The sequence below is a fragment of the Bacteroides sp. NGMCC 1.200775 genome (assembly GCF_040798045.1).
Lineage (GTDB): Bacteria > Bacteroidota > Bacteroidia > Bacteroidales > Bacteroidaceae > Bacteroides > Bacteroides hominis.
Genome location: NZ_JASCQK010000006.1, coordinates 115,344 through 230,686, shown reverse-complemented (window position 1 = coordinate 230,686; position 115,343 = coordinate 115,344). Strand labels below are relative to the sequence as shown.

General features: G+C 41.5%; 88 protein-coding genes and 1 other RNA gene (2 of these 89 cut by a window edge). 23 read left to right on the top strand and 66 right to left on the bottom strand.

What is annotated here, in order from left to right; all coding sequences use genetic code 11:
- Positions 1–1,137 carry the 5' portion of a fimbrillin family protein gene (locus QK890_RS16425; protein ID WP_005809859.1) on the bottom strand. It extends 753 nt beyond the left edge of the window, so the window shows 1,137 of its 1,890 coding nt (coding positions 1–1,137); its start codon is at positions 1,135–1,137; its stop codon lies off the left edge, out of view.
- A 289-nt stretch (positions 1,138–1,426) separates the two neighbouring features.
- On the opposite strand from QK890_RS16425, the gene QK890_RS16420 reads away from it, so the two are divergent.
- Complete coding sequence (locus QK890_RS16420) at positions 1,427–1,528, top strand: DUF4372 domain-containing protein (protein ID WP_157195908.1); 102 nt, start codon at positions 1,427–1,429, stop codon at positions 1,526–1,528.
- A 137-nt stretch (positions 1,529–1,665) separates the two neighbouring features.
- Here QK890_RS16420 and QK890_RS16415 read toward each other — a convergent pair whose 3' ends face one another.
- The gene (locus tag QK890_RS16415; protein WP_005809861.1) at positions 1,666–5,532 is read right to left on the bottom strand and encodes a TIM-barrel domain-containing protein; all 3,867 of its coding nucleotides are present in this window, start codon (positions 5,530–5,532) and stop codon (positions 1,666–1,668) included.
- A gap of 387 nt (positions 5,533–5,919) precedes the next feature.
- Here QK890_RS16415 and QK890_RS16410 point away from each other — a divergent pair, with 387 nt between their 5' ends.
- From QK890_RS16410 to QK890_RS16390, 5 genes are read left to right on the top strand one after another with little or no spacing between them, the layout of a single operon-like run.
- On the top strand, positions 5,920–7,914 hold the full coding sequence (locus QK890_RS16410) for a site-specific DNA-methyltransferase (protein WP_032529852.1): 1,995 nt from the start codon (positions 5,920–5,922) through the stop codon (positions 7,912–7,914).
- Between the two features lie 21 nt (positions 7,915–7,935).
- Entirely contained in the window at positions 7,936–10,968 is a 3,033-nt protein-coding gene (locus QK890_RS16405) for a type III restriction-modification system endonuclease (protein ID WP_032529853.1), read from the top strand.
- Positions 10,969–10,983: 15 nt separating this feature from the next.
- On the top strand, positions 10,984–12,603 hold the full coding sequence (locus tag QK890_RS16400) for an RluA family pseudouridine synthase (RefSeq protein WP_022011829.1): 1,620 nt from the start codon (positions 10,984–10,986) through the stop codon (positions 12,601–12,603).
- 10 nt (positions 12,604–12,613) lie between these two features.
- On the top strand, positions 12,614–13,513 hold the full coding sequence (locus QK890_RS16395; protein ID WP_032540880.1) for a GNAT family N-acetyltransferase: 900 nt from the start codon (positions 12,614–12,616) through the stop codon (positions 13,511–13,513).
- A 58-nt stretch (positions 13,514–13,571) separates the two neighbouring features.
- Entirely contained in the window at positions 13,572–16,430 is a 2,859-nt protein-coding gene (locus tag QK890_RS16390; protein WP_032540881.1) for a hypothetical protein, read from the top strand.
- A 13-nt stretch (positions 16,431–16,443) separates the two neighbouring features.
- On the opposite strand, the gene QK890_RS16385 is transcribed toward QK890_RS16390, so the two are convergent.
- From QK890_RS16385 to QK890_RS16360, 6 genes are all read right to left on the bottom strand, one after another.
- The gene (locus QK890_RS16385; protein WP_005775889.1) at positions 16,444–16,863 is read right to left on the bottom strand and encodes a pyridoxamine 5'-phosphate oxidase family protein; all 420 of its coding nucleotides are present in this window, start codon (positions 16,861–16,863) and stop codon (positions 16,444–16,446) included.
- Between the two features lie 91 nt (positions 16,864–16,954).
- On the bottom strand, positions 16,955–17,830 hold the full coding sequence (locus QK890_RS16380) for a helix-turn-helix domain-containing protein (protein WP_367627465.1): 876 nt from the start codon (positions 17,828–17,830) through the stop codon (positions 16,955–16,957).
- 101 nt (positions 17,831–17,931) lie between these two features.
- On the bottom strand, positions 17,932–19,146 hold the full coding sequence (locus QK890_RS16375) for a sodium ion-translocating decarboxylase subunit beta (protein WP_005775879.1): 1,215 nt from the start codon (positions 19,144–19,146) through the stop codon (positions 17,932–17,934).
- An 11-nt stretch (positions 19,147–19,157) separates the two neighbouring features.
- Positions 19,158–19,598 (bottom strand): LapA family protein, encoded by a 441-nt coding sequence (locus QK890_RS16370; protein WP_032529855.1) that lies wholly within the window; start codon positions 19,596–19,598, stop codon positions 19,158–19,160.
- Positions 19,599–19,743: 145 nt separating this feature from the next.
- Positions 19,744–20,127 carry a hypothetical protein gene (locus QK890_RS16365; RefSeq protein ID WP_032529856.1) on the bottom strand — a complete coding sequence of 128 codons (384 nt, stop codon included), beginning with the start codon at positions 20,125–20,127 and terminating at the stop codon, positions 19,744–19,746.
- A 163-nt stretch (positions 20,128–20,290) separates the two neighbouring features.
- Positions 20,291–20,425 carry a hypothetical protein gene (locus QK890_RS16360; RefSeq protein ID WP_005775876.1) on the bottom strand — a complete coding sequence of 45 codons (135 nt, stop codon included), beginning with the start codon at positions 20,423–20,425 and terminating at the stop codon, positions 20,291–20,293.
- Between the two features lie 219 nt (positions 20,426–20,644).
- Here QK890_RS16360 and QK890_RS16355 point away from each other — a divergent pair, with 219 nt between their 5' ends.
- A complete protein-coding gene (locus tag QK890_RS16355; protein ID WP_032540882.1) occupies positions 20,645–22,240 on the top strand; it encodes a YfcC family protein in 1,596 nt (531 codons plus the stop codon).
- Positions 22,241–22,346: 106 nt separating this feature from the next.
- Positions 22,347–25,025, top strand: a complete 2,679-nt coding sequence (locus QK890_RS16350; protein ID WP_032540883.1) for a transglutaminase domain-containing protein — start codon at positions 22,347–22,349, stop codon at positions 25,023–25,025.
- A gap of 289 nt (positions 25,026–25,314) precedes the next feature.
- Here the strand turns inward: QK890_RS16350 and QK890_RS16345 are convergent, their stop codons facing one another.
- The 5 genes from QK890_RS16345 to ssrA all read right to left on the bottom strand — a co-directional run bounded on the left by QK890_RS16345 (position 25,315) and on the right by ssrA (position 31,867).
- The gene (locus tag QK890_RS16345) at positions 25,315–25,743 is read right to left on the bottom strand and encodes a hypothetical protein (RefSeq protein ID WP_032540884.1); all 429 of its coding nucleotides are present in this window, start codon (positions 25,741–25,743) and stop codon (positions 25,315–25,317) included.
- Between the two features lie 112 nt (positions 25,744–25,855).
- Complete coding sequence (gene dinB / locus QK890_RS16340; protein WP_005809884.1) at positions 25,856–26,950, bottom strand: DNA polymerase IV; 1,095 nt, start codon at positions 26,948–26,950, stop codon at positions 25,856–25,858.
- Positions 26,951–27,083: 133 nt separating this feature from the next.
- Positions 27,084–28,100, bottom strand: a complete 1,017-nt coding sequence (locus QK890_RS16335; protein WP_032541482.1) for an AraC family transcriptional regulator — start codon at positions 28,098–28,100, stop codon at positions 27,084–27,086.
- Positions 28,101–28,138: 38 nt separating this feature from the next.
- A complete protein-coding gene (locus QK890_RS16330) occupies positions 28,139–30,826 on the bottom strand; it encodes a two-component regulator propeller domain-containing protein (RefSeq protein ID WP_367627464.1) in 2,688 nt (895 codons plus the stop codon).
- 643 nt (positions 30,827–31,469) lie between these two features.
- Positions 31,470–31,867, bottom strand: a transfer-messenger RNA (tmRNA) gene (gene ssrA, locus QK890_RS16325).
- A gap of 193 nt (positions 31,868–32,060) precedes the next feature.
- Here ssrA and QK890_RS16320 point away from each other — a divergent pair.
- Positions 32,061–33,215 (top strand): lactonase family protein, encoded by a 1,155-nt coding sequence (locus QK890_RS16320; protein ID WP_005775865.1) that lies wholly within the window; start codon positions 32,061–32,063, stop codon positions 33,213–33,215.
- Between the two features lie 112 nt (positions 33,216–33,327).
- A complete protein-coding gene (locus QK890_RS16315) occupies positions 33,328–34,512 on the top strand; it encodes an OprO/OprP family phosphate-selective porin (RefSeq protein WP_005818731.1) in 1,185 nt (394 codons plus the stop codon).
- Here QK890_RS16315 and QK890_RS16310 read toward each other — a convergent pair.
- From QK890_RS16310 to hpt, 6 genes are all read right to left on the bottom strand, one after another.
- Positions 34,451–35,182 (bottom strand): M23 family metallopeptidase, encoded by a 732-nt coding sequence (locus tag QK890_RS16310; protein WP_005818730.1) that lies wholly within the window; start codon positions 35,180–35,182, stop codon positions 34,451–34,453. The two genes, QK890_RS16315 and QK890_RS16310, sit on opposite strands and share 62 nt — an antisense overlap.
- A gap of 9 nt (positions 35,183–35,191) precedes the next feature.
- Positions 35,192–35,857: a B3/4 domain-containing protein gene (locus tag QK890_RS16305; protein ID WP_032540887.1), complete on the bottom strand. Its 666-nt coding sequence runs from the start codon at positions 35,855–35,857 to the stop codon at positions 35,192–35,194.
- 21 nt (positions 35,858–35,878) lie between these two features.
- Complete coding sequence (gene pgeF, locus QK890_RS16300) at positions 35,879–36,691, bottom strand: peptidoglycan editing factor PgeF (protein WP_032540888.1); 813 nt, start codon at positions 36,689–36,691, stop codon at positions 35,879–35,881.
- A complete protein-coding gene (obgE, locus tag QK890_RS16295) occupies positions 36,688–37,848 on the bottom strand; it encodes a GTPase ObgE (RefSeq protein ID WP_032529872.1) in 1,161 nt (386 codons plus the stop codon). Before obgE ends, pgeF begins: the two co-directional genes overlap by 4 nt.
- Before the next feature lie 85 nt (positions 37,849–37,933).
- Positions 37,934–38,503 carry an adenylate kinase gene (locus QK890_RS16290; protein ID WP_005809902.1) on the bottom strand — a complete coding sequence of 190 codons (570 nt, stop codon included), beginning with the start codon at positions 38,501–38,503 and terminating at the stop codon, positions 37,934–37,936.
- Between the two features lie 59 nt (positions 38,504–38,562).
- Positions 38,563–39,099, bottom strand: a complete 537-nt coding sequence (gene hpt / locus QK890_RS16285; protein WP_005809904.1) for a hypoxanthine phosphoribosyltransferase — start codon at positions 39,097–39,099, stop codon at positions 38,563–38,565.
- Positions 39,100–39,346: 247 nt separating this feature from the next.
- Here hpt and QK890_RS16280 point away from each other — a divergent pair, with 247 nt between their 5' ends.
- Genes QK890_RS16280 through QK890_RS16270 form a run of 3 tightly spaced genes read left to right on the top strand, consistent with a single transcriptional unit; the run spans position 39,347 to position 43,609 of the window.
- The gene (locus QK890_RS16280; protein ID WP_367627463.1) at positions 39,347–41,410 is read left to right on the top strand and encodes a TonB-dependent receptor plug domain-containing protein; all 2,064 of its coding nucleotides are present in this window, start codon (positions 39,347–39,349) and stop codon (positions 41,408–41,410) included.
- A gap of 17 nt (positions 41,411–41,427) precedes the next feature.
- Positions 41,428–42,081 carry an HmuY family protein gene (locus tag QK890_RS16275; RefSeq protein ID WP_032540890.1) on the top strand — a complete coding sequence of 218 codons (654 nt, stop codon included), beginning with the start codon at positions 41,428–41,430 and terminating at the stop codon, positions 42,079–42,081.
- A gap of 13 nt (positions 42,082–42,094) precedes the next feature.
- The gene (locus tag QK890_RS16270) at positions 42,095–43,609 is read left to right on the top strand and encodes a PepSY domain-containing protein (RefSeq protein ID WP_367627462.1); all 1,515 of its coding nucleotides are present in this window, start codon (positions 42,095–42,097) and stop codon (positions 43,607–43,609) included.
- Positions 43,610–43,742: 133 nt separating this feature from the next.
- On the opposite strand, the gene QK890_RS16265 is transcribed toward QK890_RS16270, so the two are convergent.
- The 21 genes from QK890_RS16265 to QK890_RS16165 all read right to left on the bottom strand — a co-directional run bounded on the left by QK890_RS16265 (position 43,743) and on the right by QK890_RS16165 (position 65,629).
- The gene (locus QK890_RS16265; RefSeq protein ID WP_367627461.1) at positions 43,743–44,699 is read right to left on the bottom strand and encodes a glycosyltransferase family 4 protein; all 957 of its coding nucleotides are present in this window, start codon (positions 44,697–44,699) and stop codon (positions 43,743–43,745) included.
- A 3-nt stretch (positions 44,700–44,702) separates the two neighbouring features.
- On the bottom strand, positions 44,703–45,722 hold the full coding sequence (locus QK890_RS16260; RefSeq protein ID WP_367627460.1) for an NAD-dependent epimerase/dehydratase family protein: 1,020 nt from the start codon (positions 45,720–45,722) through the stop codon (positions 44,703–44,705).
- 3 nt (positions 45,723–45,725) lie between these two features.
- Positions 45,726–46,490 (bottom strand): glycosyltransferase family A protein, encoded by a 765-nt coding sequence (locus tag QK890_RS16255; protein WP_005818720.1) that lies wholly within the window; start codon positions 46,488–46,490, stop codon positions 45,726–45,728.
- Positions 46,491–46,495: 5 nt separating this feature from the next.
- Positions 46,496–47,584: an EpsG family protein gene (locus tag QK890_RS16250; protein ID WP_157195907.1), complete on the bottom strand. Its 1,089-nt coding sequence runs from the start codon at positions 47,582–47,584 to the stop codon at positions 46,496–46,498.
- An 11-nt stretch (positions 47,585–47,595) separates the two neighbouring features.
- Positions 47,596–48,633, bottom strand: a complete 1,038-nt coding sequence (locus QK890_RS16245; RefSeq protein ID WP_234058942.1) for a hypothetical protein — start codon at positions 48,631–48,633, stop codon at positions 47,596–47,598.
- Entirely contained in the window at positions 48,630–49,805 is a 1,176-nt protein-coding gene (locus QK890_RS16240) for a glycosyltransferase family 4 protein (protein WP_122297023.1), read from the bottom strand. Before QK890_RS16240 ends, QK890_RS16245 begins: the two co-directional genes overlap by 4 nt.
- The gene (locus QK890_RS16235) at positions 49,802–50,599 is read right to left on the bottom strand and encodes a phosphorylcholine transferase LicD (protein WP_005818712.1); all 798 of its coding nucleotides are present in this window, start codon (positions 50,597–50,599) and stop codon (positions 49,802–49,804) included. The genes QK890_RS16240 and QK890_RS16235 overlap by 4 nt, the downstream gene beginning before the upstream one ends.
- 252 nt (positions 50,600–50,851) lie before the next feature.
- Positions 50,852–52,108, bottom strand: a complete 1,257-nt coding sequence (locus QK890_RS16230; RefSeq protein WP_005818710.1) for an oligosaccharide flippase family protein — start codon at positions 52,106–52,108, stop codon at positions 50,852–50,854.
- A complete protein-coding gene (locus QK890_RS16225; protein WP_005818708.1) occupies positions 52,092–53,348 on the bottom strand; it encodes an NAD(P)/FAD-dependent oxidoreductase in 1,257 nt (418 codons plus the stop codon). The genes QK890_RS16230 and QK890_RS16225 overlap by 17 nt, the downstream gene beginning before the upstream one ends.
- A 4-nt stretch (positions 53,349–53,352) precedes the next feature.
- Positions 53,353–54,363, bottom strand: coding sequence for a pseudaminic acid synthase (pseI, locus tag QK890_RS16220; RefSeq protein ID WP_005818707.1), 1,011 nt, complete (start codon positions 54,361–54,363; stop codon positions 53,353–53,355).
- Positions 54,364–54,368: 5 nt separating this feature from the next.
- On the bottom strand, positions 54,369–55,502 hold the full coding sequence (locus tag QK890_RS16215) for an ATP-grasp domain-containing protein (protein ID WP_005818705.1): 1,134 nt from the start codon (positions 55,500–55,502) through the stop codon (positions 54,369–54,371).
- A gap of 2 nt (positions 55,503–55,504) precedes the next feature.
- Complete coding sequence (locus QK890_RS16210; protein ID WP_005818704.1) at positions 55,505–56,443, bottom strand: hypothetical protein; 939 nt, start codon at positions 56,441–56,443, stop codon at positions 55,505–55,507.
- Positions 56,437–57,429: a PseG/SpsG family protein gene (locus tag QK890_RS16205; RefSeq protein ID WP_005818702.1), complete on the bottom strand. Its 993-nt coding sequence runs from the start codon at positions 57,427–57,429 to the stop codon at positions 56,437–56,439. The genes QK890_RS16210 and QK890_RS16205 overlap by 7 nt, the downstream gene beginning before the upstream one ends.
- On the bottom strand, positions 57,401–58,111 hold the full coding sequence (pseF, locus tag QK890_RS16200; protein WP_005818701.1) for a pseudaminic acid cytidylyltransferase: 711 nt from the start codon (positions 58,109–58,111) through the stop codon (positions 57,401–57,403). The genes QK890_RS16205 and pseF overlap by 29 nt, the downstream gene beginning before the upstream one ends.
- Positions 58,108–59,271, bottom strand: a complete 1,164-nt coding sequence (pseC, locus tag QK890_RS16195) for a UDP-4-amino-4,6-dideoxy-N-acetyl-beta-L-altrosamine transaminase (protein WP_367627459.1) — start codon at positions 59,269–59,271, stop codon at positions 58,108–58,110. The genes pseF and pseC overlap by 4 nt, the downstream gene beginning before the upstream one ends.
- Positions 59,268–60,290: a UDP-N-acetylglucosamine 4,6-dehydratase (inverting) gene (gene pseB / locus QK890_RS16190; protein ID WP_250716708.1), complete on the bottom strand. Its 1,023-nt coding sequence runs from the start codon at positions 60,288–60,290 to the stop codon at positions 59,268–59,270. The genes pseC and pseB overlap by 4 nt, the downstream gene beginning before the upstream one ends.
- Before the next feature lie 150 nt (positions 60,291–60,440).
- Positions 60,441–61,778 (bottom strand): Gfo/Idh/MocA family oxidoreductase, encoded by a 1,338-nt coding sequence (locus QK890_RS16185; RefSeq protein WP_005818695.1) that lies wholly within the window; start codon positions 61,776–61,778, stop codon positions 60,441–60,443.
- Between the two features lie 8 nt (positions 61,779–61,786).
- Complete coding sequence (locus tag QK890_RS16180; RefSeq protein ID WP_005818693.1) at positions 61,787–62,824, bottom strand: alanine--glyoxylate aminotransferase family protein; 1,038 nt, start codon at positions 62,822–62,824, stop codon at positions 61,787–61,789.
- A 23-nt stretch (positions 62,825–62,847) separates the two neighbouring features.
- On the bottom strand, positions 62,848–63,240 hold the full coding sequence (locus tag QK890_RS16175) for a UpxZ family transcription anti-terminator antagonist (RefSeq protein ID WP_005818691.1): 393 nt from the start codon (positions 63,238–63,240) through the stop codon (positions 62,848–62,850).
- Between the two features lie 534 nt (positions 63,241–63,774).
- Positions 63,775–64,293 (bottom strand): capsular polysaccharide transcription antiterminator UpcY, encoded by a 519-nt coding sequence (gene upcY / locus QK890_RS16170; RefSeq protein WP_005818690.1) that lies wholly within the window; start codon positions 64,291–64,293, stop codon positions 63,775–63,777.
- A gap of 700 nt (positions 64,294–64,993) precedes the next feature.
- Positions 64,994–65,629: a class I SAM-dependent methyltransferase gene (locus QK890_RS16165; RefSeq protein WP_005809936.1), complete on the bottom strand. Its 636-nt coding sequence runs from the start codon at positions 65,627–65,629 to the stop codon at positions 64,994–64,996.
- 247 nt (positions 65,630–65,876) lie between these two features.
- Here QK890_RS16165 and QK890_RS16160 point away from each other — a divergent pair, with 247 nt between their 5' ends.
- From QK890_RS16160 to QK890_RS16150, 3 genes are all read left to right on the top strand, one after another.
- Positions 65,877–67,217 (top strand): DUF5690 family protein, encoded by a 1,341-nt coding sequence (locus QK890_RS16160; protein WP_022012993.1) that lies wholly within the window; start codon positions 65,877–65,879, stop codon positions 67,215–67,217.
- Between the two features lie 43 nt (positions 67,218–67,260).
- The gene (locus tag QK890_RS16155; RefSeq protein WP_296026487.1) at positions 67,261–68,772 is read left to right on the top strand and encodes an NAD(P)H-hydrate dehydratase; all 1,512 of its coding nucleotides are present in this window, start codon (positions 67,261–67,263) and stop codon (positions 68,770–68,772) included.
- Positions 68,773–68,845: 73 nt separating this feature from the next.
- Positions 68,846–69,901 (top strand): DUF4831 family protein, encoded by a 1,056-nt coding sequence (locus QK890_RS16150; RefSeq protein ID WP_005775831.1) that lies wholly within the window; start codon positions 68,846–68,848, stop codon positions 69,899–69,901.
- Between the two features lie 82 nt (positions 69,902–69,983).
- Here QK890_RS16150 and QK890_RS16145 read toward each other — a convergent pair whose 3' ends face one another.
- The 15 genes from QK890_RS16145 to QK890_RS16075 form a co-directional block, all read right to left on the bottom strand.
- Positions 69,984–70,337, bottom strand: coding sequence for a PqqD family protein (locus QK890_RS16145; protein WP_005809943.1), 354 nt, complete (start codon positions 70,335–70,337; stop codon positions 69,984–69,986).
- A 6-nt stretch (positions 70,338–70,343) separates the two neighbouring features.
- Positions 70,344–71,732, bottom strand: coding sequence for an MFS transporter (locus tag QK890_RS16140; RefSeq protein ID WP_005775829.1), 1,389 nt, complete (start codon positions 71,730–71,732; stop codon positions 70,344–70,346).
- 170 nt (positions 71,733–71,902) lie between these two features.
- Positions 71,903–72,280 (bottom strand): preprotein translocase subunit SecG, encoded by a 378-nt coding sequence (gene secG, locus QK890_RS16135; RefSeq protein ID WP_250702980.1) that lies wholly within the window; start codon positions 72,278–72,280, stop codon positions 71,903–71,905.
- A 4-nt stretch (positions 72,281–72,284) separates the two neighbouring features.
- A complete protein-coding gene (locus QK890_RS16130) occupies positions 72,285–73,049 on the bottom strand; it encodes a tetratricopeptide repeat protein (RefSeq protein WP_122296602.1) in 765 nt (254 codons plus the stop codon).
- A gap of 5 nt (positions 73,050–73,054) precedes the next feature.
- Positions 73,055–73,576, bottom strand: a complete 522-nt coding sequence (gene lptE / locus QK890_RS16125; RefSeq protein WP_005775825.1) for an LptE family protein — start codon at positions 73,574–73,576, stop codon at positions 73,055–73,057.
- Positions 73,563–74,789: a sigma-54-dependent Fis family transcriptional regulator gene (locus QK890_RS16120; RefSeq protein ID WP_005775824.1), complete on the bottom strand. Its 1,227-nt coding sequence runs from the start codon at positions 74,787–74,789 to the stop codon at positions 73,563–73,565. The genes lptE and QK890_RS16120 overlap by 14 nt, the downstream gene beginning before the upstream one ends.
- Before the next feature lie 24 nt (positions 74,790–74,813).
- A complete protein-coding gene (gene pdxA, locus QK890_RS16115) occupies positions 74,814–75,911 on the bottom strand; it encodes a 4-hydroxythreonine-4-phosphate dehydrogenase PdxA (protein WP_005775823.1) in 1,098 nt (365 codons plus the stop codon).
- A 4-nt stretch (positions 75,912–75,915) separates the two neighbouring features.
- Positions 75,916–76,962: a DUF4837 family protein gene (locus tag QK890_RS16110; protein WP_005775822.1), complete on the bottom strand. Its 1,047-nt coding sequence runs from the start codon at positions 76,960–76,962 to the stop codon at positions 75,916–75,918.
- A gap of 75 nt (positions 76,963–77,037) precedes the next feature.
- Positions 77,038–78,072, bottom strand: a complete 1,035-nt coding sequence (gene rlmN, locus QK890_RS16105; RefSeq protein ID WP_022012997.1) for a 23S rRNA (adenine(2503)-C(2))-methyltransferase RlmN — start codon at positions 78,070–78,072, stop codon at positions 77,038–77,040.
- 177 nt (positions 78,073–78,249) lie between these two features.
- Positions 78,250–80,388, bottom strand: coding sequence for a peptidylprolyl isomerase (locus QK890_RS16100; protein WP_005775820.1), 2,139 nt, complete (start codon positions 80,386–80,388; stop codon positions 78,250–78,252).
- Positions 80,389–80,508: 120 nt separating this feature from the next.
- Positions 80,509–81,765, bottom strand: coding sequence for a hemolysin family protein (locus QK890_RS16095; RefSeq protein ID WP_005809954.1), 1,257 nt, complete (start codon positions 81,763–81,765; stop codon positions 80,509–80,511).
- A gap of 2 nt (positions 81,766–81,767) precedes the next feature.
- On the bottom strand, positions 81,768–82,385 hold the full coding sequence (gene lptC / locus QK890_RS16090; protein WP_005809955.1) for an LPS export ABC transporter periplasmic protein LptC: 618 nt from the start codon (positions 82,383–82,385) through the stop codon (positions 81,768–81,770).
- Positions 82,386–82,389: 4 nt separating this feature from the next.
- The gene (locus QK890_RS16085) at positions 82,390–83,715 is read right to left on the bottom strand and encodes a hypothetical protein (protein ID WP_234185320.1); all 1,326 of its coding nucleotides are present in this window, start codon (positions 83,713–83,715) and stop codon (positions 82,390–82,392) included.
- Between the two features lie 45 nt (positions 83,716–83,760).
- A complete protein-coding gene (locus tag QK890_RS16080; protein WP_005818680.1) occupies positions 83,761–85,035 on the bottom strand; it encodes a hypothetical protein in 1,275 nt (424 codons plus the stop codon).
- Positions 85,022–85,753 carry a type III pantothenate kinase gene (locus QK890_RS16075; RefSeq protein ID WP_005775814.1) on the bottom strand — a complete coding sequence of 244 codons (732 nt, stop codon included), beginning with the start codon at positions 85,751–85,753 and terminating at the stop codon, positions 85,022–85,024. Before QK890_RS16075 ends, QK890_RS16080 begins: the two co-directional genes overlap by 14 nt.
- A gap of 529 nt (positions 85,754–86,282) precedes the next feature.
- Here QK890_RS16075 and QK890_RS16070 point away from each other — a divergent pair.
- From QK890_RS16070 to QK890_RS16050, 5 genes are all read left to right on the top strand, one after another.
- Entirely contained in the window at positions 86,283–87,509 is a 1,227-nt protein-coding gene (locus QK890_RS16070) for a DUF4105 domain-containing protein (RefSeq protein WP_367627458.1), read from the top strand.
- Positions 87,506–89,080, top strand: coding sequence for an alkaline phosphatase family protein (locus QK890_RS16065; protein WP_367627457.1), 1,575 nt, complete (start codon positions 87,506–87,508; stop codon positions 89,078–89,080). Before QK890_RS16070 ends, QK890_RS16065 begins: the two co-directional genes overlap by 4 nt.
- A gap of 107 nt (positions 89,081–89,187) precedes the next feature.
- Positions 89,188–92,517, top strand: a complete 3,330-nt coding sequence (secA, locus tag QK890_RS16060) for a preprotein translocase subunit SecA (protein ID WP_005775809.1) — start codon at positions 89,188–89,190, stop codon at positions 92,515–92,517.
- 120 nt (positions 92,518–92,637) lie between these two features.
- Complete coding sequence (locus QK890_RS16055) at positions 92,638–93,738, top strand: DUF6340 family protein (RefSeq protein WP_005818678.1); 1,101 nt, start codon at positions 92,638–92,640, stop codon at positions 93,736–93,738.
- Between the two features lie 64 nt (positions 93,739–93,802).
- Positions 93,803–94,249, top strand: a complete 447-nt coding sequence (locus QK890_RS16050) for a hypothetical protein (protein ID WP_005775807.1) — start codon at positions 93,803–93,805, stop codon at positions 94,247–94,249.
- Between the two features lie 93 nt (positions 94,250–94,342).
- Here the strand turns inward: QK890_RS16050 and QK890_RS16045 are convergent, their stop codons facing one another.
- The 5 genes from QK890_RS16045 to QK890_RS16025 form a co-directional block, all read right to left on the bottom strand.
- Positions 94,343–95,902, bottom strand: coding sequence for an arylsulfatase (locus tag QK890_RS16045; protein ID WP_223127458.1), 1,560 nt, complete (start codon positions 95,900–95,902; stop codon positions 94,343–94,345).
- 176 nt (positions 95,903–96,078) lie between these two features.
- Positions 96,079–97,644 (bottom strand): arylsulfatase, encoded by a 1,566-nt coding sequence (locus QK890_RS16040; protein ID WP_005809968.1) that lies wholly within the window; start codon positions 97,642–97,644, stop codon positions 96,079–96,081.
- 16 nt (positions 97,645–97,660) lie between these two features.
- Entirely contained in the window at positions 97,661–99,301 is a 1,641-nt protein-coding gene (locus QK890_RS16035; protein ID WP_005775803.1) for a RagB/SusD family nutrient uptake outer membrane protein, read from the bottom strand.
- A gap of 6 nt (positions 99,302–99,307) precedes the next feature.
- The gene (locus QK890_RS16030) at positions 99,308–102,688 is read right to left on the bottom strand and encodes a TonB-dependent receptor (protein ID WP_005818675.1); all 3,381 of its coding nucleotides are present in this window, start codon (positions 102,686–102,688) and stop codon (positions 99,308–99,310) included.
- A gap of 167 nt (positions 102,689–102,855) precedes the next feature.
- Entirely contained in the window at positions 102,856–103,863 is a 1,008-nt protein-coding gene (locus QK890_RS16025; RefSeq protein WP_005809974.1) for a FecR family protein, read from the bottom strand.
- Between the two features lie 135 nt (positions 103,864–103,998).
- On the opposite strand from QK890_RS16025, the gene QK890_RS16020 reads away from it, so the two are divergent.
- Positions 103,999–104,574: an RNA polymerase sigma-70 factor gene (locus QK890_RS16020; RefSeq protein WP_005775800.1), complete on the top strand. Its 576-nt coding sequence runs from the start codon at positions 103,999–104,001 to the stop codon at positions 104,572–104,574.
- A 205-nt stretch (positions 104,575–104,779) separates the two neighbouring features.
- Here the strand turns inward: QK890_RS16020 and QK890_RS16015 are convergent, their stop codons facing one another.
- The 5 genes from QK890_RS16015 to QK890_RS15995 form a co-directional block, all read right to left on the bottom strand.
- The gene (locus QK890_RS16015) at positions 104,780–105,853 is read right to left on the bottom strand and encodes a metallophosphoesterase (RefSeq protein WP_032539648.1); all 1,074 of its coding nucleotides are present in this window, start codon (positions 105,851–105,853) and stop codon (positions 104,780–104,782) included.
- A gap of 83 nt (positions 105,854–105,936) precedes the next feature.
- Positions 105,937–106,965 (bottom strand): endonuclease/exonuclease/phosphatase family protein, encoded by a 1,029-nt coding sequence (locus tag QK890_RS16010; protein ID WP_032531830.1) that lies wholly within the window; start codon positions 106,963–106,965, stop codon positions 105,937–105,939.
- Positions 106,966–107,053: 88 nt separating this feature from the next.
- A complete protein-coding gene (locus QK890_RS16005) occupies positions 107,054–108,574 on the bottom strand; it encodes a SusD/RagB family nutrient-binding outer membrane lipoprotein (RefSeq protein ID WP_005809982.1) in 1,521 nt (506 codons plus the stop codon).
- Positions 108,575–108,587: 13 nt separating this feature from the next.
- Positions 108,588–111,890: a SusC/RagA family TonB-linked outer membrane protein gene (locus tag QK890_RS16000; RefSeq protein WP_032539649.1), complete on the bottom strand. Its 3,303-nt coding sequence runs from the start codon at positions 111,888–111,890 to the stop codon at positions 108,588–108,590.
- A 251-nt stretch (positions 111,891–112,141) separates the two neighbouring features.
- Positions 112,142–113,164 carry a FecR family protein gene (locus QK890_RS15995; RefSeq protein ID WP_032539650.1) on the bottom strand — a complete coding sequence of 341 codons (1,023 nt, stop codon included), beginning with the start codon at positions 113,162–113,164 and terminating at the stop codon, positions 112,142–112,144.
- Between the two features lie 104 nt (positions 113,165–113,268).
- Here QK890_RS15995 and QK890_RS15990 point away from each other — a divergent pair, with 104 nt between their 5' ends.
- Positions 113,269–113,850, top strand: a complete 582-nt coding sequence (locus QK890_RS15990) for an RNA polymerase sigma-70 factor (RefSeq protein WP_032539651.1) — start codon at positions 113,269–113,271, stop codon at positions 113,848–113,850.
- A gap of 23 nt (positions 113,851–113,873) precedes the next feature.
- Here QK890_RS15990 and QK890_RS15985 read toward each other — a convergent pair whose 3' ends face one another.
- A protein-coding gene (locus QK890_RS15985) for an ATP-binding protein (RefSeq protein WP_367627456.1) crosses the window boundary here: on the bottom strand, positions 113,874–115,343 show its 3' portion. 426 nt of this gene lie beyond the right edge of the window; only the last 1,470 of its 1,896 coding nucleotides appear in the window; the start codon falls outside the window, past its right edge; it ends in the stop codon at positions 113,874–113,876.

Sequence of the window (115,343 nt, the reverse complement as noted above, 5' to 3'; positions counted from 1 at the left end):
TACCGTGCCGTTGTTTAAATCTGTTTCTCCATTTAGAACAGGATAGGCGACGATGGCTTGTGCATCGATATTGTCTGCCAATAGATACTCTTTACAGATCTCTGCTACCTGCGTCCCTTCGTTAATGGCTTTATATACATTACTCTTACTGAATTTCAGTGCAGCCAGGTGAATTATACCTGATGTTTCCTGAGCTGTCGTTTCACCCGACTCCCCTTCTGTCCAGTCTGCAATGCTATGATCGAAGTTGTTGATTTGAATACCTTCGGATGATTTATAGATAATGCCTATGGAACAGCTTTTTTCACTGGACAGCTGAAAGTTGTCCGGAAATGGGCAACTATAGCTCTTTCCATCTATTTCCATATTTATGTAGTGACTGTCAGACTCTATTTTTTCGGGTATCAGTATCGCTTTTTTGCCTATAAGGGTATTATTCTCTATTTTCCATTCTCCATAAGGAATAATGCCGCTCGTTTGTCCCGATGACTCGAATTGGCCGGTGAGAAAATCATAAGATGCTTCCGAATGGAATCCGTTTAAGGATAAGGTAGGGTTATCAGCCAAGAGCTCTTGTAAGTCTTCTCCGGCTGCGGGTCTTATAATGATTTCCAGTTTGCAAAGTTTGTGTTTATATTCCATGGCAACCATGTTCTGGCTGGGTGTAATGTCATTGTTTACAGCGATCATAAAGTCGGAAAGTGATAGTCCGCCCACAGTACTTTGGTCGGTCCGTATCTGGACCTGCATTGTACTTTTGTCCGGTTCAATACCTGTTTCTTGAAAAGGATAATAACTGATGAAGTTACATTCTCCGTTTCCTTTAGGATAATAAATCGTTTCTTCCGGTTCGAAGCCGGAGGTTTGGGAACATGTGAAACGCATATTGTCAATGTATCGTTTCTGATTGATAGTTGATGGTTGTGTCAATACATACAAGCCAATGGCGTCCTTTTCTTGAAATTTGTTATCAATAACACGTGTGGGGTTGCATAAAATTTGTGTAGAAAGGCGGATAGGAATTTCTCCGGGAAGGGTTGTCGATTCTTCTGAAATTTCATTTACACAGGAAGTGCTGACAAGCAGGGGCATCATTATGAATTTTATCATAAAGGATGCAATTTTCATGTTTTTCATTGTAGTATATAGTTTAATTTGTGTTTTAGTTTCATTGTTTAACTATATGTTTAAGGAGTAACAAAGCTACTATTATTAATACAATTATTACTATGAATTATGATAATATTTTGTATTTATATAATAAATGTTTCACTACTGTTCCGTTAAAGTAAATAATAGTTCTTTGAAATGATTGAAATATAGTCGATTAAGTTATATTTTGAAATAAAACGGATTTGAATTTCTATTTTTGCAGCTGTAATGATGAATCAAGATAAATACACTTTTTCTCAACTTTTCCACTTTTTTGAACAGAACTCGGTTTAACAACTACGTTCGTAAGTACGATGTCAACCGTTATGTGAAGCATTTTACTTACTGGAACCAAATAGAAAAATCGCCAAGTTAGTATTTCTAACTTGGCGACTCTCACTTTTGCTCTTCAAGAGGGCACTGAAAAGCCATCTGTTTTTTCAGTGCCCTCGGAAATTTCCGGGCAGCTTTTTATTTTTCTCCGTTCAAACGGCGGAGTATTCTTACACAAGTTTAAAACTTACGTGTGTTCAGGTTCTTGTCGACCAAAACGCCATCAATAGCTTTCAGATCAAACTTCACGGCACGTTTCGCTTTCAGCTTCAGAATAAACAGATCGTTTGTTCCTTCAAGGGCTTCTTTAGCTCCAAGGTTAACGAATGTAGGATAGAGTGCTTTTGTACCATTGGTATGGAGTCTGTCGTAAGTCAGATTTTCCATTGCTTTAAGGTTCAAAGGTTCGACACCTACAAATTCATAATCTTGCTGATTGTATGGCAACGCAAAACTCAAGGCATTTACAGAACGGAGGTTGACACCTTTTACAAGCACTTCAACCACATCACCCTTACTGTAATTTCGTTTAGCCGTACTGATCTCAATAGTACCATCCAGTTTCTCAATCGGTTCATCACTGACACCATCTTCCAATTGTGTTGCCACAACAGAAATGTCATAAGCATCGATCAAACCATTCTGGTCGATATCACCTACGCTGATATAGCCTTCATAGTCGGAATCACCTTTTCTCAGACCGGTATAGTTGGTATACGAAGTTAAATCGTTATTATCGATCTTACCGTCGTTATTGATATCACCCTGCAAACGGCTCTCTGTTCCAGGAACTTTAAATACATACAATTCTCTACCCGAACCATAATTGTTCACACCTTCCGTTACAGCCAGTTTGATATAGCGTGCAGTCGGGCGCTCAGTAAATGTAAATACTTTCACATCACCATTACGTTTCCAGTCGATTGCTCCGGCCTCAGTCCAATTCTCTTTATCCATACTGTAATATACAGTACCTTTCAGAATCGTTCCGTTACCACCGTCGGTACGTGGCAGGTATTCGAATTTATCCAACTGGTTCACAGTTCTCAAGTCGATAATCATATCATATGGCAGCGCTTTTGCTCCATACTTCGTATGCCACATATCACCCAATTCGGCAAAGTCGAACAAACGATCGATATCAAATCCTTCCTGATTCTTCGCAGTTGTTTCACCCTTGATTCCGTGAAGAGCAAATTCCAGCGGGTTCGCTTTTGTCTTAGCGCTGAATTCAGCCCAATCCGAATAGCCATCCTTGTTTACGGCACGGATCTTGAATGCGTAGTCGGTTTCAGCAGCCAGCCCGTCAAACAGCAACTCAGTATCCTTAATTGTTGTATACAACATGCCATTGAACTCTATTTCATAGAAATCGGCATTCGGCACTTTGCTCCATGTAGGTTTCAAAGTGTAAGCTTCAATATTCTCGGCAGTAATCTGAGCTGCAGGAGCAGTCAGCGAACCGGACGTAACTCTGTAATTATCGGCAGGCGCATACTGGAAGCCTTCGATATTCATCACAACCTGATTTTTAGTAATGTCAGTAGCAGCCAACTTCACAAGAAGCTGAGGATTCTTAGTGATTACCTTCTTTTCAAATTCACTGCCTTTCGTAGCAAATTTATTCAGATTAGGAGCAGCATCATAGAAGTATACATTCTCACCTTTCTGGAAATCATCCATAGAGAGCACTTCGATCAACTTCACTTTGCTTTTGCCCACCTGAGCAGAAACTTTCTTTGGTTTGGCAGTAATATTTACCCTAAACTCAGTAGCTTTCTCTTTTACAAAACCGTCGAAATCACCCTGTGTAGGACGAATAGAAATCTTCACATTGTTTTTCGAATCAACATTTGACTCAATGAAAGTTGTGGCACCTTTACCATCCTTATATGCTTCCGATACACCGTCATCATCATATTCAACAGTCATCATGTGCTTATACGGATAGATCTCGTAGATACGAAGTCCTTTGTTGATTTCAGCAACGTTATTGTTAGGATTGGTCATCGGGATAATAGCTCCGTTCTTCACAAATACCGGAAGTTTCCAGAGAGGAGCAGCAAAGTTGTTGAGTACACAGTTACCCTGATATTTTTCTCCGGTGAAATAATCGATCCATTCTCCTTCAGGCAGATAAATACCGTCACGGATATCATTCCCTTCAGCATCTGCTTTTGTGGCTTTATAGATAGGTGCTACCAGGAAGTCGGTACCATACATAAACTGATACTGCGTGGCTGTACCCAGAGTATAAGCATTCGGATATTCCAGGAACATAGCACGAATAAGCGGCATTCCGGTTACAGCTTCTTTCGCAAAACTATAAGTATAAGGCATCAATTCCGATTTCAGTTTCAGATACCAGCGGTTGATAGAAGTGGCAGGTTCGCCCAAAGCATGCGGATATTTTTCGTTCGATCCCCATCCATCCATATTCAGCTGCATCGGAGTGAAAGTTTTCCACTGGAAGTCTCTGGTGTTGACAATCATATTCTTGCCGCCGAAGATACCATCCATATCCGAAGAGATGTTAGGCTGACCTGACAGACCTGAACCGATATAAGTCGGGATGTGGAAACGGATGTACTCCCATACACCGCCTGTCTGGTCGCCCGACCAGATTCCGGCATATCGTTGTGTACCGGCCCAACCATCGAGTGAAATAATGAACGGACGGGCATCATCTCCGTAATAAGGCATAATATGACCTACGTCTGCCACACCATTCAGTCCGAAGGAATATCCCCAGCCTACCCATGCAACGTCTGTTTTCAATACACGCACACCGGCATCTCTCACTTCCTTCACAATATCTCTTTGCAGCAATGCACTCACACCTTCTTTCGGATGCAAGTCAGACTGTGTCCACAAACCGATTTCGACACCATTCTTACGAGCATAGTCGCCCAGACTTTTCAGATTCTGGATGTTTCCGTCAAGGGTTTCGGTCTGTCCGTATCCGGCACCATATCCGTCGTTTGGCAGCAACCAGCCTAAAGGCATGTCATGATTCTTATAGCGATCAATCACTGCACGGGCCGAGAACTGATAATTATTCTTTTCTCCGTTCAATGATTCCTTGATTCCACCATTATCTTTCTGGCTTTCCTTATAGCGTTTTCCGTCTTCGAACAAGATTCCTTTTTCGTCTTCCTTCCAGTAGTCACGGTTATAAGCATTCAAGTGACCCTGATAAAAACCGAACTTAGGCAACAACACCGGATTACCGGTCAATTGATAAAAGTCATTCAGAATCCCTACGGCACCATCACTAACCATATAGAATACATCAAGGTAAGGAGAATCGTGCATAAGCTTCACTTTACCTTTTTCTTCCGCACCGAAATCATATTTACCCGGTTTGAAAGTATACCACATCATACCATAGCCGTTAGTAGACCAATAGAAAGGTGTGGGTGAAGCTACTCCACCGTCTGTCCAGCTATTTTCGTTTACAATATTAATTGCTTTTCCTTTGTGCGAAAAACGTCCGTTCTGCACACCGCCGCCATAGAAATATTCGTTGGGGTTCTCTTTCAGAGTTACAGTAACTTTTCCTTTATCAAAAAGTACCGGTTCGGCTTCTTCAAAAGCTACGGTATTCTTTTCCAAGTCGATCACTTTCATCAAAGAGGTATTCTTATCGATTTCCACCTTGATTTTCCCCGTAGTGATAGAAAGGAGATTACCGCCATCATTTAAGTCAAGCGTAGAGACTGTGTTTCTGGGATTATTTACCAGAATTTGTGCTTCAGGTTTCGCTTCCGGATCACGGATGATTCCTCCATCATTGTCCTGAAATACTCTGAAGATGTTCTCTCCGTAGAAATCGAATGTCATTCTCTGGTTATTAGAGAACAGTACTTCAATCGTAGTCGGATTGATTTTCTTTGCACTAACGATCTTCAAGTTTTGTTGTGTCACTTCTCTAACGATTTCGGACCGATGCATAGCCTGCATAGGCGAACCGGAAAACATCAGAGGCAAAGCGAGAGCGAAGAGCACTGCTTTTCGCTGCTTACAATTACCAATTGCGTTCTTCATGATTTTTACTATAAAATTTCAACTAAATATTACTCCATTCTGTCAATAGATTGAATACGCAAAAATAGGCAAAAGTATTCAGAAAAGGCATATTCTATGAAAATAAATACAAGTAAATACACTTGCTTCCTATAATTCAAGAAACACCTTCACACTCTATGCCCGTTTCCTCCTAATCATCAATCGAAAAACATGAGGGTGTTTTTCGATTGATGATTAGAACATAAGACTATCCGGTCAGCAAGATAAAACACTTACCTTATTACCTAATCCAACAACCGGTTCGGAATAGCGGTACGTTACTTCCCAAAACACACATTATTTATAGAGGAAATTAGCCAATCAGAATGAAAATCTTAACTTTGCAGGACAAAAATGAAATCATATATGGAAAAGCTAAAAATGGAATCTGTGAGTATCGCAGAGGACAGCCTGAATAAAATAGCCGAACTCTTCCCGAACGTAGTCACTGAATCGATGGGTAAGGACGGACAGCTACATAAAGCTATCGACTTTGATAAACTGAAATTCCTCCTTACAGCCAACCAAGCAGAAATGGGAGTGGTATATGATGACGACGAACGTTACGAATTAACATGGGTGGGCAAGAAGCAGGCGATAAGAGAGGCGGCGCATCCTATCCGCAAAACATTGCGTCCCTGCCCGGAAGAGAGCAGGAATTGGGAACAGACCCAAAACCTATACATCGAGGGAGACAATCTGGACGCAATGAAACTCCTGAAAAAGAGTTATGCAGGAAAGGTAGACGTTATCTATATCGATCCGCCTTACAACACGGGTAAAGACTTTATCTTCAATGATACATTCGCTCTTTCACAGGAAGAATCCGACGAGAAACAGGGAAGATATAATGAAGAAGGACAACGATTGTTTCAGAATACGGAGGCTAACGGAAAGTTTCACTCCGATTGGTGTAGCATGATGTATGCCCGGCTGATGCTTGCCCATACCCTGTTAAATGATAATGGCATCATTTTCATTTCCATTGATGATCACGAACTGGCAAATCTGATTAAAATAGGCAATGAAGTATTCAATGCTTCTAATTTCATCGATGTATTTAATTGGGCAAAGACGGAAACTCCGGAAAATCTCTCGAAAAAAAGCAAGCAAATCATCGAATACATCGTCTGCTATCAGAAGAAGAAAAACGACATGAAATTCCAGGGTCTGAAGAAGGAGTCGGTCAGTTCAAACGGTCTGTTGAATCAACCGAATTCCGTCGGCATTCTGACTTTCCCGGCCAACAAAGTAGTTACTTCCATCCCCGACGGAGTGATCAAAGCGGGCATGTACGGAACAGATGCGTATGACGTGGAATTACTGGAAGATACCACCGTACGTGACGGACTGTTTACAGCCCCCGTCAAGCTGAAAGCCAAATTCAAATGGAGTCAGGAAAATCTGGAGAAAGAGATAAAAAAAGGAACAACCATCAAAATACCGACTCTTAAGTTAAGTCCTTCGTACGAAAAACTGGAATATGACCCGGAAGTTCCACCCAACCTGATCAATTACAAAGTAGGAGTTGAAACTAATGAGCAGGCCGGTAACTATCAGCTACAGTTCTTTGATAAGAAAGTGTTCAACTTTCCGAAACCTGTCAGTCTGATTCAATATTTATGTGAGTTTATCGACACCAAAAACAAAGATTGTATTGTGATGGACTTCTTCTCTGGTAGTGGCACTACTGCCGAAGCGGTTATGCGGATGAACATGAAACCGCGTAAAAACAAGGTGAAGTACATTCTCGTACAACTGCCGGAAGATGTGACTGAAACAATAAAAAAGGCCAAGACTCCCAGTGAAAAAGAGATCATGCAAAATGCGATCGACTTTCTCACGGAAAAGCATAAAGCATTGAACATCTGCGAACTGTCCAAAGAGCGTATTCGACGTGCCGGAGACACGATTGAGGCGGAATGCAACCAACTTAAATTAAAGAACCGCCCGGACATCGGTTTCCGTGTTTTTCGGATTGCCGACAGCAATATGAAGGACGTGTACTACAGTGCAAAGGAATATTCACAGAGTGATTTATTCTATTTCACTGATAATATCAAAGAAGACCGTACCGGACTCGATCTGCTTTATGGTTGCCTGACCAACCTGGGACTATCCCTGTCACTCCCACACAATGAAGAGGATATAAATGGATATACGGTTTATTCTGTCGACAAGACCGAATTAATGGCATGTTTCGCTGAACAGATTCCCGAAAAAGTCTTCCGTGAAATAGCCGGCAGGCAACCGCGCCGGGTCGTCTTTCGGGATGCCTCGTTCAGGGATAGTGCCGATCGCATCAACATAGACGAGATATTTAAAACGTTATCTCCCGGTACTATGATCGAGATTCTTTAAACAGAGAAGGAAGGTACAGAAATGAAATTAAAATTCAAACATCAAAAGTTTCAGGAAGACGCAGCAAAAGCGGTATGTGATGTCTTTGCCGGGCAGCCATACAAGATGCTCGACTATCAAGTAGAGACCCGGAAGAAAGACGGACAGACCAGTTACGAAAGGTTTACAGGATTCCGTAACCACCCTGTCGTACCCCAACTCACAGATGAAATCGTTCTGAGACATATCCAGAATATCCAGCGTGCCCAACAAATCAAACCGTCGGAAGCACTGGAAGGGAAATACAACCTCACCATCGAAATGGAGACGGGTGTAGGTAAAACGTATACCTACATCAAAACCATCTTCGAACTGAATAAACGCTACGGTTGGTGCAAGTTCATCATTGTCGTACCCAGTGTTGCCATCCGCGAAGGAGTCCACAAAAGCCTGGAGATTATGAAGGAACACTTTGCCTCGGATTACAGCACCCCTCTGTCTTATTTCATCTACGACTCCAAACAGTTGGGTGAATTGAACGCATTTGTCACAGACAGCAGAATCCATGTAATGATCATCAATTCACAGAAGTTCAATGCTACGAACAAAGACGCCCGCCGCATCTACATGAAACTGGATGATTTTGGCGGCAGCTGTCCTATCGATGTGATTGCGCAGATGAATCCGATACTGATTATCGACGAACCCCAGTCGGTAGAAGGAGTCAAAACAAAAGAGGGATTGAAACGATTCAATCCCCTGTTCACACTGCGTTATTCGGCTACACACCGCGAACTCTATAACCTGGTCTATCGCCTGGACGCGATGGAAGCTTACAACCTGAAACTGGTTAAGAAGATTGCCGTCAAAGGTATTTCCATCAGTGGAACAACAGCCACTGAAGGCTTCGTCTATCTGGAAGGTTTAAATCTGTATCCGGACAAAAATCCGACTGCCAATATCGGATTCGAAGTAAAAAGAACCAAAGCAGTGAATCAGGTAGTACGGGCTCTGAAAGTAAATGATGACTTGTACGCTAAATCAAACCGTCTGGAAGAATACCGGAACGACTATGTAATTACAGATATCAACGGCGTTGAAAATTCCGTCACCTTCCGGAACGGCATCAAGCTTTATGCAGGTGACGTAACGGGTAGCGTCAACGAAACTCAACTACGACGTATCCAGATACGAGAAACCATCTTATCACATATTAAGAAAGAACAGGAACTGTTTGAGAAAGACATCAAAGTTCTCTCCCTTTTCTTCATCGATGAAGTAGCCAAATACCGCCAGTATAACCCGGACGGAAAAGGAGAATATGCCGAGATTTTCGAGCAGGAATATACCGATATCATAAAGCACTTGGACCTTTCGTTATTCAATCAGCCGGAATATATCAATTATCTAAAATCGACCGTGGCATCAAAAGCTCACGAAGGGTACTTCTCCAAAGATAGAAAAGGAAAGCTGATTGACAGTAAAACCGAGCGGGGAACCAAAGAATCAACAGATGAGGAGGCATACGATTTGATTATGAAAAATAAAGAACGCCTGCTTGACCGAAAAGAGCCGATCCGCTTTATTTTTTCACATTCCGCCCTGCGGGAAGGATGGGATAACCCGAACGTCTTTCAAATCTGTACCCTGAAACAAAGTTCGGCAGAGGTACGCAAGCGTCAGGAGGTGGGACGCGGGCTGCGCCTCTGCGTAAACGGACAGGGAGATCGCATGGACGCCAACGTTTTAGGCAAAGAAGTGCATCGTGTCAACCTACTGACCGTGATAGCCAGTGAATCGTATGAATCGTTTGCCAAAGGCTTACAGACAGAAATGGCAGAAGCCATAGCCGACCGCCCACAAAAAGTAACTATCCAATTATTCAAGGACAAGACTCTCCGATTGCCTAATGGTGAAACCATCATAGCAACCGAAGATATAGCACAAAGTATCTACGACTCTTTACTTGAAAACAAGTATATCAAGAAAGGAGAACTGACGGACAAATTCTATGATGACCGTAAACAGGGAGAAGTGATTTTCGACGATGAGCTCACCGATTATAAGGCGTCTATCATGACCATCCTAACCTCTATCTATAATCCAAGAGAGATGCAGCCGGACGATGCAAGGAAATACAACATAAATCTTCGGTTGTCGAAAGATAAACTTGAAAACAGCAAACTTCAGGAATTGCTAAAGCTACTATGCAGCAAGTCAACCTACACCGTAAAGTTTGACGAAAAAGAATTGGTAGAGAAAGCAATCGGGAGCTTAAATGAAAAGTTAAGAGTACCCCAGCTCTATCTTTCTGTCATTACAGGCCAAATGGACGAAATCAAGTCTAAAGCAACTTTGGTTTCGGGAGAGGCATTTAAAGTAGATCCCAATCAGGCGCACTATGAAAAGATAGATGCCATGGCAAACGATCAAGTAAAATATGACTTACTCGGTAAACTCACAAACGCCACAAATCTGACCCGAAAGGCAGTTGCTCAGATTCTTGCCCGGATAAAACCGAATGTATTCGCCCAATTCAGAAATAATCCCGAAGATTTTATTATTAAGGCTTCGGAACTGATTAACGAAGAAAAAGCGCGTCTGATAGTACAACATATCGAATATAGCCCAATCGACCAGTACTATGATGTATCGGTCTTTACCCAGGCAGCTGTTCAAGGATGTTTGGGAGTAAACACAATGAAAGCAGATAAACATCTGTACGACCATGTGAGATTCGACTCTCGAAATGAAAAAACATTCATGGAAAAACTGGAAGAAAATGACGAAATAGAAGCTTATGTAAAACTACCCAACAGTTTCTATATCCCTACTCCAATGGGAAAATACCATCCGGACTGGGCCATCGTCTTCAAACAAAAGTTGTCGAAGTATCCTTATTTTATAGCCGAAACCAAAGCCAGCGATTCTTCCCTGCAAGACCGGGAAATAGAAAGGGCAAAGATAGAATGTGCCAAAAAACATTTTGCGAATGTAAACGGTGGAAAGCTTAAATATGATAAAGTAAGTTCCTTCGAGGAACTTTTGAAAATTGTCGCACAAGATCCCGTTTAAATCCAATAAAATAGCATGTTTCATTCCTTCCAGACCTCCATTGCCGGCATCGAATTGCCCCACTTGTTTACTTATCCCTTCCATTACACTCCTCATCCGTTATGTGTAATGGCAGCAGGAGAAGTACAGGCTTACATAAATAAACAGACAAGATGGAAAGAAGAATTGGACAAAGGAAAAATGTTCGGCGTATTGATAGTCCGTACTTCTAACGGACAAATGGGATATCTGGCTGCTTTCTCGGGTAACTTGTGCGGAAGCAATTCACACTCTTTCTTTGTACCACCGGTATACGATTTGTTGCAACCGGATGGTTTCTTCAAGATAGAAGAAGAACAAATCTCGGCTATCAACCGCCGAATCGGACAATTGCAAAACAGTGACCGGTATGTGAAACTCCAACAAAGGCTGGCGAAAGAAACAGCCTCATCACAACAGATATTGACCGAAGCGAGAAAGACTCTGAAAACGGCAAAAGAAAAACGGGAACAGCGCCGGCAGCAGCAACCGGATGAAGATGAACAAGCTGCCATGATACGTGAAAGCCAATATCAGAAAGCAGAATTCAAACGTCTGGAAAGATATTGGAAAGAGCGAATTTCCGAAGTGAAAGCAGAACTGGAAAGTATTTCATCGCAGATTGAATCTCTCAAAGCAGAACGCAAAAACCGTTCGGCGGCATTGCAGCAAAAGCTATTCCATCAATTCAGCTTTTTGAATGCCAAAGGAGAAAGCAAGAACTTGTGTGCTATCTTCGAACAAACCATTCAGCAGATACCACCTGCCGGAGCAGGTGAATGTGCCGCGCCCAAGCTATTGCAATATGCTTACCTAAATGGATTGAAGCCCATTGCCATGGCCGAATTCTGGTGGGGAGAATCACCGAAAACAGAAATCAGGCGTCACGGTTATTACTATCCGTCCTGCAAAGGAAAATGCGGGCCCATTTTACGTCACATGTTACAAGGTCTGGATGTCGAACCGGATCCTTTGGCAACAGCCCCTGCCCCGCCAAAGGAAATAGAGATTCTCTTTGAAGACGAATGGCTTCTGGTTATCCATAAACCGGAAGGACTACTCTCCGTACCTGGAAAATCGGAGGAACTGTCCGCCTACAGTCTACTCAGAGCCCGCTATCCTGAAGCTACGGGACCGATGATCGTACATCGACTGGACATGGCAACTTCAGGATTGTTGTTGGTAGCCAAAACCAAGGAAGTACATCAGCACTTACAGGCGCAGTTTGAAAGCCACAGCATTAAAAAGCAGTATACAGCACTGCTGGAAGGTATCTTACCGACTGACGAAGGAACCATCGATCTTCCCATTTGTCCGGATCTTCTTGACAGGCCCAGACAAAAAGCAGACAGAGAATCAGGCAAAAAGGCTGTCACCCGATACTGCGTAATAGATCGCAAAAACGGACGAACCCGTATCGCTTTCTTCCCGCAAACGGGACGTACACATCAGTTACGCGTTCACTCCGCCCATCCGTCAGGTCTGAATTGCCCCATCGCAGGCGATGAACTCTACGGTAAGAGAGCGGAGAGGCTTTATTTACATGCGGAACGTCTGGAATTTACCCATCCGGTGTCCGGACAAAGAATATATATTGAAAAGAAAGCTGACTTTTAACAAATAACCAATGATAGAACAACCCCACATACACGAGTATGACGAGCTTCTTCAGGTTTGGGAGGAGGCAGTTCGCACTACCCACCACTTCCTGACCGAAACGGATATACAGTTTTATAAACCTTTGATCCGGAACGAATACTTTGCCGCAGTACAACTTTATGTCATCCGTGAAGATTCGGGAACCATCGCTGCCTTCATGGGACTGAGCACCGATTGTATCGAAATGCTGTTTGTCAGTCCTAAGGTCCAGAAAAAAGGCTATGGCAGTGAACTGGTTGAATTCGCCATCCGTGAAAAACACATTTATAAAGTAGACGTAAATGAACAAAACACGGCAGCATTAGGATTCTATCTACATCAAGGATTTGAAGTGACAGGCCGCGACGCGTTGGACGGAACGGGAAAGCCATTTCCTGTTTTACACCTGCAAATTCCTCCCGTCCGGCTGCGAAAAGCAAGGATCCAAGATATGGGTTTGCTGCAAACAGTGTTTACACAAAGCGTACAGAACACTTGTTCTGCCGATTATAATCACCTACAGATTCAAGCATGGATCGGACGAGGAACTCAACAACGTTGGCAGGAATTATTTCAAAGTGACTTATATTTTCTGTTAGCAGAAGATATCAGACAATCACAAATAGCCGGATTCACCTCTATCAACCCTAAAGGGTATCTGCACAGCATGTTCGTCCATCCCCAATATCAGCATCGGGGTATCGCTTCCAGTCTGTTGAGAAAAGCTGAAGAGTATGCCCGCAATTGTCGCGCTGTATCGGTTCACTCGGAAGTAAGTATCACCGCCCGGCCTTTTTTTGAAAAACACGGATATATCACCGAAAAAGAACAAACGGTCGATGTGAACGGCATAGAAATGACTAATTTCTTGATGTATAAACGAATTTAACAGAACAGACTGAGATTTTTTTATAGCTTTGCGACAGATAACTATTTAAAATCAGCTCATGTTACAATCCAAATATCTGTTTCTTTCGCTTCTTTGCCTGCTGGCACCGCTCCGGCTTCATGCACAATTCATGGATTACGGGTCGGATCCCGCCCGGTTTAAATGGAACATAGCGAAACTGCCTCACTATGATCTGGTATACCCGCAAGGAAATGATTCAATGGCCTATCGATATGCTCTCTTTCTTGAAAATGTATATCCCCATATGTCCAAGACCATCGGAAAGCCGATCAAAGCCCGTTTCCCGGTCATTCTCCATCCGGCCAGCATGCAATCCAACGGAATGGTTTCCTGGGCACCGAGACGGATGGAACTGATTACAACTCCTTCTTCGGACCTAAGTACTCAAAGCTGGGATAAACATCTGGTATTGCACGAGTCGCGCCACGTATTCCAGACCGGAAAGGTGATGCATGGTATCTTCAAACCTCTTTATTATATAATAGGTGAACAGGCAGCCGGCGTGGCCTCCTTTTTTCTTCCGGTGTGGTTTCTCGAAGGAGATGCGGTAAGCACCGAAACTGCCATGTCAAACGGCGGACGGGGACGTCTTCCGGAATTCAACATGATCTATCGTGCCCAATTATTAGCAGGCGGAAAGCCTTATACTTTCGACAAGTGGTTAATGGGATCTTACAAAAATTATACAGGAACTTATTATGCATTGGGCTACGATATGGCTTCATATGCCCGCCAGCGTTATGGAGCTGATATCTGGGATAAAAGTACCAGCCGTTATGTCCGGAATTTATTATTTGAAGGCTCTTTCAAGCATTACACAGGAAGCAGTTTCAAACGGCTTCAGCACGACACATTCGATTTCTTGCGGAAAGAATGGGAAAAACAGGATACCTGTACACTTGTGCCCGACTACCTCTCTTCTACCTCAAAAACCTACACCTCTTATCGATATCCCCAATCGATCAATGACAGTGTAATTATTGCCGTCAAATCCGGACTGAAAGATATAAACTCTCTGGTAGCCATCAGCAACGGTAAAGAAAAGCATCTGAGTTATATCGGAAGTATCAATAGTCGTCTCAACTTCCGGAACAACCGGATTTACTGGAGTGAATTGGTTCCCGGGCTCCGTTGGACGCACGAGAACTATTCCGTTCTGAAATATTATGATTTGGATAAAAAGCAGATAAAAACAATCACCCCGCGCCAACGTTATCTGGCCCCGGCTATCGACAAGTCCGGTCGGACCATTGCGGTCTCCCGCCCCACTGTAGAAGGCAAAAACCAACTTGTATTGATAAATGCAGAAAAGGGAAAAGAGCTATCCTCTTTCGACGTACCTGACAACGCATTTATCAAAGAACTCACATTCGGAGAAGGCCTTGATATTTTCTCCATAGCCGTAACCGATTCGGGAACCAGTCTGTTGGAATTCAATCCGCGGTCCGGAGAGTGGAAGGAGTTGATAAAAACCACCTCGGCCAACATCACCTCTCCTACTTGGAAAGACGGAAAACTCTTTTTTGAGTCGGGAGCCAACGGCACAAATAATATCTACTGTCTTCATCTCTCCGACAAACAGGTTTATCGGCTGACAGCCGCTCGTTTCGGTGCATTCGATCCTTCATTTTCCCAGTCAGGCAACCATCTGCTTTTTGCTGATTATCAAGCAGACGGATACCGGATTGCTGCGTTACCGACTGACAGTTTGCTATTTGAAAAGGCCGATTTAGCCCGTCCTGCTCCGATGCCATTCGTTGAAACATTGGCTGCTCAAGAACAGTTCAACCTTGACTCTGCCCGTCTGGATGGCATCGATTTCACCCCCAAACGCTATCATAAAGGTACACATACTTTCAAGATACACAGCTGGGCACCTTTCTATTATGATGTGGCCGAAGCAATGAACAGCAGTGCAAGTGATTTAAGTACAATTGTCAAGCCGGGAGCAACCATTATGTCACAAAATACACTGAACACTGCCATCATGCAGGCCGGCTGGTATTATGACGAAGGCTACCATCACGGTAAACTGTCATTCACCTATCAGGGCTGGTTCCCTATAATCAATCTTGCTGCCGACTATGGTGATAAGGCTTTCAATATCAGCTGGACCAAAGATGACAAAGGTCAGGATATCACCAAAGGATATTATCCCGGACGCAATCTACTGGAAGCGGAAGCGCGAGTTTACCTCCCTTTCAACCTGACACGTAACCAACGCATACGAGGCATACAGCCTGCTTTTACTTACTATTTCACAAACAATAAGTATCAGGAGTATCATAGTGGAAAGTATCGCAACTTCCAATACATTCTCCCGGAAATCCTATTTTATGATTACAGACGAAAAGCACAACGCGACATCCTTCCCCGAAACGGTTACCAGCTTCGGCTGCAATACTTGAAAACCCCGTTCAATAAGGAGAATTTCGGTAGTCTGTACGCTGCCCGGCTGACTACCTATTGGCCGGGTATCATCAGGAATCACGGATTGATGCTACGCTTGGGTTACCAATATCAAGACCTTGACAATAAATCACTGTATCTCCCCAAACATCTGCTGGAAAAGCCTCGCGGATATCATTTCCAATATCAAACCCGCCAACAATGGGCCTTCAAAGCAGATTATGCTTTACCCCTGCTTTCGCCCGACCTGAGCATCAGTTCACTGATTTACATACGCAGGCTGCGTGCAAATCTTTTTTATGACTTGTCACGCAACCAAGCCAGTCGCAAAAGCAACTGGAGCACACAAAGCTCTTACGGAGGCGATCTTATTTTCGATTGGAATGTGCTACGTATGAGTTATCCGCTCACGACAGGCGTACGGCTGATCCAGCCGATCGACTATGGAAAATTCCAGGTAGAAGCACTGTTTTCAATCAGCTTCTAAGATTGAAAACAGCCTACTCTACCTCAAAATCTTCCGAACTGAAGTTTCCATAACGCCTGCCGGTGATAGCGGTAAACTTCAGTACACAATAGTCCGGATCTGTAACGCCAAGCGGATAGTAGAGCGTATCGCCTTCTCTCCATATCATTTCTTTAGTGGAATTATCTGTAAGAACTTCCATCTTACCTTTCAGCATAACTCCCCTAAAAAAGCGAGAGTCACAGAAGTAGACACAAGCATGATGGTTCTTCAGGTATTGAGTGGTACGCATAGAAGAGGTATTGGTGGTAAAATAAAGAATCCGGATACCTTCGCGCTTCCGGGGCTGTAACATTGCTTTAATATTGGGGAAGCCTTCTATATCAACAGATCCGATAAATGCGATCTTTTGCTTATCAATCAGATTCCCAATCGTTTTCTCTACATCTTTCATTGTTCTAAATTTTAATAGTTTTACACTGACACAAAGGTACAGAAAGAAAAAAGAGGGTATGTGACAGAAACAAAGGCAGAAATGACACTTTTTATGGTTTATGTCCCCTCCGGTAGCCCAAAGGAGTTTCTCCCGTATACCGGCGAAAACAACGGCTGAAATAAGAAACCGTTTCATAATTCAGTTCGAAAGCTATTTCGGCAACCGGCAAATCCGTGTAAGCAAGCATCCGCTTTGCTTCTTCCATCACTTTATTCTGAATATATTGCTTGGCGCTTATCTGCATAGCGGTACTCACTATTTCATTCAGATAGTTAGGAGTAATACACAGTCTTCCGGCATAATACCGCACGGTACGGTATTCACTGAACCCACGGTCGACCAACTGTACAAACTGAACAAGATACGGACTGCGTCCTTCCTTGTTTATCCCTGCATCCGATACGGTCTGCACGTAAAAACGGTCAAGCAGCATCAACGCTTCATAAAGTTGCGCTCTCAACACATGAACGTCATTCTGTCTGAACAGATCAATCTCCTCCTTAATAGATTGCAGAAGTTGCAACATACGCAGAAAAGAGCGTTCCGGCAAATGTATTTTCAACGATTCCTTCACCGGATTGAAAAAGGAAAGATGCTGCACAAACAAAGAATCTTTAAAGAAAGAAGATAAAAACTCTTCTTCAAATATCAGAGCATATCCATTCACAATCGCATTTGTATCCCAGCTACGTATCTCTCCCGACTTGGAGAAGAACACATCTCCCACACCGCCCCGGTAGGTATGATTATCAAGAATGAAACTTCCTTCCCCTTCGGTGATAAAGGTAATGTCATAATAAGTCAGGGTATGAACAGAACTTTTAACGACATATTTCTTTATATCTTTCAGTTCTACTATATCCACCAGCAACTCACTGCCGTACTTATTCTTTAAAAAGGTATATCGAGGGATAAGTTTTTTCATAACCTTGTCTTTCAAACTATCTGAGAGCGACAAATATACAAACTGTAAATGGATAAGCTCTGTCAGTCACTCATGAAATCATTCTGTCAGCTACAACATTATTATAAATAAGGTATAATCGTTATGTAAATACCCGTAATGATAGCCGAAGTGATTACTCCTGAAATGTTTGCACCCAGTGCATCCCCCAGGATGAAAGAGTTCGGATTATCTTTACTTACCAACTTCTGGGCAACCTTTGCCGTAGTAGGCACACAACTCACGGCAGCAATACCGATCACCGGATTATAGTTTCCTTTCTTAATGAAATACATGATGTAACCACCCATGATTCCCCCGATACCCGACAATAACAAAGCAAGCATACCCAACACCAAAAGTTTCAGAATTTTCGGATCGAGCAACAAATGGGCGTCACAGAGCACACCCAACAGTAATCCCAGCATAAAGGTAGAACCATAAAGCAACGGACCACTTACAAAATCATAGATATGCTTCATGCCGGACTCGCGTACAGCTACCCCTAAGAACAGAGAAAAGAATAGTGGAGAAGCAACCGGAAACAAGAAACACAGCACAGCACACAGAATAGCAGAAAAGGCAAGTTTCACTTTCGCGTCATAATTTTTAGGAGCTTTCTTCTCCACCATCTTGATAGCACGCAGACGTTTAGGAATCAACAGCTTTACCAAATAAGGATATCCCCCGTATGTTAATCCCAAATACAGATAAGCCACCACCGTAATAGGCACAAACAAGTGTTTGGCCAAGGCAAGCGAAGTAAACAGCACCATCGGTCCATCGGCTCCGCCGACCATTGCAACAGAAGCGCTTTCCTTTAAAGACAACCCCAGACCCGAAGCGATAGGCACTGTAAGAAAAGTCCCCAACTCAGCACAAAGGGCCAGGAAAATACTGGCAAACGGTTTCTGCAACAAGAATCCGACATCGAGCAACGTACCGATTCCCATAAACACAAAGCAGGCTATCAATCCGTTACTAAACGTCAATGTATATACCGGTTGCAGAAAGTCAATCTGCATCGTATTCATCAACGCGTCCGTATCCGATAACATAGGGTCCAGAAAAAGGTTCCCCAATGCTCCGTCGGGCATAATCAGTGTTCCGCAATTAATGGCTACCATCCCCAGTCCCATCGGAATCATAACCATCGGCTCAAGTACACCCTTCCAGCCCAGATAGATGAGCAGAAATCCCAAAGCTATTAAAAACATACGGGCACTGGCCAGAAACCATCCGCTGGCCATCATTGTTCCAAATCCCTGAAACAGGGTTCCAAAGTCTATACTTTCCATACTATCAAGATTTATTTGTTTTTATTGGTTGAAGATGCTTTCTTATTGTTCTTTTTGTCATGCTGTAACATTTGTTCTTCTTTGCGAAGAAACATGGATCTTGTATCTTCCGGATAAAAATAATCCATCAGTCCGCGTTCCGGCTCACCGGGACTGACACCGTGATAGAACCCGCGATTGTCTCCGGGATGTTTGGTGATGCCCCTGCTGAAGTCTTCACGCCCGTCACTCCCGTACTCCTCGTCGCTAAGGGCACTTTCGGTTATCAAGACAGCTACTTTCTGATGAAGTTTCCGAATACGTTTCAACCGGGCAAGCTCTTCCTGATGTGAACTGTAGAAAGCCAATGAATCAGCCGCAGAAGCAATCAGCTTTATTACTCCGGCAACGAAAAAGCCAATGACGAAGGTAAGCCCCATCATGGCAAAAGTGGATAACAATAAACTAAACATAACATGGTATGATTTTAGATTGAAAAAATAAAATGCAACGAATGACGACTGCCGGAGGGAGACAAGACACACTTCCCCGGCATTTATCGGAACAGATAAATGGGGTTACCCAATCACTTCAATACGGAAGTGTGAAACCGAAAAGCTAAATCAGGATATGCCCTAACGAGTATACATAATACCCGCTGGAATATTTAATGAAGTTATGATTGAAATCCGGATAAGCATCTCCCTTCTCCGACTGGCGGATATGAAAGGTATTAAGCAAGCGGATGGCAGTCTGTAATTTAAGTTTTAATACTTTGGATGAACCGAATTCCCGTGAAAAAGAACCGTGGGGAAGGATGGCATCACTCACTTTCGAGTCAGCCGTCTGGTCGTTGAATAAAGAGTGGTCTCCGGCACATTGCGATATAAAGGTTGCAGTAACTCCCGCAGGAAGTTCCGCATTCTCTTCTGCAGGGGCTGTGCAACCGGCTCCATACATTAAGAAGATACCTATCAATATGCAGAATACGTACTTTATCATAGTGACCGCAAACGTAGTAATAAATTTGAGATAAAACAGGATTCGTTGTTTAATTAACGAATATTTTATAATGATTGTTCCCGGAACAGACAGATAAATGACAAAAAAAGCGGAGAATCATCCGATTCCCCGCTTCTTATTCATATAATATAGGTGTGTTTAATTACATGGTAACCTGCTTTGCAAGCAGTTTTTGAAGTTTGCCATTCAACAGCTGGCACATTGTTCCATTTCCCATTGCTTGGTAACGTTTGATACGGTACTGCAACATCATAATTTCATTTGCATTCTTTTTCATAATTTTGGTCCTCTTTTTTTGCTCCCCACGTTTTGAAGAGCGGTTTTACATCTTGTTTTCTTTATTAACACTGCAAAGATACGAAATGTTTTCGAAAACATGTTCTAAAACATAAGAAAAGTGTGTTATTAGTTGATTTTTCTTTTTATATGGGCAGATTTGGCAAGTGCATATTACAAATATATTGCATAACTTTGCACTTTATCAAGAAAAACGACTATGCTAAAACGGATACCACACACATACACCATCATTTCTTCTGTCATCTTGCTCTGTGCAGTGCTTTCCTGGATCATTCCCGCAGGTGAATATGTGCGCGAGACCATTGACGTCAACGGCACTTCCCGCACAGTCATTATAGACCACTCTTTCCATCGGGTAGAACAGACGCCACAGACCTGGCAAGTGTTCAGCGCTCTTCTTGAAGGCTTCGAACGGCAAGCGGGAATCATCGCCTTCTTATTGATCATGGGAGGTGCCTTTCAGATAATGAACAGCAGCCGTGCCATCGATACCGGCATCTTTTCATTCCTGAACTTTACGAAGGGGCTTGAAAAGCACAGACTGATTAAATCATTGGGGGTAAACAATGTGGTGATTTCCTTAGTCATTATTCTCTTCAGCCTCTTCGGCTCCGTATTTGGCATGAGTGAAGAAACCCTGGCCTTTGTCATTATCATCGTCCCGTTGGCCATTTCGATGGGATATGATTCCATCACGGGGCTTTGCATGGTATATGTTGCTGCCCACATAGGTTTTTCGGGTGCCGTACTGAATCCATTTACCATTGGCATTGCACAAGGCTTGTCCGACTTACCGCTATTTTCCGGATTTGAATATCGCATGCTTTGCTGGCTGATACTGACCACGGTCCTGATAGTCTGTGTACTCAGATATGCCGCCGTCATTAAAAAGCATCCGGAGAAATCGCCCATGTATCATGCCGATGCTTATTGGCGGAAACGGGAAGAAGAAAGCAACGGAGAGATATCCCGTGTCACGACTCGTCCGGCATGGATCGTCTACATACTGTTACTCATATCCTTGTGCCTGTTTTCCATCATTTACCCAACCAGTACTTTCGCAATAGGCGAAGCGTCTGTCACCTGCTATGCAGTGCCCGTCCTGTCTGTTTTGTTTGCCGCCTTCGGCTGGCTGGGTTTACGTAAATCCAACCAGTTCTTCATACTGACCCTGCTTGCGTTCACCATTCTTTTCCTGATTACCGGTGTCATGGGACATGGCTGGTATCTGCCGGAGATCTCCGCCATCTTCCTCGCAATGGGTATTCTCTCGGGATTTGCCAACAGTGAAAAAACAGATAACATCATCGGGCAATTCATGGACGGAGCCAAAGATATGCTATCAGCTGCCATCGTGGTAGGTCTGGCAGGAGGGATCATCCAAATACTGCAAGACGGACATATCATCGACCCGATCTTACATTCTCTGGCTTCACTGATGGGAGAAACCGGAAAAATAGTATCTTTGGGGGTGATGTACCTGATACAGACACTGATCAACCTGATTATCCCGTCCGGATCGGCCAAAGCTGCATTAACCATGCCTATCATGGCACCTTTTTCCGATGTCATCGGGCTTTCACGGCAAGCTACAGTAATGGCTTATCAGTTTGGTGACGGATTTACCAACATGATCACACCTACTTCCGCCGTATTGATGGGAGCCTTGGGCATTGCCCGCATCCCCTACGAGATATGGGTGAAATGGTTCTGGAAAGTACTTCTTTTATTCATCATTCTGGGAATGGTATTGCTGATCCCCACAGTACTCTTCCCTATGAACGGATTTTAGGAAATAAAAAAAGAAATCATAATCAAATATATAAACCAACAGCATTCACTCCTCCCCTCTCTCCGGGAGAGAAAAAGGAGCGAAGCCTTATTTAACAACAAATTGTATGAAAATCCTGACCCGCTTTCTAATCATCCCGATGTTGTCGGTTGCGTTTTTTTCATGCAGTGAGTCCCACTTCCTGAAAGATGAGACTTACCGTAGCCAAGTGACGCAAGATTTTGAAAAGAAGAAGCAACAGCTCCCTAACGGAGATCTGTTCGCAGTGTTTAATGAAAAACTCACCACTCCCGAACAGGAGGCCTTGATGTTCCTCTATGCCTATATGCCCACAGGTGACGTGACGGATTATACAGGTGACTACTATCTGGAGAATGTCAGACTCTCCGATCAGGCGCGTCGCGAAATGCCTTGGGGAAAAGAGATCCCCGATGACGTATTCCGCCATTTCGTACTCCCTATTCGGGTAAACAACGAAAATCTGGACGACTCGCGCCGGGTATTTTACAATGAACTGAAAGATCGTGTGAAGAACCTGTCTCTGCACGACGCTGTGCTTGAAGTAAACCACTGGTGCCACGAAAAAGTAGTCTACACCCCAAGCGATGCCCGTACCAGTTCCCCCCTTGCTTCGGTAAAGACCGCCTATGGCCGTTGTGGTGAAGAATCGACCTTCACTGTAGCCGCTCTCCGCTCGGTAGGCATTCCGGCACGGCAGGTTTATACTCCGCGTTGGGCGCATACCGACGATAACCATGCCTGGGTAGAAGCCTGGGTAGATGGTAAATGGTATTTCTTCGGCGCCTGCGAACCGGAACCGGTACTGAACCTGGGCTGGTTTAATGCTCCTGCCAGCCGTGGCATGCTGATGCATACCAAAGTATTCGGACGCTATGCCGGACAAGAGGAAATCATGTACGAAACTCCGAACTATACGGAAATCAATGTAATCGACAACTATGCTCCGACAGCCAAAGGCTCGGTATTGGTGACAGATGCCGAAGGGCAGCCGGTATCCGATGCCACTGTAGAGTTCAAGGTGTATAATTATGCTGAATTCTACACCGTAGCCACTAAACATACGGATAAGGCAGGACGCGCATCGCTGACTGCCGGCAAGGGCGATATGCTGGTATGGGCCTCTAAAGACGGACGGTTCGGTTATTCCAAATTGTCATTCGGCAAAGATAACGAACTGAAGATCGCACTGGACAAGAACGCCGGTGAAACCTATTCACTCCCACTGGATATTGTTCCTCCGGCCGAAGGTGCCAACCTGCCCGAAGTGACTCCGGAGCAACGTGCTGAAAACGACCGCCGCATGGCACAGGAAGATTCCATCCGCAATGCTTACGTAGCCACTTTCATTACCGAAGAGCAAGCCCGGACTTTTGCCAAAGAGAACAAGCTGGATGAAACCGAAACAGTGCGCCTACTGATAGCTTCCAGAGGTAACCATCAGACTCTGACAAATTTCCTTTCTGCTGCCGTAAAAGCCGATAAAGCCGGTCAGGCCATCAGCCTGCTGAAAGTAATCTCGGCCAAGGACCTGAGAGATGTTAGTCCGGAAGTACTGAACGATCATCTGAACAACTCCGGTCTGCCCGGTTCCGAGGACTTCTACAGCAACGTACTGAACCCTCGTGTGGCCAACGAAATGATCACTCCCTACAAAGCATTCTTCCAGAAAGAGATCCCGGCAACTGAAGCGGAAGCTTTCCGAAAGAATCCACAGGCTTTGGTAGAATGGTGCAGAAAAGAGATCACTATCAACAATGAACTGAACTCACAACGTATTCCGATGTCTCCAATGGGAGTATGGAAAGCCCGGGTAGCAGACGAAAAGTCCCGTAACATTTTCTTTGTATCCATGGCACGTAGTCTGGGTATCCCCGCCTGGATAGACGAAGTGACCGGAAAAATTCAATACCGGAGTTTCAATGACAACGATCTAAAGAACGGTAAAGTCTACGACGTGGATTTTGAAGCAGCACAGCAGACACAGGCACCGACCGGAACACTCGTAGCCCGCTACCAGCCTATCCCTTCGTTGAGCGATCCGAAATACTATTCACACTTCACTCTCTCGAAATTCCGCAACGGGACTTTCCAATTGCTGAACTACGATGAAGGGGACGTAGATATGGGCGGCGGAGCCACCTGGTCGAACTTGCTGAAAAATGGCGCCCGCATGGATACCGGATACTACATGATGGTAACCGGAACCCGTATGGCAAGTGGAGCAGTGTTGGCCAACATCACTTTCTTCACCATCGAAGAGGGAAAGACAACAACTGTCGATCTGGTGATGCGCGAAAGTAAGGATCAGGTGCAGGTGATCGGTAATTTCAACTCCGAATCCACCTACCTGCCGATAGGAGCCACCGAACCGCAAAGCATTCTTCAGACTTGCGGACGGGGATATTTTGTAGTTGCCGTGTTGGGAGCCGGACAAGAACCGACAAACCATGCTCTCCGGGATATTGCGGCCCTAAGCAGCGAATTCGAAAAATGGGGCCGCAAAATGGTACTGCTTTTCCCTAATGAAGAACAATATAAGAAGTTCCGCCCGACAGAATTCCCCGGACTGCCCTCAACCATTACCTATGGTATCGATGTGAACGGAGCCATCCAGAAACAAATTGCCGAATCAATGAAATTGCCTAACAGCACCATCTTGCCGATGTTTATTATCGGTGATACGTTCAACCGGATAGTTTTTGTTTCACAAGGTTATACCATCGGACTGGGCGAACAACTGATGAAAGTGATACACGGATTGTAGCAAACAGATTCCGGCAGCTTTAAGGGCTTTTCCGGAGAAACCGGCAATTCCCCCGGATGCAACCGGGAAAAGCACCGGGAGCCGGTTGCTCCGAAAACGAATGAAGTAAGCACTTGCCGGAAACAGAGACTCTGCAGAAGCAGAACAGAGGCTCTATCCGTACCAAACAAAGGCTCTGTTCATAGCAAACAGAGCCTCTATACAGAAGGGGAGAAGTTTCGGCTTCTCCCCTTTCTTATATATCATAAAACGAGGACAGACATTCAGGCGGCTGTCCCGAGCCACCATACTATCCCCCAAATATAAATGTAGCCTTTATGGACATATCCCCCGGAGAGTAACTCGTTATTCCTATTTTCCCTTCATAAAAGGAACTCTCAACCACGACCGTTACCTTCTCCGTGTTATTTAATAACAGTGACACATCTTCTTTCCCATCAGCAGACAATGCTATATCAGGAACTATTTCCTGTCCGCGATATTCCAGAACTCCATCCGGAAGATAGCGGAAACCTGCAATATCCATCGAATATATTCCATAATAAATATATACTTTAGCATTATAATCCGGATGTATTCCGGATCCGTCGTTATATTTCACAATGAAGTTCGCGGTTCGTTCGTCGGTCGGAGGTATATCCTCCCTGTCTTCATCGTGGCAACTACAGAACAACGCAAATAGTAGCAACAAGAGAATTGGACATCTGCTCAGGTTCATGATCTTTTATAATTTATTAGTTCTCAATGCCGTATCACTCCCAAAGATAAGAAAAATAATACTAAACAGATACAATCACCCGACTATTTCATCCCCGCATCCCGATCTTTAACTATTTTCCCCAGTCACTGAACTCAAAACTCAATTGTTCCCACACTCCCCGATGCTCATTTGTCTCCTCTCTCGGATTCGACACCGAAAGCCCTATCAACCGAATGGGATGTTGCTCATACTCCACCTCTTTCAGCAACTGTTTGGCAAGAGGCAGAATTCTTTCAAGGCTCGTCAGTTCCTGAGCCTGCGTCATGCTCCGTGTGATCTGGCTAAAGTCATGAAATTTGATTTTCAGCGTCAGCGTCTTTCCCCGGAAGTCCTTCCGTTGCAACCGTTCCACAAGTTCCGTAGCTACGTGATAAAGTTCTATAATCACAGCCGATTTCACATGAATATCTTTCTCCAACGTATGTTCGCAACCGATTGATTTACGTATCCATACCGCTTCTACGGGACGGAGATCGACTCCTCGTGCAAAATCGTAATAGAGCAGTCCTACTTTACCAAACTGCCGTACCAACATTTCCGACGAACAGCCACGTAGCTGAAGGCCATTGTGAATACCCAGCAAATGCATCTTCCGGGCAGTCACCGGTCCTACTCCCCAAAATGACTCGATGGGCAGACGGGCAATGAAATCGAGCGCCTGATCGGGATGGATGGTACAGAGTCCGTCGGGCTTGCGAAAATCCGAAGCAATCTTTGCCAGGAATTTATTATAAGATACACCCGCCGATGCTACCAGGTTCAACTCTTCACGGATGCGCTGTTTAATAGCCCTGGCTATATCTACCGCCAGTAAAATTCCCTGTTTATTCTCTGTCACATCCAGGAATGCCTCGTCCAACGAAAGGGGTTCAATCAAATCGGTGTATTCATGAAAGATCTCGTGTACCCGGCGGGAAACCGATTTATATATGTCCATCCGTCCGGGAACAAAAATCAGTTGCGGACATAAGCGCTTTGCCTTCTGTGACGACATAGCCGAACGCACTCCGTACCGACGCGCTTCATAGCTTGCCGCCGCCACTACTCCCCGCTCCTCGGCATGCCCGACAGCAAGCGGTTTACCACGCAATTCCGGATGGTCTCTCTGCTCTACGGAAGCATAGAAAGCATCCATATCAATATGTATAATCTTACGTTCGCCCATTTCTGCAATAATTCTACATCGCAGTTCACATTTTGAGAAGCAAAGATAAGAGTTATTCTTTCAATCCCACTGACAGGATTAGTTAATAAAATGAAGACCGGCAAGGCACTCCCCCGGCCGGTCTCCCGTTAACTTACAAATTGCTTATATACTTTGTCGGTGAATCTCCGAAACGTTTCTTAAACACGATCCTGAAATATTTCGGATCACTGAATCCCGTCATGTCGGCAACCTCGGCTACAGTATATTTCCTACTCATCAGCAAGATCAGCGCCTTGTTAAGGCGTACACTACGAACATAGTCTGCGGGTGCATGGCCGGTTATCTCCTTAATCCTATTGTAAAAGCTCGAACGGCTCATATTCACACAATCACTCAGTTCGTCAATCGTAAACCTGGAATCGGTGAGTCTCTCTTCAATCAGGCTTCTCACCAGACTGATAAATTCCTGATCACCATCCGACAACGGCACATCGGCTTCGACGTCATCCGGAGCATCAACCCCTAATGTCAAACGGATATACCTCTTGCGGATAATCTCCCGGTTGGTAATCAGACTTTCAATCTCTGCTTTTAAGAACGAAATGGCAAAAGGCATTGTCACATAAAGATCGGCGTTCCGTTGGGTCTCCTTGCTGTCTTCGCCCGGTTTCACGAGCAATATCACAGGTACATGTGCTACCCTGTCATCCGATTTAATCCGGACAGCAAGTTCTTCCCCCGAAATTCCGACAAGGGCTGAAGAGGCCAGAACAGCATCGGGATGCTGTTCACATATAGTCGTAAAGGCCGTTTCCGCATCGCAAACCGATACAACTTCGTAATCCGGCATCAGGATTCGCACAAGATAATTACGTAATTCTTTATGGGTTTCGACCAATACCAAAGAACGTCCGTTGCGTCTCTTCTCCCGATGTTTCGGTAATGGAGTTTCCATTGCCGGCAACGTTTCGTTAGCCGGTAACAGTTCGCTGTCCTTGGTCGGAAATTCAGGTACGGAAAGCAGATCGGAAAGGTCGGAAAATTTCTCCGATTGCCGGATAGCAACAGGAAAGACTAAGATAAGAACCAGTTTATGCTCTTCTTTATAAGTAAATTTGATTTTGCCTTTATGCAAACAGATTAATTTGCGTATAAATAACCAACTCATGGTCTCGGCAGAGCCTCCCGAAACCAATCCCTTATAATTTAGAATTTTTTTTTAAGAAGTCCATTATCTTCAGACTCCAGCCTCAACTCCCAGTTTTGAGTATTGCACGATGTACTCAGAAGTATTTCCCCGCCCCTGTCTATACTGTCGGTAAAAGCCATCAAAAGGTTCCGGAGGATTGCAGCCATCTTCTCCCTATCCAGACACACGGTAACAAAAGCCGGCTCGTCCACCCAACGAAGCGTAATACATTTTTCGTTTGCGTAATCACTGAAACGGTTCACCGTCTCTTTGAGAAACATGGATAACTCATGATCGGCAAGAGACAGGCACCCGGGAGAAGCCGAAATACGGCTGATGCTTTCCAGGTCGGCCAGCAGATTGTTTACACCCTTAATCTGTTGCAATACGTTATTGACAAGTTCGGAAGACGATTTTTCATAAAGATACTCCAACGGAACCTTTATCAACGTAAGCGGCATGCAGAGGTTACGGGTAGTATTCATAAACAATTGTATCTTTTCTCTTGAAAGATTCCTGTCTTGCCAGATGAACCATGAACGAACAGCTAAAGACCCCAGCGTAATAGCCAAAACTCCATAACAAAGAAAAGCGCCATTTGTCTTCCAGAGCGGTTTACGAATCACGATATTCATATTCCTCTGTGCAAACGGACGTCCGTTACCAATGGATATTGCCCGTACGGAGAAGACATATTCACCCGGAGCAAGGTTCGAAAAACGAATTCTATTCTCCGGCGACGGATTACTCCAGTCCGTATTATCCAGTTTCCAGCTGTAAGCTATATCCTGTATTTCATCGTAGCGGACGGCAGTAGCCGTAAACGAAAAAGTGTTTTCATCATGATCCAACTGTAAGGTAGCTGTATAATTCAGTGCTTTTTCTAACGGAGTATTTTCTGTTTCTACGGTCATATCCTTATCCAGCACCCGAAGCCCGTCCAGATAAAATCCCAGGCAGGTCTTGTGTAACGAACGAGGCTCTTGTTTGTCATAATCAATTGCTCCCTGGTATGTACCCAGTATCTGCCTGCCGTCTCCAATAAAAGCTCCCGACGTAATCCGGAGTCCTTTATTGGGAAACCGCCGAAACGAATGCTGTACAGGATCAAATGAAAAGGCAAACTGATCACTGCTTCCTATCAGCCGCTTCTTGTCATCCTCCCAAACAGCGTACACATTAGTAACTCCTGAATTTTTCACAGTATCCAGCCGGGATTGCTCCGGACGGTAGACCAGCAAACCGTTTCCTTCGGTTCCAATATACAGGCAATTGCTATCGGACTGATACAAGGCATGAATGTGCAGACCGGACAAGGATTTCACTTCTACAACACCATTATCATTGGGACAATAGAGAAACAAACCTTCATCCGTCCCAATCCACAACCGATCTTTATCCTCACGGCAAAGTGCATTGACCCCGGAAATGCGGGCATACGGAACAACCTGATTATTATTCTTCTTACGGATGATGTACAAGCCGTGTACATAGTTTCCGGCACATATCTCTCCGGGACCTGTTTCGCTAAGTGCAGTATACATCTGGCAAGGAAGATCTGTAACAATCCGTTCCCATCTGCCTGTCGACGGGTGAAAACAACTGATACCACGATCCGTCGCAAACCAGACATCCCCGTCCGAATCATGTAATACCGCATTTACCCGGTTGTTCGCCAATGAATGCGTATTTCCTGCCTGAAACCTATACCACTTATAATCATCCGGAGAATCCATATCAATCATTGATACGCCTTCCGGATAATCCGCCACCCAGATATGTTTCTGATCATCCACAAACAAATCGACAATCCGGTTCGTACGAATTGAATTACCATTCTCAAAATCGGTATGTACAAAAGACCTGATTTCCGGGTTAATAATGTCCATGCGATATAATCCCTCACCGTCCGTTGCTACTAAGACATTCCGGTCGTCCAATGTTCGCAAACTACTAATCCGGCTGTTCACAGGCCTGTCCCATGTATAAATCATCCGCTCCGACTTCGTGTCCCACACCATTAACCCTTCCGAATAGTCTGCGATAATCAGTCTGCCGCTATACGGATGAAAAAGCATTTCATGTATCCGGCGACATCTCTTCCCGGACAGTTCGCCGGATTGTTTTTCTATGGAATAACCCTTCATGGTTATCTCAAACAATCCTTCATCCGAGCCCACGAAATACTCTCCCGGAGCTACTTCTACCATACCGGAAATCTTTTTCAGATTGTGATTCACCCGATAGAAAGTATTAGTAATTCCCCGATAAGCAATCAACCGGTTTCCAGCGGAAAACCAGATATGCCCCTGACTATCTGCACAGAGAAAGCGCACTGACGCCTTATCCTGGTTCGGCAGATGGTTTCTGCACTCAAACTTATCCAATGACGGATTATACGTCCATAAATCTCCGTTTCGGGTAACCGCCCATAACCAATTCTCTTTGTCCGTAAGCAGCCGGCAACAGCCCATATAATAATCCACAGTCTGTCCTTCGGCAGACAACTTATAGTGTTTCAGCTTCGTTCCATCAAACCGGCTTATTCCGGTATGGCTCATAAACCACATATATCCCAAGGCATCTCTCCGTATCTGATGCACTTTACGAGTATTCGTTTCACTTATTTCTACAATGTGTTTGCAAACGATGGCATGGTATAACGAACCATATATCATCATCATGAAGTATAAAATATATTTCATTCTTTTTGTTTGTTATAATTAAAATGGAGTAGTTTTATTAAAAGTGGGAACCCTATAGTAAGGTAGTCATGGGGGAAAGAAAAACACTACCTTCTGCACATCACGTGAGTAGGTGACCGGATTTGTGGCGCTCCTGAACGCCTTAAATCCCTCCCTGTTGTCGTAGAGGATACTAACAAAACAATAGTAATGAGATGTTCACATCGTTTATCGGTGAGCAACAGGACATCAAGAAAGGCGACTCACATGAAAAATCAATCTGATCTACATTATAACGAGACAATATTCAGTTTGTTTCCCCAATATGGTTTTTATTAAGAAAAAGATAGATTGGCAAGGGCATTTACCGGAATATGAATAAACAATAAATATGAGCAGACAATAATTTCTTTAACCATACTTGGGATTAGACCGTTTCTCACTTGTCGACTCTCTATGACGAATTGCTCAGAAGTCAAATGTAGAGTGTTTATTTTAAAAGACAAAATAAAGTACCCGGACAAATAACAGCAGTTTAAATGCCGATAGGCAGCTACCTATCAACGACTTACGTTGAGAACGTAACAAATAACCCGGACAATCCGGATATTCTTAACAAAAAATCCCCCTGAACTTACCGGTTCAGAGGGACGTTTCTGTCATAAAGTGGAGCTGGAGGGATTCGAACCCTCGTCCAAACGAGGAAATCATAAGCTTTCTACATGCTTATCTTTGCCTAAGTTTTTCGTGCAGGAGCAGAACCAAAGCCATCAATTCCTGCCTTATCCTCTAAATTTTCATCCGAAGCGCGAGGCCACTTCTGACTATCCCCGATGTAACTGCACCACTGAACCGGAATGCTTCGGAGCAACAGCTTCCGAGTGATGTCTCGTCCTGGCACCTGGTGCCTGGATTAAGCTAATCTACTATGATTCGATTAAGCAGCAAGAGCGTAATTAGTTTCGCCAGATAAAATTTTGATAACTGAGATTAAAGTGCAAATCACCGACGCACTGCATGCTTACCCACCATTTCTGCCCGCTGTCAAAACCAGTCAACCCCTTTTGAGATGAGGAAGTGGTAACCACTTATGTGGCTGCAAAGATAGGGAATATTCATCATAAAGAAAGAAAAAGAGGATGGATTTTAGATATTTTATTCATTCCGGAAAGAAACACAGGAGATTATACTAACTTTGTGTTTTCAGAATATAACGAAGGTAACCAACAAACCCTCAAAATAACATCTATTTATTATGGTCGAAAAAATCATTAGTATCTGTGCAGTCGGCATGCTTGTAGCCAGTTGTTCTCCAAAGAAGACAACCGCACAGCCGGCAGATCCAACAACAACTGACAACGAACTGACTATGCTGGTAGGAACATATACTTCCGGCGACAGTAAAGGCATTTACACTTTCCGGTTCAACGAAGAAACCGGAGCATCAGTACCACTCAGTGATACAGAAGTTGCTAACCCATCATACCTCGTTCCGTCGGACGACGGAAAATTCGTTTATTCCGTCAATGAATTTAGCAAAGACCAGGCATCTGTGAGCGCCTTTGCTTTCGATAAAACCAAAGGAACGCTTCGCTTATTGAATACTCAGAAAACAATGGGGGCCGATCCGTGCTACCTGATCACCAACGGAAAGAATGTTATCACTGCCAACTATAGCGGAGGGAGTATCACTGTCTTTCCCATCGGAAAAGACGGTTCTCTGCTACCCGCCTCCGATGTAATCGAATTTAAAGGTTCCGGACCGGATAAAGAACGACAGACAATGCCTCATCTGCACTGCGTACGTATCACTCCGGATGGCAAATATTTACTCGCCGATGACTTAGGTACCGATCAGATACATAAATTCAATCTCAATCCGAATGCCAATGCCGATAACAAAGAGAAACTCCTGACAAAGGGTAATCCGGAAGCTTTTAAGGTTGCTCCGGGTTCCGGTCCCCGACATCTGATATTCAGTCCGGACAGCAAGTTTGCTTACCTTATTAACGAAATAGGAGGGACGGTAATAGCTTTCCGGTATACCGACGGAATGCTAGATGAAATTCAAACCATTGCAGCCGATACTGTAAATGCGCAAGGCAGTGGCGATATCCACATCAGTCCGGACGGAAAATATCTCTATGCCAGCAACCGCCTGAAAGCAGACGGAATTGCCATCTTCAAAGTCGACAAGACCAATGGTACCCTGACCAAGGTAGGTTATCAGTTAACGGGAATCCATCCGCGTAACTTCATCATTACCCCCAACGGCAAATATTTGCTGGTAGCGTGCCGCGACACCAATACCATTCAGATATTTGAAAGGAACCAGACTACCGGACTATTGACCGACATCAAGAAAGATATAAAAGTAGACAAACCTGTTTGCCTAAAATTTGTAGACTAACAGAACAGGAACTTTAAGGAGAAACAGACAGTTTTACCTTGAAAAGACGAAAAGGAAGACGTTTTTTATTATTTTTGCATCACTTTTATTAACCCAAAGAGATTTCACAAATATGAAAAGACACGTCTTCCTTTTGGTAACCTTGTTTACCATGGGTACCATTACGGCCCAACAGCAACCCATTATTTCCCCAAACGACTCTATTTCTTCTGTAGTCCAACGCATCACCGGAAAAGAAAACAAAGGATTCTCCGCTCACATGAACCTGCAACTCTACACCTCATGTGCTGCTTCTTTTACCGAGAATGAATTAGAGGAGGTCGCTTTCAAACTTAATCGGTTCAAATTAGAAATTGTAGGAAATATCAACCAAAAGTTCTCTTACCATTTCCGTCAATCTTTTAATAAATACAGCAATCCCTTTGTACTGGACAACCTGTCTTCTTCCGTAGAGTATGCTTATCTGACCTATCACCTCTCCGAACGCTTTTCCATCACCGCCGGAAAACAGTTCCTCATGCTGGGTGGCTACGAATACTATGTCAACCCGATTAAAGTGCGTGAGTTCAGTGAGTTTAATAATTATGTCAACTGCTTTCTGGCAGGTGTATCTGCCACCTGGAATGTAACCCCTACTCAGGAATTGAACTTCCAGATAGTAAACAACCGTAATGGTGGGGATGAAGATACCTATCTCCACGGGCTACCGGCAAATGTAGAAGCTACCAAAGTTCCCCTGATCTCAACTATCAACTGGAACAGTTACTATCTGGATAAAGCCATCCAGTTAAGATATGCCGCTTCATGGGGACAGCAGGCCAAAGGAAGAAACATCCTGTATCTCACTGCCGGAAACGTCTATGAAAAAGGGCCATGGATCGCTTATGTAGATTTGATGTACTCCCGACAGGGGATCGACAACAAAGGCATTATCAGTGCCTTACCCCACACTGACCTGGAGAATCCACAAACGGCCCAATATACCGAATACTTCACTACCATTGCCAATGTGGACTACCGTCTCCATCCCAATTGGAATGTATACTTGAAAGGTATCTACGAAACCGGTAAGATTTATAAAACAAACGGAATCTTTGAGAAAGGCACCTATCGTCGTACCTGGTGCGGGCAAGCCTGCGTAGAATACTATCCGATGCGAAACAGCGAACTATTGATCTTCCTCCATTATCAGTACAAACGGAACGAACTCCTGAAAGCTGCCCGCCGTTTAGAAGCTATAGACCCGAATACACAGCGGATTTCGCTAGGCCTGGTATATTCCATTCCGGTTTTTTAATACCGGGCAGTTCATAAAGGAAAGGCGAAAGAGTTTTATACTTAGGGGGAACTTTTTCGCTTTTCAAAGCTTTCACAATAATCCCTTTCCCCTTCTTCGTACATTGCAGATAATCCTTGCGCAAAGTGCGTTTATCCATATCAAAAATAAGACCGGGATTAAAATGTTGCCCGTTAATCCGCGTTTCGAAATGCAGATGTTCCGTAGTAGCCCGCCCGGTACGTCCGGTCAGGGCAATAGCTTTTCCCGCTTTCACAGCATCTCCGCTTTTTACCAGATTCTTCACATTATGACTGTACACCGTTTCCAATCCATTGGGATGGCGAATCACAATCACATTGCCGTATGCACCATAAGGTTTTGCCATACGTACCACTCCGTCAAAAGCAGCGCGAATCGTATCACGGGCACAAGTTTTTATATCATCCCCACTATGTCCGCCACGGGTTCCATAACCGGAAATGACTTTACCTCCCGGCAAAGGAAAAGAGTAATTCCGAGACAGGGAATTCAGATTGAGCATGATGCAATTCTCTTTAGCAAAAAGTCCCGGTGTAGCCACCCGGACATGATTAACTTCCATATCCGAGAATTTGGTTTGTGCACTGCGTTGTGCACTCGTACACAACGAAAACAGAGATAAAATCAAAAAAGTGTGTATGTTCTTCATGGACGCTTGTTATTCAAAATAGGTAATCGTTCCTCCGTCCGATCCTGCATATCTTCGCAATAAAGTCTGTATCATCCCGGCAGCCTCCTGCAATCCTTCCTTCCCATTATAACCATTAACGATGGCTAATATATGAGTCGTTTCCAGATCCATCTTTGTCCGCTCATTATCACTGGTAGGTGTTCCTATTCCTCCCACGGCATCGCGGTATACCGGAAGTCCCTCTATGTTCAGTACTCCACGGCCAATACCTTCGAAAGGCTCTTCTTTTTTGCCTATCCCCAGCTCCAGATTGGTGCCCGCTATCTTATCCGCATCAAAACCACCTATCGAATGCCCGGTCCGAAGAGAAACCAGATTGATCAAATCGACCAGAGTATCAATCTGATACAAGGTAATTCCCCGCATCAGCCTGCGACGTAATGCTTCGGCCGATGGGCGATATCTTCCGGGGTCTTTTCCACACCGTTTGTAAGCCTCACGTGTGGCAGCTATCACTGGTTGTTTTTTAATATCTTCCAACTGGGTTGTTGTAGTGAGCTTTTCTGTAAAAGATTGAATCTCCTCCCAAAGTCCTTCACAATAAGAAGTGTTTTTCACTTCAGCATATACAGCAGCTCCTGCAAAAACAGGACATGCTTCTTTTAACTCTTCCGATATAGTAATGGTATACATAATAAATCAAAATTTTGTCCATCAGCAGTTTATCATAATACCCGATAGAATACGTCCGGACTTTATGCCTAATCTTCTCGCTGAAAAGAAATCTTCATAATGGATGTAAGTACAGATATCCGCTACTTCAATCTGAACTCCCGGCACACCAAAGTCTAATAGTTGCTGCCGGTTTGCCTCCCATAAGTCAATATGGTACTTATGGGTAACCGAATGTCGGAAAGAGATACGCGACATATCAAAACCATTCAAACGAAAAGCTTCATAAACTTCGTCCCCTACTTCGAATGATTGAATAGAAATACCCGGGCCGATACATGCAATCACATCCCGTCCCTCCGTACCAAATGCCGCCCGCATTTTCTCAAGCGTGTGTCCCACGATATACCCCACAGTTCCCCGCCATCCGGCATGTACGGCTGCTACCCCCCCATGTACTTTATCATATAGCAGTACCGGAATACAATCTGCCGTTGAAATACCGATACAACACCCCGGTTCATTGGTAATCAATGCATCTATCCCGTCCAGCATTTCCTGTTGACATTCTATAGAAGTCTCCAGAAAATCCTTATTAATCAGAAGCACTTTTGTTCCATGCGTCTGGAAAGGGAGGATCAGATGTTTCGGTACTTGCGGTAACGATTGAAACAATAAAAGCTGATTCTTTTTTACTTTTTCAAATTCATCCCCCGAGTAAGGAGAACAATTAAAAGAAGCATACGCTCCCTCACTATAACCTCCATGTCGGGTCGTCACAAAATGAGAAATGTTGGGGTATGCGCCCAACAGCCCATACCCCAACATTTTCTTATCGTCGGTGAGTGAAATCATTTATCTTCCCAATCTTCTTCTTCGTATTCGTAATCCAGATCATCTTCATCACTATCGTCCTCATACTCATAGTCGAGTTCTTCATCCTCTCCCATGTCTTTGAGTTCCTGTTGCAGTCTGCTGACATCCTTCGGACGATGCACAATAGCCTCTATTTTATTGCTCTCTTTATTCAGTTCCGTCCACAGAATATCCTTCAATACTGAGATACCCAGACCAGATACGGACGAAATGAACACATGAGGGATTCCCTCAGGCAATGTCGGCTCTATTTCATCCATCAACTCCTGATCGAGCATATCACTTTTGGTGACTGCGAGTACCCGTTGCTTATCCAGCATTTCCGGATTAAACGTTTTCAGCTCGTTTAGCAGCACTTCATAATCTTTACGGATATCGTCACTATCTGCCGGTATCATAAACAGTAATAAAGAGTTACGTTCAATGTGACGTAAGAATCGTAATCCAAGCCCTTTACCCTCACTGGCTCCCTCGATAATTCCCGGAATATCTGCCATCACGAACGACTGTCCGTCACGGTAAGACACAATACCCAGGTTAGGCTCCAAAGTAGTAAACGGATAATCAGCTATTTTGGGTTTTGCCGCAGAAATAGCCGACAATAACGTAGACTTTCCGGCATTCGGAAAACCAACCAGACCTACATCTGCCAACAGCTTCAATTCAAGGATCACTGTCATTTCTTGCATCGGTTCACCCGGCTGGGCAAAACGGGGAGCCTGACGGGTAGCTGTCTTGAAATGCCAGTTTCCCAATCCGCCTCGGCCACCCTTCAGGAGAATGACTTCCTGTCCATGTTCCGTAACATCACATACATATTCTCCCGTTTCGGCATTGTAAACTACCGTACCACAGGGGACTTCAATAATCTTATCTGCGCCGTCTTTACCAAAACTGCGGTTCTTGCTCCCCGATTCTCCATGACCGGCCATAGCATGACGGTCATACCTCAGGTGAAGCAATGTCCAGTAGTTCCGGTTACCACGCAGGATAACATGGCCTCCTCTACCACCATCTCCTCCATCGGGACCACCGTTAGGAGTATATTTTTCTCGCCTCATGTGCGTAGAGCCTCTTCCACCCTTACCCGAGCGGCAGTATATCTTTACGTAATCAACAAAATTCGATTCAGCCATAATCAATAAATTTTCAATGTGATCATGTGCCGACATACCCATAATCCATGCTATCATCTTAATGAGCACATCGGCACATATATAATTATAATGTATCTACCGCTTTACAAATATCTTCGAAGATACCTTCCATGGTTCCAAGACCATTGATATGCTGGTATTTGCCTTCGCCTTTATAATATTCTTTCAACGGTGAAGTCTGTGTATTATATACAACCAGACGCTTTTTGATAGTCTCTTCATTATCATCAGCCCGACCTGATTCCTGACCACGCTTAATCAGACGAGTCATCAACTCTTCTTCCGGAACATCCAGATCCAGCATCACAGAGATATCCTGTCCACGTTCTTTCAACATCACTTTCAACGCCTCAGCTTGCGGAATAGTTCTTGGGAAACCATCAAAAATAACCCCTTTACTATCCTTAAAGCTATCGAATACGCTTGCCAGAATGTCTACCATCAATTCATCCGGAATCAACTGTCCCTGATCAATGTAGCCTTTAGCTGTTTTACCCAGCTCTGTGCCGTTTTTAATTTCTGCACGCAATACATCTCCTGTTGAAATGTGGTTAATTCCGTATTTCTCTACAATACGTTCGCTTTGTGTTCCCTTTCCTGAACCGGGAGCACCGAAAATTACAATGTTCAGCATCTTGTTAATTTATAATTCTACATTTTACCATTACTGGTATACCTATTATTTATTTTATGTTAGTCTATAACTGTATAAATATCCGGATAATTACGCCCGAAACCGTCGTAATCGAGTCCGTATCCTACAATGAAATCATTGGGAATATTCATTGCGACATATTCAATATTCAGATCCACCTTAAGCTTATCCGGCTTTACCAGCAACGAAGCAATGTGGATTTCCTGTGGCCCGCGCGTTCCCAGTGTTTCCAGCAAACGCTGCATAGTCAGTCCCGTATCTACAATATCTTCTACGATAACAACAGTACGTCCCGCTATATCTTCATTGATACCGATCACTTCTTTAATAGTACCGGTAGACGATACTCCCTGATAAGAGGCTAACTTTACAAATGAAATTTCGCAGGGAATCGTTATATGTTTCAGCAAATCGGCAGTAAACATGAACGAACCATTCAACACACTGAGGAACAAAGGGTTCTTACCTGCCAGGTCACGATTAATTTCATTCGCCACGCGAATCACTTCTTTTTGAATCTCTTGTTCCTTGATAGAAACAGTGAATAGTTTATCTTTTATCTGAATGGTATTCATAACCGGTTATTTTAAAAAAGTTGGTTGCAAAAATACGATTTTTATTCCACTCCTTACACCATCTCCTGCAAATTCTTTAAGAGAAGCGGCAGAATCCCTCCGATATGCGAGGTGAGAAAAGCCATCCGGAAGCAGAACTGATTATTTCGATGGAATTAGTATTAATCGTCATCTGTCTTTTACCTATTTTTAGGTATTTCACACTCTTTAAGTACCCTATATCTTTGCTGATCCAAAAACAAAGATTATGATAAGAACAAAATTTGCATTACTACTGACTTTTATAGGTGCACTCCCTTTAGCAGCACAGAATGTACGGCAAGAAAAGGACACAGTTTCTTATATGAATGATGATCCTTTCAACCTTGAACAAATTGTGGTTACAGCCACCCGAACTGAAAAAAAAATAAAAAATACACCGGTTATCACTCAGGTAATCACCGCAAAACAAATAGAAGAAAGGGGAACCGGTAACATCCAGGATCTCTTGACCCAGGAAGTACCCGGACTCAATTTTCAGGAAGTCGGTTATGGAACCAGTATCGACATACAGGGCTTGGGCTCCAAACATATCCTTTTCCTGATAGACGGTGAACGCATAGCAGGAGAAAACGGTGGCAACATTGACTATTCACGAATCAATCTTTATAATATCGATCATATCGAAATAGTCAAAGGGGCCTCTTCTGCCCTTTACGGCTCACAAGCTATGGGTGGAGTCATCAATATCATTACCCGTAAAGCCAAAAAGAAGTTTGAAGCCTCCGCAGGGATACGTTATGCGGGAAGAAACCAGCAAAATTATAAAGATACCCCCAAGGACCATTCACAATACAAGTACCGGACCCATTTAGATAAACCCAATCTGAACACCAATTTATCCCTTGGATTAAACTTAGGAAAATTCACGATGAACACCGATATACTTTATAAAAGTTTCGACGGATATCAATTATATGACAAAAAGCCGTTGGTAAAATTCTTTCCGGCCTATAACACCACAATTACCGAAGAACTCAACACAACTCCCACCAGCATATCGGGATACGAAGACGTGCAAGTAACCCATAAAATGGATTATCGTTTCAGTAAACGACTGAAGGTCCAGTTAAAGGGAAGCTATTATATGCTAAACAAGTATGATTTTCAAGCAGATAACATTTTCGAAAAATCAGAAGACTATACTTATGGGGGCACAATAGACTATACGATTTCCGATAAATCGGCTCTGGTTGCTTCTATTCATGCCGACCATTACAATCGTTATGATAAATACGAATTGAAAAGCGGGCGCCGCCTTGAATATAAAAACAATATTATTCAGCCACGCGTCGTTTACACTACCACGGCATTGGACAAACAGACCATCACGGGCGGTTTGGAATTTTACAGAGAGTCATTGTTCAGTGATAAATTCGAAACCGGTGTAAAAGAGAACAAAAGCCAATGGTATGCTACCGCTTTCCTCCAGGACGATTGGAGTATCAACAAGCAATTCTCCGTTGTGGCGGGAGTGCGATGTGACTATCATGAAAAATATGGTGCCAACGTCACTCCCAAAGCTTCTGTCATGTATAAAGTATTCCCATTCACAGTCCGCTTCAATTATGCACGCGGATACCGTTCGCCCAGCATTAAAGAACTCTATATGAACTGGGATCACCTGGGGATGTTCTGGATATATGGCAACAGTAAACTGAAACCTGAAACCAACAATTATATATCACTTTCAGGAGAGTACGTGAATAGTTGGATCAATATCAATGCCAACATCTACAGTAACTGGTTCCGAAACAAAATAGAAGGAATGTGGAGTAATGACCAAACCGAACTCCATTATACTAATGTGGGGAAAAGTCATCTGGCAGGAGTTGAAACCATGTGCAAGGTACAGATAAACAGACACATCAATGTACACGGAGCTTACAATTACCTCTACACAAGCAAAGACGCTGACGGAGTCCGGTTAAGTTCTTCCAGTCCACATTCCGGCAACATCCGTGCCGAATACAATACACGTATCCCCCGTTATGCCACAGTTGTCAATCTGTCCGGCAATATTATGGGGAAAAAGAAATTCGATGTGTTGGATGAACTGGAAATAGACGGAAAGAAGGTAGAAGCCTACTATCAGGCTAAAGTAAACCCTTATTGTCTTTGGGATCTGACAGTATCTCAATATATCATGCAGAATCTGAGAATCACAGCAGGAATAACCAATTTGTTCGATTATACTTCAGATCGAGTGACTTTCAATACTTCCACTTCACCGGGAAGAAACTATTTTATCGCATGTAATTATACACTATAAATTAAACTAAAACAAGTATGAACAACAAAAGCAAATTCAGATTCGCCATTCTATTATTTGGCGTACTATCAGCATTTATCAGCACCTCCTGCTCAGGTGACAATAACGGTTCTCTGCCCGACGATCCCTCACAGGGGGGAGATGCTTTACCGGTAAAACAGGTAAGCCTGAGCCGGAAAACAGCATATGGGAACGACTGGATTTATTATTCACTTGAAAAAGGAAAAGAAGTAAACGTCAGTGAAGAAACCCATGCCGAAAATACAGATTGGGATATCGCATTCAACCGTTACAATGTGCGTACCAACAGCGGCGCGTCCGGTAAGGGAAAAGGCGGTGCTTTACTCACGAATATCAAAGATATGGCAGCCTGTACGACAGTTCCTCAAGGAACATTCACTGTCGATGCATCCTATACCATTACCGCTCCCGGCACCGGATTTCCTCCTCCTACCATGGAGTCTACTGCCAACGAAGTACTTTGTAAAGCAATCACTTTTGCCGGCCCCCCTCCCACTTACACGCCAAGTGATTATGTATTTATCGTCCGCACAGCCAGTGGGAAATATGCAAAACTAAAAGCCAAAAGTTTTTATGATGACGAAGGCAATAGTGGCATTTATTCCTTTGAATACGCCATTCAGCCGAATGGCAGTACCAATTTAAACTAAGTAACAATCTCTAATGAAAAATTTCTGGAAGAAATACCATAAATGGGTAGGTTTGTTCTTTAGCTTCTTTATCCTGATGTTCTGTTTCTCAGGCATTGTACTCAATCACCGTACAATTTTCTCAAAAGTTGAAGTCAACAGAAACTGGATGCCGGAAAGCTATCACTACAGAAACTGGAATAATGGAATTATAAAAGGAACATTACGCCTTCCTGATGGGAAAATTCTGGCATATGGTAATGCAGGAGTCTGGCAAACAGACTCCTGTTTCATCACCTTTACCGATTTCAACCAAGGTCTGGTTCGGGGAATCGACAATCGCAAAATAAGTAATATCATCCGCCTTGCCAATAACGATATTTGGTGTGCCGGATTATACTCTGTCTATCTCCTGAACAAAAACAAATGGCAGGAGTATCCGATATCCGGAAACGAGGAACGAATCTCAGATATAACCCAACGCGGAGATACTCTGGTTGTGCTCACACGTTCTAATCTGTATACCAGTGTGTCTCCTTACCATCAATTCAGAAAAATAGAATTAAAAGCCCCCGAAAATTATTCACCGAAAACCTCCTTATTCCGTACCATCTGGCTCCTCCATAGCGGAGAGTTGTTCGGTACACCCGGCAAACTGGTAGTTGATTTTCTGGGAGTAGTATTAATCATTCTCAGTATAACGGGAATCATATATACTTTTCTTCCCTCATTCATTCGCCGAAGACACAGAAAAAGGCTCCCTGTCAAAACACAGGCAAAGGCCTTGAAAACGTCACTGAACTGGCACAATAAATTGGGTACATGGCTGATCGTACTGACCATATTGTTATCTGTTACGGGTATGTGTCTCCGACCGCCCTTAATGATACCTTTTGTTCTGGTGAACACGAACCCCATCCCCGGAACAACTCTTGATTCAGACAATCCGTGGCATGACAAACTCCGCAGTATCCGATGGGACGCATCAAAAAATGTCTGGTTATTGTCTTCGTCAACCGGTTTCTATCTTATAAACGACTTTACACTGCCACCGGTTAAATTAAAACGAACCCCACCGGTAAGTCCTATGGGAGTTAATGTGTTTTATCCGAAAAACCCGGACGAATGGTTAATCGGCTCTTTCAGCGGACTGTTTATCTGGAATCCATCTACAGGAAGTGTTCTCGATTATTATACAGGGCACCCCCCGGCAGCAACTTACGGGAAACCGCTCGGCGGCAGTCTCGTTAACGGATTCACCGACGATTTAATCACACGGGAGGTAATCTTCGAATACGACAACGGAGCACGCAATAAAGAGAATAATTTAGCATTGCCGGCAATGCCTGTTTTTATGCAACAGCAACCCATGTCATTATGGAATTTCTGCTTAGAACTCCATGTCGGTCGCTGCTATTCACCTCTCTTAGGTGTTTTCTCGGATCTATTCGTTTTTATCTCCGGACTTCTGCTAACGTTGATCCTCATTTCGGGATACATCGTGTATAAAAGACACCATAAACGAAGTAAAAAAATAAGGATGCATTAATTGCATCCTTATTAAAACAGTTTATAGAAACCGGAAAAGTAAGTTATAGCTTATAGAAGGGATTATCAGGCATATCCTCCAACTATGAAAGGATTAATAACGACCATACCCCAAATTATCATAAATATAATAATTATCTTTTAGGTAAAAGATGCAAGTGAAAATATTTGCTCATAAAAACAATATATATTCCACTCAGCAAGAGGATACAACCCAATAAATACCAATAACCATAATCCCGGCAATATAAATACCCGATGATAATTACAAATTGCGCAATCATATACACCAACGATACTGCTACGTGCGGTATTCTCAATTCATTAGCCATAATCTGATATAAGTGTTTCCGGTGCGGCAGACCAATATTTTCGTGAAGCATCAATCGATGAATGATAGTCAACACACTATCTACTCCATATACAGCAAGTAATACGAGCCAACTAAAATTCTCTGTTTTAATAATTAAACTTCCGATCAGAAAAAGGATCACAAAAGCTATACTGACCGACCCAACATCACCGGCGAAGCATCTCGCTTGCTTGCGAAAATTAAAAAAATTAAAGATCAATACTGCGCAAAGCATGGTATAAATAAAGTCCGTTTCAACAAATGGAACATATACCCTATTTATATAGGCCAATGCTATCAGAATGATCAATGAATATCCGCCTGTTATGCCATTAATACCATCCATAAAGTTGTAAGCATTAATAATCCCAGTACAAATGATCAGGGCAACAAGGATTGTCCACCAAGGCAAGCTAAACAATCCCCATTGATAAAACATCAAAGCCATTGCCGTAAAATGAAAGACTAAACGCAATCCTTGCGAAGTAGAACGAATGTCATCTATAAAACTGATAAAAGTTATCAGACTCAAAGCCAGCATAAACCATGGATATTCAAAGTGGTTTGTGAGAAAATAGACCAACACCCCAAAATAAAAGATGATTCCTCCACCACGCAGTGTAATCCGGGTATGTGAACTACGTTCGTTAGGCTTATCGATAATGTTACACTTATCCGCAATACGGAAATAAAAAAGTTCTGCCAGGAATAGCAGAACTAAGATGATTAGATAGTACATAAGTTATTTAGTTTCCTCAAATGAACGAATGGTCTTCATCAACCCCTCTTTGGCTGTCACAGGCATTTTATCAATCCCGAGAGCGGCTTTGATCTTAGCGTTACTTACTACATAATTCTCCGTCAGTTTACGAAGTCTTTCCGTATTCAAAGGTAAATGCAGCAGAGTACCCAAGCCGGCACATCCTTCCATAAGCCCTTTGTTCATCTTCCAGATATGCGGCTTTTTTCCCATTGCTTCACACATGATGCCAATCAGTTCATTTGTTGACAGAGCTTCATCATCTCCCATATGGTAGATGCCCGTAGGTACATCCTGATTCAAAAGCCCCTCAATCACATAACAAAGGTTATCAATTGAAGTAAACGAACGACGATTATCAAAATCACCGAGAGGCCAAGGGATTCCCTTCTTCACTACGTTATATAATAAATTTAAATTTCCCTTGTTTCCAGGACCATGAATCATACAGGGACGAAGGATATATACCTGTTTATTCATAGCCGTCCTCCCCTTATCTCTCTCCAACCGCAAAGACTGATCCTCATCAATAGAAGCAGTTAGAAACATAAAATGCTCTTTTATATACTCTTCCGCCTTTATCTTGCTCTCCCCATAAGGACCAACCGGGGTCGGAATCACGTCTTCAGTAAGTACGTCTCCCACTACGCTATCGGCAGCAGCTTTCACCGAACTAAAGAAAATGAATTTCTTGGCAGAAGACTCCAAAAAGAAATCGAATATCTTTTGAGTCAAACCGGTATTGATATCAAAATAGGACTGAGCAGCCGATTGGTTTTTCGTATCATGGGCCTTTCCGGCAAGATGAATAATGGCATCGAATTGAGGAAGAGTTTGAAAAGGGAAAGATGTGGGTTCGAGATCTTGCCAAGAAAAAGTTTTCAACACACCTTTGAATATAGAGCAACTAGTACTAAGGGCATATAAAATATGTTTATCTTTTAAAGCTATCGCGAAATTAGAGCCAATAAAACCATGAATTCCAGTAATTAATATGTTCATGTACTATCCTCTATATTTAAAAAAACTGATGAAAGCCCAGTTTATTAAGTAATAAATGCTTTTGAACAATCCTAATTTTTCAACTTTATAATAAACTAAAAAGTGTGGTTTTATCACTTTCTTTTTATCACCCGTTGTACTTGAATTCATAATTCTATATGAAGCAAGAACTTTTTGATTCCCATATGCATATCCGCCTTTACGTAATATAGACAACCAAAAAACATAATCATCTCGCATACTACCCATTTTCTCATCAAAGAAAACGTCACCTGTTTGTTCTTTATCAAATAAAGCGGTTAAGCAAGAAATACAACAGGACCTTAGTAATTTATTATAATTTACTTGAGTCGGTACAATAAAAGGTTTTAATATCTCTTGCCCAACATCATTAATCCTTTTATATGAAGCATAAACTATTTTTGCTTGTTTTGCTTTAATAAATACGATTTGCTCCTCCAAAAAATTAGATTCCCACAAATCATCAGAATCCAAAAAACAAATATATCTTCCTTTTGCATTTTTCAGTCCATTATTTCTAGCAACTGAAGACCCTCCATTTGCCTGTCTAAATAACTTAATACGTCCATCTTTCTCAGAATATGTTTGGACTAACTCGGCTCCATTGTCTTTTGAACCATCATCAACAATTATCATTTCCCAATTCGAATATGTTTGGGCCAAAACAGAGTCTATTGTATAACTAACATATTTTGCTCCATTATACATAGGAGTAATAATTGAAATTAAATCCATCTCTTTTCTCATTACATTTATATTATTTTTACTATACGATATGGAATATATTGAAAATGTCCTGTTGAAGGTTCTATTGATGATAAGTTTTTAGTAAGTAACAAAAAACAATATAATAAGAACAAAAAATAAAATATCAATTTATTTAGTTTATCCTTAGGTAAAGTGTGAATAATCATTGGGATAATAAATGCAATACTTATATATAGTAAACTAGTAAACCGCTCTACAAAAACACCATATTGATTAAACAATAGAGCAAAGCATATAGCCCAAAACAAAGAATTCCTTAATAAAAGAGCATAAGTATAATTCTCTATTTTTTTCCAATAATATAGTAACATGAAAAATAAAATAGTGTATACCATCAATCCCAAAGTAATTCCTGCAGCGGAAGAATTTTCTGTTGCATAATACTCCTCAGTATAAAAAAACAACTTATTTCCTATAATATTATTTACAGGTATCACAGCTTGCAAAAATCGAAATATTGGAATATAAAAACCGATAAAATAAGAAATAATAATACCCAAAATACATTTTTGAGGTTTTATATTATAATTAAGAAGCCAATAAAAAGGGATGAAGAAAAAACCTATAACATGAAACAACCCTCCCAAAAACACATAAATAAAAAACAACTTAAAATTACGTGAAGGAATATAAGTAAAGCCCAACCAAGTACACATAGCCATTATACCATGCCTTATTGTATTAAATTCAAATCTCAATAAAAAAAATGAATAAAAGATCAACAATACAACTAAAGTATACTGAGGTAAAATACGTTTAGATACAAAATAGAGTGACAATGTAGTTATAAATGAAGTAAAAAAAAATAAAACTACAACATCCCCACCAAATGTCTTAACCGTAGAATTCAAATACCAAAAGCCCCAATCGACTAATGGCATAGTAGAAAATAAACTATCCCATTGGGGAGTAATTTCAAAAATACCTACATATGATTCAAAATCAGTTCCAACTCCATCACGTATAGCAGTTATTGTTGCAAAGAAAATAATCCACAAAAAGAAAAGGATTGATTGTATTCTATTATATATTTTCCCTAAGAGTACGGATAAAAATAGAAATAAAAAAATCATATAATAGAAAGTCATTTGCTATATCTCAAAAGATTTCTCAATTCTTCAGGAGTACGAATATATGATTCTCCCCAATATTCTTCAACGATCTCTCTTTGCTTCTCTGTTATATCTATTTCATATTGATTGAAAGCCTCACATATTTCCTTCAATTCCCATTCATATGTAAGGTTATTATCTTGATTACTAGCATCACTTAAATGCTTTTGTGTCTTCTGATCTTTAGCATCATAAAATACTCTTTGTTGAAAGATATAATGTGGTTTATTTAAATGTATACAATACCCCACATGAGTACCTAAATTATTAGACATTGTATAATCAGCTAATTCTATAAAACTCCTTTGACGAGATAAGAAATTCAGATCAAAACGATGACCCGAAGTAACTATTTTATAGCCCAAAGCCTCATATGAAGCCACCAAATCAGGTTTCAAAACATCAGTCCAATATAAAGATATCAAAACAGTGTCAAAATCCTTTCTAACTCGTTCTATTTCCTCAATAAATTCATCATTATTGAAAGTCGCAGTAACACCAATAATTCCATGTGACGGAAATACAAGAAGGGTTCGTCCTAATTTGGCTTTCAAATCAGATTTCTCCTGATAAGATAGTAATGATTGTGCATAATGGATATATGGTCCAACAGCTATAATATTCTTATTTATTCCACCATACTCTAAATGTTTAATTCTACGATTACCAAAAGTTATCATCGACTTAACCGGATACAATCTATCATCTTCGCGAACTAAGTTTCCAAAAAATACACCATGCTCAATTGAAGCATCTAATGATTTATTTACATCTAATCCTGCATAACTTTTTAACCAATATGCTATTCCATAAAGATTATTATCAATTACTAATTCACTAGGACTATAAGGGATACTTACAACAAGTTTGTCATAGTCAAATAATGACAACATTTTCCTTTCTCTTATTATTCGATTGAAACGTTTTCTATGAATAAAATTAAAGCATCCATTTATTATTTTCAACAACCATTTACAGCGAATAACCGCATGTCTAAGGGAATGATTCATACATTCAATAATTTCTTATATTTTTCAATCATACTTTCTATTGTAAAGCAAGTCTCATAATGCCTTCTTGCCTCCTTTCCCATCTCTTTGAGAGAGTATTTACTATTATTAATACTTTGTAATGTGTCATATATACTCTCAACACTTGGATACATTAAAATTCCTTCTTTTCCATTTTCAAACATCAGATCTATTGCTCCCACATTGGTTGCCATTATCGGTAGACTATACTGCATAGCTTCTATAATAGAGATAGGCATTCCTTCATCACGACTACATAATATAAAGAAATCTGCATCAGCTAATACCTGGGCAATATACTCTTGTGAAAGTGCACCTAAAAAAGAGATATTATCTAAGTTTTTTGATGACTCTATAATGCTATTATCTTGAATATTGCCTATACAATAAATATGAATTCTATTTGAATCAATATTCAGCTTTTCACAAGCACTAACTAACAAGTCAAAACCCTTACGAATTCCAATAGTTCCTACAGATACTCCAATTAGTTTGCCATCCTCTTTTCTCTGCCTAAATTTATAGGGTAACTCCGCTCCATTACTAACTACAAAGTATTTTGATTTTAGATTTAAAATAGAATATTTCCTAGTAGCAACTTTTAAAGCATTCTCAGAAAGTAATACAATATTATCAAGATGCCTTAGTAGTAAATTTTCCTTGTGTTCTATTATTTTTTTTATATACTTACATTTGAGTTTAGGGAAATTAACAAAAAGCATTTTCGTCAAGTCACCATCGTTATGAAAAATCAATGTTTTATTGTTTACACATGAATATTTTTGAAGAAAAAAATAACAAACAAAAGGGTCATTAAAAATCCATTGATCATTTTCTCCAACTTCCTTTATTTGTGACACAACTCTTTGGGCATGACGTAAAATAAATAAATAAAATACAACGAGTGTCAGTATTATGCTATACCTACTATATGACAAAATTAAACGACGTAAAAAGATGCTATGACGCATTTTCCCATTATTACTAACATTATTATCATGAAAAACCTGAGTTAAGTTCTGGCAATAAAATCTCGTAACACATCTTTCACTATTGAACTTATTCCTGTTTTCAATAAACGTTCGAAAAAATGTAGCAGCACCATTTGGAGCATCTGCATAGCCTAAGTAAACAAAATTTAATATTTTCATTTCTTATTACAAATAAAATCAGCATCAATTATATGACCACATCTCTCACTTTCAGGTGGCAATCTCCTATAATCTCCAAATGCATCACGCAGAAATGCATCACAATCAGCAGGAGCATTAAATTCTATATCTTCAAATTTGATTCGCTGGAGAGGAAAAATATATTGAGGATTCCTTTTCATAATATAACCACTACCTAACTGATCATAATAGTATTTAGGTTTAAACAGTTTCGACACCAAACGTAAAATAGAATAATATCCATGCGCAACATGATAACAACAATCATCAAAAGCTCTTTTTATTCCCCATTTGTCATTTTTATGTCCACACAAACGAATATAGCATCGAGCAATATTAGCCAATTTTATAATTATAGGAGTCGTTTTCTCCAAGGCAAAAATGTCTATAAATAAACCTCTATATTCATAATTTACATCAATATTATTCTGTTCACATATGTGAGATTTTAAATCTCTAATTTTCGTATGAGTAAAAAGATAACCAGGATCAGAATGATGGTCTTGATAGATTAAACCATACTTAGGAAGCTCTTTTTGCAAAATTGGTATAAGACGCAATAAATCTTCACGCAATAATTCAACATCAATATCATCATCCCATGGTATAAAGCCACCATGTCTAACTGCCCCTAGTAAAGTTCCAGACGAAAGCCAATAAGGTATCTTATACTCTTGGCATATCTTATCGAATACTTTCAAAATCTCTAACATATGGAGTTGAATCTCACGTAATACACTTCCATCCTCATTATATTTAGACAAATTTCCCATTTTTTATAAATTTATTGCTTAAAAACATCCATATCACTATCAACTAAAAATTATAAATTTATCAAATATGTCTTATAAACAATATTATTTTATTTGCAACAACAAAAGGCCAAAGAAAAGCAAACAAAACATACAATTCAAACTTTAATAAAACCTCTATTCAGTAAAATCAAAAATAGTTTTCTCTTATATATTTTATTCTCACTACAAATAGAAATAATAAAGCAGCATAGTTAAATAATATTGAATAAATTATTTAAAAACAATAATTCTATATTTTACACAATACCAAAGTCTATATATTACAATATAACTTTCGATAATTACCAAGCAAGCAGAAAACATATATAAATTAAAAATATTTCCCAAGTACAAAATTAAATACGCAGCAATAAGCAACAAAGTAGAATAAATCACACTAGTATTAAAAGGTTTAAAGTATCCAAATGCAACTAATACTGGAGAACCCAAATATAGTGACATACTACACATTAATACATATCCTGAAAGAATATATGTAACATAAACAGCTTCTATTATTTCTTTACCAGATAAAATTTTCACAAAAAAATCAGCAAACAATACAGTTATTAACATCAAAACGACCCCTAAAGCAATCGAAACATACAACATCTTTTTCACAAAAGAAGTATTTTGTTTTTTAGCATTATATGGAAATAATGCAGTATTTATTGTTTGTAGAGGAATACAAGCTGCACCACAAATTTTATATGCTAAATCATAAACGGCAACCTGCTCCATACCTAAAAAAAATCCCGAAGCCACTTTTGCCAAAGTTTGATTCATTAAACTAGCCAACCTTGAGGAGAAAAAAGGTAAACTTTCTTTAAAATATAATTTAGCTGTATCCAATGGAGGAATATAAAAACTAAGAGAATGTTTTATAAAAATTAAATAATAAATCATTCCCCCTCCTACAACTCCTCCAACTCCTTGCAATAAATTAACATAAATATAATCTTCTGGAGAACGGATTACTATAAATGTCAATGCAGTAAATACTGAAACAACAGTAAAACGTATCAACGTAATATATTTCATTTGTTCTATTCCTTGAAAATACCAATACGGCAACATTATGTCATTAAAAACAATAGACAATGACAATATATACAAAAGTTTATGAGATGCAAAAAAGGATGAAGTGAATACTATAATAACAAAAATCAAAGCCACCGATAGAAAAAGCAGGAACTTTAAATAGGTAATGGTCAATACTATCTCACTAAGCTTCTTTTTATCCTCTCTGTAAACTGCGATGTCTTTTGTCGCTTTAATCTCAAGTCCGAAACTTATCAATATACTCAGATAAGCAATTATAGATTGAGCAAAAACAACAAGCCCATAAATGTCCACTCCTAATACTCTGAAAAGATATGGAACAGTCAATAATGGAAATACAACTTTTAAAACTTCTAATACAGATAAATAAGAAAAGTTGCTAATAAGCCCCTTATAAGGTTTTATCCACTCAACACTTTTCGCCATTCAAATATCTAGTTAATTCTTGAGCTTCAATTATATTATCTTCTATTGAACAATAAGTCCAACTACCATAACGTCCAATAGAGAACACATTATTTAATGCTAACCGCTTCTTTAACTCATTCACGGTATCTATGCTTCTACGATTGATATGTACATAAGCAGGATCCATTAGCACAGAATTGTAACTTACTAATTTTTGGTCAGTAACAATTCCTTTCTTTTTTAAATCAAATAAGACTCTTTCTAAATAAGCTTCAATATTAATATTTACAGTATCTTTTGCAAATCCTATTTCTACATATAAAGACATTTTATCTGTTCCCATAATATTATCATAAAATCCGACTCTATAGAAAATAATATCAGAATCAGGAATATATATCCAACTATTTTTAGTTTCACTTCCTTTCTTATCAAATCCCAAGTTAAAAACTAAGACTTTATTCCACGTAAATATATTAGAATCATACTTAATATTACATTTTTGCAATAAATCAGGAAAAGGAATCGTTGAAATTAAGTTATCATAATTAAGCATGCGTCTATTTGTTTTCACTTCCTTCTTGCATACATCAATACTAAGAACCTCCTCTGACAGAAAAACTTTTTCTTCATTTAAATTCTTAAATAATGAATTAATATACTCAATAGCCCCTCCTTTTGGATAAACAAAAAAAGAATTATATGAATTATTATGACAACTGTTTTTAAAATTCAATATAATTTCCTCTTTACTAGCTTTTGGGAAAAATCTTCCCATAGCTCCACTATCTAATAAATCTAAATCACATGCATACAATTTTTGATTATAAGGAATTAAAAATTTATCAGCAATACTCTTACCTAAGTTAGCATAAACCATATCCTTAAATGATTTAACATCTTCTGTTAACTTTTTCACAGAAAAAAGATCATACAAGCAATCTATAAATTCTTTTTTCTCTAATTGATGTATGTTTTTTTGAAAAGGAAAATCAACATATTGATCCTTATACAATATTTGTGTCCTTTTCTCAACCATATTTAATTCTTCTGGAGAGATATTACGAGTTACTATAGATTTAATATCAGAATTTCTAAAATGGAAAAAATGTCCAGAGTAATCCCAAACATACCCATCTTTTTTAATAGTTCTACAGTATCCTCCTATCTCTTTCTCTTTTTCAAGAATAATATACTCGCTTTTGGTAAAATTGGCATAACTAATACCTGAAACTCCTGCACCTATTATAATATCCATAACTTTAATTAATGAGATTTAGTTGAAATTTCGCACCTTTTTTAACTTCACATCCTATTTTTTTTCCTAATATTTCTTTTAGATACTTCGGATGTAATCCATATCCGGGTCTTACAGAACGAACATTCTCTTCTGTTATAATATCACCCACTTTCATGTCTTCAGCAACATATAATGAACGACAAAATTCCCTCCCAGATTTCATTTTGTCTGTCAATTCATAAGAAACCACACCAATTGACTGCTCAGCTATACGAATATCTTCCACCATTCGGCCAAAATGCTTTTCATCCATGGAGAAAGATGCGTCAGGACCACCTATAGAAGCATCTATTATAAAGTGCTTTTCAAGCATAACTGCACCATACGAAACTGCAACGATTGGTGATAGGCTTCCAATCGTATGATCAGACAGTCCCGCCTTCACTCCAAAACGCTCTGATAAATCTTTGATCATACATAAATTGGCTTCTTTTATAGGGGCCGGATACGATGAAGTACATTTCAATAAAGTGATATCATTATTACCTACAGCACGACAAGTTTCCACGGCCAGTTGGATGTCCTCCTGCATAGCAATCCCTGTAGAAATAACAATAGGTTTCATTGTTCGGGCAGCATATTCTATCAGAGGTATATCTGTTATTTCAAAAGATGCTATCTTATAAATAGGATTATTCAAACCTTCGAGAAAATCAACAGCTGTTTTATCAAACGGAGAAGAAAAACAAACCAGTCCCTCCTCTTGGGCAACATGAAAAAGTTCTTCATGCCATTCCCAAGGAGTATAAGCTTGTTTATAAAGATCATACAGATAGCCACCGTCCCAGATAGTTCCTTGTTTTATCTTAAAATCTTCACTCTTACAATCTAACGTAATAGTATCTGCTGTATAAGTCTGTAGTTTAATGGCATCAGCTCCAGCACGTTTTGCAGCTTTAATAGTCTCTATTGCAACTTGCTTATTTCCATTATGATTGGCTGACATCTCAGCCACTATGAAACATTTACTCATATTTTCTATTTTATTTTATCTAAAATCGACTCTAATTCCGCCAAAGTATCCGTACTAAAAATAATGTAACCTAAACGGTCCAGAGAACTCTTTATTAACGTTTTTGAATAAGGACGGATATCATATCGACTGATATGGGTATCATGTGATTCTATAAATTCCACGCAACGAGTATAATTCTGTGGATTCAAAAACTGCACACAGGAATAGCGAGACCTCTTTTTAGTGACATCAATCGTTTCACCCAACGATATTTTAACTAAATTCCCAAGCATATCTACACCGGTCGAAAGAGGAACTAAATCCGATGTTATATAGTCTCCCCCCAAACGGCATGCAATCTCTATGATGAAAGCTCCTCCGGAATTCAACTTTACTTCTGTATGTGACGGGCAATTATCTAAACCTATAATATTTATAGCCTTTATAACCTCTGCGGCAATAATTCCATATTCATCAGCAGTTATACGGGCTGGTTCAATGTGTGTATCTTCTACAAAAAAGCCTTCATCCTCACCTATTATTAGCTTTTCCGTAACAGCTATAATGGAAGTTCTTCCTTTTTGAGTAAATGTTTCCACACTAAATTCACGCCCATCAATAAAATCCTCAATCAGAACCTGTCCTTTTCTTGAATAGCTCAAAGCTAAATCAAAAGCATCTTTCAATTGTGCCAAACTGTCTACACGCTGAACCCCACGACTAGCTGATGAATCGACAGGTTTTACCACATAAGGAAATTCTTGATATAAGGACAAATCTGTTTGTTGATCGCATAAATAAAAAGCAGGAGTATGAACACCACTTCTCAAAAAGAGTTCTCGCTGCAAGTATTTATTCGTACAAATTTTAGCTACATCTTCAGGCATCGCTGATAGATGTAGTTTTTTAGATATTGATGCAACGACATTTACAGGATAATCTGAGGTTGTTAAGACTCCATCAAGATTATTATTTTCAGCATATTTCATGAGTTTATCAGTATCCAAAGTACTAATAGCCAGCTGTTCATCGGAAAATTCAAAACCAGGAGCACACGAATCCATATCTGCCACAATACAATACAAACCCAATTCCTTAGCTTTTAAAATAATTGGCACTTGAATGTTTCCAGCACCTAATATCAAAATTTTTTTCATAGTTATATTAAAGAGTTTATGATACGGCAAGATTTAAAAACAAACTCGGTATCAACCCGAAGATCATTAAATAAATTCAAAATACACATAGATTTTACTTCTGCTATAGGAGAATGGATACCACTGAACATATAAGAAACAGATGGGAAATTTGTCCCAGCAAATAAACCATTATCAAATAATGCTTTTAGAACTAATGCCCGATTAGGAATACAAACAAGAAATCTCCAATCACAATATTTTAAACCATATTTTATATCATTGGGCAATTCAGCATCATAAATGGCATTAAGTCGTCGCTTATGTAAATCAACAATCTCTTTTTTTTCTAAAACTATTTTCCTATACTCTTCAATAGTCCAGTTACTCCCTGAAATATCCAGCCAATCGGAGTCATGATAATAATATCGTTTATTATCTGACAAATATTGTTTATAGCAATCCATTTGGGTCTGATAGTCAGAATTATCATAGGCTAAAAACTCTCTTTTATAGGAAAAGGAGTCATTCATAATGCCAAATCCCCCATACAACAGTTCTACATATTTTGCATATCCTGTACTATAAAGAGTCAAATCAATATTGTTTTGATTCTCACTAGGAAACTCCGGTGGACATAAACATCTATCATCAATAACAACAATAGATGAATCGAATTCTTTTATCTGACAATAAAATTTTGAGGTATCATATTGATGCCCATAAGCATGTACGAACAATACACCCTTTACACCTCCTAAACAAATAGCCTTTAGTGCCAAATGTTGGTCCATCGCATGTGTATCGTCAATATCTATAAAATCAAAACTTAAACCGGCCTTCAGAAAAGTGGTCGGAACTATCGGACAAACATTAGCGGGCAACAAAAATTTACCCGATCTTATATTACTTCGCAAAAAGTTATATAGAATAACAGTAGCTCGATTCTCTAAAATCAACATAATCCCAAATTTTCCTTTATTACTTGAACAATAGAAATCATTCCTTCTCCAACAGATAGAGACAAAGAAGTATCCGATATAAACTTACGGCGTTCAAAAGAAAAAAGTTTTCTTAATTCTTGAATTAAGTGCTCAAACAAATAGGGATCATCCCATTGAAAAGCATTGCTCAATGTTCCTTTTTTTAAAAAGCCGGAAACATCTTCCGACTGGTTATCTACTACCTGAATTGCTATTGTAGGAAGCCCCACTGAAGCCAATTCATACAAAGTTTGTCCGCCAGCAGAAATTGCCACATCCGATTCCAGCATTAACGTTTTCATATGCTCAGCATCTAAAGAATAAAAGAAACGAATATTTCTGTTATTTAATAAAGACAAATCAACATGTGTTCTTGAACCAATGACAATATTGTATTGTAAAGTAGAATATGAATTTAATAATGAGGAAACTATAGGAATGGTTAAACCACGCACATCAGTTCCGCCCATTATTATAAAAACAGATGTAACTGAAGGTTTTACCGTATAAAAAGATTTTAAATTAAAAGCATTCCGCAAAACAGAATATTGCAACCCCAACAAATACAAGTTACTGGAATTCCATTTATGCCGGTGGCTATTTTCAACATTAGGAGTCCAATCAATGATAATAGAATCACGGTAATATCGACGACGATAATCATCGATTACAATTAATTTATAAACATGATTCTGTAGAAAATCAACCATTGACTGATCCGCCTGAATAGAATCCATAAATACCACTTCATCTTTAATGTAATTTTTTAAAAGTGCTATATCTTCTAGCCAGGGAATATATTCGACATTTCTGTTAGAAAGAAGTGAAGTTACAGAAGTATCTCCATGAATTATAAAACGAACATCAAAACCCTCGTTTAAAAACGCATCATAAAAAGCCAGACAACGGCAAATATGCCCTATTCCCCAATCAATGCTACCTTCTGTTAAAATTGTTATCAACATGATATAACATTTGATATTTTATTTCTGCCATCCGCCAATCCTCATATGTATCAATATCTTGAACTTCCAGATCTGATAATTCTATCATACCACTATTATCACAAAATATTTCTTTCACTTCCATAAATTTAGAAACAGTCATCCAATAAAATAGTCCAGAATCATGATACATCGGTTCTAAATCTTGTGAACGAGAATGAATATACTGAGGTTCACGCATCACAATTTTTCCGTCAATTTGTCTCAAAGCACGTTGAATAGGATATGTAAAACGCAAAACAGGAAATAACGAGTCATATTGCCCATCTAAAAATTTAATATGACTATTAATCAAAGACATTGATCTCAAAAATGGAGCCGTAGACAAAATGCAGCAGAATGAATCAAAAGATTTATTTTGACAATAATATTCATTTAACACTTCTTCTATAACATCTTCCATTGTCGCATGGTCATCAGAATTTTTTTTTGACCGCATAAATGGAACATTAGCCCCATATTGTTTTGCCATTTCAGCTATCTCTTCATCATCTGTTGAAACCATTACCTCATCGAATATGCCTGACTGTAATGCCGCCTCAATGGAATAAGCAATAATGGGCTTACCCATAAAGGGCTTAATATTTTTCCGAGGAATACGTTTACTACCTCCCCTTGCAGGAATTATTGCCAAATTTTTCATTTTCTCACAAATTCTATCACTTTATGAATCACGTATTCCTGTTCTTCATCTGTCAAAGTTGGATACATAGGCAAACTTAAACAATGATCATAATATTCTTCAACAACAGGCAAACTTCCCTTTTTATTTCCGAATTGCTGATAATAAGGCATCAAATGCAAAGGAGCATAATGGACCTGTGCATAGATATTATTATCATGCAAATAGTTATATAATCCCAAACGATCTGCCACTTGGATAATATAAAGGTGATAAGCGTGGAAAATGTCACGATCCACACGAGGTGTACAAATACCTTCTAGCTGGGAAAAAGCCTCAGTATAGCGTTGAGCTATCTCCTGACGACGTGCCAGACCTGAATCAGCACGCTTCAGTTGAGAAATGCCTAAAGCCGCCTGAAAATCAGTGAGCCGATAATTATAACCTAATTCTTGCATCTCATAATACCAACCACCATGATGCTCTTGAAGTAAATCAGGATTTTTTGTAATGCCATGCGTACGGTAAAGACACAGTCGGTCATATAACTCTTTGTTATTAGTAGTCACCATACCCCCCTCCCCCGTAGCAATATGTTTTACAGGATGGAATGAGAAAACTGAAACATCGGCAAAAGAACCATTCCCACAATACTGTTTCTGCCCATTACCATCTACAAAATATCCACCCGGAGCGTGACAAGCATCCTCTATGATCCAGAGCCCATACTCATCTGCTAACCTGCGAAAAGCCTCCATCTGCAAAGGATACCCGGCGAAATCGACCGGAACAATTCCCTTATAAGTCCCTTTGGGAGACAATTGAAGTAAAGATTCAAGTTTGTGAATATCCATTAGATAAGTATCCTTATCAATATCACAGAAAACAACCTCACCACCACAGTAACGAATACAATTAGCACTCGCCGCAAAAGTCATGGGAGTAACAATTACTTTATCACCGGGACGGACATCCAATGCAGTAGCCGATAAATGGAGACCTGAAGTAGCATTATTTACGGCCACAGCATATTTGGCACCTACATATTCTGCGAAAGCTGCCTCAAACTCCTTAATCTTAGGCCCTTGAGTCAAATAATCAGATTTCAAGGTTTCAATAACAGCCTGTATATCCCCGTCTGTTATACACTGGCGACCATAAGGAATAGGGTTACTGATCATTTGACTTCAAAATTTGGATCCACATATTTCTTTATATTTTCACGCATGCTCTCCACCGTTTCCCATTCCTCGTTTTTATCTGAACTGTAATGGAAATCACCGGGAACAGCAACGGCATGATGATGGAGGATATAATCCTCTTTACTATAATTAAACGACACTGAGGGAAGTATCGCATAATAACGGCCTAAGTCAATAGTATTCAAGGCGTCCGTTGCCGTAATCATTTCTTCATGGAGTTTTTCACCCGGACGAATACCAACTTCAACCAAAGGAAGGTTGGGAGCAATAGCCTTGGCTACATCCACAATGTGATAGGATGGGATTTTAGGAATGAATATTTCACCGCCTAAATGATGTCCGATAGCAAACATCACCAAATCCACACCGGCCTGAAGAGAAATATTAAAGCGGGTCATTTTCATATCGGTTATAGGTAATTCTGTTGCTCCATTATCTCTTTTGCTTATAAAAAAGGGAATAACAGAACCACGTGAACCCATTACATTACCATAACGAACGACTGAAAACTTAATATCTTTTGCACCTTTTATATTATTCGCAGAAACAAACAACTTATCAGATGTAAGTTTAGTAGCACCGTACAGATTAATAGGAGCGCAAGCTTTATCCGTAGAAAGAGCTACAACATGCTTAACGCCTGTTTGCAATGCTGCATTTATTACATTCTGAGCGCCATGAACATTCGTTTTAATACATTCTTCCGGATTATATTCCGCTGTATCAACTTGCTTGATCGCGGCTGCATGAATAATCACGTCAATACCTTCACAAGCACGCTTCAAGCGTTCACCATCACGAACATCACCTATAAAAAAGCGGAGTTGGGGATATTTAGATTCCGGATATTTTTGTTTAAGTTCAAATTGCTTCAATTCATCACGAGAATAGATGACAATTCTTGTAACATGCGGATAATCCCGAAGGATTGTTTCCACAAACTTCTTACCGAAAGAACCTGTTCCACCGGTAATTAAGACTGATTTACTATTAAGCATATATTACATTTATATATATTTTTAATCACCTATATTCTTAAATACATTTTTATACGACTATAGCTTAAAAATTATTATTTTTAAATACCTGACATATATCAGCAAAATAACATTATATTAAAAAGCATATAAGTTTTGTAACTATTTACACTATAGGAATTCAACATGTTCACCCCTTCGGAATTTTTCTATAATCCCAGCCATAGTAATCATTTCAGAATAGGTTAGCCGATGCGTATTACAAAGTCCATTGTTTATGCAGGATACAAATTCCTGTAATTCATAACGGAGACCCTCGCCCGCATAAGTATAAAAGTATTTCTTATTTTGATTTGTATCTTCATAACGAAGTTCAAAATAATCAGTCTTCCACCAAGGTGCAGGAACATAAGCATATCCTTTAGTACCTGAAATTACCAGATTCCCTTCCGTCTTGACCCCAAGCCCCAACTTAAAGGAAGCAATAGCCGAATCATAGCGTAATATCCCTTTAGTGAAAATATCAACGCCATCCTTAAAAGAAGAAAAGAACATTACCTCTTTATAATTAGTACCCAAAAGTTTAAATACCGGAAGTAAAGCAAAAGAGAGATTTTCAGTCACACTACCACCGGCCTGAAAACTGTCAAGTTCTCGCACTCCCTGAACCTTTAAAGTGGATAAAGAAGCATCTATATCAACGATGGTACCGATCAAACCGGATTTTATCAATGTAATCAGATGATTAAAAGCAGGGCAGTGAGCTGTTTTGTTAGCTTCCATGAAAGTCAATCCTTTGGATCTGGCAAGTTCACAAAGTTGCTGTGCCTCGGAAAAGGATAGTGTCAAAGGAGTTTCGCATAAAACGTGTTTCCCACAATCCAAAAGTTGTTTAACATAGTCATAATGGGTTAAATGTGGAGATGCAACATAAGCAGCATCTATATGTTTACACAATTCGGAAAAAGAACATGACACATGGGATATACCAAATTGCTCTGAAAATGAAGATGCGGACTCCTGATCAGGATTATAAACTGTAGTTATGTTAACTCCATTGACAAAAGCAACCTCAGGAATAAACTTATGGGCTATGCGCCCTGTGCCGATGATACCAAGACGAACACAACTCTCATTCCTCAACTGTGTACTGGAAATCCCCTCTGTACGATCTAGATAAACAACATCACAATACTCTTTCAGATAATCAAAATGGCCTCTCCAATCGGAACCAATTGCAAATACATCAATATTATAGCGCTGAATATCATCTATCTTTTGACCGACATACTCTTCTATGATAATTTCGTCAGCCAACCCCGTTCGACGAACACTTTCGATACGCTCCATTACATTATTGCGGACATTTAGCTTACCCCGATCCAAATCAAAATTATCCGTAGTCACACCAACAATCAAATAATCACCTAACGATTTGGCACGACGAAGTAAATTCAAATGACCTTGATGGAGCAAATCATATGTACCGTAAGTAATAACCCGTTTCATCGAATAAATTATAATTGTTCGATACGATAAATTTCCTCAGACAAACAAAGCAAATCCTGCTTATCCTGTACTCCAAGATGAGATACCCGAAAATAATTAGGTGTTCCCCCCGGCATTATGTAAATCTCCCTATCAAGTAATTCTTTGAAAAGAATATCGCCATTACGATTGATAAAAAAACCGGTGATGCAATTAGACGGCACTTCGGCAGGAACAATCCAATTGTACTTATTACATAAAGTACGAAAAAACAAAGCACGTTCACGAACTCGGGAAATAATGCTGTCTACTCCTATCTGAACATTACGTTTCAGTCGTTCATGCAATTGTAAAAAAATCGTAGTAGCCGGACTATAAGGGGTCTGCCCGCGTTGGAGATTTTTTAAATTTTCATTAAAATCAAAATAATAACCGGAACTGGCAAAGTGCATATCCGAAATATTTTGAGAAAGAATGACGAAAGAAAGCCCTGGAGCTATATTAAGGCCTTTTTGGCTACTGGTAATGCAGATATCTATTCCCAAATCAGACATATGCAGAGGATCAGCCAAAAAAGAACTGATTGCATCAACGACCAAAGAGACATGATATTTCTTACAAATATAGGAGATTTTATCTAAATTGAACATTTGTCCAGTAGAGGTTTCATGCTGCTGGCAAAGAAACACATCTGGATGCGATAATGCAATCTTGGCCTCAAGATCTGAGTAATCTATATCTTTTGCGAAAGGCACTTCATACAAATCAACATCAATATCATAATAGTCGCATAAACTTTTCCAACGATAACCAAAAGAACCGCCAGCAACAACAAAAGCTTTATGCTTTAGAGAAACATAATTGGTTACAACTGCATCCATCGCACCTGTTCCGGAAGCTGTATAAAAAATAACCCGCCCATTAGGGCAACCAATCAAACGAAGCAACATACTCTCACAATCTTGCACCAAAGATGAAAAAGAGGAAGTACGCATGTAGGGAATGGGAAGAGAAGAAATACCAAGGATATCCGACTCTATATTACCAGGAAATACAAAAGAATTCATAAATAACTCAAATTTTAAAACTACTAAGCTAATCGATTTACAATATTTTTCACTTCTCTTATCAGCTCCTCATCTCCCATCTGTTCAAAGCACTCCAGCAGCAATTGACATTTCAATACAGAGGCTGGTAGTTTTTCTAAAACAGTCATTGAACGATCCAATAATTCTTGAACAACCTGTTCATTTTCTAAGGAGAAATTAAACAGCATGGTATCGTAACCTTTGAACAAAGTAACAAGAATTTCCGCCTCTTCTTCGGGGGATTTTCCTTTCTGAAGAAGAAGATCGGCACACAAGTTACGGAGTTCTTTATTTAACGCAGTAAGTTCATTCACATAGACAGGAGTACCGTCCCCGCCATACTCCAAGAGTTTCTTCACTACGGAGGACACAGAATTACACAGAGAATTTTTCATTTTAAAAAGGAATGAATTATGATTCGTCGATTCTTTTTCGGTTTTTATTTATATAGAAAAAGTAACTTCAGTTTCAGAAGTAGATTTACGCCGTCTGAACCGATATACTTATGCCTTTCTTCAATTAACATTGTTAACGTCTTTTTTAGACTGTTTGGTTCTTGTGCGTAAACAACAGGCCTTTTGCATTTAAAACACTCGTTATTTGCATCTAAAGAACAAGCTTTAACACTGTGTTAAAACGAAACTTTTGTAGACAGAAGGCTTGTACTTTGAAAGCATTACTTTTCAAACAGTTAAGTGTTAAATTCACTTTTTCCTCCCACCGATAGCCTTTTCGGTCGAAAGCTGGGATACTTACTTTTTTGTCAACTATAAACGAGCACTTGCACTTCCGAAACCTGAAGAAGAGTAATAATATCCAATAGAATTATATCTAACGACGTAACGAGGCATTACATATATTGTTATCACCCGTTACATATATTGTTATCGCCATTACATATAATGGTATTTTCTTTACATATATACTTTTTATTTCTCTTTCCGGATGTAGCTAGCCGGAATTGTAACCATAGCGCTACCGAACATATCGATACGTACTAAAATATGATATTTATTATTATAGCGGACCAATTCTCCCCGCAAGCCTTGTAAATCGCCCTTGGCAACTACTACACGAGTACCTTTGGGAATGGACTCTCCTGTCAGGATCACCTGATCCTGGGAGTAATCGAGCATATAGCGAAAATCAGCCATTTGCGCATCAGGGATACAGGTAGGAGCCCCGGTGGAACGATCACGAAGGAAATCGTATACATTCAGTGTGCTTCGGACGGCGGCCATTTCCTGACGGGAGATATGAACGAAAACCATACGGGGCAACAAAAGGCGCTCACGCTCAATGCGTTTTCCTTCACGCTCTATGACACGGTTTTGTACAGGAAGAAAGGTATCTACCTCCTGCAATTGAAAATAATCCCGAACTTTACGTTCTGAGTTAGTTCGTGTCAGTACGACATACCAATGTTTATCGCTATCTGTTGTCTCCAAGACTACGTTCGTAAGAAAAAGTTTCAGTAATGACTAAGGATGAAAATTTGTTAAAAACAGAAATATTCAAAAAACACGCCTTATTTTCAGCAGTTTACAAATTAAGTTTTTTAATGATTGGATATAGAAAAAGTATTCGCATCAGATTTGAGAACCATCTGATACGTTGAATTATTTTATTTGAAATATATATTCGATTCAAAAAAGAGTATTCACACGCATATATATTTTCGGTTGCAAAGGTAAAACCTTCTTTCGAGTCTCCAAAACTTTTCACAGATTATTTTCACAAAACATGGCTATACCCATGTAAATCAAAAGTATAATTCAAATCTTCATAAAGAAGGGAAGTACTATAATATATGTATTATAGAAAAATATAAAAACAAGCATTTAATTAAGTAACAAGAAGTATTAATGCTAACTTGATAAATTGACAACTTCATATTTTAAATGTAAAAGGATGATTCTACCTGAACTAAACAACAAACATATAATCATCTGATTTCCTGCAAACAGGGTATTAATAAAATGATTATAGGAAGTTAACTTTAACACAGTGTTAAAGTTAACTTCGTAACCATAGGATATTAACTTCATAAAAATACGAAGTTAATAAGTTATCGGCAAGCAATTAAACTTCTCTTCTTACCATTAACATTGTTAATACATTCAGTAGTAAGCTAACCATCGGTATCCTTTACAACTGCATCATTTTCTTATGCCCTATTATACATAATTCCTCTTTTCTGCGGCGGTACATGGCTATATTGGTAAAACCGGCATTAACAAGAATAGTCTTCAGCTGATCATCGGAATACACCACCATTCCTTCGACACGACTGGTCCATACTTCATTCGTCGGATCACTCATTTCGCAACAGATAAGAAAAGCACCGCCAGGCTTCAAGACACGTGCCACTTCAGTAAAAGTATGCTGTAAGTCACTCCAGAAGTAAATGGTCTCAAAAGCGGTGACCACATTAAAACTGTGATCGGAATATGGAAGTTGATCGACACTCCCCTGCTCTACAAAACAACGTGTACCAAGTTGCCTTCTGTTTCTTTTTCGTGCAAAAGCAACACTTTCCGGTGAAATGTCTATGCCAAAAGCCTTACCTTGCGGGCAATATTTGAGGATTTGCGCCAGGTTGGCACCACCACCGCAACCTATATCAAGCACGTTCCATCCCTGATGCCACTCCATACAAGACATTCCCCAATGAGCCAACGAAGCATGTCCCTGATTCATTCCCCAGAGTATCATTCTTCCAAAGAATCCTTCGGGTTTACGGACATTCTGCAAGATTCTGTTAATAAGGCTTTTCCTTTTCATTTATTATTTGTTTTGGTTTCACAAACAAAGTTACAGATTCCATATAAACAGGCAATACCTAAAAGTAGGGAATTTATTCGATAGAAGCACAGTATGAATTTCGTTTCTATTTCATAAATATTACATAAACATTACAACATAACTCTTTCATTATCAATATCTATTAATAATAAATATTCATATATTCAGTAACAGGTCTGTAATACGAGGGACCTATTTTTGCGCCAGAAAACAACAAGCAGATGTTATGGACAATGTACAACAAGTAAAAACTAATTCACAAAAGAAACTTTCCGATTTCCTTTTCATTCTTTGGGCAGGTGGTGCTGCATTGCTCTCCTACTCACTGGTTTATGCACTAAGAAAACCTTATACGGCTGCCGGATTCGATGGACTTGAGGCATTTGGAATGGATTATAAAGTAGTGGTCACTATCGCACAGATATTAGGATACGTACTTTCCAAGTTCATTGGGATCAAACTCATTTCAGAGTTGAAACGGGAAAACCGGATGAAATTCATCCTGATCTCCATTGTACTGGCAGAAGCTTCGTTGATACTGTTCGGACTACTACCTGCACCTTATAATATAGGAGCTATGTTTCTGAACGGTCTTTCATTGGGATGTATGTGGGGAATCATTTTTAGTTTTATAGAAGGACGCCGCATGACGGACATACTCGCCAGCCTGTTGGGTGTCAGTATGGTTATCAGCTCGGGAACAGCTAAGTCCGCCGGCTTGTTTGTTATGGACACTTTAAACATAAGTGAATTCTGGATGCCGGCTCTGATCGGAGGTATTGCTTTACCCATACTCGCCCTATTGGGTTATTCTCTGAACCGGCTCCCACAACCCACGGCCGAAGATATCGCCATGAAATCGAAACGGGAAACACTGAACGGCAAACAGCGTTGGGATATCTTCAAGAATTTTATGCCATTTCTCACCCTGCTCTTCATTGCCAATGTAGTATTGACAATCTTAAGGGATATCAAAGAAGACTTCCTGGTGAAGATTATCGATGTCTCCCAATACTCTTCGTGGATGTTTGCTCAGGTAGACAGCGTAGTAACTATCATTATCCTTGTCATTTTCGGGTTGATGGTTTTTGTACGAAGCAACTTGAAAGCATTATCGATATTACTGGGATTGATCATCATCAGCATGGTAGTGATGGCAGTGGTTTCATTTGGCTACGAACAATTGCAATTAAACGCTATTGTCTGGTTATTCATTCAGAGCCTCTGTCTTTATCTGGCTTTTCTCACTTTTCAGACCATTTTCTTCGACCGTTTTATCGCTTGCTTCAAAATCCGGGGTAATGTAGGTTTCTTTATTGCCATGAATGATTTTCTCGGCTATACGGGTACGGTTATCGTATTGGCTGTCAAGGAATTCTTTTCACCTGACATTAACTGGACCGCTTTCTACAACTTGATGGCCGGCTATGTAGGAGTGATTTGTTTTGTCGCTTTCGTATGTTCATTTATCTATCTGTACCAACGTTATCGTAGAGAGAACTACGGAAAAACAGGCGTATTCAGAAAAAAAGAAGAAGAAAAAGAAGTTCCTGATTTCGTATATTAATTGCTATCTTTGTGGGTCAAAAAACTTAAAATAAAAGTTCACCATGAAGATTTTTCCAAGTAGCAGCATCAAAAAACTGGATGCTTACACCATAGAACATGAACCGATTGCATCGATCGACCTGATGGAACGGGCAGCGCAGGCACTGACAAAAGCCATCACTGAACGTTGGGACATCACAACTCCTGTCACGGTATTTGCGGGACCGGGTAATAACGGCGGAGATGCCCTTGCCGTGGCCCGCATGCTGGCGGAAAAGGAATATAAGGTTGAAGCCTATCTGTTCAACCCGAAAGGAGAACTGTCAGCCGACTGTCAGACCAACAAAGAGTTGGTGGAAATGATGGATAATGTGAAGTTCAGTGAAGTAAGCACACAATTCGTACCTCCTACCCTGACAATGGATCATTTGGTAGTGGACGGACTTTTTGGTTCGGGACTCAATAAACCGTTAAGCGGCGGTTTCGCGGCTGTAGTGAAATATATCAATGCATCGCCTGCTACAGTGGTTGCTATCGACACCCCTTCGGGATTGATGGGAGAAGAAAACACATTTAACGTAAAAGCCAATATCATCCGTGCCCATCTGACACTGAGCCTGCAATTGCCCAAACTGGCTTTTCTCTTCGCAGAGAATGCCGAATTCGTTGGTGAATGGAAATTGCTGGATATCAACCTCAGCCATGAAGCCATCGAAGAAACAGAAAGCAATTATGCCTTATTGGAAGCAGAAGAGATACATGCTTTGATCAAACCCCGCAGCCCCTTTTCACACAAAGGAAATTTCGGACACGCCTTGCTGATTGCCGGATCGTATGGTATGGCAGGGGCTTCAGTGCTGGCGGCCCGTGCCTGTATGCGTTCGGGGGTAGGATTGCTGACTGTACACGCACCCATGCGTAACAATGACATCCTACAGATTTCCGTCCCGGAAGCAATTGTCGAATTCGATGCCAGTGATTCCTGCTTTGCTTTTCCCACAGATACAGATGACTATCAGGCGGTAGGTATCGGTCCGGGAATCGGACGCTCAGAAGAAACAGAAGCCGCATTGCTCGAGCAACTCAGTGGATGCCAGACTCCTTTGGTGCTGGATGCCGATGCACTGAATATATTAGCCAACCACCGACATGCACTGACCACGCTCCCCAAAGGCTCCATCCTGACCCCTCACCCCAAGGAGCTGGAACGTATGGTGGGCAAATGCCAGAATTCGTACGAGCGACTAATGAAAGCTTGTGAACTGGCTCGTACCGCTAAAGTACATATTATATTAAAAGGAGCTTATTCAGCAATTATCACCCCTTCGGGCAAATGTTATTTCAACTCCACAGGTAATCCGGGCATGGCGACAGCCGGAAGTGGAGATGTATTGACGGGTGTCATACTGGCTTTACTGACACAGGGATACCCGGCTGAAGAAGCAGCTAAAATAGGTACTTACGTACACGGTCTGGCCGGCGATTTCGCACGCAAAAAGCAGGGCGTTATCGGTATGACAGCCGGAGATATTGTCAATTATCTGCCAATGGCCTGGCGTCTGGTAAGCGAATAAAGGTTAACAACTTATGATTTTCCAAATAACTTCATTAACTTTGTTTTTTAAACCAGTTAAAATAAACCGGAAAATGAAAAAGCTAATTATACTGACAGGACTGTTACTTTCTGCCTCGGCATATGCCCAGACAGAAGTTACAGCGGGAGTTACCCGGGGAAAAGATTACGGGGTGACCTATGCACTTCCTAAAACAGCAATCGACATTGAAGTCAAAGCCAATAAAGTGACATACACTCCGGGAGAATTCAGCAAATATGCCGACCGTTATCTGCGGCTGACCGATGTGTCGGGAGAGCCTCAGGAATATTGGGAACTGGTCAGCGTCAAAGCCAAATCTGTCGGTATCCCCGATAGTGACCATACCTATTTCGTCAAACTGAAGGATAAAACAGTGGCTCCGTTGATAGAGTTGACCGAAGACGGTATTGTTAAATCGATCAATGTACCGTTAAGTCCGAAGAAGTCTGCACCTATACAACCAGCCACTACGCTGAGAAAAAAAGTAAATCCACGCGATTTTCTGACAGAAGAGATTCTGATGGCAGGTTCTACAGCTAAAATGGCTGAATTGGTCGCCAAAGAAATCTACAACATCCGCGAAAGCAAAAACGCCTTAGTACGCGGACAGGCAGACAACATGCCTAAAGACGGAGAACAACTGAAGATAATGCTTGCCAACCTGGAAGAACAGGAAGCTGCCATGACCGAAATGTTCTCAGGTACACTGAATAAAGACGAGCGGATATTTACTATCCGCCTGAATCCGGAAAAAGAGATGGATAACGAAGTGGCCTTCCGCTTTTCCAGGAAACTGGGTATAGTTGCCAATAATGACCTGGCAGGAGAACCGGTTTACATTACTCTGAAAAATCTGAAAACAGTCAATGTACCGGAAGACGATGGCAAAAAGAAAGTAGACGGCATAGCTTATAACGTGCCCGGTAAGGCACAAGTGACGCTTATAGAAGGAAAAAAAGAATGGTTTAACGGTGAACTTCCCGTTACACAGTTCGGAACAATTGAATATCTGGCTCCGGCTCTTTTCAATAAAAAATCGACCGTACAAGTTACTTTCAATCCGGCTACAGGAGGATTGATTAAAGTAGATAGGGAAGAAGGAGAATAAAACTGATAAAAAAACTCCGGCTGATCTATACAGGTCAGTCGGAGTTTTTTTTATTTTCTTAAATTGTGCTTTTCAAACACCGTCAGTTTGTAACTGCTAATTTCACAAATCCGTCCTTCTGCAACTGGGTGATATAAGCAGTAATACGCGATTCGTAATTTTCTTCGTGATCGAAATGCTCTGCAAGTTCTTCAATAATCTGGCGTACGGTCCGCTTCCCGTCAATTAACTCCCATACGGCAGTACCATGTTCTTCCAGCCGGACATGAATATCCGGAGACATTCCTTTGGGCAATAAAAAACGCCGCATCCATTCATATTTAAACCGGGGGAAAGCAATGGTAACGGTACCATCGCTTCCCTTTTCGGCTGTAATATTCTCACTACGGAAAGGAATTACATCCAGAAGATTTATTTTCTCTTTCGCGTCTGCCATATTCTGTTATTTCTTAATATTCGCTTCCTGCAATCCGTATCCCTTCTTCTTATCTTCAGCTTTCAGCATCAAAGCCACAATCAGTGCCAAAACACCAAAACAAGCAAAGATAGACATAGGCAAAGTATAATCATAGGTCTGTGCACCATCTACAACGGGACCTTTGCAATAAGTATTCAGTACCCATCCGATCAACAAAGGAACACCCATCAATCCCCAGTTCTGTACCCAGAAAATCAGGGCATAGGCTGTACCCAGTTGTTTCTCCGGAATAATTTTCGGAACAGAAGGCCACATGGCCGAAGGCACCAGTGAGAAGGCAATACCCAGAATTATCATAATTACAGTGGCAAACCACCATACATTAAGGATAGGAAGCGCAAACAAAGTATGTACGCCAATCAACATAACGGCACCGATAATCATCAATGTAGCTCCCTTACCGATACGGTCATAAAGAGTACCAAACAACGGAGTCAGGAAGATGGTCCCTATCGGTAGTAATCCTGGGATATTTCCGGCCAATTTAGGATCTACGTTATACTTCTGCACCATCAAGTCAGTTGCATATTTAATAAAGGGGAAGACAGCGGAATAGAACAATACACACAATAAAGCAATCAACCAGAATCCCTTATTAGTAACAATAAGCATAACATCCTTCATACGGAACGGTTCCTCCGGTTCTTCTCCCTGAGCATCTAAAGAAGCATCAAGTTTCTTATCATAAAAGGTATAGATAAAGAAGGCGATAGTACCGATGCACAGCATAATCAGACACAACAAAATAGGCATCGGAATATTGGTATGGAAACTGCCACTTTCATCCGTATAGCCAAAATAATCGGCAATAGGAACAGTAAGTACCATTGCCAAAGTAGTACCGATACGCGCGGTTGCCATCTCAAGTCCCATGGCTAAAGCCATCTCTTTGCCCTTAAACCATTTTACAATAATCTTGGAAACCGTGATACCTGCAATCTCTACACCTACACCAAAGATAGCATATCCTAAAGCAGCCAGAAAGACCTGAGTTTTGAAGCCCATAATCAAAGCGCCTTCGGGGAAAGTTGTAGAAATAGCATAATATTTCAGTCCACAACCCAGCACCATCAGTATACAGGCTCCCATTCCGGTGAAACGAACTCCCATCTTATCGAGAATGATACCACCAAAAATCAACATCAGCAGGAATACATTAAACCACCCGTAAGCGCTGGTAAAGAATCCATAATCCAAACTATCCCAAAGGAGCTCTTTTTCGAGCATGGGTTTCAAAGGAGACATTACGTCGGTAAGGAAATAGCCGCAAAGCATAGTAAAAGCGACCAGAGCGAGCACACTCCAACGAAGTGTTTTGGAGTCACTCAGTTTGTTTCTCAATTGTTCTGTCATTGTAATATTTAAACTCAGAAGTTAGTAAAAGTGTTATAGCGAACAAAGGTAACTAAATCCGCCTTGTATGCCTAACAAAAAGATACATTTTACGGCTAAAAACAAGTGAAGCTGCAAGTTTCGGTTTGAAATTGCAGCTTCACTTATCGTTTCTTAAAAAGAATCTGTTGTTAGTTTGCCGGGGTTGCCGGAGTTTCTGTTGCAGGTGCTTCAGCCGGAGCAGCATCCGTCTTCGGTGCAGTAGTACCTACAGGCAGGTTATACGGGTTGGTCTGTTCTTCCTGCTGAGCCTGTTCCATGATGACATCTTGCGTTTTAGAAGAAGAAGTCGGAACAACATAAGCAGTAGCAATGCTCATCACAACCATAAATGCAGCTAAGCCCCAAGTTGCCTTTTCCAGAAAGTCTGTAGTTTTGCGTACACCCATAATCTGGTTAGATGACGAGAACCCAGAAGCAAGACCACCGCCTTTTGAGTTCTGAATCAACACAATGAAGCACATCAGTATGGCTGCAATAACCATTAAGATAACTAATAATAAGTACATTTTGTTATTTTGATTTAGCGTTAATAATCAATTTCTCTAAAAATCTGATTTGGTCTGCAAAGTAAGCATTTTTTTTTGGATATTTCAAACTTAATTTTTTAATAATTTCAAGTGCCTTGGAATATCGGTGCTGTTTGACATATATTTTGGCTAATGTTTCGGTAAAACAGCTATCATCTTCATCTTCTTCATGATGCGCCTCCCCCTCTTCTTCCACGGGAAGCGTTTCATTGTTAGCTGCGGGCTGCAGACGAATGGATGTTTCTCCCTCACTTCTCTCGATAAAGCCATCGATCAATTCATACCCACGAAGTTTCGGAATCTCCGACTGTTCCGGAGCGGAATCTTCTTCATCTTCCTGTAACAGATAAGTAGTATAATCCGTTGAATAGTCCAGACTTGTCTGCCCGGAAACCTCTTCAGGCACAGTGGCCAAAAAAGCATCGATCAGGGAGAGTGTACGATCCAGACCGGGCTCTTCCTCCAACACTTCTGCTTCGGAAGGCATATTCTTTTTACGGGGCTTCAAAATATACCTCTCACCTTCAATCAGATAAAACAGCTTCCGGCGATCTGCCACATATAATATGGCTTTACGAAGCTCCGCACCGAAAGAGATATCGTGTAACAGATAAAGATTTTTAAGATAGAGTAAACGCAGCGACTGGAAATAAGGATAGCGTGTGACAAGTGTCCGCAACTCGTACAAAGTATCTTTATTCAGCGTTTCAGGATGCTGAATCCATTGTTGTAAATTAGCAGAAATCATCCCAATTACCAATTTGCTACCGTTGCATTAAATATTTGATCTGTAATCTCTTTGGTCATCTCCGCAATCAGTCCGTCCTGAACAGCTGTCAGTAACTCCCTTGAGTCGTAGACACGGAAAGCCGAGAATTGCTGTTCGAAGTCCTGCTCATGGTTCGTATTATTCACAAAACGAACATTTACCGTAATCGTCAGCTTCGTTTCAGAAGAGTATCCATCGGCCGAAACAGCTTGGTTATACTGGTTGTATCCGGTGATTTCTCCATCAATCTGAAGGTCGGCATTATTATTCACCAGCTTCAGGCGAGTCTGGCGAAGGAAGATATCTTTCAGATCTTCATTGAATTTAGTACCTAACGGTGCATAAACATAGTCCGACTTTATAGGAAAGTCGGCTATAGAAATAGTCTTTACCTTATCGTAATTGATATTACCACCATTAAATTTATAAGAAACAGTACACGAGATGCCCACTACCAGCGTGACAACCAGTAGTGAGATTCGCATTATCTTTTTATTCCAATCCATATTCTTTTATTTTTCGGTAAAGGGTACGCTCAGAGATATTGAGGTCCTTTGCCGCACTTTTTCGTTTGCCATGATGTTTCTCAAGGGCTTTACGTATCATTTCTTTCTCTACCTCGTCCAGCGAAAGAGACTCTTCAACATACTCTTCGGTATCCTGTATGTCATCGTCATCGGGACAATTAGGCTTGACCGGATGGATCAGGGCAGGTACAGAAGGCGGAGGCGTCACAACAGGAGCCGGGGCATAAAACGTACCAACATTGGAAGCTACAGCTCCGCGTTCGGACATGATTTCGTGCACAAGCTTTTTCAGTTCGGTCACATCCTGCCGCATATCAAAGAGAACCTGATATAAAATTTCACGTTCACTTTCAAAACTCTTCCCGGCCTTTACACCGAACAAAGCCGGCAGTCGTTGTGTATTCTGGGCAGGCAGATAGGTCCGCAAAATAGAAGCATTGATTTCACGATTTGTCTCAATGATGGAGATCTGTTCCGTGATATTCTTCAATTGGCGCACATTACCCGGCCATGAATATGACAATAAAACCTGTTTGGCATCTTCGGTCAGTTGTATCGCAGGCATACGATATTTCTCCGCAAAATCACTTGCAAATTTGCGGAACAGCAACAGCACGTCTTCTCCACGTTCCCGCAAAGGAGGAATCTGGATGGGTACCGTATTGAGACGGTAATACAAATCCTCACGAAAACGCCCTTCAGCAATGGCTTGTGTCAGATTGACATTGGTAGCAGCCACAATACGGACATCTGTTTTCTGCACTTTGGAAGAACCTACTTTTATAAACTCTCCGCTTTCAAGCACACGAAGCAAACGCGCCTGAGTAGGCAAAGGCAACTCCCCGACTTCATCCAGAAAGATAGTCCCGCCGTCGGCCTCGCCAAAATATCCTTTCCGCTCACCAATAGCACCTGTAAAAGCCCCTTTTTCATGCCCAAATAGTTCCGAATCAATGGTCCCCTCAGGAATAGCACCACAGTTCACGGCAATATACTGGCCATGTTTACGACGGCTATACTGATGAATAATCTGAGGAAAGCTTTCCTTGCCGACACCACTCTCTCCGGTTATTAGCACGGACAAATCGGTAGGCGCTACCTGTATGGCAACATCTATCGCACGCGTCAAGGCTTCAGTGTTACCAATAATACCGAACCTTAGTTTTACTTGTTGTATTTCCGCTTTTGTCATATTCGCACTAAACTCCCTTCCTGATTAAATATCGTCATCTACTGTATCGAGCTTCAGTTTATCACTGTCGTCTCTTTTTTCGTAATATTGTTTACGCAACGGATTGGCATGTGCTGCCTTTTCACGCTGGCGGTTACGGAATACATCAATCGCTACATAAATAGCTTGCCGGAATGAATCTTCACAAGCAACCCCTTTTCCTGCAATATCATAGGCTGTACCGTGCGCCGGAGAAGTGCGTATCACAGGCAGACCTGCCGTATAATTCACGCCTTCATCCATGGCCAATGCCTTGAAAGGTGCCAGTCCCTGATCATGATACATAGCGAGCACTCCGTCAAAATGGGTAAAATTACCCGATCCCATAAAGCCGTCAGCCGGATAAGGACCATAACATAAGATTCCTTTAGCGGCCATCTCCTGGATAGCCGGAGAAATGATCTCCTGTTCTTCCGTACCGAGCAACCCGTCATCTCCGGCATGTGGATTCAGTGCCAACACTGCAATGCGAGGTGCGCCGATTCCAAAATCCTGTTTCAACGAACGGTTGAAAATGACAAGTTTCTCCTGAATCAGCTCTTTGGTTATCGAAGAAGCTATCTCCCGAACCGGAATATGACCGGTCACCAAAGCCACACGGAAATCCTCCTTCATCAGGATCATCAGAGATTTCGAACCGTCTCCCAAACGCTCTTCAATATATTCAGTATGTCCGGGGAAAGCGAATCCTTCGGACTGAATTGTATGCTTATTAATAGGAGCTGTCACAATGACATCAATCAACCCTTCCCTGAACTCCTCTATCGCTTTTTCAAGTGCCCCTAAAGCTGCTTTACCGGCCTCCGGATCGGGTTTTGAAAACTCGACTTTCACTTCGTCATCCGTACAATTGACTACACTCAACCGATTGTGTGCAGCTTCTGCAGCAGTATTGACAATACTGAAGTTAGTAGGCAGATCGAGTGATTTACGGTGATATGCAGCCACCTTCGGCGAACCGTAAATGACCGGTGTACAAAGTTCCAACATGACGGGGTCGGCAAAAGTCTTCAATATTACTTCGTATCCTACCCCGTTTATGTCTCCCTGAGTGATACCAATTTTTATTTTGTTATCTTCCATTTTGTTATTTGTTAGTTTTCTCCTCCTGCTCTATGCCCATCGGAATCTGCTCCTGCTTCTTCTCGGTAGGAAGTTGCAAAGTATACAGAGATGCTTCCAACATGCGCATCAGGTTACGTTTCAATTTATCTGGTGAGTAAATAAATACCTCTACAGTGACAATACGATGGTTAGCCTTGTCCAGACGAGTGTGCGAAACAAACGGACCACCCATGAAGTCACCCTTCATACGCCAAAGCCCACGTGCTTCCATTGTATAGTCGCCATGAATATCGATTGGACGAACCTCGACTGTAGTCGAGTCTGTCGACATATACATACCTTCTTTAGCTCCCGGAATATTAGCTTTCATCACAGAATCGCGTTTATGGATGAAAAACTCTTTCGTAAACGTATCCTTATCGGTATACGGATAAGAGTAGATCACAAAATTCTGATCAGCGGAAGCTGTATTCGTACCTGCCCAGAAGAAATCCTCTCCAGTCTTTGAACTGCCCAACTCAGCCGGAAGCCAGATGTCGCTATCGAACATACTGTTAACCTTCTTCGAAATGAAATCATTGTGGTTTTTCTCTAACAGGGAAATCTGGCGATTCATCTCGGCACGGGTAAAGAAGTCGATAATTGCTTGCTTATTTTCATTCACAAACTTTTCAAATGTGGCTTCGTCCGGAGCCTGAATAGTCAGAATCATCTGGGGAGATGCATATACATCCTTGGCATACTTAAATTTAGGCTGACTATAGATGTCCTGTATATCTACGATAATAATATTACGTACCAGCTTCAGGATAGCATCGAAATTGTTCGCAGAAGTAGACATGATTCTGAACGAACGTTCCGATTGCGGAAGTCCGGGTACATCTGTATCAAGCACATTGTACAAAGCTCTACCGGCAGGACGCTCCCACACAGGATTATCAACGACCACCAGGATTTCGTAAGCACGTCCGCTGGAAGTTGGAGTAAACACACTTTTCTTGCCGCCTTTACAAGAAAACAATACTACTGCTACAAGAGCCATACTGAGGTAAAACAGGTACTTTTTCATATGCATCAATTTTAATGTTTTCACAAAACTACGAAATCACCGTATACATATAGTCTACAAAGCTGATAATTTATATTAATTCTTGTCACTCTCTTCCTGCTTGGCAGTCGATAACATACCACAGGCAGCAAAAATATCTTCTCCCCTTGAAGCGCGAATCGTAGTAAACAATCCGTGCGACGTCAGATAATCACGAAATGCCATCATAGTCTCCATATCGGCACCTTCAAGATCCACTCCGGGAATGGCATGAAAACGAATCAGATTCATCCGGCAATCAAGCCCACGAAGTAACTTTACCAGCTCTTTGGCATAAATCAACGAATCATTGACGCCTTTAAAAACAATGTATTCAAACGAAAGTCTGCGTTGTTTACTAAAATCATAGTTTTTTAACAGATCGACCATCTCTTTTATCGAGAAGGCTCTTTCGGCAGGCATCAACTCTGAACGCTGTGAAGGAAAGGGAGAATGCAGGCTGATGGCCAGATGGCACTCGCTTTCTTCAATAAAACGCTGTAGTCCCTTCCGTAACCCCACCGACGACAAAGTTATACGTTTTGGACTCCAACCGTATCCATACGAAGCTGTCAGGATATGCAATGCTTTTAAAACTTCATCCAAGTTGTCAAGCGGTTCACCCATCCCCATCATAACGACATTGGTCAACTTGTCCCGCTCCGGCAATGCCGCGATCTGATTTAAAATCTGATTGGCAGTCAGACTTGCTGTAAATCCTTGCTTGCCCGTCATGCAAAATTTGCAGTTCATTTTACACCCCACCTGGGAAGACACACACAGTGTCGCCCGGTCTTCATCAGGGATATATACCGCTTCAACAAAATGGTTCTCTCCCACGCGATAAAGATACTTCACCGTACCATCTACGGAACGCATAGCATCCACGGGTGCGACTACTCCCAAATCGTACTCGCCTTTCAGCAATTCTCTATGCTTCAACGACAAATTAGTCATTTCGTCAATAGAAGTCACTTTTTTATCGTACAACCAGGAAGCTATCTGTTTGGCCGCAAAAGCCGGCATCCCCAAGTCTTTGGTAACAGATTGCAATTCGGTAAGAGTCATTCCTAAAAGCGGATATTTGGGCATATTTACTACAAATATTTATTTATTCATGCAAATGTAAGGAATAAAAGTTGATTTTTGAAAAGAGAAAGGACAAAAGTTAATAAGAAGAAGGAAAGAGAGAACAAAAAGAAAAGGCCATTCCACAAGGAATGACCTTTTATCTATAAAACTATTTTCTGAAAAAAACGAGTCTTGTTTTTAGAAGAACAGGTAACGCTTGTCTTTTACATCACCTTTCAGATAAAGATCGTTCATGAAACGGGCAGCCAGACGGGCATGCATATTTTCCAGAGTAACCTCCTCTGCCTTGGCATCGAATGTTTCATTCAACTTATCTTTGGCATATACCTGCAATACAAATACACCGCCATTACCTTTGATAGGAGCGCTCAGTTTATTAATATCGGCTACCGATGCATAAGCACCTACCAGCGGTTCGCTACTACGCAAAGCAGCTACATAGGCAGGAGCCGCAAATGTTACGTGTTTCACAGAATCGCTCACTGCATTGGCCATTGATTTATACTGATCGAAAGAAGTTGCATTGGCAGCCTTCATGTCAGCCATAATTTTTTCAGCCTTCTTATCACGAATGATTTCTGCTCTTAACTGATCCTGAACCTGAGCCAAAGGACGATAACCTTCTTCGATCACGTTAACCAGGCCGACAACCAGCATACGATCGCTCTCACCACATTCATACAAACCGGAAACTTCACCGGGTTTTGCAGCAAATGTCCATTTCAGAGCTTCTTTGGTTCCTCTGATACCACCGATTCCGTGTTCCGAGCTATACAAATCATTTCTTTCAAGCAATTTATAACCTGCTTCTTCAGCATTAGCCGCCATCTTTTCTACCGTCGGATTGGCTGCGATAAACTGACTGAAGTCATTATATGCCTTATTATAAGTTTCTTTGCTGAAGTCAACTGCGCGTTTGATTACGGCAACTTTATATTTATCTTTCACAGCTTTCTTGTCAGTAACCTGCAAAATGATGTTACCCTGTCCCAATGCTACATTAGAGAGTTCGTTCACTCCCAGGTTGTTGATCGTGGTGATAAACTTCAGGTTGTCACCATCAATCTGTGCATTTTCGTAGTTAGCAGAAGAAATCCAGTTGGATTCACCTGTCTGTCCATACTTTTTAGCCAAAGCGGTGAAGTCGGCCCCACCTTTAATTGCTGTATAAATACTATCAGCCAAAACTTTTGTTTTAGCAGCATCTTCAGCATAAACCTGAATCTGACGGAACTGTACAGAATCGGCAGCAGCCACTTTAGACAAAACCTTGAAAGAGTTAATGGTATTATCACCGGCATTATAATAAGGACCATATACCTGTCCCACTGAAGCTGAATCCATCCGTGCAACTACATCTGACGGAAAAGCTCTTTTAGTGTAATACAAATCAACGTAAGGATATTCAGATCCTGTCGAACGGATGAAAGTAGTATAATCACCATTAGCAGTAGCCAACTGATTTGTATAATCAGTCACTTCCTGCTGAATAGCGGCTTTATCTTCCGCACTGGCAGTCACCTGTACATCGATATATTTGATATTGCGTGTTTCAACATATTGTTTGAACTGTTCTTTCTTCTTATTATAGAGATCTTTCAGCTCTGACTCTTTCACTGTAATGGTAGAATCAACAATTGAAGAATAAGGCACAGCAGCCAACAGTACATCCGATTGGTTCACTCTTGCATCGAAAGCATCTTGTGCTTCAACCGGGTTAGAGAAAAGAGCCTTTGTCACCAATGCCTGATATTTTTCAGCCAGACGGCTCTGAATCAGAGTTTTTTCAACGAATGACCAAAGTTTATGCATGCCTTCATAGTATTCTACATATTGAGACGGCATCTTAGTTTTGTCCATTTTAGAATAGTCAGACAAAAATTTCTTCAACATATCTTTATCGAAAGCACCCGTTTGCGGATTGCGGAACGGAGTCTGTTGCAGCAACGGATTCACACCTTCGTTGATGATAGACTGAATTTCAGCCTTTGAAACTGTAATCCCCAGCTTCTTCGCTTCTTTTTCAATCAGTTTATTGTTCACGTAGCTACGCCATACTTCGTCTTTCACCTGATTGGTTTGTTCATCGTTCAATGAACTCATTCCGCTGGAGAACTTGATGACTTCAGTATATTCTTCTACCATATTCTGGTAGTCCTGAGCAGAAAGAGTTTCTCCGTTGACTTCGCCTACATCATGCGACTGGTGTGGCTGGAGAACTTTCCAGGCATCGCCCGCAATGAAAGCAAACAAAGCCAAACCAATAACGATCACCAACAGGGGTCCTTTGGATCTAATGTTTTGTAATGTTGCCATTTTGATTAATACGATTTATTTGTTATTATTATTTTCTTCATCTTTGGTTTTAGCGCACGAAGATACAAAAAATGCTAATATGCATCTATTTATTAGCTAAAAAATTACAGTTATCGATCATTATTCCATCACTTTCAGCCGAACAAGTTCGATTTTCGTTGCTGTAACCTTAATTATTTTAAACTGATATTTACCCACGGATACCAATTCGTGCAATTTTGGGAAACTCTGATACTGATTCAAGATTAATCCTCCCACTGTCAGATAGTCATCGGACTCCGGGAGGTCCAAATCGAAAGTTTCATTTACTTTCTCTATTTCAAGACGGGCCGAGAGCACATATTCATGCTCTCCGATTTGCTTGCAGATATAGGAAGTATTGTCATGTTCATCCTCTATGTCACCAAAAATTTCTTCAACAAGATCTTCCAGACTGACAATGCCCGAAGTTCCTCCGAACTCATCCACTACTACGGCAATAGTCTTCTTTTGCTGCATAAACAGTTTCATCAGCTTATGGGCAGCCATTGTTTCGGGCACAATAGGTACCTCTTTCACATGGTCGCGCCAGTCTTTCGGGTTACGGAACATTTCCGACGAATGAATGTATCCCACGACATTGTCTATGTTTCCGTCATAAACAATTATTTTTGATATTCCGGATTCCACAAACCGGTTTTTAAGTTCCTCAAGCGAGGTATCCAATGCAACGGCTACTACTTCCGTACGGGGAACAATGCAATCTCGTATTTTAACCGTCGAAAAATCAAGAGCATTCTGAAAGATTTTCACTTCTGTATCCAGGGTCTCTTCGCTTTCGGCATTATCTATACTCGACTGGACAAAATAATCGAGGTCTACTTTTCCAAAAGCTTTTGCCGAAGCCTCCTTATTCACTTTCATCCCGAACAGGCGAAGGAAAAGATAAGAAACTCCCGACGAGAATTTGGATATCGGATAAAGAATGATATAACAGATAAAAAGAGGAAGCGCACATACGTTCAGAACCAGATTCGGATTGATCTTAAAAAGTGTTTTTGGCAAGAACTCTCCTGTTACCAGGATAATCAATGTAGAAATAACGGTCTGTATCAATACCATCACAAAATGATTGGTAATCCACCCGGCCAGCAAATTATCACCGATAATCTGTGCCATCAATATACCATAGATAACCAAAGCAATGTTATTCCCGACCAACATGGTAGAAATAAAATCATTCGGGTTCCGGAAGAAAAGCGAAAGAATACGAGACGACACTCCCCCTTTCCGATCCATTTCAAAACGAAGTTTGTCTACCGAAACAAAAGCAATCTCCATACCGGAAAAGAAGGCGGAGAATGCCATGGTTATCAACAGGTAAATAATGATACTCATAACTAATTTACAGAATCTGTTTTTGCCTTTTCGGCATCTTGGTCAACATAAAATATACCGGCAATATTGTGAACAACCGGCTTCAGAAATCGGTCATCCGACTCAAAACCATATCCGGTTATCACCTGATCGGGCTGCTCCATCTGGACAAATTTGTCGGTATATACTTTCTTGGTGGCTTCATTCCAGTATAATAATTCGGTACTGACATGATCTCCTTTCAGACTTTTAATGTCTACATTCCCAATAAGCTTCCAAAGCCGGTCACGGTCGTAATAATAAGCCGTATCTGCCTTTATACTTGCATCTACATGAAACAAGGAGTCGAACTGCTCCAAATAAATTCCTTTCTCAAAGGCCCAATACGAGGGTTTCTTCTTGTCAAAAATCAGCCACTCTTCAGTATTGACCCGATAACGCGTAACTCCGGAATCGGATATAAGAGTCGTCACCCCTCGCGTGTCCATGACAGGCAGGGAATCCCGTTCGGTAATGGCATCGGCCATTGCCTTATTTCTTCCGCCACAGGAAGAAAATAAAAGAAGCATAACAATTGCCCCGAAGACAATTGTTATGCTCAAACTTTTATTTAATAAACTGTTACTTTGTTGTCGCAACATAAATTTATCTGATCGTTGTAGTCTCTCCAATCCAGCCACCGATAGTGATGCGGTCACCAGCTTTGTAACCCAACATGAACAAGTCTTTAGCCTGCGGAGTATAAGCGGAATATCTACCGATCATTTTGTTAGCCTCTTCTGCAACACTCGGATCTACAGATTTAGCTTTCTGCAACTTATCAATAACCACAAAATAAGTACACTTATTCAATGCTGATTCATCACTCCAGTTCGGACTCATTGCATACAGGTTAGCAATAAGGATATAAGGAGCACCGTAGTTTTCATTGAAACTGATTGCTTTCTGAGCATATGATCTTGCCTGAGATAACTTCTTAGCAGTAGTTAAAACACTGGCAGCAGCATAAGCTTTTTCCGCTTTCTTCGCATTATCCGTTTCCAGATTAATCGCTTCATCAAAGAACTTCACAGAAGTTTCAATATCCCCCTTCTTATAAGCTTGGTAGGCACATCCTGTAGCAGCTTCAGCTGAAGGCTCTATTTTATACACATAGAATGAAGCTTGTTGATAGGCTTCACTATCTGTACATTTCATCATCTTCATAATGTCGATAACTTTCTTTAAATAAGCCAGATCTGTCTGATTAGCTTCTACTTTGGGAGCATAGATTGCTTGCAGTGATTCACAATCGGCTGTACCGCTATTGATGAACAGAGCTACCAGATTGTCTTTGATACCAGTAAGCGCTTTCTTTGTACTCTCTTTATCAGCAGCAGCTATGGCAGCGTCCACATATTCGGATGCACTCAGGTAATCCTGAATAAACTGTTCTTTGTGGGCAGGATCTGTTTTCAGTTTATCATGTGACATCTGCAGGAAGTAGAATATAGTAGCTCCCGAAGATTCACCTTTTACAGCATCTACCGACTTTTTCAGCCACTTATAAGCTTGGTTTACATCCATTTTAGGAGCAAAGGCAATATAATCAACAGCCTTGATTCCCAAAGCTTCGTCCTCTGATGATACTTTCACACCTTTTCCCAAAAATTCCTGAGTATACTTCATACGAAGATCATGGGTATTCATCAACTCGTCAAAATACTGTTTGTATTCAGCAGAATTTCTGTCTTTGATCTGTCCCAGCAACCCTTTCAGAATTTTATAACCGTCTGTGAAGGTATAGAAACGAAGAGTCGGACAGTTCTCCAAAACAGCTTTCCACGGAGTATAGGCATCTTTAAAGTTGCCTGCTTTCACCGCTTCGTGAGAAATACTACTGTTCGAATTACAATTAGCGTCGTCCTGTGCTACCACAGTTGTTGCTCCCGCCGAAAGAAACAACACAGCCACAAGCGTTTTAATTTTCATTGTATCTAAATTTTAGTTGTTATATAATACCGTCTATTCTTTCTGTTATTTTACTTTACGTTTGAAGAACCAGCCTTCATTAAAGGTAATTCCAAGACTCAACCGCAATGTATTTTCATCTACCATACCAGCTCTCAGTCCGTGTACTTTAATGTATTGGGCTGAAACATTGATTAGCGAACGTGACCCCGGAAGCGGTAACCCCAAACCGGCTGTCACTCCATACTCACGAGAAGCTCTCTCTCCCCCTATCTTATAGTAGGGTTCCGAATAATATCCGCCAACACGATATTTAATATGTGCCAGATAACTGCGTGAAAAACGATTCGGCATATATTCGGCACCTACTGAAATTTTCATTGCATCGCAAAAGGCGTTAGGTTGATTCATATAGGTTACATCTCCCCATTTCTGCAAATTAAAATCTGCACCAATGATCAGACGTTTGTCATATTCGTAGGTGAGTCCCACTCCAAAACTGTTTGGTGTCCCATAGGTGGCCACCGTATCGATAGTGCTCACAGCAACTGTCTGGTTACTATTGGAATTGGTAAGTGTTGCCCTTTGCACATAAGCTTCATTATGCAAATCTTTTTTAGGTGAGAACACAACTCCTAAAGTAACAGCATGTTTTCTGCCAAACTGTTGTGTATACTGTGCCCCAAAATCCAATTTATAGTCGCGAACGGACAAATAATCAACATTTTGAAAAGCAAAAGCATTTTCATTATTCGGGAAAGCAATGCGTGCCGTACGTGTTATTTCACCCCAAAAGTAAGACACATTCGCACCGACAGACAAATTTTTAAGCACTTTCACTCCAAAACCTACATAAAGCTGATGCAACCCGCCGTCTCCGGAAAATGTAGTCACATTCTGCGCATCTTCCGACGCAACGTCTTTATCTGCTTTTGCCATGCTATAGCCGACACTCGAATAAGGCAACAAACCAATACTCATGGCTATCCATTTTTGCAAACGGAACTGCATGGCGATGTAGTCAAAACTTGAATTTTTCGCATTCAGCTTTGTTCCTTCACTACTGAAGTTGGTATTTTGCATCGAAAACCCTCCGTCGAAAAGAAAAGTCAACGAATCAATCGCTGTGTAAGAAGCAGGATTTAACGGATTAATATGTGATCCATTGCGCAACCCATAAGCAATCCCTCCCATTGCTTTACTATTTGCAAATGCCTGATCAGCCAACTGACCATAGCCATATCGTGTATAAGGAGAGTTTGTATTATTTTGAGCGATTGCCACTCCGGGTAATAATATCGTGAGCAGAAGCGCACAAAGTGTCTGTTTATATCCTACCATTATTATAGTTTAATATTCTATTTAATCCTTTCAACACTAAAAATCTATCTGCAAAGATGACACTTTTTAATTTCGTATCAAAAGAAAAATCATCTCCGCCCGTTAAAAAAACCAAAAGTTCAGGATATTTATGCTTCATAGCCGTAATATACCCTGCAATTTCGTATTCTATCCCTTTTTTCACTCCGGAACGAATGGCTGTTTCAGTATCTTTTCCCATATCCGGCAGGCGTCCTTCCGCATTGATCAAAGGCAAACGCCCGGTGAACTGATGAAGCGCTTTGAGACGCATCCATAATCCGGGCGAAATATTTCCACCATGATATTGCCCCAAAGAGTCAATAAATTCATAAGTGATACATGTACCCGCATCAATCACCAGAATGTCTTTACCGGGAAACTGATCGTTGGCCGCTACAACAGCAGCCATCCGGTCATAGCCGAGAGTTTCAGGTGTTTCATACAGATTCGTTACCGGAAGCGGCGTATTGCAATTCAACCATAAAATGGGTACAGGGAGCTTACCCAACTGAGCCAACACACATTCGTTTAAGTCTATAACAGTGGCAACAATTGCTTTTCGAACATTATATTTGCTGCAAACTGCCTCTAAACAATCCAGAGATTGATTAGAATCGTAAACAACTTCTACCATAGAAGTTTGGTCGAAAAGCGCTACCTTGGCTACTGTATTTCCAATATCGATAATTAAGTTCACTTTCTCTCTGTTTGAGGGTGCAAAGATAAGGGATAAAATTTATTTGCATACTGAAATAAGAAATAAAAAAGCATTGGGAGGCAAAGAAAAGCCCCCAAAAGACGACTTGACGAGCTATCGAAGAGACACGTTTTAAAACAGAAAACCCGCCTGAAAAAGCACACGAAAAGGAAGGCAGAAAACCCAAAACCAAACATCCAGTTTTCACCACTGATTAACAACGCCTTACGTATGTATAAAAACCCAGAAAAACCTACAATACAATACAGAACAATACAATACAGAACAATACAATAACAGAAGAAACAAGATACCGCCGCTGCCGATGCCATCCCCGGTAAACTTATCACAAAAAGATTTATAGCCCGGCGCTCCGGTCCCCGTAGCCCGGCGGTCGGATGTATGCAGCCCGGCGCTCCGCAATCTGTAGCCCGGCGCTCCGACACAAACAGCCCGGCGGTCGGGAAAAAGTGACAGATTTATTCACTTAATCGAGTATTTTATCCCACAAAAGCAGTATCTTTGCCACATGAACTCAAAGTTGCGACATTTGCTCCTGATATTTTTTTCTTTCTTCACCATCCTGACATGGGGAACAGAGAGTCCATCCTCGCCTGATTCTGTCCGAATCAGCCTGCTGACGTGCGCTCCGGGGGAAGAAATCTATTCGTTATTCGGACATACTGCCATCCGCTACGAAGAACCGGCACGGGGTATCGATAGGGTGTACAACTACGGCCTGTTCAGTTTCAACACTCCTAACTTTACGCTACGTTTTGCACTCGGCAATGCCGACTACCGGTTGGGAGTGGAAGATTACCGCCATTTTGCCGTCGAATATGAATACTTCGGACGCAGTGTATGGCAGCAGACGCTCAATCTGACAGCCGAAGAACAACAACAGTTAATCACCCTTCTGGAAGAAAATTACCGCCCGGAAAACCGGATATACCGCTATAATTTTTTCTACGATAATTGTGCTACCCGACCACGGGACAAAGTGGAAGAGAGCCTGCAAAAAAGTGGCAGCCAACTACTCTTCAGCAATACATATACCGAAAATAACGAAACTAAATCTTATCGGGATATTGTTCACCAATACACGAAAGGACACCCCTGGGCACAATTCGGAATCGACTTCTGCATTGGCAGCCAAGCCGACCGCCCCATCAGCGAAAGACAAATGATGTTCTCACCATTCTATCTGATGGATGCTTTTGACAAAGCGCGCATCGTTAACGCATCCGAAAACAGACCATTAGTGACCGCCACAAAAAAAATTATCGACTGCGAACCGGATGTATCCGCACCTGCAGAAAGTGATATTTGGGATACACTTACACCCATCCGCCTATCTCTTCTGTTTTTCATCGGCATCGGCATAGCTACGGTCTATGGCCTGCGAAAAAAGAAAAGTCTTTGGGGGCTGGATATAGCAGTATTCGCCGCAGCAGGTATCGCAGGATGCATTATTGCTTTCCTTGCTTTTTTCTCCGAGCATCCTACGGTGGGAGCCAATTATTTGTTATTTGTCTTTCACCCGGGACATCTGCTCTGTCTCCCTTTCTTCATAAACGATGAACGGAAGCAGCGCAAAAGCAGGTATCATCTGCTGAATTGCATAGTTTTAACACTTTTTATAGCGTTTTTCCCTGTAATACCACAAAATTTCGACTTAGCAGTATTACCTTTGGCACTCAGTTTGCTGATACGTTCTGCAAGCAACCTTATACTGACATACAAAAAAGCTAAATGAAAGGACTATTAACCTCCATACTGACCGTACTTACTTTTACCGGGCTGCAAGCCCAGCCACTCCCCACTACTCCGAAATTAGTGGTGGGACTTACAATCGACCAGTTACGTACGGACTATCTGGAAGCTTTTTCAACTTTGTATGGCGACAAAGGCTTCAGGCGGCTTTGGAAAGAAGGACGCGTATTCCGGAATGCCGAATATACTTTCTGTGGCACAGACCGCGCATCGGCCATCGCCGCCATTTATACAGGCACCACTCCTTCGGTCAACGGAATCATCGGTAAACGCTGGATGGATATGTCGATCCTGCGCACCGTGAGTTGTGTAGACGATCCTTCATTCATGGGTAATTACACGAATGAAAGTTCTTCTCCTTCACATCTCCTGACCTCAACAATTGCCGACGAACTCAAAATAGCTACCCGCAACGAGGGATTAGTATATGCCATCGCCCCCTTCCGTGACGCTGCCATTCTTGCAGCCGGACATGCCGGAAATGGCGCATTCTGGCTCAACAATACTACCGGAAAATGGTGCGGAACAACTTATTATAGTGAATTTCCATGGTGGGTGAGCCAATATAACGATCGGAATGCCGTAGACTTCCGCATTGCCGATATGACGTGGACTCCTGTCCACCCCATGCAAAATTACACATTCCTACCCGAATGGAGGGACGCAGCCTTTAAATATAAATTTGACGATGACCGCATCAATAAATACAAACGGCTGATTACAAGCCCCTTTATCAACGATGAAGTTAACTTGCTGACCGAGGAGCTTCTGGATAAGAGCACAATGGGAAAAGACAATACTCCCGACATGCTCTCACTCACCTATTACGCCGGCAATTATGCTCACAAGAGCGTACAGGAATGCGCTATGGAGATGCAGGACACCTACGTTCGCCTCGACCGCAGCATTGCTTCTTTGCTGGATATCATCGACAAGAAAGTAGGCTTACAGAACGTTGTCTTCTTTATCACTTCCACCGGATATACCGATACTGAATCGGCAGACCGGGGACTCTACCGGGTTCCGACCGGAGAGTTTCACTTGAACCGTTGTGCGGCCCTGTTGAACATGTATCTGATGGCTACTTACGGTCAGGGACAATACGTGGAAGCCTACTACGACCAGCAAATTTATCTCAACCATAAACTGATAGAAGAAAAACAACTGGATTTGGCAGATATTCAGGAAAAAGCCGCTGAATTCCTGATCCAGTTTAGTGGAGTAAATGAGGTTTATTCGGGTAGACGCCTGTTATTGGGGGCCTGGACACCGGACATCTCAATGATACGGAATGGTTTCCACCGTAAACGCTCGGGCGATCTGTTGATCGACGTATTGCCGGGCTGGACCATCGTCAATGAAAATACATCCGACCATAAAGTGGTCCGGAAAGCACATATTCCGTCTCCGCTTATTTTTCTGGGCAGTGGCGTAAAACCGGCCGTAATCAACACGCCCGTAACCGTCGACCACATAGCTCCTACCGTAGCTCACATCCTGAGAATACGGGCTCCGAACGCATGCACTGCAACTCCGATTACCGACATCCGGTGACACTTTCCACACAAAAAACAGTGTGCAAAGCGCAAATAAATCAGCATTTTAATGTAACTTTGCGCAGTTGAATCAATTTAGTAAATAATAAACATAAATAATAGATAATGGGATTTAATGAATTTTTAAGCTCGATTTTCGGAAACAAATCCACACGAGACATGAAAGAAATTCAACCCTGGGTAGACAAGATTAAAGCCGCTTACCCAGAGGTTGCTAAGCTTGACAATGACGGCCTCCGTGCAAAAACAGAGGAACTTAAAGAATACATCCGCAACTCGGCAAGCAAAGAACGTGCTAAAGCTGACGAACTCAGAGCAGGCATCGAAAGCGTGGAACTGGAAGACCGCGAAGAAGTATTCGCTCAGATCGACAAAATTGAAAAAGAAATATTAGAGATATACGAAAAAGCACTTGACGAAGTATTGCCGGTGGCTTTCTCCATCGTGAAAGAATCTGCCAAACGTTTCTCTGAAAACGAAGAAATAGTAGTTACAGCTACAGATTTCGACCGCACCCTGGCGGCTACCAAAGACTTCGTACGCATCGAAGGTGACAAAGCCATCTGGCAGAATCATTGGAATGCCGGTGGAAATGACACGGTATGGAACATGGTTCACTACGACGTACAGTTGTTTGGCGGTGTAGTACTGCACAAAGGGAAAATTGCCGAAATGGCGACCGGTGAAGGTAAGACTCTTGTAGCTACGCTTCCCGTATTCCTGAATGCCCTGACCGGAAACGGCGTACATGTAGTAACCGTGAACGACTATCTGGCTAAACGTGACTCCGAATGGATGGGACCGCTTTATATGTTCCACGGACTCAGCGTGGACTGCATCGACCGTCACCAACCCAACTCTGACGCACGCCGCCAGGCTTATTTGGCAGACATCACTTTCGGAACGAACAATGAATTCGGTTTCGACTATCTGCGTGATAATATGGCTATCAGCCCGAAAGACCTTGTGCAGCGCCAGCACAACTATGCCATCGTCGACGAGGTGGACTCTGTATTGATTGACGATGCCCGTACTCCGTTGATTATTTCAGGCCCCGTGCCCAAAGGCGAAGACCAGCTCTTTGAGCAACTCCGCCCATTGGTAGAACGCCTTGTGGAGAAGCAGAAAGAGTTAGCAACTAAATACTTATCGGAGGCTAAGAGACTTATCAACTCGAATGATAAGAAAGAGGTGGAAGAAGGATTTCTCGCTCTGTTCCGCAGCCACAAAGCACTGCCTAAAAATAAGGCATTGATCAAATTCCTCAGTGAACAGGGAATCAAAGCCGGTATGCTGAAAACGGAAGAGATCTACATGGAGCAAAACAACAAACGCATGCATGAAGCAACAGATCCATTGTACTTCGTGATTGACGAAAAGTTGAACAGCGTAGACCTGACAGATAAAGGTGTAGACCTGATCACCGGTAACTCGGAAGATCCGACTTTATTCGTATTGCCGGACATAGCCGCCCAACTTTCGGAATTGGAAAACGAACATGGATTGAGCGACGAACAAAAGCTTGAAAAGAAAGATGCCTTGCTGACCAATTATGCCATCAAGTCAGAACGTGTACACACCATCAACCAGTTGCTGAAGGCATACACCATGTTCGAAAAGGATGATGAGTATGTGGTAATCGACGGACAAGTGAAGATCGTTGACGAACAAACAGGACGTATCATGGAAGGCCGCCGTTACTCAGACGGACTGCATCAGGCCATCGAAGCGAAGGAAGGTGTGAAAGTAGAAGCTGCCACACAAACTTTTGCCACCATCACTCTGCAGAACTACTTCCGTATGTATCATAAACTCTCGGGTATGACCGGTACGGCCGAAACAGAAGCCGGTGAGTTGTGGGACATTTACAAACTGGATGTAGTCGTGATTCCGACCAATCGACCGATTGCTCGCAAAGACATGAATGACCGCGTTTATAAAACAAAACGCGAAAAGTATAAAGCCGTAATCGAAGAAATAGAACAACTGGTACAGGCAGGACGCCCGGTATTGGTGGGTACTACTTCGGTAGAAATCTCCGAGATGCTGAGCAAGATGCTAACCATGCGCAAGATCGAACACAACGTATTGAATGCGAAACTTCACCAGAGGGAGGCAGACATCGTTGCTAAAGCAGGTTTGAGCGGTACGGTAACCATTGCTACAAACATGGCCGGTCGTGGTACGGACATCAAGCTGAGTCCTGAAGTAAAAGCAGCAGGCGGTTTGGCGATCATCGGTACCGAACGTCACGAGTCACGTCGTGTAGACCGTCAGTTGCGCGGACGTGCAGGACGTCAGGGTGACCCAGGTTCATCTGTCTTCTTCGTTTCACTCGAGGACGACCTGATGCGCCTCTTCTCTTCCGACCGTATCGCCAGCGTGATGGATAAACTGGGATTCCAGGAAGGTGAAATGATCGAGCACAAGATGATCTCCAACTCCATCGAGCGTGCACAGAAAAAGGTAGAAGAAAACAACTTCGGTATCCGTAAACGTCTGTTGGAGTATGACGATGTAATGAATAAGCAACGTACGGTTGTTTATACCAAACGCCGCCATGCGCTGATGGGTGAACGTATCGGAATGGATATCGTTAATATGATTTGGGACCGTTGTGCCGCCGCTATCGAGAACAATGCAGACTACGAAGAATGTAAGCTGGACTTGCTCCAAACGCTCGCAATGGAGGTTCCTTTCACAGAAGAAGAGTTCCGCAACGAGAAAAAGGATAAGCTGGCAGATAAAACATTCGATGTGGCAATGGCTAACTTCAAGCGCAAGACAGAACGTCTGGCACAGATAGCCAATCCGGTGATCAAGCAAGTGTACGAGAACCAAGGACATATGTACGAAAACATCCTGATTCCGATCACGGACGGAAAACGTATGTACAATATCTCTTGCAACCTGAAAGCTGCTTACGAAAGCGAATCGAAAGAAGTAGTGAAATCATTCGAAAAATCGATCTTGCTCCATGTCATCGACGAGTCTTGGAAAGAAAACTTACGTGAATTGGACGAACTGAAACATTCGGTACAGAACGCAAGTTACGAACAGAAAGATCCGCTATTGATCTATAAACTGGAATCGGTGACTTTGTTTGATAATATGGTAAACAAGATCAATAATCAGACTGTATCCATCCTGATGCGTGGTCAGATTCCTGTAGCCGAACCAACTGAAGAACAGCAAGAAGCGGCCAGACGCGTAGAAGTACGCCAGGCAGCTCCGGAACAACGTCAGGACATGAGCAAATATCGGGAACAAAAACAAGATCTGAGTGATCCGAATCAGCAAGCCGCTGCCCAGCAAGATACGCGCGAAGCCGTGAAACGTGAACCCATCCGTGCCGAAAAAACAGTAGGACGCAATGATCCCTGCCCATGTGGAAGCGGAAAAAAATATAAAAATTGTCACGGACGGAACAGTTAAGTATATAAAGAACCCGTAACTCCTTAATAAAAGCCTTGAACGGTTAAAAACTGTTCGAGGCTTTTCTATATTCAATCAAAATCGTATTTTTGTTCTTTCAGAAAAGTAAAAAAACAGGCTATGACAAAATATCCGTATATTCTGTTCGTATTGCTCCTTGTGTCTTTCAGTTCCTGCCAGACTGTTGAGCAACTTTCCATTGATTATATGCTCCCTGCGGAAATCAGTTTTCCTAACGAGTTGAAACGGGTGGCAATCGTAAATAATGTCAGTGCCACACCTGATAATACCTTACCTCCCAAAGAAAATAAAATAAAAGATAAAAATGAACTCAGCCGGGCAGTATCCTATCACGACGGCCAGCCCGTGCTCACTACCGAGGCACTGGCCAAAGCCATAGCTGAGCAGAATTATTTTAACGAAGTCGTTATTTGTGATTCGGCTCTGCGCGCACGGGACTTCAGACCTCGTGAATCAACTCTCAGCCAAGAAGAGGTCCGGACCTTGACACAGACTTTAGGTGTTGATTTCATCATTTCACTTGAAAACTTGCAAATGAAATCAACACGTGTTTTCAGCTATATTCCCGAATGGAACACCTATTATGGTACATTAGATACTAAAATCTATCCTACGGTAAAGATTTATCTTCCGGGACGGAAAAGCCCGATGGTAACGATCAACAGCAACGACAGCATTTTTTGGGAAGAGTACGGAAATACCGAAGCGTTTGTCCGCTCACGTCTCCCGGATGACAAACAAATGATTCGCGAGTCCTCTGAGTTTGCCGGTAGCATCCCGGTAAGCAAGATACTGCCGTACTGGAAAACAGCCTATCGTTACTACTTCATCAGTGGCTCGGTAGCAATGCGCGATGCAGCCGTCTATGTGAAAGAAAATGAATGGGACAAAGCATCAAAACTTTGGGAACAAGCTTTCGAAGCAACTAAAAATGACAAAAAGAAAATGCGTGCAGCTTTCAATCTGGCCCTATACCACGAAATGAAAGATAGTGTGGAAGAAGCAGAGAAATGGGCTATCAAAGCACAGGAATTTGCACGTAAAATAGATAAAATCGATTCACTGAAGAGCAGTGATATAGACTTTAGCAGAATTCCCAACTACTACCTGACCAGCCTTTATGTGAACGAATTGAAGGAAAGGGCCGAGGGATTAGGCAAACTTAAAGGCCAAATGAGTAGATTTAATGATGATTTTTAAAGAAATCATGCAAGGGTTCTTATTTTTTTTATACCTTTGAGCTAAATAAAAAGAGCTAAAAGATATGAAACTTAGTCAGCAGTCACAAGCCATTATCGAATCTGCGATTCAAAAAGCAATTAACAAATATACCTGTGGATGCGAACAGACCATCGTCACAGATATCCATATTCAACCGAACCAAAATTCCGGTGAGCTCTTCATCTATGATGATGAAGATGAAGAATTATCCAGTGTAACCATTGATGAATGGACAGCCTACGAGGGAGATGACTTTTACGAAGATGCTGAAAGAATCTTCCGCACCATGCTCTGCCGTATGAAAGAAGGTGGAAGTTTCGATAAGTTGACTATCCTTAAACCTTATTCTTTCGTATTGGTAGACGAAGATAAAGAGACGATCTCCGACCTTTTGCTTGTAGACGATGATACACTGTTAGTAAATGATGAACTTCTGAAAGGGCTGGATAAAGAACTGGACGATTTTCTGAAAAACTTATTGGAAAAATAGTTCCGCCCCCTCCTTGTGATATAACTGAAAGAGGCTATCCGAATAATTCGAATAGCCTCTTTTGGATTGGGTTCATGACGGACACATGGATAATCAATACCTTGTCACCTTGTCCGAATGCGCCTTCAAGTATTCAAAACGATTGATTAGTTCACCCAACTTTTTAGGGTACTTCTCTGCCAGATTCTCCTGCTGACCGATATCCGATTTCAGATTATAGAGTTTATAGCCATAGCCTAAACCGATAAAGTCACCGTCTTCCTTACTATAGGGATTATAATAAGGGGGAATCAGCGCCCAGTCACCCTGACGATAAGCATAATTGAACATCCCTTCGATCACTAACTCTTTACGCCCCTTTTTACTCTTACCTAAAAAAGCATCCATCGTATTCTGACTATCCACTTTATCCGGATAACTTTGTCCCAGAAGTGAAGCAAATGAAGCTAATAGATCCATCTGGCAAACAAATACATCTGATACCTGAGGCTTCACCCTGGCCGGCCAGCGAAGCATAAATGGTATACGGGTTCCCCCATCAAACATGCTTGTTTTACCTCCGCGTAAAGGACCGGCTATTTGGTGATCACCCACCAATTCAACAGCATCATCTTTGTAGCCATCATCAAGTACCGGACCGTTGTCACTTGTCAGAATCACGATGGTATTCTCTGCCAATCCCAGTTTATCCAATTCTTTCAGAAATTGATCTACACACCAATCAGCTTCCAGAATCACGTCGCCACGAGGCCCCATACCCGACTTCCCGACAAAACGTTCGTTAGGCACACGAGGTACATGCGGTTGATGAAGTCCATAATAGAGAAAGAAAGGTTTATCCTTGTTTTCATCAACAAATTGTTTGGCTTTATCCAGAAATAATCCTGCCATTTCTTCATCTTTCCACTGTGCCGCCTTACCGCCTTTTTGGAAACCAATACGAGGCACCCCATTCACGATGGAACCTGCATGCCCCACACTGGGGTGCATACGCAACAACTCCGGATTGTCTTTACCGGTGGGTTCGCCAGGGAAATTTTTCCGATAATCCACATAAAGGGGGTCATTCGGATCCAGCCCGACCACTTTTCCATTTTCCAGAAAAACACAAGGAACACGATCATTCGTCGCTGCCTGAATGAATGAATAATCGTAACCGATCTCGGCAGCACCGGGATGTACCTCCTTATTCCAATCTACATGCCCGTCTCCCAGACCGATATGCCATTTACCGACAGAACCGGTAGTATACCCTGCCTGCTTCATCAGCTTTGGCAATGTTATCTTCTGTGGATCAATAATCAACGCGGCATTACCCGGCAAAATCTTAGCTTCGACATTGCTCCAGGGATACTTCCCGGTCATGACCGAATAACGGCTCGGAGTGGACGTAGCTGCGGTACAGAATCCCTGTGTAAACCGAATACCTTCATTGGCTATACGGTCCATGCCCGGAGTCTGTATTCGATGGGCACCATAACAACTTAAGTCTCCGTATCCCAAGTCATCGGCAACAATCAGGATAATGTTGGGCTGTTTTTCTGTTTTTTCTTGTGCAGACTGCGGCACTCCGGCCAAAGCAGTAGCCGGCAAAGATACCCCCGCTACCACCCCTAAGGTACAGTTTAGCAACTTCATTTTTTCGTTTGTCATATTAAATTTGTTCAAGAGTAATTTCTGATGAGGTCAATGGAGCCTGAGTACAAAGATAGGCAAGAATCTTGTTCTGTCATGAAAATAATGAAATTAAATATAAAGCACATCTAAAAAAGATGCCGCCTCAACGATATTATCATTAAGACGGCATCCTGTTTCTGCCAAGAAGTTTTCTAAGGTTTCAGATTTTTCATCCGGACATGCCTTAATATATTCTGTAATTCAAAAACCCGCTCCGGATATAAAGAAGCTTCGTTCTTCCGTTCCGCCACATCATCTGCTACATGATATAATTGGGGGGTACTCAAATTACCGGTTTCTATTTTAGGTCCCCAGGTAATCATGGCAGGTCCGTCATTCGGCTCAATATACTTCCAATCTTTGGTACGGACCGACAAAGTGTGATTTGAAGCCTGCTCTATCACCCATGGACGATCGGACTGATTCTTGCCTAACCAAGTATCCAGAAAGTTAAAACTGTCAGGTGCCGCTCCTTTGGGTAGCCCTGCTCCAACCAATGAAGCCAAAGAAGCAAACCAATCAATTTGTGAAACTAAAGCATTGGAAACCTCGGCTGAAGCAGCTCCCTTCGGCCACCGGACAATAGCGGGAATACGGGTTCCACCTTCAAAAGCACTGTACTTATTACCACGTAACGGTCCTGCGGGACTATGCCCGTTCAGCAACTCCTCTGCCCGATCCTGATAGCCATCATCAACAACCGGCCCGTTATCACTGGACAGGATAATGAGGGTATTTTCTGATAATCCCAGCTTATCAAGTGTATCCATAATCTGACCTACACTCCAGTCAAACTGGACTATTGCATCTCCGCGCAATCCCATCGGATTTTTACCACGGAAGCGATCGTGCGGAAAACGAGGGACATGAACATCGTTCGTCGCAAAATACATAAAGAACGGCTCGTCCTTATGCTCACGAATGAAACCTATGGCATGTGAAGTTATCGAATCAGCAATATTCTCGTCTTTCCACAAGGCCTTGCCTCCCCCTTTCATATATCCGATACGACCAATGCCATTGACAATAGCCATATCATGTCCATGGCTTGACTTCAGATTGAACAACAACTCCGGGTGATCCTTTCCCAATGGTTCTCCTTCAATCGGTTTACGATAACTGACCTCAATCGGAGCAGAGGGATCATAATTGGCCACCTTGCCATTTTCTATAAAAACACACGGAACACGATCAGCGGTTGCAGCCATTATATAGGAATAATCAAAACCGATATCTCCTAAAGCAGTCGGCAACGGAGCATTCCAATCTTGTTCCCCATCCTTATCTCCCAATCCTAAATGCCATTTGCCGATAGCAGCAGTGGCATAACCGGCGTTTTTAAACATGTCAGCCATCGTATAACGCTCGGGGCGGATAATCATCCCTGCATTGCCTGCCGCAATATCCGTGCCCGGACGACGCCAAGCATACTCTCCGGTAAGCATGGAATAACGGGATGGGGTACTTGTAGCTGCTGTAGCATGGGCATTATTAAAGCGGATCCCCTCAGCAGCCAAACGGTTTACATGGGGTGTCTGCACATTCTTTGCACCGTAACATTCCAAATCACCATAGCCGAGGTCATCAGCATAGATAAACACAACATTGGGGAGTTTCCGATCGTTTACTTTTTGTTGGGCTTTCCCTCCCTTCTGACCGGTAGCAGCCATCAAGCATGCTACCGGAGAGAGACAAGCCAATAATACATATTGTCTCATTACTTAAGCTATTAAATTAGTCGCGTAAATTAGGATTAATATTCTGTTCAGACTGTGGAATCGGCCATGTATAATCTGTCGGATTGCGGAAAGCACGTTTACCAACATACCAACGGCACTTCCCTGTCGGATCAACCTCCTTGGTCGTTGTTGCATACTGAGTTGAATTTGGATAGGGAGCACCCCATATTTTCTGGGACAACACTTCATGTGCAATCCCCCATCGCATGATATCCCAGTAGCGAATGCCTTCCATAGCCAACTCAATGCGACGTTCGTGACGCACGATCTCACGAAGTTTAGCCGGATTCACTTCGGTAATAACAGGCATCTTCACACTGGCCCGACCTCTCACTGCATTGATTGTCTCGTCCAATGTTCCCTGAGTGATCGTTTGATTATCTTCAACCAGACATTCCAGATATCCCAACAACACTTCGGCATAACGAATAATCGGAGTCAGTCCGTTTGCGCTCTGTACATCGTTTATAGGTGTCGATTCTTCAAAATATTTCCTCATCATAAAGCCGGTTCTGGAAGCCTCGCTCGTATAATCGAGCTTCTCTTTCTTGGCTGCACTATAGTCAGGACTCATCTTATACTCTGTACCCATAAAGATGGCACCATTATAGTAAATTGTATAATCCAGACGCGGATCGCGATCCTTTCCTAAATTAGACGGGTCATATCTCGGATCATCATAGCTGAAAGGAGTTCCATCCTTAAATTCATACGATTCGTATAAATCAGCAGCCGGATTGACCAGGCTCCAGCCCCCGTCTTTGGCAGAAAGTGCATGCTGCGGCAGACCGGTACCCAGATAGTTTTCCAGATACTGGATGTAGAAAATATTCTCCTTGTTCGAAGTTCCGGTAGAAGGATAAAACAGCTCCTGATAGTTGGCGTTTATCGCATTATCTCCCAATTCCATAATATCGTGGAAAGCCTTTGCTCCACTTTTCCAATCTTTCTGCAACATGCAGGTACGTCCGAGAAAAGCAAGGGCCGCCTGTTTACAAGCACGTCCGGCTTCTCCCGCCGGAATGGCGGAGAAACGGGGCAAATCGGCCGCAGCTGCAGTAAATTCGGTTACACACCATTTCAGGATATCGGCCTGTGAAGTCTTTGTCACATTGTTGGCTTCTTCACCCGTCAGCACATTCTCTACCAAAGGAACATCCTTGAAGTAGCTGGCAAGATAAAAATACTGGGTTGCACGTAAAAAGCGGGCCTCAGCAATCATCCGTGTCTTTTTTGCCGATTCGGAACTATTCTGAATGCCAACAAGAAAACGATTGCAGTAACCTATTCTCTTATAAGACGTTTCCCAATATCTTTTAATAAATGCATTATCAGCCGTCAAATTACCACTTGAAATCTTGAAGAAAGGATTATTCTCCCCCCGACGGTCAAAAGCATTATCCGAAAGATGCTCCATCATAATCATTCCGTGATAGGACCACCAATCCGAAGGGTTATACTCTACGCCGTCTGTCAGGCTTCCTCTATAAAGAGAAGTCAATGCCAGTTCCGCATTCGATTCGCTATTCCAAAAAGTCTCTTCAGACAAGTCTGTCAGTGGATAGCGCTCTAAATCACAAGCTTGAAACAGTCCTGCCGCCAATGCCAATGCTACTATATATTTTAAACTCTTCATCTTACATCAAAATTTTAAGGTTAAACCAAATGTATAAGTTGACAGAATAGGATAATAACTACCGTCTGTATTAATTTCCGGATCCCAGCCTTTACGATATCCGCTGATGGAGAATGGATTATCAAGTGATATATAAAAACGAAGGTTGGAGGAACCGAACTTCTGAGTTATATGTTTGGGCAATGTATATCCTAACTGGATATTTCTCACTTTGAGATAAGAGGCATCCAGAATCCAGAAGTCAGAACCCAGCGTATTGTTGCTACCCGCATTCGACATCACCTCGAGACGGGGATATTTAGGATACCGGTTCGACTGATTATTCGTCCAGGTCTCTTCTGCCTGCCATTTCTGGATATTACCTTCCTGGAAGAAAGCATAACCGGCATAATTAGTCAACTGTCCTTTTACTTTGGCCACTCCTTGAAGCAATATATTGAAATCGAATCCTTTGTATTCGGCACCCAATCCTAAACCAAATGTATATTGAGGTATCTTCGATCCCAAATAAGCTTTATCGGCTTCATCCACCTTTCCGTCACCGGAAATATCCACATAACGCAAATCACCCGCTTTGGAGTTAGGAGCAATCTTACTCTGATCATGCCATTCTTTTACTTCTTCATCAGTCAAGAATACGCCATCCGTCTTATAACCGTAAAACATATTCATCGGATAACCCAGGAACAGATTGCTACCATTACCTATCATTCCACTCTTTTGCTCCACATCTCCTACACCCAGACTGATCACTTTATTCTTGATAATGGAAAAGTTTCCGTTAACATGATAACTAAATTCACCAACCTTATTCTGGTGCCCTATTTCAAACTCCCATCCCTTGTTTTCAAGACTTCCCGTGTTGACTTGCGAAAGTGCAAGACCGAAAATAGAAGAATAACTTGCGCTCGGTTTATACAGGATGTCTGTTGTCTTACGATAGAAATAAGCTGCATTAAACGTCAGTTTGTTCTTCCAGAAAGCAGTCTCGATACCGACATCCGTAGTACGGGTCTTTTCCCATTTTAGAGTCGGATCAACATAGGTAGTCACTGCGGCACCCTGAGTATAAACACCCCCGAATACATAGTTCATTGCTTTTCCAAGAGCATAAGTAGACTGATAAGGATAGTTACCAATATTGTTATTACCCAGAATACCGTATGATGCTTTCAGCTTCAGATTATCAATAAAGCTCAGTGACTCTGCTTCTTTGAAAAATTGCTCCTCCGATAAACGCCATCCTGCAGCAACAGATGGAAAGAAACCAAATTTATTATCTGTCGGGAAACGGGAAGAACCATCATAGCGCATCGTGGTTTCAAACAAATAGCGTTGGTCATAATTATAAGTCAAACGTCCGAAAACAGACATAATGGCCCAATCATAGCCTCCACCGGAATTGGTTTGCCCATCAGCTCCTCCGGCGTTCAGGTAGGGGACTTCATCCGATGGGAAATTCAGGCGGCTTCCTCCTACGGTTCTCTGCGATTCATCTTCCCAAGTATAACCGACTAATACAGACAAATCATTCTTGCTGAATTTCACATTGTAATCTGCCAATGCCTGAAACGTTTTATAGACCGTTTTATACATGGTATCCGACAGAGAAGAAGGACCCAACTTTTTACCGCCTGTAATCTCCATAGCCGAACGATAGTGACGAATCTGCTGACCGGTATAATTATATCCTCCGATAGCTTTCAAAGTTAAACCTTTCACCGGTGTAAACGCCAACTCTACATTAGAACGGAATTTATCAAAGTTTTCATCATAAAAAGAACCACTATCCAACCATGCCAACGGTGTACCAAGCACCTTGGGTCCTAAACCGTACGAACCATCTTCCAATTTGGTAGCCCACAATCCTGGGAAACGAAGTGCATTGCTTGAAAAAGCTTTAAATCCTGCAGAATCCATTCCACCCGGAGTAGAAGGCTCGCTTCTTTTTGAAACGACACCGCCTAAACGTGTGGTTAATGTAAGGTTTTTAGCCAATTCTGTCGTCAGATTCACTCTGCCGTTATAACGATCATAGTGATTGTGTTTCATCAGCCCGTTCTGTTTTACATAGCCAAAGGAAACCATATATTGTGTTTTATCATTGCCTCCGTTCACAGTCAGTTCATGTCCGGTTTGCAGCCCTTTGTTACCCAATAATTTGTCCAGATAGTGTTCATTAGGATAATTGTACGGATCGGAACCATCTTTATATTTCTGAATCTCTTCTGCCGTATAAACCTCCTTGCCCATTGCTTTATTGTACAGTTCGGCATACTCCCACGAATCACACATTTCAGGTAATTCAGTAGCCTGATTAAATCCGACATAACCGTTATAACTTACGGTAACCTTACCCTTTTGACCACCCTTGGTTTTCACAAGTACAACACCGTTCGCAGCACGCGAACCGTAAATAGCAGCAGAGGAAGCATCTTTCAAGATTGAAATACTCTCAATATCAGCTGGATTCAAATCATTCAAGCTACCGGGAAGTCCGTCAACCAACACCAAAGGATCGGGGGTTGCTCCAAAAGAACCGACACCACGTACACGAATTGTACCTTGATCTTGTCCGGGATTACCGCTCGATTGTGTAATTGTTACTCCGGATAGTTGTCCGGTCAGCATATTCGAAACGCTGGGAGCGGTTCTGGATTCAAGTTTCTTACTATCCACCGCAGCAATCGAACCAATCACGTTCACTTTCTTCTGTGAACCATATCCAACCACGACCACCTCTTCCAAAGCCCGGGTATCTTCTTTCATCGTAACACTTAATGGTTTTCCCGAAACAACTTTCAGTTCCTGAGTCTGATATCCGATATAAGAAATCTCAATCACCGCTTTCTCCGAACTCACTGATAAGGAGAACTCTCCCTCTAAATTAGTTATGATACCGTTTGTTGTCCCTTTCTCAACGACACTGGCACCAATCACCGGTTCTCCGTTCACATCCGTCACTCTTCCCGAAACTCTTACCGTTTGTTGTTGCTTCGATGTCATTTCGGTAGATAAAATAATCTTTTTATCCAAAACGGAATACTTCACATTAGTCCCTTCAAAGATTTCATCCAGCACTTTAAATATATCACTCTTGTCAACTGAAACGGAAACCATCCTTTTCAGGTTAACATGTTTGTTATTAAAGAAAAAGCCAAAGCCCGATTGCTTTTCTATTTCTTTCAGAACTTTCTCTACAGTTTGATTATGTATATCAATACTGATCTCCACCTTTTGTGCAAAAACATCTGTGGCATGCACAAAACTCATAGAGCAAATTAGGAATAGAATAAATAGTCGCATAGTTCTTGGTATTTTATTCGAGGTCAGCCAAAGCGAAGACTTTACCACCCGCAATAATTGGATGCTAAAATAATTTTGCATAATTTTGTATTGACTTAAAGTTAAAAAAATAGTTTATCTTAGCTTGTCGCTAAACAAGCTCAAAAGGTTTACTCTTTTACGTATGGAAGGATACGCCAATATCTTTCCGTACGTTTTTAGTAATTCAGGGAGATTTGTTTTTCATAAGCATTTCTTTTAAGGGTTAATTAATAAATTTCAATTTTACTCCGTTCATCCTGAATATCAGGACTCTCCAGGTATCTCCATTGTATCTTGGACGAAATTTTAAAGTATTCCAATATGCGTTCAAGCCGTTGTTCGGTGAATGTACCCGTAAACGCATTTGTTTTTAAACGTGTATTCTTTATAATGAAAGTTACATTAAAACGTTTTTCAAGCATTCTCAACGCTACTTCCAACGGCGTATTACTGAATATGATCTTGCCATCTTTCCAGGCGGTTTCCGACAAGCCAGATGTAGCATATAGCCGCACATCACCGCTTGTCGAACTATAAACAAGCTTTTGTCCGGGTTTCATAACAACTTTCTTAACCCGATAATCTCTATCATTAAAATGAAAACAAACATGTCCTTCTACCAACGTGGTCGAGACGTCCGGTTCATCTTCATAAGCCTCCACATTAAAATGGGTACCCAATACTTCTATCTTTGATGCATGTGGAGTAGAGACGAAAAACTTCTTTTTTAAATCTTTTGCTACCGCAAAATAAGCCTCTCCCCGCAACTCCACATCTCGTGTATCACCTTCAAAAAAAGTTGGATAACGTAAAGAAGATTCCGAATTCAGATAAACGACCGTACTATCTGGTAGTACCACCGAAGTTGTCATTCCCGGATTCGTCTTAATCTCAAGCATCTGACTCAAGACAGGTTTACTATTGTTCATGTATTGCACCACAAAAGCTATAAACAAAGGAATGAATAAAACAGCAGCGGTACGTTGTATCCACTCCCACCAAGTTGTTTTCTTTACAACCATTCTACTCCTAACCTTATCCAAGGCCTTCTCCGTATCCACCTTACGCATTACGTTAACTGTATCTACAGCCAGATAAAGAGTATTCATCTGATCAACCATCTTCCGGTTCTCTTCCGATTCTCCTATCCAGGCTTCCACCTGCCTGCACTCTTCTTCCGTAGCCAGTCCTTCACAATAGCGAGGTAGTAAATGGTCTATATCTTCTTGATTCATATTTATAACTCAACTCTTTTATTAATAAGACAGGTGGGAAAATAGGATTCCTAAACTTAATTCCATTTTTTTTTAGAAAATCTTTGTTTTAATAAGAAAAGACTATCTTTGTATATAAATTAAATTCTTAGATCTATGAAGCCAAACCGGACAAGAGAAGAGATTTTATTGCTTTCCAAACTTCAACAAGGGGATAAAAAGGCTTTTAACGCCTTGTTCAGAAAATACTATCCAACGTTATGTGCATACGCCCACCGGTTTGTGGATTTGGAGGATGCGGAGGAAATTGTACAGGATGTGATGCTTTGGCTATGGGAGAATCGTGAGATATTACTTATTGAATCATCACTAAGCCAATATCTTCTAAAAATGATATATCACCGTGCATTAAACCGCATCGCGCAGAAAGAGGTAAAATATCGCGCAGATACACTATTTTATGAAAAAAATCAGGCAATGATTTACGATGTAGACTTCTATCAGATAGAAGAATTAACAAAACGGATTCACACAGCCATAGCAGCGTTACCGGAATCTTATCGAGAAGCATTTATCATGCACCGCTTCAAGGATATGAGTTACAAAGAAATTGCAGAGCTCCTTAATATATCTACTAAGACCGTAGATTATCGTATACAACAGGCACTGAAATTACTACGCAAGGAACTCAAGGAATTCTTATCATTGGCATTAATTTTTCTGGCAGCGTAGTTCGCACAGACGAAAGATAGACATTATAAAAGGAGGCAGAGTTACCGAATAAAAAGAAGGAGTTGTGTCAAAAGTCTTTTCACCACAAAGGACACAGAGTAGCAGAGATTATTCACATTGATCATCAACGACTTAAAGACACATCTGTGTTATTCTGTGTTCTCTATGGTGAGTTTCGACACCCCCTCCTTTACACATGCACTGTTTATTCTATCGTAATATCAAACTGATCATAAGAATCTGTTCTCCACGATTTATCGCAAGTCAGAGGAGAGAGAGCAAAAAGAGGAGAGAAAGTCTTGATTTTAATCGTTTTTCCATCAGGCATAAATTCCATAATTCTCAGCCACCCGTCTCCACCGTTACCAAACCATTGTCCATCTGCTGTCTGTGCATTGAACATCATTTGAGGAACATTTTTACCGGATGCATTTTTATCAATCCGGAAACTGACATTATCCTTATAATCGGCTATCTCACATTCGTGTCCACAAATCACCATACAAATATTCTTTGAAGGATAAACCAACTTGTCCCAAATAACTTGTCCATAATTGGCAGGTGTCATTTTATAATTCTCTTTTTCAATTATTTTTCCTGTCCATGCCAGATATGAATGCGTCAACAATATCACCTTATGATCCTTATAGCGAGGTGAATCCACCACTTTCTTCGCCCACTCCAAAGCTTCATCACGAGGAGCAAACTCCAGAGAAACAACTAAAATCTTACCCCAGGTATCAGTCACGAATTCATAAGCAGCATTTTCCAGTGTTGGTATGCCCTGATAGTTATTTCCTACAGCAACCAGACTTTCTCTCCAACAAGAATTTCTCTCTGAAGGAAAGTAATCAGGAAAATGACACAAACGATTTTCTGCTTTTTGATATCCATAATCATGATTGCCGGTACAAATCACATAAGGCAGCTTTCCGTCCAAGCGCTCAAATGCACGCGAGGCGGCACGCCATTGTTCTTCACTTGTCTGATTCCCGTTCACTCCATCCGGAATACGGATTTCATTCTGCTCCACCAAATCACCGGTACAAAGCACTCCTTTTATATTCAGAGACTCAATGCTATTAGCCACCCATGCTGTCTGCAACTCAAAAAGAGGTTGGTTGGCATCGAACTTTGTATAGCTCTGTGGATCGGGCAACAGAATCATTGAAAAAGAATTTTTATCGGTAAGTTTTGCACGTACCGGATAAACTTGCGCAGAAACAAATAAAGTCTGCATACAAAGAATAAAAGCTAATAAGTAGTTTTTCCTGTTCATAAGTATTACATTTAAATATTTCAAATAAAATTAAGTAGCAAAGATATAAATACTCACTGGCAATAACCCCTGTATCCTCCTAATTATTTCAGAAGAAAAGTGGCCATTACAGCTTTATGATCCGTCGGCCACACCCCTAACGGGGTTATAAATAAATCTTTGCTTCTCTCCTCTATACGTTTACTGCGGACAATCGATTTTGAAGGTCCTACCACAGATACATCCTTCAATTTCAATTTTTTGTCAGGCCTGAAATAAATAAAATCAATACGGTCCCGTTCATCAGCGTCAGGTGCCCACGACAGCTTTTCTACAGCTATACCTTCATTATCAGACGGAAAAGTAAATCCCGGATGTGTGATCGGATTAGGATATTTTGTCCGGTAGGCATCTTTAAATCCCGCATTTTCAAGGAGAACGGAACAATCCCACCGAACTACCGTCCCGTTATGATCCCACAATTTCTTCGTATTTTCGTTCCAGTCCAAATGTGAAGGTTCATTGAAATCACCGCCTAATAAAACAATATTCCCCTTTTCTTTCCGGGCATCTTCTATCACATGACGAATCGCTTCATCACGCAAAGATTCATTATTGGCTTTCTCAATCACCGCTACATCCAGTACCGGTGCATCCAACTTTTTCCATGTAACGCCACTATATCCTCTTGGCAGATAACAGGCATAATGTGTATAATCCAAATGTGCGGAATATACAACAACATCTCTTCCATTAATGCGTATGCGGGCTTTCAGTACGGAACCGGCATCATCTTCCAAGGGACAATTAGGAGCCTGTTCTTCAATTTTATATTTAGATAAAATACCTACATCCAACTTGCTGTTTTCACCATAATATCTCTTTCCACGTTCTTCCAAAGCCTGTAGTATACGCGAAATAAATTGTTTTCCATGATAGTTTCTCACTTCACTAAACATCACGATATCCGGCTCCAGACGAGCCACCTCGTCAGCTATTGCCTCAAAGCCCCCTTTCACCATGGTACCTTCCTGCCAGATATTCATTTGGAGGACTTTAACTTCGTTTCCCTTGCCATAAGCCATTACAGTAGATAGCCATAAGACTATACTTAATAAACTATATCTCAACATCATATTAATAAATGTATTAAAAACCAGAGGAGGTGCGAACAGAAAGCATTTCTCTCCATTCTGCACACACCTCTTCTAAAACTCTATTTTATTGCAAAATCCACATCAGTTTATTAACGTCATCTACTCCCCCGAATTGACGTTGCAAAGCCTCGTTCTGATGCTCCAGATTATAATCAGACTCTGATTTCGGATACATCCAGCGCATAGGCAGTCTGTCATTCATCGTATTCCGGTTGGTTGCAGGATTAATCGGTAATATCGGATACCCTGTACGACGGTAGTCATAATAAACATCATACGGATGTTGCATGAACGATGCCAGATAACGTTGTGTCAATATCTTCTCAAGGTCTCCCTCTCTCTCACCACTTAACTGTATAGCCGGTGTTTCAAGAAAAGCCGCAATCGCTTCCTGCGTCAACGGATGTCCATGATGATAGATCTCTTCATCCGGAGTATTAGCAGCTATAAACTCCATGTGAGCTCTGATTGCCTTCTTGTAATAAGTAGTTGCATCACCCGAAATCCATCCTCTCACGGCAGCTTCTGCCAGAATGAAATTCTGTTCGGCATATCCCAATCGGACAACCGGTTCTCCGGAAGGATAATCAGTATACCGCGCATTAAATCCAGAATATTGTTCTGTGGCATAAGCCTTCTCTATCTGCTCAAAAGGCAATGACGGATCAGTCCCGATATAAGCATCCCAACTGTCAGCGGTCACTCCTGCATCAAGTTTAGCCTTTGCCGGTTTGGCATAATAGAACATACGGATATCTCCGGTTGCCTTAAACTTATCAATCAGCATAGTAGAAAGCATGGCATAACCGGCGTGTTTAGTATTTGTGTTATGGAAAGGATATACAGTATTCGCTTTATCCGCATATTTCATCTGAAGATTATCATCGTTTGATTCCATTAAGCTACCCGATGCCACGATCCGGGCAAAACGTTCTTTCACATTCAAATCTACATCACTCTCTTTCTTCGAAAGATGCATCAGAACTTTCAACTGAAATGCTGTAGTCGCTTTCTTCCATTTGCTGATACTACCTCCCAGAATCGGATCACCATCAAAATCTTTAGCTGAGGAAAATAATTCGTATGCTCTTTCCAGATCACTCAAAACAAACCCCATCACTTCCTTTTGGGTATTGTATTTAGGGCGCACCAACCCTAATTCACCTTGCAAAGCCTCCTCGTAAGGAAGGTCACCCATTTCCATCGACATATAGAATATTTTGTAGGCCTTTATAAAATGCGCCAGACCATCGTATGCATTCACATTATCATCCGTAACAGATTCGACCATCTTCTGTGCATTAATCAGTGTCGTGTATCCTCCGAAACCGGAACGTCCGAACACATTATACTGGTAATCTTCCATACTTTCGCCCCATGCCATCTGTTTGGCAAGCAGATCGTCATATATAAATGATTTACTGGCACTGGACGATGTAATATCCAAAAGTAATCCGGTCGCCAGCAGTGAAGAGGTAACCTTAGTGGTTGCATCGGGATTTGTGTTGATTTCATCGAACTTATCGCAAGAAGCCAGCAAGGTAGTTACCAATAACAACGATATGTATTTATTAATTCGTTTCATATTATTCTATCTTTTAAAAATCCAATTTTACATTAAAGCCTAAATAACGGGTGGACGGAGAACTTAGGTTATCTGAGTCACTGTCGGGATCGGTAAAGCGGAACTCTTTAGTCCATACAAACAGATTTTGTCCGACAAAAGCCAGTGTCAAACCTTTCATATGCAGTTTGTTGCAAACAGACTTAGGCATCTGATAGCTCAGCGAGAGGTCACGCAGTTTGAAGAACGTCTCGTCAAATACATTCTGACGTGTCACGGTACCTATATACGGGTTAGTACTTTTCATATACGACTCGTAAGATACTTGTACGTCGTTCGGAGCAAATACTCGATCGTCATGGATAATTTTTCCGTTCGAATCGTAATCTACACTCCCGGAAACGACTTTCACTCCGGTACCTACAAAATTGGTCTTCTTATTCACCACTTCATCATATCGCCACTGATTGTCCGAATCAATATGTGCCCCCGAGTTCCACATCGCCTGATTGGTTTTCGAGTGTGCCATACCTCCTACCCGTCCGTCAAGTGTAAAGGAGAGAGTGAAATTCTTGTAAGTTATCGTATTCGTCCAGCCCCATATCCAATCAGGATATTCATAACCGATAACCGACTGGTAATCGCTCTGTTTAGGATAACCATTGTAATTGATAATATTTCCTTGAGGATCGCGTTCCCAATCGTAAATTCCGTACCAATCCCAACGTTTACCGACAGCTACCCAAGGCTTCTGTGTAGAATATACCGGGTCTATTTTGGTATAATACCAACGGTCACGTGACCAGTTGAAAGCCGACTCCCAATTCCAGTCTCTTGTTCTGATAATATCGCCTGACAGGGTCAATTCTACCCCACGACCCACATATTCTTCATCAATGTTGATCAATGTAGACGTAAATCCGGAAGAGTTGCTGATGCCGGCACTACGAGTCAGATTGTAATAGAGCTTATTATAATAAGTAAAGTCTACTTTCAGACGATTTTTAAACATATGGACTGCCGTACCGATTTCATAAGAACGTGTAGCCGAAGGTTTCACCGCAACACCACGGATAGATGTGGGATAATATGCAGCACTCTCACCATTCCACAAATCGGTAGACACACTATAAGTATTGTTAGTATCATATACTCCCAGGTCACTCTTAGTTTGTGTCCATGCACCTCTCACTTTCCAGAAATCAATAAATTTAGGCATTGGGATAAACTGCGAAAGCACAACACTGCTGGCCACAGACGGATAGAAATAAGATCGTGTCTCCGACGGCAAGGAAGATGACCAGTCATTACGTCCCGTTACATCCAGAAATAAAGTACTCTTCCACGAAACAGAAGCTTTTGCATATACACTGGTCACCAGTTTTTTAGTAATACCACTGGTTGTTTTCAACGGGTCTACAGATGATTTCAATGAGTAATATCCCGGAATTTTCAGACCATTTTGTGTTTCAGCCAAAATATTATCACTCTTCCAGTAATAAACGTTTCCACCCACGAAACCATCGACATTGAAATTACCGAATTTATGATCGGCAGACAGTATCAAGTCATTGTTTAAACTATATCCGCCTAAGCGTTGCAGACCATAATAACCCTGTTTATGCCAACCACCCACAGCACTTACAGCATTCCGCCACTCTTTTTTCTGTGAATACGAGTCCAGCCCCGAACGCAGTGATAAGTTCAACCAAGGAGTAAAATCATAATTGGCAGAAAGATATCCGTTAATCAAATCATAATCGCTTGAACGCGTAATTTCGTTCGCAATGAAATATGGATTATCATACCATTTGGTATCCATCCAGTTCTGCTGTTCATCCTGTTTAATCCAGTAATTTTTATAGTCCCGTATATCATACTCAGCCCCTGACCATACCAACAAATTATAAAGGAAACCACTTCCACCATATCCGGCTCCCATATCGTTGGGGTAGAAACGTTTGTTATAAGTCAGACCTCCGTCAAAAGAAAATTTCTTCCATTTCATATCGCCCGATACTGAGTAAGTAATCTTATTCAATTTTTGATTCGGATACTGCCCTTTGTTATATACATGGGTCAATGAAGTACGTACGCTACCATATTTACCTTTCTGGGATACACTTACATTGTTGTTTGTCACCAAACTCAATTCTTGAAAGTTCTTTAAGTTATTTCTACCTTTCGAAACCAAAGGCATATCCACCCATTCGTGAGTATACGGATCATATTGCAATGCTGTACGTCCGATGTCCAGTTTGTCTCCCCATACATATCCTCCGGTGGAATAAGTCCCCTGCGACCCGGAACTATATGAAGTTTGTACCTCCGGCTTTCTCAGATATCCGGCTGCAAACATGGTACTGCTGTTTACAGTCACATTCAATCCTTCTTCCTTACCTTTTTTAGTGGTAATCATCACTGCACCGGCACCTCCACGGGCACCATAGAGTGCCGAAGCCGTAGCTCCTTTCAGGACATCAACCGATTCGATATCATCAGCTGCTATATCATTCAATCCCACATTACCATAAGGTACACCGTCGATAACTAACAGGGGGGCAGATGCACGCAACGAGAGTGAAGGAGCTGTATTGAACTCTGTACTGTTTTTTACATTCAATCCGGCAATCTTGCCCGTTAACGAAGTAGCAACATTCACTGTTTTTACAGCAGCCAGCCGATCTCCGTCCACTTTTTGCACGGCATACCCCAGAGCCTTCTCTTCGCGCTTGATACCTAATGCCGTTACAACAACCTCATCGAGCAGTTTCGTGTTCTCGGCCAACCGAACAGTAAGTGAAGTATTATTACCCACAGGAACTTCTTTGGTGATGTACCCGATATACGAAATGATAATTGAGCTTTTAGTTCCTACAGAAAGACTAAAGTTACCGTTGACATCTGTAATCGTCCCGTTTCCGGAATCCTTTTCTTTAATATTAGCTCCGATAATGGGTAAACCGGCCTCATCAGTAACCAGTCCCTTTATCTTTTTAGTGGTCTGCTGTTGTGCAGCAGTCGTTTCCAAAATCTGTTTAGGAGACAGGATAATACTATTCTCCAATATTTTATAACCGATATCCGTACCGGCAAACAGCTGATTCAAAACTTGGCTGATCTCTTTTTGAGTACTTTTAATAGTCACACTCCGAGAGATATCCACCTGCTTATTATTATAGAAAAAGTGGTATTCCGACTGCTTCTCTATTTCATCCAGCACTTTCTGAAGACTGCTGTTGCTGACATTCAATGTCACACGTACTGACTGGCTATAACCCTTAGCCGCAAATGCCATACTGGCAAAGACAAACAACATGATCGCTGATAGTTTCATACACAAAGGTATTTTTTTCAGAAGCGAAAAGATATTCTGCCTCCCGAAAAATTGGAAGTTTAAGTAAATTGTCATAGATTTGTAGTGATTTTGATTTAAAAAATTCTATTAACCGCACAACTTGTCGCCAAACAAGCGGACGGTGGACTTTCATACAGGAAAATACGCCAATATTTTCCTGTATGTTTTTTTGTTTTAAGGTGGACGTGTTGTCATAGGTATCAGATTTTAAAAGTTTAATATTCAAATGGTCAATATAGCTCTATTTTCATTTTCTGCTGTATTGTCTGCTGTGTGTTATGTTCCAGTTCTATAAATCTATACTGTATGCCCGAAGCAAGCCTGAAGTGTTCAAGAATCAGAGGTAAGTGCTGTTCGCTGAATACTCCGGTAAATGAATTTCCATAAAGAGTAGAATCTTTTACGATAAACTCCACATGAAACCGCTTGGTAAGTATTTTCAAAGCCTCAGACAGCGGGGTATTCCTAAATACCACCTGACCGTCTTTCCAGGCCGTATAAGTTTTCACATAAGGTTTGTCGGTCCTCACTGTACGTGTTTTCGGATTATAGATAAACTCCTCATCAGGCTTCATCACAAAGGTCCGTTGCTTGTCACCCTCACCCAGAAATGACAATTTCACAGAGCCCGATACTAAGGTAGTTCTTACCACACTGTCCGTCCGATAAGCCTCTATATTGAACTCCGTACCCAAAACCTCAGTCTGAATACGGAAAGGCGTATTAACAATAAATCGCTTACTTTTATCTCTATGCACCTCAAAGTAAGCCTCTCCATCAAGTTCTACGTTACGTATATCTCCTGTGAACCTGGTAGGATGTTTAAGTGAAGATCCCGAGTTCAGCCAAACTTTAGTTCCATCCGGCAGATTCGCTTCAGCAACCATACCGGGATTTGTCCGTATCTCCACATACTCCACGGGGGAGTTTTTCAAAATCAGATAAAGGGTGGTGGCAAGCAGCGGCAAAGCTAAACAAGCAGCAATACGCTGCCCCCACACCATCCATGAAACTCTATGTTGATGTTTGTGTATTCGGTCCTTTACCTGATGGAAAGCCCCAACAGAATCTACATGCTTCATGTAGTTCAATGTATCGGCTGCCCGGTAAAGCTGAAAAATATCCCGTGCTGTCTTCGTATTCTCCTCCGAAGTAGCGATCCACTCTTCTACCTCCTTTTGTCTGTCAGCAGGAAGCTCCCCGGCAAAATAGCTTAAAAGAATTGACTCATTTATGTAATAGAATTCATCCATAATTCGTGCTTTTATAGATAAGACGAATGAAATCAGAAATCTCCTAACCTAAAAACGTATTTTTTTTGAAAAAAATATTATTTTTGCCCAAAACGAGGGTTTACATGCACAACAATACATCGCATACAACAAGCGACGAAATTCTTTTTTATCAGATACAACAGGGAAATGAAGACGCATTTGAAGCGCTGTTTCTCCGGCACTATCCCGCCTTGTGCGCTTACGCCAAGCTGTTTGTGGAACCGGACGACGGACAGGAGATTGTATCGGATGTAATGGTCTGGCTTTGGGAAAATAAAGAGATGCAGGCATTTGAAACTTCTTTGAAAAGTTACTTGTTCAAAGCTGTTAAAAATCGTTGCCTGACTCTTATCAATCGGAACGAAGTCAAACAAAGAATCGAAAAGATGATTTTCGACAATCTCCAATCACAGTATGATGATCCCGATTTCTACGTCATGCAAGAATTAACCGAGAAAATAGAAGAAGCTTTGGCACGACTCCCGGAAAATATCCGCGAAGCATTCGAGCTCAATCGTTTCCAGAATCTGACCTACAACGAAATAGCCGAACGCTTAGGAGTATCTCCCAAAACGATAGATTACCGGATTCAGCAGGCACTGAAACAACTGCGCATCGATCTGAAAGATTATCTGCCCGTCCTGCTATCCTTCCTGCTGCGTTAAAACAGCGGAGCATTCAGCAAATACTATACAGAAGTCCGGTAGGGTAAAGTAAACCAAAAAAGAGAGCCTTTACCAACCTCGGAGGTAACCCCGATCTCACCTCCCAGTTTTTCAATAATCATCCGGCTGATAGATAGTCCCAGCCCGGTACCTTGTATAAAAGGATTATATTTGACAAAACGTTCAAACACATGCTCACACTGTTCGGTAGACATGCCACAGCCTGTATCAGACACATAAAAATATAATGTTGCGGCATCTTTCAACCGATATCCCATCCGTATCTCCCCTCCGGAAGTGAACTTAATCGCATTGGTCAACAAATTAATAATGACTTGTGTCAGCCGATTCTTATCAGTATATAAAATACATTGGGGCAATTGTTCGTCAAAAGTTAGAACGAGTTCTTCCGATTTGATACGCAGTTTACCCACTTGTTCTATCTCCGACATCATTTGATTGACATCCGCACGGGTTATATGAAAATCATACATTCCGGACTCGATCTTCGACATGTCCAGAATATCGCTGATCAGTTGAAGCAGAAGATCTGTATTGGTTTCAATGATATCGGCATATTCTTTCATCTCTTCTTTATCTTCTACCTGCGAAAGCAGGTTTGAAAAACCGACAATAGCATTCAGAGGGGTACGTATTTCATGACTCATATTCGCAAGAAAAGCTGATTTTAATTGATTAGCCTCCTCCGCTTTCAGACGTGCCTCTTCCAGGCGTTGATGAGTTTTCTTAAGAATATGAATATAAAAGCCAATGGCACCTGCTACCAGAAGCACAACAAATACCGTTAGTAAAATCTCCTTTTTATACTGCTCAAAGAAACTCATAGGAAGATTGACATATACAGCCCCTTCCGGATAAAGCGAAACAGGGATTTGGTAGGACTGCAAAGCCGGATAACAAAGATAAGCGGCCGGCTCACCCCCTAATGCAGACGGAATTTCGCGGGGTTGCTCTCCTTTCAACACACGTTCAATCAGTTGCAATAATGAATCTCCGAATGCCTCCACCGATACATAATACCCTCCCGCAAATGTGTTATTGGATAAATCCTCAGCAGCCAGCAAAAACAGGGGAGAGTGCACAAATCGGGTAATAATCTCTTGAATATGATCAAACAAATAGTTATTGTCGTCTTGGTTATGCGATTCAAACCACGAATAATAAATCAATCCGGTGTTTTTATCATATCCGCTCAAAGTATCGAGCAGCATTTCAGTAGAAATATTTTTGGTTGACAACTGCTCCAGACTCAGCTCCGGGAAGTATCTGCCCACAGCCTGACTGACATCACCACGAACTGCCTCACTGATATATCGGTCATCGGATATAAAAGCAACTCGTTTCATCCCGGGCATCACTTGCCGCATCAGTTCGATAGTCTCTTTTACATAATACGTTTGCCCCAATGTAGTCACATTATATCCTTTGCGCCATTCTTTAGCCGGAACGGTATTGGTATCAGTCAACGGTTC

Coding starts and splice junctions, on each gene's coding strand:
- QK890_RS16415 (WP_005809861.1), bottom strand. CDS start 5,532: ATGAAGAACGCAATTGGTAATTGTAAGCAGCGAAAAGCAGTGCTCTTC.
- QK890_RS16410 (WP_032529852.1), top strand. CDS start 5,920: ATGGAAAAGCTAAAAATGGAATCTGTGAGTATCGCAGAGGACAGCCTG.
- QK890_RS16405 (WP_032529853.1), top strand. CDS start 7,936: ATGAAATTAAAATTCAAACATCAAAAGTTTCAGGAAGACGCAGCAAAA.
- QK890_RS16400 (WP_022011829.1), top strand. CDS start 10,984: ATGTTTCATTCCTTCCAGACCTCCATTGCCGGCATCGAATTGCCCCAC.
- QK890_RS16395 (WP_032540880.1), top strand. CDS start 12,614: ATGATAGAACAACCCCACATACACGAGTATGACGAGCTTCTTCAGGTT.
- QK890_RS16390 (WP_032540881.1), top strand. CDS start 13,572: ATGTTACAATCCAAATATCTGTTTCTTTCGCTTCTTTGCCTGCTGGCA.
- QK890_RS16385 (WP_005775889.1), bottom strand. CDS start 16,863: ATGAAAGATGTAGAGAAAACGATTGGGAATCTGATTGATAAGCAAAAG.
- QK890_RS16380 (WP_367627465.1), bottom strand. CDS start 17,830: ATGAAAAAACTTATCCCTCGATATACCTTTTTAAAGAATAAGTACGGC.
- QK890_RS16375 (WP_005775879.1), bottom strand. CDS start 19,146: ATGGAAAGTATAGACTTTGGAACCCTGTTTCAGGGATTTGGAACAATG.
- QK890_RS16370 (WP_032529855.1), bottom strand. CDS start 19,598: ATGTTTAGTTTATTGTTATCCACTTTTGCCATGATGGGGCTTACCTTC.
- QK890_RS16365 (WP_032529856.1), bottom strand. CDS start 20,127: ATGATAAAGTACGTATTCTGCATATTGATAGGTATCTTCTTAATGTAT.
- QK890_RS16360 (WP_005775876.1), bottom strand. CDS start 20,425: ATGAAAAAGAATGCAAATGAAATTATGATGTTGCAGTACCGTATCAAA.
- QK890_RS16355 (WP_032540882.1), top strand. CDS start 20,645: ATGCTAAAACGGATACCACACACATACACCATCATTTCTTCTGTCATC.
- QK890_RS16350 (WP_032540883.1), top strand. CDS start 22,347: ATGAAAATCCTGACCCGCTTTCTAATCATCCCGATGTTGTCGGTTGCG.
- QK890_RS16345 (WP_032540884.1), bottom strand. CDS start 25,743: ATGAACCTGAGCAGATGTCCAATTCTCTTGTTGCTACTATTTGCGTTG.
- dinB (WP_005809884.1), bottom strand. CDS start 26,950: ATGGGCGAACGTAAGATTATACATATTGATATGGATGCTTTCTATGCT.
- QK890_RS16335 (WP_032541482.1), bottom strand. CDS start 28,100: ATGAGTTGGTTATTTATACGCAAATTAATCTGTTTGCATAAAGGCAAA.
- QK890_RS16330 (WP_367627464.1), bottom strand. CDS start 30,826: ATGAAATATATTTTATACTTCATGATGATGATATATGGTTCGTTATAC.
- QK890_RS16320 (WP_005775865.1), top strand. CDS start 32,061: ATGGTCGAAAAAATCATTAGTATCTGTGCAGTCGGCATGCTTGTAGCC.
- QK890_RS16315 (WP_005818731.1), top strand. CDS start 33,328: ATGAAAAGACACGTCTTCCTTTTGGTAACCTTGTTTACCATGGGTACC.
- QK890_RS16310 (WP_005818730.1), bottom strand. CDS start 35,182: ATGAAGAACATACACACTTTTTTGATTTTATCTCTGTTTTCGTTGTGT.
- QK890_RS16305 (WP_032540887.1), bottom strand. CDS start 35,857: ATGTATACCATTACTATATCGGAAGAGTTAAAAGAAGCATGTCCTGTT.
- pgeF (WP_032540888.1), bottom strand. CDS start 36,691: ATGATTTCACTCACCGACGATAAGAAAATGTTGGGGTATGGGCTGTTG.
- obgE (WP_032529872.1), bottom strand. CDS start 37,848: ATGGCTGAATCGAATTTTGTTGATTACGTAAAGATATACTGCCGCTCG.
- QK890_RS16290 (WP_005809902.1), bottom strand. CDS start 38,503: ATGCTGAACATTGTAATTTTCGGTGCTCCCGGTTCAGGAAAGGGAACA.
- hpt (WP_005809904.1), bottom strand. CDS start 39,099: ATGAATACCATTCAGATAAAAGATAAACTATTCACTGTTTCTATCAAG.
- QK890_RS16280 (WP_367627463.1), top strand. CDS start 39,347: ATGATAAGAACAAAATTTGCATTACTACTGACTTTTATAGGTGCACTC.
- QK890_RS16275 (WP_032540890.1), top strand. CDS start 41,428: ATGAACAACAAAAGCAAATTCAGATTCGCCATTCTATTATTTGGCGTA.
- QK890_RS16270 (WP_367627462.1), top strand. CDS start 42,095: ATGAAAAATTTCTGGAAGAAATACCATAAATGGGTAGGTTTGTTCTTT.
- QK890_RS16265 (WP_367627461.1), bottom strand. CDS start 44,699: ATGTACTATCTAATCATCTTAGTTCTGCTATTCCTGGCAGAACTTTTT.
- QK890_RS16260 (WP_367627460.1), bottom strand. CDS start 45,722: ATGAACATATTAATTACTGGAATTCATGGTTTTATTGGCTCTAATTTC.
- QK890_RS16255 (WP_005818720.1), bottom strand. CDS start 46,490: ATGAGAAAAGAGATGGATTTAATTTCAATTATTACTCCTATGTATAAT.
- QK890_RS16250 (WP_157195907.1), bottom strand. CDS start 47,584: ATGATTTTTTTATTTCTATTTTTATCCGTACTCTTAGGGAAAATATAT.
- QK890_RS16245 (WP_234058942.1), bottom strand. CDS start 48,633: ATGAATCATTCCCTTAGACATGCGGTTATTCGCTGTAAATGGTTGTTG.
- QK890_RS16240 (WP_122297023.1), bottom strand. CDS start 49,805: ATGAAAATATTAAATTTTGTTTACTTAGGCTATGCAGATGCTCCAAAT.
- QK890_RS16235 (WP_005818712.1), bottom strand. CDS start 50,599: ATGGGAAATTTGTCTAAATATAATGAGGATGGAAGTGTATTACGTGAG.
- QK890_RS16230 (WP_005818710.1), bottom strand. CDS start 52,108: ATGGCGAAAAGTGTTGAGTGGATAAAACCTTATAAGGGGCTTATTAGC.
- QK890_RS16225 (WP_005818708.1), bottom strand. CDS start 53,348: ATGGATATTATAATAGGTGCAGGAGTTTCAGGTATTAGTTATGCCAAT.
- pseI (WP_005818707.1), bottom strand. CDS start 54,363: ATGAGTAAATGTTTCATAGTGGCTGAGATGTCAGCCAATCATAATGGA.
- QK890_RS16215 (WP_005818705.1), bottom strand. CDS start 55,502: ATGAAAAAAATTTTGATATTAGGTGCTGGAAACATTCAAGTGCCAATT.
- QK890_RS16210 (WP_005818704.1), bottom strand. CDS start 56,443: ATGTTGATTTTAGAGAATCGAGCTACTGTTATTCTATATAACTTTTTG.
- QK890_RS16205 (WP_005818702.1), bottom strand. CDS start 57,429: ATGTTGATAACAATTTTAACAGAAGGTAGCATTGATTGGGGAATAGGG.
- pseF (WP_005818701.1), bottom strand. CDS start 58,111: ATGAAAAATTTGGCAATAATTCCTGCAAGGGGAGGTAGTAAACGTATT.
- pseC (WP_367627459.1), bottom strand. CDS start 59,271: ATGATCAGTAACCCTATTCCTTATGGTCGCCAGTGTATAACAGACGGG.
- pseB (WP_250716708.1), bottom strand. CDS start 60,290: ATGCTTAATAGTAAATCAGTCTTAATTACCGGTGGAACAGGTTCTTTC.
- QK890_RS16185 (WP_005818695.1), bottom strand. CDS start 61,778: ATGAAACGGGTTATTACTTACGGTACATATGATTTGCTCCATCAAGGT.
- QK890_RS16180 (WP_005818693.1), bottom strand. CDS start 62,824: ATGAATTCTTTTGTATTTCCTGGTAATATAGAGTCGGATATCCTTGGT.
- QK890_RS16175 (WP_005818691.1), bottom strand. CDS start 63,240: ATGAAAAATTCTCTGTGTAATTCTGTGTCCTCCGTAGTGAAGAAACTC.
- QK890_RS16165 (WP_005809936.1), bottom strand. CDS start 65,629: ATGAAAAGGAAAAGCCTTATTAACAGAATCTTGCAGAATGTCCGTAAA.
- QK890_RS16160 (WP_022012993.1), top strand. CDS start 65,877: ATGGACAATGTACAACAAGTAAAAACTAATTCACAAAAGAAACTTTCC.
- QK890_RS16155 (WP_296026487.1), top strand. CDS start 67,261: ATGAAGATTTTTCCAAGTAGCAGCATCAAAAAACTGGATGCTTACACC.
- QK890_RS16150 (WP_005775831.1), top strand. CDS start 68,846: ATGAAAAAGCTAATTATACTGACAGGACTGTTACTTTCTGCCTCGGCA.
- QK890_RS16145 (WP_005809943.1), bottom strand. CDS start 70,337: ATGGCAGACGCGAAAGAGAAAATAAATCTTCTGGATGTAATTCCTTTC.
- QK890_RS16140 (WP_005775829.1), bottom strand. CDS start 71,732: ATGACAGAACAATTGAGAAACAAACTGAGTGACTCCAAAACACTTCGT.
- secG (WP_250702980.1), bottom strand. CDS start 72,280: ATGTACTTATTATTAGTTATCTTAATGGTTATTGCAGCCATACTGATG.
- QK890_RS16130 (WP_122296602.1), bottom strand. CDS start 73,049: ATGATTTCTGCTAATTTACAACAATGGATTCAGCATCCTGAAACGCTG.
- lptE (WP_005775825.1), bottom strand. CDS start 73,576: ATGGATTGGAATAAAAAGATAATGCGAATCTCACTACTGGTTGTCACG.
- QK890_RS16120 (WP_005775824.1), bottom strand. CDS start 74,789: ATGACAAAAGCGGAAATACAACAAGTAAAACTAAGGTTCGGTATTATT.
- pdxA (WP_005775823.1), bottom strand. CDS start 75,911: ATGGAAGATAACAAAATAAAAATTGGTATCACTCAGGGAGACATAAAC.
- QK890_RS16110 (WP_005775822.1), bottom strand. CDS start 76,962: ATGAAAAAGTACCTGTTTTACCTCAGTATGGCTCTTGTAGCAGTAGTA.
- rlmN (WP_022012997.1), bottom strand. CDS start 78,072: ATGCCCAAATATCCGCTTTTAGGAATGACTCTTACCGAATTGCAATCT.
- QK890_RS16100 (WP_005775820.1), bottom strand. CDS start 80,388: ATGGCAACATTACAAAACATTAGATCCAAAGGACCCCTGTTGGTGATC.
- QK890_RS16095 (WP_005809954.1), bottom strand. CDS start 81,765: ATGAGTATCATTATTTACCTGTTGATAACCATGGCATTCTCCGCCTTC.
- lptC (WP_005809955.1), bottom strand. CDS start 82,385: ATGTTGCGACAACAAAGTAACAGTTTATTAAATAAAAGTTTGAGCATA.
- QK890_RS16085 (WP_234185320.1), bottom strand. CDS start 83,715: ATGAAAATTAAAACGCTTGTGGCTGTGTTGTTTCTTTCGGCGGGAGCA.
- QK890_RS16080 (WP_005818680.1), bottom strand. CDS start 85,035: ATGGTAGGATATAAACAGACACTTTGTGCGCTTCTGCTCACGATATTA.
- QK890_RS16070 (WP_367627458.1), top strand. CDS start 86,283: ATGAACTCAAAGTTGCGACATTTGCTCCTGATATTTTTTTCTTTCTTC.
- QK890_RS16065 (WP_367627457.1), top strand. CDS start 87,506: ATGAAAGGACTATTAACCTCCATACTGACCGTACTTACTTTTACCGGG.
- secA (WP_005775809.1), top strand. CDS start 89,188: ATGGGATTTAATGAATTTTTAAGCTCGATTTTCGGAAACAAATCCACA.
- QK890_RS16055 (WP_005818678.1), top strand. CDS start 92,638: ATGACAAAATATCCGTATATTCTGTTCGTATTGCTCCTTGTGTCTTTC.
- QK890_RS16050 (WP_005775807.1), top strand. CDS start 93,803: ATGAAACTTAGTCAGCAGTCACAAGCCATTATCGAATCTGCGATTCAA.
- QK890_RS16045 (WP_223127458.1), bottom strand. CDS start 95,902: ATGACAAACGAAAAAATGAAGTTGCTAAACTGTACCTTAGGGGTGGTA.
- QK890_RS16040 (WP_005809968.1), bottom strand. CDS start 97,644: ATGAGACAATATGTATTATTGGCTTGTCTCTCTCCGGTAGCATGCTTG.
- QK890_RS16035 (WP_005775803.1), bottom strand. CDS start 99,301: ATGAAGAGTTTAAAATATATAGTAGCATTGGCATTGGCGGCAGGACTG.
- QK890_RS16030 (WP_005818675.1), bottom strand. CDS start 102,688: ATGCAAAATTATTTTAGCATCCAATTATTGCGGGTGGTAAAGTCTTCG.
- QK890_RS16025 (WP_005809974.1), bottom strand. CDS start 103,863: ATGAATCAAGAAGATATAGACCATTTACTACCTCGCTATTGTGAAGGA.
- QK890_RS16020 (WP_005775800.1), top strand. CDS start 103,999: ATGAAGCCAAACCGGACAAGAGAAGAGATTTTATTGCTTTCCAAACTT.
- QK890_RS16015 (WP_032539648.1), bottom strand. CDS start 105,853: ATGAACAGGAAAAACTACTTATTAGCTTTTATTCTTTGTATGCAGACT.
- QK890_RS16010 (WP_032531830.1), bottom strand. CDS start 106,965: ATGTTGAGATATAGTTTATTAAGTATAGTCTTATGGCTATCTACTGTA.
- QK890_RS16005 (WP_005809982.1), bottom strand. CDS start 108,574: ATGAAACGAATTAATAAATACATATCGTTGTTATTGGTAACTACCTTG.
- QK890_RS16000 (WP_032539649.1), bottom strand. CDS start 111,890: ATGAAACTATCAGCGATCATGTTGTTTGTCTTTGCCAGTATGGCATTT.
- QK890_RS15995 (WP_032539650.1), bottom strand. CDS start 113,164: ATGGATGAATTCTATTACATAAATGAGTCAATTCTTTTAAGCTATTTT.
- QK890_RS15990 (WP_032539651.1), top strand. CDS start 113,269: ATGCACAACAATACATCGCATACAACAAGCGACGAAATTCTTTTTTAT.